General features: G+C 69.4%; 73 protein-coding genes. 35 read left to right on the top strand and 38 right to left on the bottom strand.

Annotated elements, in window-relative coordinates:
• Positions 1-330 precede the first annotated feature (330 nt).
• Together EV139_RS13345 and glf are read right to left on the bottom strand one after the other, a co-directional pair.
• Positions 331-2,847 (bottom strand): S-layer homology domain-containing protein, encoded by a 2,517-nt coding sequence (locus EV139_RS13345; protein WP_130454823.1) that lies wholly within the window; start codon positions 2,845-2,847, stop codon positions 331-333.
• Positions 2,848-3,031: 184 nt separating this feature from the next.
• Complete coding sequence (gene glf / locus EV139_RS13340; protein WP_198677575.1) at positions 3,032-4,171, bottom strand: UDP-galactopyranose mutase; 1,140 nt, start codon at positions 4,169-4,171, stop codon at positions 3,032-3,034.
• Positions 4,172-4,226: 55 nt separating this feature from the next.
• On the opposite strand from glf, the gene EV139_RS16005 reads away from it, so the two are divergent.
• The 3 genes from EV139_RS16005 to EV139_RS13325 are packed head-to-tail and all read left to right on the top strand — an operon-like array spanning position 4,227 to position 6,598.
• Positions 4,227-5,843 (top strand): methyltransferase domain-containing protein, encoded by a 1,617-nt coding sequence (locus EV139_RS16005; RefSeq protein WP_198677574.1) that lies wholly within the window; start codon positions 4,227-4,229, stop codon positions 5,841-5,843.
• Positions 5,840-6,046, top strand: coding sequence for a DUF6752 domain-containing protein (locus EV139_RS13330; RefSeq protein ID WP_130454822.1), 207 nt, complete (start codon positions 5,840-5,842; stop codon positions 6,044-6,046). The genes EV139_RS16005 and EV139_RS13330 overlap by 4 nt, the downstream gene beginning before the upstream one ends.
• A gap of 51 nt (positions 6,047-6,097) precedes the next feature.
• A complete protein-coding gene (locus EV139_RS13325) occupies positions 6,098-6,598 on the top strand; it encodes an META domain-containing protein (RefSeq protein WP_130454821.1) in 501 nt (166 codons plus the stop codon).
• 22 nt (positions 6,599-6,620) lie between these two features.
• On the opposite strand, the gene EV139_RS13320 is transcribed toward EV139_RS13325, so the two are convergent.
• Positions 6,621-7,574, bottom strand: a complete 954-nt coding sequence (locus EV139_RS13320) for a Gfo/Idh/MocA family protein (protein WP_130454820.1) — start codon at positions 7,572-7,574, stop codon at positions 6,621-6,623.
• 109 nt (positions 7,575-7,683) lie between these two features.
• On the opposite strand from EV139_RS13320, the gene EV139_RS13315 reads away from it, so the two are divergent.
• Entirely contained in the window at positions 7,684-8,586 is a 903-nt protein-coding gene (locus EV139_RS13315; RefSeq protein WP_130454819.1) for an LbetaH domain-containing protein, read from the top strand.
• Positions 8,587-8,692: 106 nt separating this feature from the next.
• On the opposite strand, the gene EV139_RS13310 is transcribed toward EV139_RS13315, so the two are convergent.
• A complete protein-coding gene (locus EV139_RS13310) occupies positions 8,693-9,367 on the bottom strand; it encodes a GCN5 family acetyltransferase (protein WP_130454818.1) in 675 nt (224 codons plus the stop codon).
• A 157-nt stretch (positions 9,368-9,524) separates the two neighbouring features.
• Between EV139_RS13310 and EV139_RS13305 the strand changes: the two genes are divergently transcribed.
• Genes EV139_RS13305 through EV139_RS13290 form a run of 4 tightly spaced genes read left to right on the top strand, consistent with a single transcriptional unit; the run spans position 9,525 to position 14,350 of the window.
• The gene (locus EV139_RS13305) at positions 9,525-10,772 is read left to right on the top strand and encodes a glycosyltransferase (protein ID WP_130454817.1); all 1,248 of its coding nucleotides are present in this window, start codon (positions 9,525-9,527) and stop codon (positions 10,770-10,772) included.
• The gene (locus EV139_RS13300; RefSeq protein ID WP_130454816.1) at positions 10,756-11,928 is read left to right on the top strand and encodes a glycosyltransferase; all 1,173 of its coding nucleotides are present in this window, start codon (positions 10,756-10,758) and stop codon (positions 11,926-11,928) included. Before EV139_RS13305 ends, EV139_RS13300 begins: the two co-directional genes overlap by 17 nt.
• Positions 11,929-11,930: 2 nt before the next feature.
• Complete coding sequence (locus tag EV139_RS13295) at positions 11,931-13,124, top strand: glycosyltransferase (protein ID WP_130454815.1); 1,194 nt, start codon at positions 11,931-11,933, stop codon at positions 13,122-13,124.
• A 32-nt stretch (positions 13,125-13,156) separates the two neighbouring features.
• On the top strand, positions 13,157-14,350 hold the full coding sequence (locus EV139_RS13290; protein ID WP_130454814.1) for a glycosyltransferase family protein: 1,194 nt from the start codon (positions 13,157-13,159) through the stop codon (positions 14,348-14,350).
• Positions 14,351-14,366: 16 nt separating this feature from the next.
• On the opposite strand, the gene EV139_RS13285 is transcribed toward EV139_RS13290, so the two are convergent.
• Complete coding sequence (locus EV139_RS13285) at positions 14,367-15,506, bottom strand: acyltransferase family protein (RefSeq protein WP_241989061.1); 1,140 nt, start codon at positions 15,504-15,506, stop codon at positions 14,367-14,369.
• 102 nt (positions 15,507-15,608) lie between these two features.
• On the opposite strand from EV139_RS13285, the gene EV139_RS13280 reads away from it, so the two are divergent.
• Both EV139_RS13280 and EV139_RS13275 read left to right on the top strand, forming a co-directional pair.
• Positions 15,609-16,685: a glycosyltransferase family 2 protein gene (locus EV139_RS13280; protein ID WP_130454813.1), complete on the top strand. Its 1,077-nt coding sequence runs from the start codon at positions 15,609-15,611 to the stop codon at positions 16,683-16,685.
• Positions 16,686-16,706: 21 nt separating this feature from the next.
• A complete protein-coding gene (locus EV139_RS13275; RefSeq protein WP_130454812.1) occupies positions 16,707-17,792 on the top strand; it encodes a glycosyltransferase in 1,086 nt (361 codons plus the stop codon).
• Between the two features lie 12 nt (positions 17,793-17,804).
• Here the strand turns inward: EV139_RS13275 and EV139_RS13270 are convergent, their stop codons facing one another.
• Complete coding sequence (locus EV139_RS13270) at positions 17,805-19,631, bottom strand: ABC transporter ATP-binding protein (RefSeq protein WP_130454811.1); 1,827 nt, start codon at positions 19,629-19,631, stop codon at positions 17,805-17,807.
• A 38-nt stretch (positions 19,632-19,669) separates the two neighbouring features.
• Complete coding sequence (locus EV139_RS13265; RefSeq protein WP_130454810.1) at positions 19,670-20,782, bottom strand: DegT/DnrJ/EryC1/StrS family aminotransferase; 1,113 nt, start codon at positions 20,780-20,782, stop codon at positions 19,670-19,672.
• A 59-nt stretch (positions 20,783-20,841) separates the two neighbouring features.
• Between EV139_RS13265 and EV139_RS13260 the strand changes: the two genes are divergently transcribed.
• The 9 genes from EV139_RS13260 (at position 20,842) to EV139_RS13220 (ending at position 36,368) form a co-directional block, all read left to right on the top strand.
• Positions 20,842-21,537: a glycosyltransferase family 2 protein gene (locus EV139_RS13260; protein WP_130454809.1), complete on the top strand. Its 696-nt coding sequence runs from the start codon at positions 20,842-20,844 to the stop codon at positions 21,535-21,537.
• A gap of 10 nt (positions 21,538-21,547) precedes the next feature.
• Positions 21,548-21,931 (top strand): DUF2304 domain-containing protein, encoded by a 384-nt coding sequence (locus EV139_RS13255; protein WP_130454808.1) that lies wholly within the window; start codon positions 21,548-21,550, stop codon positions 21,929-21,931.
• Positions 21,928-23,913: a DUF6541 family protein gene (locus EV139_RS13250; protein ID WP_130454807.1), complete on the top strand. Its 1,986-nt coding sequence runs from the start codon at positions 21,928-21,930 to the stop codon at positions 23,911-23,913. Before EV139_RS13255 ends, EV139_RS13250 begins: the two co-directional genes overlap by 4 nt.
• A gap of 8 nt (positions 23,914-23,921) precedes the next feature.
• Positions 23,922-24,674, top strand: a complete 753-nt coding sequence (locus tag EV139_RS13245; RefSeq protein ID WP_130454806.1) for a DapH/DapD/GlmU-related protein — start codon at positions 23,922-23,924, stop codon at positions 24,672-24,674.
• 11 nt (positions 24,675-24,685) lie between these two features.
• On the top strand, positions 24,686-25,552 hold the full coding sequence (locus tag EV139_RS13240) for an ABC transporter permease (protein ID WP_130454805.1): 867 nt from the start codon (positions 24,686-24,688) through the stop codon (positions 25,550-25,552).
• Positions 25,536-26,729: an ABC transporter ATP-binding protein gene (locus EV139_RS16265; protein WP_337248792.1), complete on the top strand. Its 1,194-nt coding sequence runs from the start codon at positions 25,536-25,538 to the stop codon at positions 26,727-26,729. Before EV139_RS13240 ends, EV139_RS16265 begins: the two co-directional genes overlap by 17 nt.
• 52 nt (positions 26,730-26,781) lie before the next feature.
• Positions 26,782-28,821 carry an LGFP repeat-containing protein gene (locus EV139_RS13230; RefSeq protein ID WP_130454804.1) on the top strand — a complete coding sequence of 680 codons (2,040 nt, stop codon included), beginning with the start codon at positions 26,782-26,784 and terminating at the stop codon, positions 28,819-28,821.
• A gap of 161 nt (positions 28,822-28,982) precedes the next feature.
• Entirely contained in the window at positions 28,983-32,624 is a 3,642-nt protein-coding gene (locus EV139_RS13225; protein WP_198677573.1) for a glycosyltransferase, read from the top strand.
• A 141-nt stretch (positions 32,625-32,765) separates the two neighbouring features.
• The gene (locus tag EV139_RS13220; protein ID WP_198677572.1) at positions 32,766-36,368 is read left to right on the top strand and encodes a CDP-glycerol glycerophosphotransferase family protein; all 3,603 of its coding nucleotides are present in this window, start codon (positions 32,766-32,768) and stop codon (positions 36,366-36,368) included.
• Here the strand turns inward: EV139_RS13220 and EV139_RS13215 are convergent.
• Positions 36,337-38,352 (bottom strand): glycosyltransferase family 2 protein, encoded by a 2,016-nt coding sequence (locus EV139_RS13215; RefSeq protein WP_130454801.1) that lies wholly within the window; start codon positions 38,350-38,352, stop codon positions 36,337-36,339. The two genes, EV139_RS13220 and EV139_RS13215, sit on opposite strands and share 32 nt — an antisense overlap.
• A gap of 111 nt (positions 38,353-38,463) precedes the next feature.
• Here EV139_RS13215 and EV139_RS13210 point away from each other — a divergent pair, with 111 nt between their 5' ends.
• Genes EV139_RS13210 through EV139_RS13190 form a run of 5 tightly spaced genes read left to right on the top strand, consistent with a single transcriptional unit; the run spans position 38,464 to position 49,776 of the window.
• A complete protein-coding gene (locus EV139_RS13210; protein ID WP_130454800.1) occupies positions 38,464-39,735 on the top strand; it encodes a nucleotide sugar dehydrogenase in 1,272 nt (423 codons plus the stop codon).
• 51 nt (positions 39,736-39,786) lie between these two features.
• Entirely contained in the window at positions 39,787-40,179 is a 393-nt protein-coding gene (locus EV139_RS13205; RefSeq protein ID WP_130454799.1) for a hypothetical protein, read from the top strand.
• Positions 40,180-40,188: 9 nt separating this feature from the next.
• On the top strand, positions 40,189-45,261 hold the full coding sequence (locus EV139_RS13200) for a bifunctional glycosyltransferase/CDP-glycerol:glycerophosphate glycerophosphotransferase (protein ID WP_130454798.1): 5,073 nt from the start codon (positions 40,189-40,191) through the stop codon (positions 45,259-45,261).
• Entirely contained in the window at positions 45,254-47,791 is a 2,538-nt protein-coding gene (locus EV139_RS13195; RefSeq protein ID WP_198677571.1) for a bifunctional glycosyltransferase/CDP-glycerol:glycerophosphate glycerophosphotransferase, read from the top strand. Before EV139_RS13200 ends, EV139_RS13195 begins: the two co-directional genes overlap by 8 nt.
• Complete coding sequence (locus EV139_RS13190) at positions 47,791-49,776, top strand: acyltransferase family protein (RefSeq protein ID WP_157993050.1); 1,986 nt, start codon at positions 47,791-47,793, stop codon at positions 49,774-49,776. Before EV139_RS13195 ends, EV139_RS13190 begins: the two co-directional genes overlap by 1 nt.
• Positions 49,777-49,798: 22 nt before the next feature.
• Here EV139_RS13190 and EV139_RS13185 read toward each other — a convergent pair whose 3' ends face one another.
• Both EV139_RS13185 and EV139_RS13180 read right to left on the bottom strand, forming a co-directional pair.
• Positions 49,799-50,839 (bottom strand): N-acetylneuraminate synthase family protein, encoded by a 1,041-nt coding sequence (locus tag EV139_RS13185; protein ID WP_130454795.1) that lies wholly within the window; start codon positions 50,837-50,839, stop codon positions 49,799-49,801.
• A 39-nt stretch (positions 50,840-50,878) separates the two neighbouring features.
• Positions 50,879-52,570: a cytidylyltransferase domain-containing protein gene (locus tag EV139_RS13180; RefSeq protein ID WP_157993049.1), complete on the bottom strand. Its 1,692-nt coding sequence runs from the start codon at positions 52,568-52,570 to the stop codon at positions 50,879-50,881.
• A gap of 130 nt (positions 52,571-52,700) precedes the next feature.
• Here EV139_RS13180 and EV139_RS13175 point away from each other — a divergent pair, with 130 nt between their 5' ends.
• Entirely contained in the window at positions 52,701-53,987 is a 1,287-nt protein-coding gene (locus EV139_RS13175; protein ID WP_157993048.1) for a hypothetical protein, read from the top strand.
• 14 nt (positions 53,988-54,001) lie between these two features.
• Here EV139_RS13175 and EV139_RS13170 read toward each other — a convergent pair whose 3' ends face one another.
• Complete coding sequence (locus EV139_RS13170; RefSeq protein WP_130454792.1) at positions 54,002-56,125, bottom strand: acyltransferase family protein; 2,124 nt, start codon at positions 56,123-56,125, stop codon at positions 54,002-54,004.
• Positions 56,126-56,495: 370 nt separating this feature from the next.
• Between EV139_RS13170 and EV139_RS13165 the strand changes: the two genes are divergently transcribed.
• The 5 genes from EV139_RS13165 to EV139_RS13145 all read left to right on the top strand — a co-directional run bounded on the left by EV139_RS13165 (position 56,496) and on the right by EV139_RS13145 (position 62,060).
• The gene (locus EV139_RS13165; protein ID WP_130454791.1) at positions 56,496-57,272 is read left to right on the top strand and encodes a hypothetical protein; all 777 of its coding nucleotides are present in this window, start codon (positions 56,496-56,498) and stop codon (positions 57,270-57,272) included.
• Between the two features lie 106 nt (positions 57,273-57,378).
• The gene (locus EV139_RS13160; protein ID WP_130454790.1) at positions 57,379-58,461 is read left to right on the top strand and encodes a hypothetical protein; all 1,083 of its coding nucleotides are present in this window, start codon (positions 57,379-57,381) and stop codon (positions 58,459-58,461) included.
• A gap of 4 nt (positions 58,462-58,465) precedes the next feature.
• Entirely contained in the window at positions 58,466-60,100 is a 1,635-nt protein-coding gene (locus tag EV139_RS13155; RefSeq protein ID WP_130454789.1) for a hypothetical protein, read from the top strand.
• Entirely contained in the window at positions 60,097-60,792 is a 696-nt protein-coding gene (locus EV139_RS13150) for an ABC transporter ATP-binding protein (RefSeq protein ID WP_130454788.1), read from the top strand. The genes EV139_RS13155 and EV139_RS13150 overlap by 4 nt, the downstream gene beginning before the upstream one ends.
• Positions 60,789-62,060 (top strand): ABC transporter permease, encoded by a 1,272-nt coding sequence (locus EV139_RS13145; protein ID WP_130454787.1) that lies wholly within the window; start codon positions 60,789-60,791, stop codon positions 62,058-62,060. The genes EV139_RS13150 and EV139_RS13145 overlap by 4 nt, the downstream gene beginning before the upstream one ends.
• 44 nt (positions 62,061-62,104) lie before the next feature.
• Here the strand turns inward: EV139_RS13145 and EV139_RS13140 are convergent, their stop codons facing one another.
• Genes EV139_RS13140 through galE form a run of 6 tightly spaced genes read right to left on the bottom strand, consistent with a single transcriptional unit; the run spans position 62,105 to position 71,006 of the window.
• Positions 62,105-64,957, bottom strand: coding sequence for an FG-GAP-like repeat-containing protein (locus EV139_RS13140; RefSeq protein WP_157993047.1), 2,853 nt, complete (start codon positions 64,955-64,957; stop codon positions 62,105-62,107).
• Positions 64,958-65,005: 48 nt separating this feature from the next.
• Positions 65,006-65,872 carry a glycosyltransferase gene (locus tag EV139_RS13130; protein ID WP_130454784.1) on the bottom strand — a complete coding sequence of 289 codons (867 nt, stop codon included), beginning with the start codon at positions 65,870-65,872 and terminating at the stop codon, positions 65,006-65,008.
• Between the two features lie 19 nt (positions 65,873-65,891).
• Positions 65,892-66,869 (bottom strand): glycosyltransferase, encoded by a 978-nt coding sequence (locus EV139_RS13125; RefSeq protein WP_130454783.1) that lies wholly within the window; start codon positions 66,867-66,869, stop codon positions 65,892-65,894.
• Positions 66,870-66,911: 42 nt separating this feature from the next.
• Positions 66,912-68,597, bottom strand: coding sequence for a sulfatase-like hydrolase/transferase (locus EV139_RS13120; protein WP_130454782.1), 1,686 nt, complete (start codon positions 68,595-68,597; stop codon positions 66,912-66,914).
• Positions 68,598-68,604: 7 nt separating this feature from the next.
• Positions 68,605-69,996 (bottom strand): LCP family protein, encoded by a 1,392-nt coding sequence (locus EV139_RS13115; RefSeq protein WP_130454781.1) that lies wholly within the window; start codon positions 69,994-69,996, stop codon positions 68,605-68,607.
• Positions 69,993-71,006 carry a UDP-glucose 4-epimerase GalE gene (gene galE / locus EV139_RS13110; RefSeq protein WP_130454780.1) on the bottom strand — a complete coding sequence of 338 codons (1,014 nt, stop codon included), beginning with the start codon at positions 71,004-71,006 and terminating at the stop codon, positions 69,993-69,995. Before galE ends, EV139_RS13115 begins: the two co-directional genes overlap by 4 nt.
• Before the next feature lie 237 nt (positions 71,007-71,243).
• Between galE and EV139_RS13105 the strand changes: the two genes are divergently transcribed.
• Entirely contained in the window at positions 71,244-72,362 is a 1,119-nt protein-coding gene (locus tag EV139_RS13105) for a glycosyltransferase family protein (protein ID WP_130454779.1), read from the top strand.
• 60 nt (positions 72,363-72,422) lie between these two features.
• On the opposite strand, the gene purE is transcribed toward EV139_RS13105, so the two are convergent.
• Positions 72,423-72,944, bottom strand: a complete 522-nt coding sequence (purE, locus tag EV139_RS13100; protein WP_130454778.1) for a 5-(carboxyamino)imidazole ribonucleotide mutase — start codon at positions 72,942-72,944, stop codon at positions 72,423-72,425.
• Between the two features lie 41 nt (positions 72,945-72,985).
• Positions 72,986-74,134: a 5-(carboxyamino)imidazole ribonucleotide synthase gene (locus tag EV139_RS13095; protein ID WP_130454777.1), complete on the bottom strand. Its 1,149-nt coding sequence runs from the start codon at positions 74,132-74,134 to the stop codon at positions 72,986-72,988.
• 168 nt (positions 74,135-74,302) lie between these two features.
• On the opposite strand from EV139_RS13095, the gene EV139_RS13090 reads away from it, so the two are divergent.
• The gene (locus EV139_RS13090) at positions 74,303-76,003 is read left to right on the top strand and encodes a DHA2 family efflux MFS transporter permease subunit (RefSeq protein ID WP_130454776.1); all 1,701 of its coding nucleotides are present in this window, start codon (positions 74,303-74,305) and stop codon (positions 76,001-76,003) included.
• On the top strand, positions 76,003-76,548 hold the full coding sequence (locus EV139_RS13085; protein WP_130454775.1) for a MarR family winged helix-turn-helix transcriptional regulator: 546 nt from the start codon (positions 76,003-76,005) through the stop codon (positions 76,546-76,548). The genes EV139_RS13090 and EV139_RS13085 overlap by 1 nt, the downstream gene beginning before the upstream one ends.
• A 123-nt stretch (positions 76,549-76,671) precedes the next feature.
• Here the strand turns inward: EV139_RS13085 and phnE are convergent, their stop codons facing one another.
• The 4 genes from phnE to EV139_RS13065 form a co-directional block, all read right to left on the bottom strand.
• Complete coding sequence (gene phnE / locus EV139_RS13080; RefSeq protein ID WP_130454774.1) at positions 76,672-77,523, bottom strand: phosphonate ABC transporter, permease protein PhnE; 852 nt, start codon at positions 77,521-77,523, stop codon at positions 76,672-76,674.
• A 90-nt stretch (positions 77,524-77,613) separates the two neighbouring features.
• Complete coding sequence (locus EV139_RS13075; protein ID WP_241989060.1) at positions 77,614-78,417, bottom strand: phosphonate ABC transporter ATP-binding protein; 804 nt, start codon at positions 78,415-78,417, stop codon at positions 77,614-77,616.
• Positions 78,417-79,331: a phosphate/phosphite/phosphonate ABC transporter substrate-binding protein gene (locus tag EV139_RS13070; RefSeq protein WP_130454773.1), complete on the bottom strand. Its 915-nt coding sequence runs from the start codon at positions 79,329-79,331 to the stop codon at positions 78,417-78,419. Before EV139_RS13070 ends, EV139_RS13075 begins: the two co-directional genes overlap by 1 nt.
• Before the next feature lie 67 nt (positions 79,332-79,398).
• Positions 79,399-80,532, bottom strand: coding sequence for a TIGR03364 family FAD-dependent oxidoreductase (locus EV139_RS13065; RefSeq protein ID WP_130454772.1), 1,134 nt, complete (start codon positions 80,530-80,532; stop codon positions 79,399-79,401).
• 165 nt (positions 80,533-80,697) lie between these two features.
• On the opposite strand from EV139_RS13065, the gene EV139_RS13060 reads away from it, so the two are divergent.
• Entirely contained in the window at positions 80,698-81,516 is an 819-nt protein-coding gene (locus EV139_RS13060; protein ID WP_130454771.1) for a GntR family transcriptional regulator, read from the top strand.
• Positions 81,513-82,226: a phosphonatase-like hydrolase gene (locus tag EV139_RS13055; RefSeq protein ID WP_130454770.1), complete on the top strand. Its 714-nt coding sequence runs from the start codon at positions 81,513-81,515 to the stop codon at positions 82,224-82,226. Before EV139_RS13060 ends, EV139_RS13055 begins: the two co-directional genes overlap by 4 nt.
• Here EV139_RS13055 and EV139_RS13050 read toward each other — a convergent pair.
• The 15 genes from EV139_RS13050 to EV139_RS12980 form a co-directional block, all read right to left on the bottom strand.
• Complete coding sequence (locus EV139_RS13050) at positions 82,223-82,915, bottom strand: endonuclease/exonuclease/phosphatase family protein (RefSeq protein WP_130454769.1); 693 nt, start codon at positions 82,913-82,915, stop codon at positions 82,223-82,225. The genes EV139_RS13055 and EV139_RS13050 overlap by 4 nt on opposite strands.
• A 279-nt stretch (positions 82,916-83,194) precedes the next feature.
• On the bottom strand, positions 83,195-84,796 hold the full coding sequence (locus EV139_RS13045) for a DUF5684 domain-containing protein (protein ID WP_130454768.1): 1,602 nt from the start codon (positions 84,794-84,796) through the stop codon (positions 83,195-83,197).
• Positions 84,797-84,915: 119 nt separating this feature from the next.
• Complete coding sequence (locus EV139_RS13040; protein ID WP_130454767.1) at positions 84,916-85,389, bottom strand: hypothetical protein; 474 nt, start codon at positions 85,387-85,389, stop codon at positions 84,916-84,918.
• Complete coding sequence (locus EV139_RS13035) at positions 85,379-87,802, bottom strand: transglutaminase domain-containing protein (protein WP_130454766.1); 2,424 nt, start codon at positions 87,800-87,802, stop codon at positions 85,379-85,381. The genes EV139_RS13040 and EV139_RS13035 overlap by 11 nt, the downstream gene beginning before the upstream one ends.
• Positions 87,799-89,124 carry a DUF58 domain-containing protein gene (locus tag EV139_RS13030; RefSeq protein WP_130454765.1) on the bottom strand — a complete coding sequence of 442 codons (1,326 nt, stop codon included), beginning with the start codon at positions 89,122-89,124 and terminating at the stop codon, positions 87,799-87,801. Before EV139_RS13030 ends, EV139_RS13035 begins: the two co-directional genes overlap by 4 nt.
• Positions 89,121-90,131, bottom strand: coding sequence for an AAA family ATPase (locus EV139_RS13025; RefSeq protein WP_420029122.1), 1,011 nt, complete (start codon positions 90,129-90,131; stop codon positions 89,121-89,123). The genes EV139_RS13030 and EV139_RS13025 overlap by 4 nt, the downstream gene beginning before the upstream one ends.
• 338 nt (positions 90,132-90,469) lie before the next feature.
• Entirely contained in the window at positions 90,470-96,508 is a 6,039-nt protein-coding gene (locus EV139_RS13020; protein WP_130454764.1) for an Ig-like domain-containing protein, read from the bottom strand.
• On the bottom strand, positions 96,505-97,623 hold the full coding sequence (locus EV139_RS13015) for a serine/threonine-protein kinase (protein WP_130454763.1): 1,119 nt from the start codon (positions 97,621-97,623) through the stop codon (positions 96,505-96,507). The genes EV139_RS13020 and EV139_RS13015 overlap by 4 nt, the downstream gene beginning before the upstream one ends.
• A 167-nt stretch (positions 97,624-97,790) precedes the next feature.
• On the bottom strand, positions 97,791-98,480 hold the full coding sequence (gene rplA / locus EV139_RS13010) for a 50S ribosomal protein L1 (RefSeq protein WP_130454762.1): 690 nt from the start codon (positions 98,478-98,480) through the stop codon (positions 97,791-97,793).
• Between the two features lie 13 nt (positions 98,481-98,493).
• On the bottom strand, positions 98,494-98,922 hold the full coding sequence (gene rplK, locus EV139_RS13005; protein WP_087012629.1) for a 50S ribosomal protein L11: 429 nt from the start codon (positions 98,920-98,922) through the stop codon (positions 98,494-98,496).
• 148 nt (positions 98,923-99,070) lie between these two features.
• Complete coding sequence (locus tag EV139_RS13000) at positions 99,071-100,780, bottom strand: sigma-70 family RNA polymerase sigma factor (RefSeq protein ID WP_130454761.1); 1,710 nt, start codon at positions 100,778-100,780, stop codon at positions 99,071-99,073.
• A 6-nt stretch (positions 100,781-100,786) separates the two neighbouring features.
• Positions 100,787-101,248, bottom strand: coding sequence for a signal peptidase I (locus EV139_RS12995; RefSeq protein WP_130454760.1), 462 nt, complete (start codon positions 101,246-101,248; stop codon positions 100,787-100,789).
• A gap of 32 nt (positions 101,249-101,280) precedes the next feature.
• Positions 101,281-103,290 carry a DUF7927 domain-containing protein gene (locus EV139_RS12990; protein ID WP_130454759.1) on the bottom strand — a complete coding sequence of 670 codons (2,010 nt, stop codon included), beginning with the start codon at positions 103,288-103,290 and terminating at the stop codon, positions 101,281-101,283.
• Positions 103,290-103,991, bottom strand: coding sequence for a hypothetical protein (locus tag EV139_RS12985; protein ID WP_157993046.1), 702 nt, complete (start codon positions 103,989-103,991; stop codon positions 103,290-103,292). Before EV139_RS12985 ends, EV139_RS12990 begins: the two co-directional genes overlap by 1 nt.
• Before the next feature lie 22 nt (positions 103,992-104,013).
• Positions 104,014-109,797 carry a DUF7927 domain-containing protein gene (locus EV139_RS12980; protein WP_130454757.1) on the bottom strand — a complete coding sequence of 1,928 codons (5,784 nt, stop codon included), beginning with the start codon at positions 109,795-109,797 and terminating at the stop codon, positions 104,014-104,016.
• Positions 109,798-109,821: the final 24 nt, after the last annotated feature.

The raw sequence follows: 109,821 nt of genomic DNA, 5'->3' as shown, positions 1-109,821 counted from the left end.
GGTGGCTCAGGTCCGACCCGGTCGGCCGGGTCCGGCCCGGTGGCGCGGATCCGACCCTGTGGCGCGGATCCGACCCGGTGGGCCCGGTCCGACCCCCCCCCCCACAAACCCCCCCCCCCCCCCCCCCCCCCCCCGCGGGGGCCCGCCCCCCCCCCCCCCCCCCCCCCACGCTCGTGACGAAGCCGCACACTCGTCGGGGAGGGAGACGAGGTCGCGGGCAGGGGCACGGGCACGGCGGGCACGGGCACGGGCACGGCGGGCACGGGCACGGCGGGCACGGGCACGAGAGGGCACGGGGCGGGCGCGGGCGGGCTCCGCACCCCCCGACGTCTAGCGCGTGGCCCGGTAGAGCGCAATCGCGAGCTGCTCCCGGGTGAGGTGGGCAGTGGGGGCAAACTTTGGGAGCCCACGCGGCTGCTTCGTCGCCGAGAGGTACCGTTTTCCGTGCACCCATGAGATCGCCCGATAGCTGCCGCGTTTCGTGGCCACGTCGGCGAACGGCGTCTTCTTCGGCGGCGTGTACTTCGGCTTGGTGAAGCGGGTGAGGTACACCGCGAACGCCTCGCGCGTGAGCGGGTCACTCGGGCGAAAAGCAGGCTTCTTGCCCGAGCCCGTGACGCCCTTCTGAATGCCGCTCGCGTGCATCCAGCTGATTTCGCGGAAGTGCTTCGACCCGGGTTTCACGTCCGAGTACGGCGATGTCTTCGGCGCGGTGTAGTTCTTCGGCGCGCGCAGTTTGAACAGCGCGACCGCGAGCTCCGCCCGCGTCAGCGTGCGCGTTGGCCGGTACTCGGCGACCCCGTTCCCGGACGCAACCCCCGCGACCAGCGCGCGGGACTTCACCCAGTTGATTTCTGTGAGCGAACGATGCTGGTACGAAACGTCGCCAAAGGCGGTGAAGTCGACTCGCACCCGCGCACTCCCGGAGCTCGTGGAGAGCACGGTGATCCGGGCGGTGCTGTTCCACGGCGTCACGCTCTTTCCGGCTCGCACGTTTTGGAAGAGCCCGGCTTTTCCCCGCTGCGTGTCCCGCGCTGAAATCACGGTGCTCTCGAAGCGATTGGTGCCGTTTGTGTTGCGGGCCGACGCCCCGCGGAGCACGCGCACGCCGCCGGCAGTGAAGAACTCTTTCGCGCCCCCGGCGCTGGTGTCGTAGACCTGGCCCGTCTGTAGCGCGAGGCCCGTGTCTTGCCCGGACATGCTGCGGTACTCGACGTGAAACGTGCCGCCGGCCCCGCCGTCAACCTTTAGCCCGCGCACCCCGCTGGTGGCGCCGCCGGCGGCGAGAGTGAACGTCTGCGAGCGACCTCCCGCGGCGGTCACGGTGCGCACCGCCGCCTTCGGGAGCACCCCGAGCGCCTCCTTCTGCGCCACAGGCAGGGCGGGCGGACGCCGCCCTCCCAGCCAGGACCCGATGCCCATCACGTTGTACGGATCGCCGTACACGATGTCCCGACACGGCGCTGCGGGCTTACCACCGCTCACGCGCGAGTCGGTTGCGGTGCCCGTGCACACGCGTGAGCCTCCGTGACCGATCCCGAGGTTGTGTCCGATCTCGTGGGCCACCACCCCGGTCGCCGCGGAGAGCGGGAGTCCGGCGTCGTGACGGCTCCCCAGGTCGACCCAGACCAGGCCCCCGCTGTGCAGCGAGCCGTAGCTCGCCACCCCTGAGACGTTGTTGGCAAGCGCGCCGCAGTTGTCGTCGACGAGCACGATGAGGTGCCGACCCGAGCCGATGTAGCTCGCGGCGGTGCGGCCAAACTGGCTTGCAGCGTCGCTCCAGAGCGCGTCGCGCGATCCCGAGCTGCAGCGCATGCTCCGGTCTCCCGCGAACTTGCTGCTCCGCGCTTTGAGCGCCACCGTGAAGCCGCTCACCTTCCCCTCGGTCTGTGACCGCCAGTAGCTCCCGGCATCGGTGACGAGCTGGGTGAGCTGCGCATCCGACGGGCTCCCCCCGCCCGAATAAAACACAACGTCCGCGGCGTGTGACTTCGCCGCGGACGTTCCGCTCGGGGGGATGCCCGGAATGATGAGACCGGTGATCGGCAGTCCCCCGGTGGCCTCGGAGGCCCCCGCAACCGCGGCTGCGAGGGCCTCCGCATCGCTCAGCGGCGCGCCCTCCGCTTCGACGACTGCCTCGGCAACGGCGGCCCGCGCGTCAGCGCCCAGTTCGGCCTCGCCCTCGAACCGCTGCCCGGTCTCGGCGTCGGGCCCCACGAGTGCTGGATCAATTGCCACCACGGGCCCGTCGTCGGTCGCGACCATGGTCACCCCGGGCACCGTCTGTAGAGCAGTCGTGTCCGAGACGGGATCGCCGGTTTCGGCGATGCTGGCGGCCGCGGCAGCGGTGTGCGAGACTTCGTCGGCAAGCACGATCAGGGTGCCCGCCACGGGAAGCTCGGCGGGGATCTCCGCTTCGTCTGCCGTGCCGGTGGCCCGGGCGGGCTGATCAGACGCGTGCTCGTGTGCGCCAGCCGCGGTGTCGCCCTCACCGTCGACCTCGGCGGTGCCTCCCGGGCCCGGCGCGCCAGGAACGGCGCTCTCGGGCGCCCCGGAGTCGGCATCCCCCGCGGGGTCCGGGGTCGTGTCCGAGCCCGATCCGGTGTCCGAGCCCGATCCGGTGTCCGGGTCGATCCAGGTGTCGGGCTCGGCGCCGGTGTCGGGCTCGGCGCCGGGATCTTCCGCAACGCCCCGGCCCGGATCCAGCCCCTCGCCACCGACGAGCTCGTCGGACACCGCGGCCCTCGCACGGTCGGGGGCCATGCCCAGGGCCAGCGCGCTGTCCGGGCTCAGCAACAGCGCAACCGCCAGCGCGGCGCACACCGTGGACCTTGGGAACGATCGCATCGAGACACCTCCGGGCAGCAGCGCGGGAATTGTGGCTCAGCATATTGAGATTCGGGCCCAAACTATAGCCTCGATTTTGATTTCCAATGAGACTACAATGCATCAAAGAAAAACCGGCGACCCCGCAGTGCGGGATCGCCGGTTCGCTACGCGCTCGCCCCACGCGGGGCCGCACGGTTGGAGGCTAGAGCAGCTCCTCCAGCTTGTTCGAGTACATCGACAGCGCCGAGCCGATCGCCATGTGCATGTCGAGGTACTGGTAGGTGCCCAGGCGGCCGCCGAAGAGCACCCGGTCCTCGCCGCCCGTGAGCTCGCGGTACTTCAGTAGCCGCTCGCGATCCTCGGGGGTGTTCACCGGGTAGTAGGGCTCGTCGTCGCGGGTCGCGAAGCGCGAGAACTCGCGCATGATGACCGTCTTGTCCGTCGGGTACTCCCGCTCGGGGTGGAAGTGGCGGAACTCGTGGATGCGGGTGTACGGCACATCTGGCCCCGCGTAGTTCATCACGCTCGTGCCCTGGAAATCCCCCGTGGGGAGCACCTCCTGCTCGAAATCGAGCGTGCGCCAGCTCAGCTCGCCCTCGGCGTAGTCGAAGTAGCGGTCGACCGGGCCCGTGTAGACCACGGGGACGGTGCCCACGATCGCGCGCTTGTTCAGCGGCTGCGACTCGTCGAAGAAGTCGGTGTTGAGCCGCACCTCAATATTCGGGTGGTCCGCCATCTTCTCCAGCCACGCGGTGTACCCCTCGGTGGGCAGGCCCTCGTGCGTATCGTTGAAGTAGCGATTGTCGTACGTGTACCGCACGGGGAGGCGGCTGATGATCTCGGCGGGCAGTTCCGTGGTGGGGGTCTGCCACTGCTTCGACGTGTAGTCACGGATGAACGCCTCGTAGAGCGGCCGCCCGATGAGCGAGATCCCCTTCTCCTCGAGGTTCTGCGCCGACTTGGTGTCGAACTCGCCCGCCTGCTCAGCGATCAGGGCGCGCGCCGCGTCCGGCCCGTACGCCGAGCGGAAGAACTGGTTGATCGTGCCGAGGTTGATGGGGAGCGGGTAGACCTCGCCCTTGAAGTTCGAGTACACCTTGTGCACGTAGCTCGTGAAGCTCGTGAAACGGTTCACGTACTCCCACACGGTCTCATTCGAGGTGTGGAACAGGTGCGCGCCGTAGCGGTGCACCTCGATCCCGGTCTCCGGCTCCGCCTCCGAGTAGGCGTTACCGCCAATGTGCGAGCGGCGGTCGATCACGACCACCCGCTTGCCAGCGCTCGCGGCGCGCTCGGCAATCGTGAGCCCGAAGAAACCTGATCCAACGACGAGAAGATCCATGGGCTCAATCATACGAGGCTAGACTGGCCTGATTCGCCGAACGGCACTTCTTCTTATGAATCTAGACGCATCCACGCAGCTCCTCACCGTAGCCGAGATCTCCCCGAGCACCGCATCGATCGACGTCTGTTTCGACGGCGCACGCGTGTGGTCGATCGACGTCCGCGACGAGGATCCGAGCACCGCCCCGCACGCGTTCGCCTGGCCCGACGCGCTGCGGCCGCACCTCACCGGGCGCACCCGGGTGAGCGTGCACGACTCTGCCACGGGTGCGGAGCTCGGCGCGGTGGCCGTGGCCTTCGACGCGGCGCCGGTGCGCACCAGCGTGGTCGACGCGTCCGGATCGCCGCTCGTGATCAACAAGTGGGGCCGGCTCGGCGTCGCGCTCGAGGCGATGGGCGCTGCAACACAGCGGCTGATCCTCGACCGCACCTACGAGCTCATCGCGCTCCTCGACCGGATCGGGCTCCCCGGGTTCATCGTGGGCGGCACACTGCTCGGCGGGGTTCGCACGGGGAAGCTGCTCCCGCACGACGACGACGCCGACATCGCCTACCTCTCAGCGCACAGCTCTCCAGTCGACGTGGCGGTCGAGGCGTTCGCCGTCGGAGCGCAGCTCGCCGAGGCCGGCTACGAAATCCGGCGACACAGCGCCACGCACATGCAGCTCCTGTTCCGCGACGACGCCGGGGCGATCCTGCACTACATCGACGTCTTCGCCGCGTTCTTTTCGGCAGACGGGCTCATCAACCAGCCGTTCCACGTGCGCGGCGAGCTGCGCCGCGACGAGCTCCTGCCGTTCAGCACGGTCGAGATCGACGGCACCGGCTTGCCCGCACCCGCGGATCCCGCGGCCTGGCTCACCATCAACTACGATGCGAACTGGCGCACTCCCATCCCCGGCTACGTGCTTGACACCCCGGAGGAGACGCGGCGGCGCTTCGAGAACTGGTTCGGCGCGTTCAACCTGCACCGCGAGTTCTGGGACGAGCGCTTCGCCGGGGAGGCGAACGGCGGCGGGCGCGCGGCGGGCGCGTGGGAGTCGGGCGCCGCGTGGCTTGTCGAGGAGGCCACCGCATTCACCGCGCCGACCCTCGTCGACCTGGGCAGCGGTGACGGCGCCGTGACCCGGCGCCTCGCCGCCGCCGGAGCCGGCCGACGCGCGCTCGGGCTCGATTTCTCTGAGATGGCGCTCGCGCGCGCACGCGCCGCGAGCGACGACGACGACGACGCAGCGAACCCGGTGTCATTCGCACACGCGAACCTCTACCGCCTCACCGCGCTCGCCGCACCGACCGCGAACGGCGTTGCTGGAGCGTTTGACGCCGTGGCAAACCACCTCTTCGAGCAGCTGGGACACCGCGGGCGCGAGCAGGGCTGGCGGCTGCTGCGCATGGCGCTGCGCAGCGGAGGCAGCGCGCGCTTCACGTTCAACGCGCACCACGCCCCGGACGTGACGTTCGAGGACCCGACCGGCTGGCACTTAGCTGAGCGCGAGCTTGCCGCGGAGGCGGCGCACTACGGGCTCCGCGCCGAGTTCGTCCCGCTCGAGCCCGCAGCGGGGAGCGATCCGACGCGGTCGCCCGTCGGCGTGCGCGTCCACCTCGCCGGGGACCCGGCTCCGTCCACACCCCGCCAGAGCACCACCCCAGAGACTCGGAGGCACGTATGACCGAATCGCAGAACCCAGCCCGGCGCGCCCTGTCCCGGCTGCGCGGTCGACTCGGGGGCACACGCTCCCGCGGCATCCGCGCCGAGCTTGAGGCCGAGCGCGAGCGGATCACCCGGCTCGAGGCCGAACTCGACGAGCTGCGACGCGACAGTCTCCGCGTGGCAGAGCTTGTAGACCTCGTGGAGCGGCGCCTCACCCCGTAAGCTATTCCCACACGCCGGCGAGCTGGTCGCCCGGACCAACGGAGGTCGCAGATGTCGAACGCTCGCCACACCATCGGTATTCTCTGCGCCGGCATCCTCGCCTTCGGCGGGGTCTTCGCCGGCTACGGGCTCACCTCGTCCGTCTGGGACAGCACGGCCGTTGAGCAGCGCACCGAGGCCGACACTCCCGACGCCTCTGAGGAGCCGGGCGGATCGGTCGATTCCGGCTCCGCCACGAATTCTGCAGCCGAGCCGGCCGCCGCGCTCACGGGCCGCTGGGTTTCAGAGCGCCCCACAAATGACGAGGCGTACGTGGAGATCGAGCCCTCGGGCACCTGGACCTCGTCGGACGGCTGCAACCGCGTTGCGGGCACCGTCGAGGTGGACGAGGCGGGCAAGCTCGTGGTGACCAGCGGGCCGATGACGCTGATCGGCTGCGACAACGACCCCGCCCCGCTGGCGCTCGCCACGGCAGTCACCGCCGAGATCGACGGAGACACGCTCACCCTCACCGACGCCGAGGCCGGTGTCACCACGCTCGTGCGCGAGTAGCCGCGCGCTTCGCGCCCGCGCGCTAGCTCGACGCGAGCGCTGCGGCGATAATGCGGTGCGCGGGAAGGATGCTGCGGCGCTCCTCATCGGCGTCGACGGTGCCCTGCACCAGATCGACGAAGTGCTCGAACTGGGCGGCGAGCGGCTCGAGCCCGGAGACCTCGGGGACCTCCATCTCGGTCATCTGCTTGAAGCCGGCACGACCGTCGGTGCTCTCGATGTTTGCGTGGCGGTACTTCGTGACGCTGCGCAGCAGGAGATCGACCTCGACCATCGAGCCAAGCGACTGGATGGTGAGCTTGCGCACCTTGCGCTGCCCGATCCGGCTGGCGGACGCGGACGCGATCCCGCTCCCGGGGAACCGCAGCGTCATGTCGATGACGTCCTCGGCGCCGGCGACCGACTCCGGGTGGAAGTAGCCGAGCTCGGCGCTCACCGACTCGGGCGAGGCGGAGCCGAAGAGGCGTGAGACCAGGTCGGCATCGTGAACGAGCATGTCCCAGGCGACCCCGGTCTTGATGCGCGCCCAGTACGGCGAGTGCCGCTCGGCGCGCACGTAGACGGGCTCCTCGATGAGTGACTGCGCGGCGATCACGCCGGCGTTGTAGCGCTCAAGGAAACCGCACTGCACGGGGACCCCGCGCTGCTCGGCGGTCGCGAGGATCTCCTCGGTCTGCTCAAGCGAGGGGCAGATCGGCTTCTCAATGAGCACTGGGAGGCCGGCGTCGAGGATCTCGCGCGCAATGTCGTAGTGGTACTCGGTCGACGCGGCAACCACCACGGCGTCTGCGTGCTTCAGCGCGTCCTCCGCGGCGGGGAACCAGTCGCCGCCGTAGAGGTCGGTGGCCGCGCGCCCGTTCTGCTCGAACGGGTCGACGATCCCCACGAGGTTGGCGCGCCCGGACGCGGAGATGATGCGCGCGTGGTTGCGGCCCATCGTTCCGGCCCCGAAGAGCACGATGTTTGGGTTTGCCATGAATATCCTCCAGCGCGTCCAGCGATCCGCTCCCGAGGCATCGAGACGGACTCACCAAGTCTACGGGGTCGCCCGCCCGGGCAGCGTCGGGCGGGGCTACAGTGGGGACATGATCGAACTCACCGCACGTGCCCTCGCCGACGAGTTCTCCGCGGAGCTGCTCGGCGCCGACCTTCGAATCTCGGTGCCCGCACCGCTCGTCGACGCGAACGCCGACACGCTCACGTTCGTGGGCGATGTCGAGAAGTACGCGGCCGCCCTGGCGGCGGCGCTCGCGGTGGGAGCGGTGGTGCTCGCCCCAGAGGGCGTCGAGCTGCCGGATCCCGGCCGCGGCGCGCTCGTCCCGGTCGCCAACCCGCGCGCCGCGTTTGGACAGACCGTGGCGCGGCACTTCGCGCCGCAGGTCGAGCCCGGCATTGCCGCCACCGCCAGGGTCCACGAAACCGCGAGCGTGCACGAAACGGCTCACGTCGGCGAGTTCACGGTGGTGCGCGCCGGCGCGATCATCGAGGCGCACGCGGAGATCCGCGACCACGTGGTGGTCGGCCGCAACGTGGTGATCGGCGCCCACGCCCTCGTCAAGAGCCAGGCCGTGGTGGGCGAGGAGGGCTTCGGCATCGAGAAGGACGCGAACGGCAACAACTTCCACGTGCCGCACATCGGCTCGGTGCGGCTCGGCGCGCACAGCGAGGTGGGAAACTTCACGACCGTGTGCTCGGGCACCATCGCCCCCACCGTGGTGGGCGACTACACGAAGATCGACGACCACGTGCACATCGCGCACAACTGCCGGATCGGCCGCAACGTGATCATCACCGCCTGCGCGGAGATCTCCGGCAGCGTGGTCATCGAAGACGACGTGTGGATCGGGCCGAACGCGTCAGTGATCCAGGGCCTCACGCTCGGCAAGGACTCGCTGCTCGGGATCGGCGCCGTCGCGCTGAAGTCGATCCCGGAGAACGAGGTGCGCGTCGGCAACCCGGCGAAGCGGCTCGGCGACAACAAGAAGTAGCGCGGCCGTCCGGGCCGCGGGCGGGGCAACCCGGCGCGGCCCGGGCAGGCCCGCGGGACGCTCCGCAGACGCGCTGCGCTGCGCTGCCCGGCGGCGAGCGCGCGGCCTAGTAGTTTTCGGCCGGGACCTTTTCGAACCACCAGAACGGGTGGGTCAGCACCTGCATGAGCGGCTCCTTGCCCACCCACATGCCGAAGTGCCCCTCGCGCCAGCGACCGCTCGAGTCGCTCAGGTACTTCATGTGGGGCATCATGAACCGCTCCTCGTAGGCGTGGTAGGCAACCGTGTCGCTCCACCGCTCGCGCAGCGCGTTCGCGAACTCCATCCCGCCCATGCGCGCGGGCTCGTGCGAACTGAAGCCGCCGAGCGGGCGCCCCACGGCCGCCTCGAACACGGCGCGCTGCCGCTCCGCCCACTCCCAGTTGTCGCCGCCGAGCCAGTCGCTCAGCCCGCCCTCCAGGTGCAGCTGCACCTCGTGCCCGAGCGCCTCCATCTCCTGGACGAACTGCAGCGACTGCAGGCTGAGCAGGTTGTAGCCGCGCGCGTGCACGCGCAGGAAGAACGTCGAGGTGCAGCCCGCCTCCGCGTCAACGCGGGCCACGCGCATTGCCTGCTCGATCGTGTTGTCGATGTCGTGCCGCAGCACGAGGTGCTTCTCCTGCGGCGCCGCCAGGTAGCGCTCGAATCCGGTCACCGCGTAGCCCGCGTCGCGGTACGCACGCAGGGTGTCAGCGTATGACTTCAGCGAGTAGTCGTAGGTCTCAGTGGGCGTGGAAGCCATGCGGGTCTGCCGTTCAGGTCGCTGCCGGAGTGCTCCGGCACAGGGTCTGACAAGAAAACACAATCCTTCCCATGCTACGGGGCGCCCGGGGGATCCAGTGACCCCGCGCTAGGATTGCACGCATGGCAGCATCGAACCCGGCGAGTCTTCTCGCACCGTGAATCGCAACAGCCTGCCCGCGTGGGTGAACCGCGGCATCGATCGCCTCGCCGACGCCCCCATGAGCCCGCTGGGGCGTCTCGCCGCGCGCCGGCTCGGTCGGCCGGCGCCGCGCGGCTCGGTCGCGGCCACCGAGTTCGCAGATGCCCCCACTCGCGTGCTCATCGCGCCCGTCAACTACTCCGGGCAGGGCACCGCCTGGGCGCGGGCGCTTGAGCGCGCGGACCCCACGATCTCTGCGCGCAACATGGCGATCGAGGTGCCGGGTGGCTTCTCGTTCGACGCCGATCTGCTCGTGCCCGTGGGCACGTACCACAACGACGCCGACTGGCAGCGGCGCCAGTTCGAGGCCGCGGCGAGCGCCACGCACGTGCTGATCGAGGCGGAGGAGCCGCCGTTCGGGCGTCTCCTGGGCCGCTCGGTGGCGGCGCAGGCGGCGGCGCTGACCGCGCGCGGCGTGAACGTCGCCTACCTGGCGCACGGCACCGATGCCCGCCTGCCGTCGCGGCACATCGCTGGCAATCCCCTCTCGTACTACGCCGACGATGCGGTCTACCTGCCCCGCGCCGAGGCGCTCGCCGCGCGCAACATTGAGCTCGTCACGGCGAGCGGCCGGCCGGCGTTCGTGTCGACCCCCGACCTGCTGCTCGATCTGCCGCACGCCGCGTGGTGTCCGGTGGTGGTGGATCTCGACCGCTGGGCGGCGCCCGGGCGAGCGCCCCGGCAGGCCGGCGCTCCCCTGCGGGTGGTGCACGCGCCGTCGGTGGCGGCGTACAAGGGAACGGACCTGGTGCTGCCGGTGCTCGAGCGTCTGCAGGCGGAGGGCCTGATCGAGTTCAGGCTGATCCAGGGCGTACCGTCGGCGGAGATGCCCGCGGTGTTCGCCGGGGCCGACGTGATGCTGGATCAGTTCCGCGCCGGATCCTACGGGGTGGCTGCCTGCGAAGCGATGGCCGCGGGGTGCCTGGCCGTGGGCCAGGTGTCCGAGCAGGTGCGCGCCGCGGTGCGCGCCGCGAGCGGCCTGGAGCTGCCGCTCGTGGAGGCGGACCCGGAGACGCTCGAGCGCGTGCTCCGCGGCCTCGCCGCCCTCACAGATTTGGCCCCGCACGCCGCACGCGGTGTTGACTTCGTGCGCGAGGTCCACGACGGCCGCATGGCCGCGCGGGCCCTGCGCGCCCACTGGCTCGATGCCCCCGAGGGGCGCCCCGCTGATCGAAAGGACCCCGTCGGTGCACCCAGCAGCTGAACGACTCTGGAACCTGGCCCCGAAGCCGGCGCAAGACGCGATCGCTGCGGGCATCGACCGGCTGCGTGGCGTGCGGGTCCCGCCGCCGCCGCTTCCGGATCCGGAGAAGCCGATCCGGCTGCTCGTGGGCCCCGTCAACTACGCGGGGCAGGGCTTCCGCTGGTCGCGCGCGGTCGAGGAGACCGGTCGGGTCTCGGCCCGCAACTACGTGCACGAGGCGAACAACCCGCTGGGGTACGACGCCGACTACACCGTGAGCTGGCGCACCGCTGAGCATTCCCGGGCCTGGCAGCGGGCGATGTTCGAGACGCTGGCGACGCGGTATACGCACGTGCTCATTGAGGCGTGCTTCCCGATCCTCGGCGGCCGCTTCTCCGGCGACATGTACCGCCAGGTCGCGCAGCTGCAGGCGGCCGGCCTCAAGATCGCAATCGTGGGGCACGGGACCGACGTTCGGTTGCCGTCCCGCCACGCGGAGCTGCACAAGTGGTCGTACTTCCACACCGACGAGTGGGTGGATCCGGCACTCGTCGAGACCGTCGTGGCGAAGAACCTGAAGCTGATCGCCGACCTCAACGTCCCCACTTTCGTGTCGACGGCGGGACTGCTGCTCGATCTGCCAGACGCGCACTTCCTCGGCGTGATTATCGACCCGGAGAAGTGGGCGAACTCCGAGCCGCTGCTCGCGCGCGACCGGCTCAAGGTGGTGCACGCGCCGACGAACCCGATCGCGAAGGGCACCACGCTCATCGCCCCGATCGCGCAGCGGCTGCACGACGAGGGGCTCATCGAGTACGTCGAGCTGCGCGGGATCCCCAACGACCAGATGCCGGCAGTGTTTGCCGACGCCGATGTGGTGCTCGACCAGTTCCGCGCCGCCGACTACGGCGTGGCCGCCTGCGAGACCATGGCGTCCGGACGGATCGTGCTCGCGCACGTGAGCGACCAGGTGCGCGCCGAGGTGGAGCAGCGCGCGGGCATGCCGCTGCCGATCCCCGAAACCACGCCTGACACCGTCGAGGCGACGCTCCGCGACATCGCCGCGCGCCGCGACCACTACCGCGCGATCGCCGCGCAGGGCCCGGAGTTCGTGCGGCGGCTGCACAGCGGCGACTACTCGCGCGACACCCTCATGCGCTACTTCCTGGACGCGTAGCCGTGCGGGTTGTCATCGCGAGCCGCATCTACCGACCCGAGCCGTCGTCGGCATCGTTCTATCTCGGCTCGGTCGCCGACGCCCTCACCGCTGCCGGGCACGAGGTCGAGGTGCTCACCGCGAAGCCGCTGCCGGGCCAGGGCGAGGCCTCGCGCGGGGAGACCGTGAAGACGTTCCCGGTGCTCCGAGACGCACAGGGCTACGTGCGCGGCTACGTCCAGTACATGAGTTTTGACATTCCGTTGGCGTTTCGGCTGCTGTTCTCACGCCGCCCGCGCGTCGTGTTCGTGGAGCCGCCGCCCACGACAGGCGTGGTGGTCCGAGCGGTGTGCGGGCTGCGGGGGATCCCGTACGTGTACGACGCCGCGGATATCTGGTCGGATGCCGCGGGCCAGGCGACCAGCTCCGGGCTGGTGGTGCGCGTGCTGCGCGGCATGGAACGCTTTGCGATGCGAGGTGCCGCCGAACTGGTGACGATCTCGCAGGGCGTCGTGGAGCGGGTGCGGCAGCTCGGGGTGGCCACCCCGATCGATGTCACCGGGTTTGGAGCCGACACGTCGGTGTTCGGGTACCGCGACGTGGCCCGGGAGAAGCTGTTCATCTACGCGGGCACCTACACCGGTCTGCACGGCGCCGAGATCCTCATCGATGCGTTCGCGAGCTTCGCTGAGACCCACCCCGGCTATCGGCTTCGCTTCATCGGCAACGGCACCGGGCAGGAGGAGATGCGGGCGCGGGCGGCGGCTCTCGGGATCGCCGACGCGGTCGAGTTCGCGGAGCCGGTGCCGGCTGCCGAGCTCAGCCCACAACTCTCGCGCGCGGTCGCGAGCCTGGCGACTCTGAAGCCGGGCGGCGGCTACGAGTACGCGTTCACATCAAAGGCGTATTCGTCGCTCGCTGCCGGGTGCCCGGTCATCTTTGCGGGACCGGGCCCCACCGGGCCGTTCATGGCCGAGGCCGCCACGCACGTGCCGGTCGGCACCGCCGTTGACTACGACGTCGCCGCAATCGCGGCGGCGCTGCGCGACGCGGCGGATGCGCCCCTGAGCGCGGGCGACCGGCAGCGCGTGGCCGAGTGGACGGCCGCGCACCACTCGATGCGCGCGGTCGCCGAGCGTGTGGCGGCGCGCATCCTCGCCGTGGGGACGGCCGGGAAGCGCCGGCGGGCGCGCGATGCGGGGGCGGGGGCCGCGTGAGCAACGTGTTCTCTCGCCTGGCCGGATGGGCCATGGCCCACCGCTCTCGGATGCCGCAGTGGGCGCAGCGCCTCATGGAGTCGGCCGCCCGCAACCCGGACGGGCTCGTTGGACGGCTCAGCGCCCGGCTCATGGGCTCGGGCGGCGACGCCCCGGTCACGAGTGTGCCCGACGCCGAACTCCGCGTCTACGTCGCCCCCACGAACTACGCGGGTCAGGGGTTTCTCTGGGCGCGGGCGCTCGAAGCGGCCGACCCTCGGATCGGCGCGCGCAACACCGCGATCGATCTCCCCGGCGGTTACGCGTTCCCGGCTGATACCCTCGTCCCGATCGCGGCGGTCAACGCCTCAGATGCGTGGGCGGCCGGCGAGTGGGCGGCCGTGAGCCAGTTCACGCACGTGCTCGTGGAAGCCGAGCGCCCGCTGTTCGGCAAGCGCTTCGGCCGCGACCTCGAGGCGGAGGTCGCGGCGCTCGAGGCCGCGGGCGTCTCCGTCGCGTTTATCGGGCACGGCACCGACGTGCGCGACCCCGATCGACACCGGGGCCTCACCCAGTGGTCACCGTACGATGAAGACCCGCGCACCCCGGTGCTGCGCGAGGACGCCCGAGTGAACCTGGCGCTCCTTGAGCGGCTGCGCCGCCCCACTTTCATCTCGACCCCGGACCTGGCGGCGGACCTGCCCTGGGCCACCTGGTGCCCCGTGGTGGTCGACACGGGCCGCTTCGCCACCGCCGCCCCCGTGCTCGCTGGCCGCCGCGCGCGCGTGATCCACGCGTCGAGCAACCCCCTGCAGAAGGGCAGCGACCGGATCGAACCGGCCCTCGCGCCGCTCATCGAGTCTGGCGCGATCGAGTACGAGCTCATCACCGCGACCCCAGCAGCCGAGATGCCCGGCGTCTTCGCCGCGGCCGATATCGTGCTCGACCAGTTCCGGATCGGCTCCTACGGGGTCGCGGCGTCCGAGGCGATGGCGGCCGGCCGCGTCGTGGTGGGGCACGTGCTGCCATCGGTGCGCGAACGGATCCTGCGCGACACCGGTTTGCACCTCCCCATTGTCGAGGCGACGCCGGACACCCTGCGGGAGGTCGTCGCGGGCCTCGTGGCCGACCCCGCGGCCGCGCGCGCCGCCGCTGCGGCCGGGCCGGCGTACGTGGCAGCCGTGCACTCCGGCGCGATGAGCGCGGCCGCGCTGATCGCCGCGTGGATCGAGCCGCGCCCGGCGTAGCGGCGCGGCGCCGGGGTCACGCTGGGCGCGGGGCGGCCTCGGCCGCGCGCCGGTCGCGCGCGTCCTTCCACTTGCGCATGCGCCGCTCGACCGGGCGCTCGATCCCGGCGTGCAGCGCCCAGGCAAGCACCAGGTCGATCGCCAGGATGAGCCCGAACCAGAGCAGGTTGCGCCAGCTGGCGTCCTGAAACCCGAAGATGCGCAGCGCGAGGTAGATCACGGTGGCGTGCACCAGGTAGAACGCGAACGACCACTCGCCGAGTTTCACCTGCCACCTCGCTTCGAACAGCGAGCGCCGCCCGCGCAGCGCGTGCGACGCGAGCGCGACGATCGCGAGCCCCACCGCGACGGTGAAGACCTCGTTGCCGAACGCGCCGAACGTAGTGAGCCCGGGCAAGACCGGGGAGAGGACGATTGCGCCCACCACGAGTCCGAGCGCGACGATCCCGACGAGCGGGTGCACGGACGGCCGCCAGCCCGATCGCATGGCCCAGGCGAGCGCCATGCCGAGCAGGAACTCCGGCACGCGCGTGATCGGCATGGGCACGTGGGCGAGCCAGGACTCCGGCCAGAACACCACGCCCGCGCGGTATGCGAATGCCCACGCGATCGCGGCGAGCGCGACGATCAGCGCCCCCCGCTTCGCGAGCGGCACCAGCAGCCGCGAGAGCCACGGGTGCAGCGCGTAGAAGAGCGCCTCGACGGTGAGGGTCCACGCGGCCGGGTTGCCGGAGAACAGGATCGCGGGGTTGGCCCACCAGCCCTGCAGCAGCACGACTGAGAGCAGCAGGATGCCCAGGTCGAACGGTTTCAGGAAGCTGCCCTCCTGAACCGCCCCCAGCGTGTAGAACACTGGGATCGCGAACAACAGGGCGACGATGTGCGCGGGCCAGATCCTGGCGAACCGGCGCCAGTAGAACGTGGAGGTCGAGACCCCGGGCCGCATCGACCAGGTCAGCACGAAGCCGGAGAGCACGAAGAAGAACGTCACACCCAGGTACCCCTGCTCGAAGAGCCGTGAGACGGGGCCTGGCAGGGGTGCGAACACGAGCATGTGGTACAGAAAGACCAGGAACGCGGCCCACCAGCGCAGCCCGGTCAGCGAGTTCAGTCGGATCGTCGGTTCGTCGAGCGTCGCTGACGTTACAGGGTGCACGTGGGTCCAATCAGGGATTTTGGCGTTGTTCAGATTACCCGAGTCTGCGGCGCCCGCGGCATCGTCGCGGGCGAGTCGCCCCGCCCCGCTACGATCAGAGCCATGCAGTCTCCTCCCCGCGTCGACGTCATCGTCCCCGTGCACACGGCCGCCCGGCCGATCGAGCGGGCGGTCGCATCCGTGGTCGACGGGACCGTCGCGCCGGTGCGCGTGCTCGTCGTCGCCCACAACGTCGTCCCCGAATCGATCCGCGCCTCGCTCGGCCGGCTCGCGGGCCACCCGGCCGTGGAGCTCCTGGAACTCGCCGACGGGATCCCATCGCCGGCCGGGCCGCGCAACCACGGCCTCGACCACGCGACGGCGCAGTTCTTCGCGTTTCTCGACTCCGACGACACGCTCGCCCCGGGCGCGCTCGACTCGTGGCTGGCGCTCGCGGACGACGCAGCCGCCGACGCGGTGCTCGCGCGCATCGAGCGGGGCACCGGCGGCGCGGCCGATCCGCTCCCGCCCACGCGCCCCGGCCGCGAGCGGGCGCTGCACGCGGTGAAGGACCGCCTCGCGTATCGCAGCGAGCCGGTCGGGCTGATCTCGCGGGCGCGCTTCCCCCGCCTGCGGTTCACGCCCGAGCTCCTGTCGGGCGAGGACCTTGCCGTGTCCGCCGAGCTCTGGTTCAGCGGCGCGGCCATCGCCTACGACCGTTCCGGGCCCGCGTACCGCTTCGGCGACGACGCGGTCGACCGCGTCACGGCGAACCCGCGGTCGCTCGCGGCGGACTTCGCCTTTCTCGACGCAGTTTCCGGGTCGGCCTGGTTCCGCGGACTGCGCCGCTCCGAGCGCCGCGTGTTCGGCGTCAAGGTGTTTCGACTCCACTTCTTCGACGCCGTGCTCGCGCGGCTGCACGATCGCGACGGCTCCGGGGGGCTCGCCGCGCACCGCGCGGAGCTCGCCGAGCTCGTCACACGGATCGAGCGCATCGCCCCCGGCTCGCTCGCCCTGCTGTCCCGGCGCGACCGGGCCGCAATCGCTGAGGTCAGCTCTCCCGCCGGCACCCCCGACTCGGTGCTCACGCTCCTCGAAGCGCGCTGGCTGGGCGGCGTCGACGCGATGCTCACCCGCAACCCGTTCCTGTCGCTGCACCGACAGGGGCCGCGCCGCACGCTCCGAGACATGGTGGCGTAACCGCGCGGTAGCATCGACACCATGCTCGAACCCCGCGTTGACGTCACTATCGCCGTGCACTCCGCCGCGCGCCCCATCGCGCGGGCGGCCGCTTCGGTGCTCGATCACACCGTCGCCCCGGTGCGTGTCAACGTGGTGGCGCACAACATTGATCCCGAGATCATCCGAGCAAACCTCGGCGAGCTCGCGGCAGACCCGCGAGTGCGCCTGCTCCAGCTGCGCGACGGCATCCCGTCGCCCGCGGGGCCCATGAACCACGGCTTCGCGGTCTCCACCGCACCGTTCATCTCGGTGATGGGTTCCGACGACGAGCTCGCCCCGGGGGCGATCGACTCGTGGCTCGCGCTGCAGGAGGCCACTGGCGCCGAGGCCGTGCTCGCTCGGATCCAGCTCGCGGACGGCCGCACCGACCCCTACCCGCCCGTGCGCGGGGGGCGCCGCACCCGGGCTCTCGACGGGCGGCGGGACCGCCTCGCGTACCGCAGCGCCCCGCTCGGACTCATCGACCGCGGCCGCTTCGGCGAGCTGCGGCTCACCGAGGGCCTCCCCTCCGGTGAGGACCTCGCGTACTCGCTCACGGTGTGGTTCACGGGGAAGCGACTCGCGTACGATCTCGCCGGGCCGGCCTACGTGATCAACGACGACGCGGGCGATCGGGTCACCGCCGCGCCGCGGCCGCTCGCACAGGACTTCGCGTTCATCGACGAGATCGAGTCGTTCCCGTGGTTCACGGCCGCGTCGGCCGCAGACCGCACCGCGATCGTGGTCAAGCTGATCCGCATCCACGTCTTCGACGCGATCCTCGCCCGCTGCGGCACCGCCGCAGACCTCGCGGCGAACCGCGCCGCGCTGCTCGCGCTGCTCGACCGGTTCGAACAGCTGGCCCCCGGCTCGCGCGAACTGCTCTCGCGCGCCGATCGGGCCGTGTTCGACGCGCTGCGCGACCCGGCAGCAACCCCGGAGGCTCTGCACGAGCGGGTGGCCGCGCGGCACGCGTACCTCTCGGTGCCGACGCTGCTCCCCCGCAACCCGCTGCGGACCCTGCACGCGCAGGCGCCGTTCCGCACCCTGTTCGCCGGCTACCGCATTATGCGGCGCGCGCGGTAGCCGGCGCGCGCGTCACTCTGTCGGGGCGGCTCCGTCGGACGCTGCCCGGCGCACCTCTGCCCCCAGCCCGGCGAGCGCAACCTGCTCGCCGAACGCGGGGTGGGAGCGAGCCACCTCAGCGAACGTGCCCTGAGCCGCGATGAGGCCCCCGTCGAGATAGCAGATTCGGTCGTAGTCCTTGATCGTTGAGAGGCGGTGCGCCACCGAGATGAGCGTCACCTCACCCTGCAGGCTCCGAATCGCCTTGGTCACCTCGTCCTCGGTCTTCGTGTCGAGCGAGCTCGTCGACTCGTCGAGCACCAGCACCAGCGGGTCGGTGTAGAGCGCCCGGGCGATGCCGAGCCGCTGCTGCTGGCCGCCCGAGAGTGACACGCCGCGCTCGCCGATCCGCTCGTCGATCCCGCCGGCGCGCGAGTCGATGAGGCTCCCCAGCTGCGCGCGCCGCAGCGCGTGGTCCACGCGCTCGCGGTCGAGGTCGTCGCCCCAGGTGAGCGCCACGTTCTGCGCGATCGTGCCGTCGAAGAGGGCCACGCGCTGCGGCACGTAGCCCACGCGCCCCCGCCACTGCGCGAGCACGGAGCGCAGCGACTCGCCGTCGATCTCGATCTCGCCGCTCGACGGCTGGCTCAGCCCGAGCAGCAGGTCAATGAGCGTCGACTTGCCGGCGCCGGACGGGCCGACGATACCCACCGAGCTCCCGAAGGGGATCGCGAGCGACATGCCCCGGATCACGTCCTCGTCGGCGCCGGGGTACCGGAAGTGCACGTCGGCGAGCTCAAGCTGCCCGGGGCGCTCGGCGAGCGTGGCGGTGTCCGCCGGGGCCTGCGAGGTCTTCATGTCGCGCTCGGCGGCGATCATGTCGCCGATCACGTCCTTCGCGCCCGGGGTGCTCGCGGTCGCCTGCACGATCCCGCCCTGCAGCGCCGTGAGCGCCGGGATCAGGCGGAAGCCCGTGGTCGCGAACAGTGCGACCGAGCTGAGCGCGCCCGCCATGCCGCCCTGCAGGAACGCGGCCCCGCCGATCAGCAGAATGCCGCCGATGAGCGCCGCCTCGAACGCGAAGCCGGGCAGGATCCCAAGGAACGAACCGTTGGCCCGGGCGCGCACGCTGTGGCGCCGATTCGACGTCACCAGGTCCGCGACCTCGCCGAGGCGGTTGCGCAGGCTGAGCTCCTTGAGCGCATCGATCATCTCGGTCATGAGGTTGGCGACCCGGTAGCCGTAGTACAGGTTGACCTGGCCAGCCTCGAGCGCGCGCTTCGTCACGACGAAGTGCACGAGCAGCATCACGAGCGACAGGTACACGAACGCGATCGCGGACGTCATCGGGTCGGCGACCACGAGCACACCGAGCACCAGCACAAAGGTGAAGAAGGCGCTGGGGATGCGCATGATCGGCAACACGAAGCCGGCCATGGTGTTCGCGATCCCCGCGTCGGCGATACGCGTGATCTCGGCGACCGAGCGCTTTGCCCGCTCCTCCCAGCTGGAGTTGATGTAGGCCCGGAACAGGCGGTCGCCGATCTCGAGCTCGTACTTCGCGAAGCGCCGCGTGGCGAACCACTGCAGCACCACATTGAGCACCGACTTCAGGATCATCAGACTCAGCGCGATCAGCACGAACAGCGGCGCGGACTCCGGGGAGACCACGCCGATCACGGGGAGCGTGATCGACGATCCGCTGATCGCGGGACCGATCACGATTGCGAGCAGCGCCATGCCGATCGCGTCGAGCGCGGTGATGAGGCTCGACGCCACCATGTAGCCGACGAAGTAGCGCTGTGCGCCCTGCGGCAGCAGGGGAAGCAGCTGCCGCAGGACTGTCCAGATTTCTTTCATAATGACGTCAGGGTTCGCGAAGCGCGAAGGAGCCCGAGCTACGCCCCCGCCTGCAGTACCGCGGTGACGCCCGCGACGATGCGGTCGAGGTCGCCCGCGGCCAGCGACGGATGCACTGGCAGCGACAGCACCTCCGACGCGGCGCGCTCGGTCTCCGGCAGCTCGAGGCCCGGCGCGAACGGCGCGAGCGAGGGCAGCCGGTGGTTCGGAATCGGGTAGTAGACGCCGGATCCGACGTTGTGCTCGGCCTTCAGCGCGTCGCGCAGCCGGTCGCGCTCCGCCGCGTCGACGCGAATCGTGTACTGGTGGTAGACGTGCACCGCCTGGGGTGCGACGTACGGCAGCGTCACCCCGGCGACTCCCGCGAGCCCGGCGTTCAGCGTCGCCGCGTTCGCCTGGCGCTGCGCGGTCCAGGCGTCCACCTTCGTGAGCTGCACGCGGCCGATTGCCGCGTGGATGTCGGTCATGCGCGCGTTGAAACCAATGACCTCGTTCGCGTACTGAGTCTCCATACCCTGGTTGCGCAGCAGCCGGACGCCGCGCGCGAGCTCCTCGGTGGCGCAGGTCACCATGCCGCCCTCACCCGAGGTCATGTTCTTCGTGGGGTACAGGCTGAACATCGCGAAGTCGCCCAGGGTACCCACCGGGCGGCCGTCCCACGACGCGCCGTGCGCCTGCGCCGCGTCCTCGTAGATGGCCAGCCCGTGCTCGGCGGCGATCGCCGAGATCTGATCCGCGAGGAACGGGTGGCCGTACAGGTGCACGGGCATGATGCCCTTCGTGCGGGGCGTGATCGCCGCGCGCACCGAGGCCGGGTCGAGCGTGAAGGTCTGCGGGTCGATGTCCGCGAACACCGGGGTGGCGCCAGTGAGGGCCACCGAGTTGCCCGTCGCCGCGAACGTGAAGGAGGGGACGATCACTTCGTCGCCCGCGCCGACGCCCGCCGCGAGCAGGCCGAGGTGCTGTCCGCTCGTGCCGGAGTTCACCGCAACCGTGGCTCGCCCGTTCACAAAGTGTTCAGCGAACTCCGCCTCAAACGCTGCTACCTCCGGCCCCTGCGCGATCATGCCGGAGCGCATCACGCGGTCAACCGCGGCGCGCTCCTCATCGCCAATGATCGGCTTTGCCGCGGGGATGAACTCTGCTGACATCTATTCACACCTTTCGCGGGCACGGGAATGCCCATCGTTTCATCTGTCAGAATACCCGTATGACCTTTGAATCAGCGGCAGCGCCCGCTACTGCTGTCGACACCTGGGTCGTGATCCCCCTCTACAACGAGGCGACCGTGATCGGCGACGTGGTGCGCGGACTGCTGCCCGAGTTCGCGCAGGTCGTGTGCATCGACGACGGATCGCGCGACGGCTCCGGCGAGATCGCGCGCCGCGCCGGCGCCCATCTCGTGACGCACCCCATCAACCTGGGGCAGGGCGCCGCGCTGCAGACCGGCTTCGAGTACGCGCTCGAGCGCGGGGCACGCTACGTCGTCACATTCGACGCCGACGGGCAGCACCGCGTCGAGGACGCGGTGGCAATGCTGCGGCGCGCGCGCGACGAGGATCTCGCGATCGTCTTCGGTTCCCGCTTCCTCGACGACCGCACCAATCCCGGCATTCTGAAGAAGATCGTGCTGAAGACCGCCGTCGCGGTCACCAACCTCACCACGCGCACTCGCCTCACCGACGCCCACAACGGTCTCCGCGTGATCCGCGGCGACGCGCTGCGGCGCATCAAGCTCCGGCAGGATCGGATGGCGCACGGCACGGAGATCGTGGTGCAGCTCGGCCGCACCGGGCTGCCCTACGCCGAGCACCCCGTCGAGGTTATCTACTCCGACTACTCGAAGGCGAAGGGGCAGTCGCTCCTCAATTCTGTGAACATCCTCGTCGATCTGATCATTCGGTAGTGAGCCAATCATGACCCTCTTCCAGTTCCTGCTCATCGCGGCGGTTATCGTCGCCGCGACCCTCGCCGTCAAGTTCTTGCCCGGCGAGCGCTCGCTCGCGCTCAAGCGGATCTTCGCGATCGTGTTCGTGGCCGCCGCGGTGTTCGCCATCGTGTTCCCCGGCGTGCTCACCGCCGTCGCAAACTTCTTCGGGATCGGGCGCGGCACCGACCTGCTGCTCTACCTCTTCATCGTTGCAATGCTGGTGTTCGCCACCGCGACCGTGCGGGCGAAGGCACGCAGCGACGCCCGGGTCACCGAGCTCGCGCGCGCCGTCGCGCTCATGGAGGCCCGAATCTCCGAGCAGCGTCACGGCACGCCCCCGGCCGATGCCGAGGGGACGAGCGCCCAGTGATCGCCTGGATCGCGTTCGTCGCGCCCGCAGCCGCCGCGCTGCTCGTGATCGCGCTGCTCGGCCTCCCGGCCGCGTTGGCCCTGCGCCTGCGCGGCTTCGCGATCCCGCTCGTCGCGGTCCCCGCCGCGTTCGCCGTGCTCGCGCTCAGCTCGATCGCGGCCCCCATCGCAGGCGTCCCGTGGTCTCTCGTGCCGGCACTCGCCCTTGCCCTCGTGCTCGCCGGGGCGCTGTTCCTGCTGCGGCGCTGGCTCGGCGCTCCCGCCGCCCCGCGCGCGGGGCGCACGCAGCGCGGCGAGCTCTGGCTCGGGCTCGGCGCGGCAGCGATCGGCGGCGCCGTCATTGCGGTTTCGCTCGCCGCCGGTCTGCGCTCACCCGACGCGGTCTCGCAGACCTTCGACGCGAACTTCCACCTCAACACGGTGCGCTACCTCCTCGACTCGGGGTCAGCCTCCCCATTCACCATGGAGCTCACCACCCCGGGTGCGCCGGTGTTCTACCCGACGCTCTGGCACAGTTTCGTGGCCCTGGTCGTGCAGCTCACCGGGGCGTCGATCCCGGCCGCGACCAACGCGGTGCTCCTCGCGGTCTCCGCGGTGATCTGGCCAATCGGCGCTGTGGCCCTCGGCCGCGCGGTCGCGGGGCCGAGCACTCGCGTCACCGTAATCGCTGGCGTGCTGAGCGCCGCGTTCCCAAACTTCCCGCTGTTCCTCGCTGGCTACGGTGTGATCTACCCGAACATCCTCTCCCTCGCGCTGCTGCCGTACCTGCTCGTGGGGCTGCTGCAGCTCCTCAATCTGGGACCGGCGCGGCGTGCGCTTGCCCTCGCTCCGGGAACGCGCTGGCTCCTCACTCTCGGCGCGCTGGGCGCGGCGGTGCTCGCCCACCCGAACGCGATCCACACGGCGCTCGCCTGGGCCGCTGTTCCGGTGCTGTGGGCTGCCGCGCGCGCGCTCCTGGCCCGCCCGGTCCCCAACGCCGCCGGCCTCCTCGCCGCCTCCCCGCTCCCGCTCTGGTGGCGCCGTTTCGGCGCGGTCCTCGGCGCGCTGGCGTTCGTCGGCGCGGTGGGCGCAGCCTGGGTGCTCGGGCGCAGCACCGATAACGCCTGGCAGGGCTTCTACGGCCCGCGCAGCGCGGCGCTCCAGCTCATCGGCGGCACCCCCCACCTTGAGGGGCACGCGTGGGCGGTCGCGCTCATCGTGCTCATCGGCGCGATCCTCGCGTGGCGGCACCGGAGCCTCCGCTGGGTGCTCGGCAGCGCGGCCGTGCTCGCGGTGCTCTACCTGGTCGCCGACGGCTTTCACACCAGCGACTGGCGCACCGCCATCGTGGGTCCCTGGTACAACGACCCGCGCCGCCTCGCGTCGCTCGTGCCGTTCGGCGCGCTCCCGCTCGCAGTGCTCGGGGCATCTGCCCTCTGGGTCGCGCTGCGCCCCGGCCTGCGCCGCCTCGCGCGCATCAGCTCAGCGCGGCCACTGATCGCCTCGCGCGTGTTCGCAGTCGTTGCCGTGCTCCTGCTGCTGGCTGCGGGCCAGGCGGGCTCGCTCTCAGCGATGCAGGCGGTCAAGGCCAGCTACAACACGAAGCTCGGTATGCTCCTCGACGACGACGAGCGTGCGCTGCTCGACCGAATTGACGAAGAGGTGCCCGCCGGCGACGTCATCGCGAACAACCCGCTCAACGGCAGCTCGCTCAGCTACGCGATCTCGGACCGCGCGGTCCTCTTCCCGCACGGCAGCGGAGCGTACGACCCGCGGGCGTACGCGCTCGTCGATTCCCTGGTCGCCGCTCCCGGCGACGCATGCGTGTCCGCCGCCGAGCTCAACGTGCACTTCGTGCTCGATTTCGGGACCGACTACATCTTCGAGGACGCCGCGCAGCGCGGGGTTCCATTCAAGCGGATGAAGCACCTCGATCGCTCCCCCATTCTCACCGAGATCGACCGCGAGGGCGACGCGGTGCTCTACCAGATCACCGGGTGCTAAGGAGCTCCATGTCTGACCAGATCAGTCCGCAGGCGTTCATCGGCGACGGCGTGTCCCTCGGCGCAAACGTGTCCGTTGGCCCAGGTGCCGTGATCCTCGGCCCCTGCGTGATCGAGGACGACGCCTGGATCGGGCCGGGGGCCCAGATCGGCGCACCCCCGGAGATGTCGAGCCTGCGCCAGAACACTGCATGGACGGGCGACCTCGACCACGCGGGTGTGCGGATTGGCGCGGGCGCTGTGATCCGCGAGAGCGCCGTGATCCATCAGGGCACCTACCGCGAGACCACGGTGGGGCCACGCAGCTGGGTACTCACCCGAGCGTACCTCGCGCACGACGTGCTGCTGGGCGCCGATGCGACCGTCTCAGCAGGAGTATCTGTCGGCGGGCACTGCGTGATCGGCGACCGCGTGAACATCGGCATGAACGCGGTGGTCCACCAGCGCAGGATCGTCGGCGCCGGGGCGATGGTCGGCATGGGAACGCCAGTCACCCGCGATGTGCCCCCGTTCGCGAAGGTGTACGGCACACCGCCCCGGCTCACGGGAGTCAACGCGGTGGGACTCGAGCGGGCGGGGTTCAGCCCCACGGTCGCGCTCGCGCTGCTTGAGCACTATGCCGCGGGTGAGATGTTCGTTGAAGACACCGAGATCCCCTCGGAGCTGCGCCCGCTCGGGGACATCATCTCCGAGTGGCGTGCACACGAGGGGGTCCGAGCGGTGGCTCCCAGCGTTCCTCTCTCCCACAGCAAAGAGAAGTAGACTGTCCCGTCGTGGTATATCAAGCAGCACTGACTGACCCCGAGTTTGAGACTCCGGGCAAGAGCCGCGGTCTCTTTGACGTGTTCCGTCACCGGTACCTGTTGTCGCTCCTTCTCAAGAAGGGCGTTGCAACGCGGTACTACGGATCGGTACTTGGATGGGCCTGGTCCTACGTTCGTCCCGCGGCTCAGTTCCTGATGTACTACCTGGTGATCGGCGTGCTCCTGGGAGCCGACCGGGGCATGGAGTACTTCCCCATCTACCTGTTCGCCGGCATCATCACAGTGAACCTCTTCAGCGAAGCGCTCAGAAACACCACGAACGCGATCGTCGACAACTCCGCGCTCGTCAAGAAGATCTACCTCCCGAGAGAGCTCTTCCCCGTCGCTGCGCTGAGCTCCGCATTCGTGCACTTCTTGCCGCAGGTGGGGGTGCTCCTGGTCGTTGCGCTGTTCCTCGGGTGGACCGTGAGCTGGATGTCGCTGCTCTCGTTCGTGTTCGCGCTGGCTCTCGTGCTGATCTTCTCGCTCGGGCTTGGCCTGTTCTTCGGCGCGATCAACGTCGCGTATCGCGACGCGCGAAACGTCGTTGATCTCATCCTCATGTTCGCCACCTGGGCCTCGCCCGTGCTGTACGCATCGCACCTGATCCTTGAGCGCGCCCCGGCCTGGGTCTACCACGTCTACATGGTGAACCCTGTCACCGCGGCGGTCGAGCTGTTCCACAACGTATTCTGGCTCCCGCTCGCCCCAGACAGCCCACGGCCAGAGCACCTCATGCTCAACGCGGCTATCGGGCTCGCAATCGCACTCGGCACGCTCCTCGTTGGGCAGCTGACGTTCCGAAAGATGGAGGGGACTTTTGCCCAGCACCTCTGACCCCACCAGTCACGACACCGCGGACACCAAGCCCGCGATCGTCATCAGTGATGTCCGTAAAACATTCACTCTCAAGCACGCAAACTCCTTCAAGGAGACGATCGTGGCGGCGATGCAGCGCAAGCAGCTTTCGTCGCAGTTCAACGCGATCGACGGCCTGTCGCTCGAGGTGCCCGAGGGACAGTCGATCGCGCTGCTCGGACGCAACGGTTCAGGGAAGTCAACGACGCTGAAGCTGCTCTCGGGCGTGATGCGCCCCGATGCGGGCTGGATCCGAACGCGGGGCCGCGTTGCGGGACTCCTCGAGGTGGGCGCGGGCTTCAACCCGAACCTCACGGGCCGCGACAACGTCTACCTCAATGCAGCGATCCTCGGCATGTCGAAGGCTGAGACCGATGCGCGCTTCGACGACATCTTAGAGTTTTCCGAGATCGGCGACTTCATCGACACCGAGGTGAAGCATTACTCGTCCGGCATGTACTCGCGCCTGGGGTTCTCGGTGGCCGTGCACACCGAACTCGACGTGCTCCTCGTCGATGAGATTCTGTCGGTGGGCGACGCCGCGTTCCGCGCGAAGTGCGCTGAACGCATGCAGCTCATGCGCAAAGAGGGAAAGACCATGTTTGTGGTCAGCCACTCCGCGAGCCAGGTCAAGCAGCTGTGCGAACGCGGCGTGGTGCTTGAGCACGGCAAGATCGTCTTTGACGGACCGATTCACGAGGCAGTCGCTGCGATGTCCGCCAATCCCAAGCCGGCGACGAAACAGAAGGCACGCAGCAAGAGCGCAAAGCCCGAGTTCTCCCCACACGCCTCGTTTGGCGCGTTCGTTGCGGAGCACCCGGGAAAGTACGGCACTCCACTGAGCGACCCCACGCCGGTCGAAGAGAACGGCGGCGGCCTGGTGCAAATGCGCAGCAAGGGCATCATTACGACGTCGTTCGCGCTCAAGCACACGTACGGTCTCCGCAGCGGGGCGTTCCTGCGCGCCTACGAGGCAGCGGGCGGACCGAGCGGCCCCTGGGGGTTCCTCGCGGGTCACAGCACAGTCCCCGCTGACGGCGGGCCGCGCACGCTGCGGTTCCAGCACGGAGTCGCCAGTTTCCACGGGGACGAAGAGGTAGCGTTCGCGCCAACTGACGACACTGAGGACACCGCGGGACCGCTCCCGGCTGCATGACCGGGTAGTGTTCCAGGAGAAGACGCCGCGTTTTCAGTGAAGGGACCCACGAGTGAACTCCGTACGCACGGGCCGCCGTACCCGCAAGTTACTCGCGATTGCGCTCTGCGTTGGCGTGGCGTTCGGAATCGGCGGGGAAGCACTCGGCGCGGTTCCCGCCGAGGCTGCGGTGTCAAGCGATTTCAATCCGAGCCAGATCATTTCGGATACGCAGTTCTATGACGGAAACGCGATGTCGAGCGGGCAGGTGCAGACCTTCCTGAACCAGCGATTGGCCGCAACTGCCGACGGAAAGTGCACGATCGGGGCAACCGGGCGGAAGGCGGGGACGGCCTGGGGTTCCACGAAGGTCGCGAGCAAGTGCCTCACCACCGCGACGTTCCGCTCGCAGTCCCGCACGGCGAACGCATTCTGCAAGGCATACGCTGGATCAGCGAGCGAGTCGGCCGCGAGCATCATCGCAAAGGTCGGCCGTGCCTGCGGCATCAGCCAGAAGACACTGCTCGTGATGCTTGAGAAGGAGCAGAGTCTCGTCACAGATACCTGGCCGACGGTCCGGCAGTTTGACCGGGCGATGGGCTACGCCTGCCCGGACTCCGGACCGAACAACTCGGCGCAGTGCGACCCCAGCCAGACCGGCTTCGCGCAGCAGGTCTACCGGGCAGCGTGGCAGCTCAAGGTGTACCGGGCCTACCCCGAGCGCTACAACTACCTCCCGTTTACCACGAACACCATACTGTGGCACCCCAGCGCTTCGTGCGGCACCTCGCAGGTGTACATCTCGAACTACGCTACGGCGGCGCTCTACATCTATACCCCCTACCGCCCGAACCAGGCGGCCCTGAACGCAGGCTGGGGCACCGGCAACTCCTGCTCGAGCTACGGCAATCGAAACTTCCACAATTTCTGGAAGACGTGGTTCGGCACCACGCAGGGTGAGTCGGTCGCGTTCACAAAGGTGCGGGACCTCTACCGCAGCCGCCCGGGGTACGGCGCCCCACTCACCACGGCCCCTGAGAAGGTCACGCAGAACGGCGGCGGGGCGCAGTGGCGCTTCGAGCGCGGCATCATCACCTACTCGAACGCCAGCAAGCAGGTGTACGGCGTCTCAACCGCGAGCTCCTTCACCACCGCGTACCTCGAAGCCAACGGCGCGAAGGGGCGGTGGGGCTTCCTCACGACCGCGGGTCCGACCGGTACGGTCCAGGCAGGGAACCGAATTCAGAAGTTCCAGAACGGAACAGTAGTCTTCCCCAACTCCACGATCGGCATGCAGTTCGTCCCGACTCGGATGCACACGTCCTGGAACACGCTCCAGCGGCAGAATGGCAAGCTCGGTTTCCCCATCGCCGCCGCGGCGATGCAAAAGGACGGCTCGGGCGTGCAGCGGTTCCAACGCGCGTGGCTCATGGTCTCGGGCAAGCGCAGCGCGATCGTCACCCAGCCGCAGCTTTCGCGCTGGCGGGCGTTGGGCGGGCACCCACGACTCGGCTACTTCCTGGGCTCTGAGGTCTCCGTCGGCAAGCAGAGCTACCGGTACACGGAGAAGGGCCTGCTTTTCTTCACAAGCGCGACCTCGCAGATCTTCATGGGGAACGGTACGTTCCTGACCGCGTACGACAAGGCCGGTGGGCCGAAGGGCAGCTGGGGTGTCCCCGTGTCGAAGCGGACCACGCACTCGGACGGCTCGGTGCGCATGACGTTCTCGAAGGGCGTGGCGAAACAGGCGCGGGGCTCGGGCGTCGTTTTCATCCCGAACACGAAGGCGCGTGCGGAGACCAACTCGGTGCGGCCGCCGACTCCCACCACTGAGCCGACCGAGGCTCCGGAGCCGACGACGGTACCGCCAACCGAGCCAGCGCTGCCCGAGACACCCACCGACCCCGCCCCCGAGGAGCCCACGCCCACACCGGAGGAGCCCACCCCCGGCACTGACGAGCCCGAACCCGGGACGGACGACCCCACCGAGCCCCTGCCCGAGCCGTCGAGCCCCGCACCCGCGGCAGAGTCGAGCGCCGCACCGGCAGTGTTTGCACCGCGGACCGGGAGTTCCTTTACCGTCGTTACGCTGACACTGCGTGGCGTGCGCTGAGCCCCGCAGCTCCGTCTAAACTTGGTTTGATGGTGACGATTCGGCGCCGGGGCGCGCAGCTTCGAAGGATGATCTCAATTCTCGGCCGGGGCGACCAGTCTTGGCGGATATGGTTCTTTCTGCTCCGCTCGTCGCAGAAACGGTCAGCGCCTCGCGCCGTCGTGGCGAGCCTCGAGCAACGCGTCCGAGCGGCGGCGTTCACACAGCCGCAAGCGATCCCCGCATACCTGAACTACGTCACCCGGCAATCCGGCTACGAGCAGGCAGTCTCGCTCGCACGCGAACTGGAGCTGCGCGCCGATGCCTCGGCGGCCGAGCTCGTTGAACTCGCAAAGTTTCACTTCGAACACAATCGCCTCGCGCTCGGCGATGCTCTGATCGAGCGTGCCAAGGACCTCAGCCCGGATTTACCACGTATTTACGACGAGGAAGCCTGGAACCAGCGGGCCCGCGGAAACGTGCACCGTGAGATTGCCGCGCTACGTCGGTGCATCGACCTCGCGGCCACAGCACAGGCTCGGCTCGAGTGGGAAATGTGGCTCGGTGAGGCATACCTGCGGCTTCGCGACCCGCACTCGGCGTGGCCGCACCTGGCGAATTTTGACACGTTGCCGCAGGGCACGCCGAGCCTGCTCTCCGCCGGGTACTGCGCCACGCTTCTCGGCAAGCCTGAGGCGGCCGTGCGCGCCTACCGCCAGTTCGCACCGAAGGGCGACGACTACGACGCGCTCACGTGCGCCACGCAGCAGCTGACAGGGTTTTCACGAGCCAGAGAGACCCTGCGCATTATCACTGAGCGCGGGCTCGCGGACACCACACCGGGACTCGAGCTCACCGCCCGAGCGGCCCTCGCGGTCGGGGACGCAGATTCGGCGGCCACCGCGCTCGCCGCGGCAGTGGTGCGTGACGATCGGTCTGCCTGGACCCGCGGTGTCCACGCGCAACTGCTCCACGCGCGGGGGGACGAGCGCTCCGCGCTCGCCGCGTACGAGCTACTCGAAGAGGAAGACGGCACGCCACTCCTGGGCGCACTGCGCTCGTCGCTGTATGCTGCGCAAGGCTCACCCCAGCTCGCGGTGCAGTCGTTCATCACCCAGTATCGGCTCGGGGCATCCTGGGCTGACGCGGTAGACGAGCTGTCCGTCGACCCGCGGGCCAGGAGTGTGTTCGCACGCGCGCGACGCGAGCGCGACTCGGCCCGCCGCGCAACACTACTCTCGGATCTTCTGGGCCGCCTCAGCAGCGAGCGCTCGATCACCACCGTCGCCCGGCTGCTTGCTCAGGACCTTGCCGAGCTCGGCAACTGGGAGGCGGCGTGGGACGCGCTTCGATTCTCCTTTGCCCAGCGCCTCCCCGCGGTGCCGCTCACCCCTGAGGTTTCGAGCCCGATCAGGCTCACCTCTCACATGACCTACGCGGAATGGACCGAGACCGAGCCGATCGCCCGCGGCGTCGTGCTCTACGAGTCGTCGCTCGGCGACGCCGTATCCTGCAACCCGCTCGCGATGTGCCTTGAGCTTCTGCGCGACCCGAACCGCACGGGCTTCTCTCACGTGTGGAGTATCACTGAGAACGCCAGGATTCCCGCGGAGCTCGCGGATCGCCCAGACGTGCGCTTTGTGCGCAAGGGGTCCCCCGGCCACCTGCGCGCGCTCGCGACATCTGAGTACCTGATCAATAACTCGACATGGGACTACGTGTTCACGAAGCGGCCCGGCCAGCGCGCGCTGAACACCTGGCACGGCGTCCCGTGGAAGAAGCTCGGTCGCAACCAGCGAAACGAGCCGTTCTCGTACGGCAATGTCGCGCGCAGCCTGCTGCAGGCTGATCTGGTGATCGCGCCGGATCACCACACGCTCGATGTGCTCTCCGAGGGGATGGACATCGGACAGCTCAGCGATCCAGAGCGTTTCGTTAGGACCGGGCACCCGCGCAACGATCTCGCGGTGAACCTGGCTCCCGCAACGAGACACGCCATTCGTGAGTCGCTCGGGGTCACCGGTGACACCAAGCTGGTGCTCTTCATGCCGACCTGGCGTGGCCTGATGGGAAAGCGCGACGCGGAGGTCGAAGAGACGAGACGCGTCGCCCAGGGCCTCGTCTCCGAAGGGGTGGTCGTGGCCCTCCGGGCGCACCACTACGTTCGACAGGCGTTCGTGGCGGTTCCCCCGCAGGCCGGGGTACGGCTCGTCTCCGAGGAGTTCGACACGAATCAGCTTCTCGGTGCGGCTGACGCACTCGTCACTGATTTCTCGAGCGTGCTGTTCGACGCTGCGGCCGTTGGGGTCCCGGTGGTTACGCTCGTCACTGATATCGCGAGCTACGAGGACGAGCGCGGACTCTACTTCACTCCGGAGGAGGTCCCCGGGTGTCCGGCCGACACTCTGGAAGAGGCGCGTGCGCTCCTGTCCGATGCTCTGCGTGAGCCGGAATCCTATCGAGCTCGGTACGCACCGGCGACCGAACGCTTCTCCTGGCCCGAATCTGGGGATTCGGCTGCGCGGGCGCTCTCGCTCTTGCTCGACCCGCCGGCACCGGGCGTCGGGGGCGGCACAGCCCCGGCTGCGCACCCCCGGGCGCACCGCCTGTACCTCGGCGCCTCCGGTCTCCCGACCAACGGCATCACCCGTGCGCTCCGCAGCCTCGTCACCGCGCTCGCAGACACCGATGTGACGCCCTATCTCTCGGTGACGGTCAACAGTCTCGAGACCGCGGCCGATGAGACCATCGCCGACATTCGCGAGTTCGCCAAGATCCTGCCGCACGTGGGGGCACAGCCCGGCACGCGCATGGAGCAGGAGACGGCCCAGTACTTCAAGACGCTCGACTACGAACGCACCGAGTTCACCGACCGGTTCCTCGCGAGCGGCCGTCGTCGCGAGTCGCGTCGTGTGTTCGCAGATCGAGAGTTCGACTCGGCCCTTGAGTTCAGCGCCTACGACCCGATGAGCGTCGCGTTCACGGCCGCGGGTATCGAGGTGCGGCCCGGAGGCCAGCGCGGGGTGATGCTTCACAACGAAATGATGCAGGAGGTCGAGACGCGGTACCCGCGGCTGCGATCGTCGCTGGCCCAGCTCGCCAAGTTCGACTTCATTGCGTCGGTGAGCGAGAGCGTCAGAGAAGCCAACGCCGCGGCGCTGGCACGTGAGCTCGCCGTTCCTGAGGCGCTGCACATCACGCTCGAGAACATTATTTTGCCGGACACGATCCGCACGCTCGGCGCCGCACCGCTCGGCTCGGAGGACCGGTCCTGGTATGGCCGGCCGGGCGTGCACTTCTGTGTTGCGAGCAGGCTCTCACCCGAGAAGAACCACTTCGAGCTGCTCGATGCGCTGGCGCGATCGGAGTCAAAAGACCAGCTCTTCCTCACGCTCCTCGGCGACGGCCCGCTCGCTCACGAGCTGCGCGTGCGTATCGGCGAACTGGGTCTGCAAGACCGGGTGCGCATGCGCGGCCTGGTTGAAAACCCATACCCGCACATCCGCGCCTGTGACGCGATGATGCTTCCGTCGCGCTACGAGGGTCAGGGGCTGGTGCTCCTCGAGGCGCTTACGCTTGGCGTTCCGGTCGTAGCGACGGACATCCCGGGACCGCGTTCGGTGCTCAACGACGGGCAGTTTGGCCTGCTTGTGCCCTGCACACAGCGGGGCATCATGACCGGGCTCGACGCGATCGCTGCCGGCGACCTCGTGACCGCATCGGATTTCTCAGCTGAGGAGTACGCTGCCGACGCGCTGCGTGCGTTCCTCCGGGCGATCGGCGCCGGATCTGCGACACCGACCCCGACCGAAGCGGGGCAGTAGGTGGCCCGGGAAGGGCAGCGGGCCACTGCGCTGCTGCGCGTCCGCACGATGCTCCGTCGTGCAGAGTTCGCGGCATACCGCGCGAGCCAGTCGGCCCGCGTTCTGCGTGTCGCGCCAGGGCTCTCGCGGGGCGCGCGCCGCGTGTACGAGTCTCACCTCGGGCGGCGGCACCACGCCGCGGTGTTCCCGTACCTTGACTGGCTGCGACGCGACGGCGGCGGACCAGCCGCTGCCGCGGCAGCGGACAGGTTGAGCGGGCCGGACGCGGCAGCCGCCACGCTCGTTGAGATCGCAAAGTTTCACTACTCCACGGGCGCTGTCACCCTTGGGGATCCCCTCATTGCGCGCGCAAAACGGCTCGAGCCCGAGCTGCCGCGGATCTCCGAGGAAGAGGCGTGGAACCATCGCCACCGCGGAAACGTACACCGGGAGATTGCCGCGGTCGAGAGGCTCCTCAGCTACCCCCTCTCACCCACAGAGCGGCTCGACTGGGAGATCTGGCTCGGGCAGGCGCTGCTGCGACGCGGCGATGCGCGCGCGGCGCAGCCCTATCTATCCAGGTTCGTCGAGCTGCCCGAACGAGACCACCGAATCCTCGCCGCCGTGTCGTGCGCCCGCCAACTCGGCAACGATGAGGACGCGCTCAGCGCGCTCCGGCGCGCTGCTCCCGGTATTCCCGGCGCTGCGGACGGGATCGACCGCGGCGTCGCGGCGAGAGCGTTTCTCGACGAGTTGTCGAGCGCAGACGACGCGCACTGGGTGCTCCGGGGCCTCGCGCAGAACGACCCAGCGCCGCTGCAGGAGCTCGGCGCCCGCGCCTCTCTCCGGTTGGGCCGGCTCGACGAAGCGGCAACGCGTCTTCAGACCGCCTCCAGGTCAGAGCACCGCGCCGGCTGGGTCGCGCGTACGCTCGGCTCGCTGCTCGAGCTCCTGGGTCGGCCGGACGAAGCACTCACGGCGTATCGGGCAGACCCTCGCGCCGGGGGCTTCGAGCGGTTCAGGGCGGGCACGATTCTTGCTCAGCTGGGCGAACCGCAAGCCGCGGTCGAGTGGGTACTCGCCGGGCTCCCAGACGCGGAGGAACTCCCCGAGCTCAATCAGAGTGTGGACCCCGATCCAGCACTCCCCCGAGTCTTCGCCGAGCTCGCGGGCCAGACCGATCCTGAACAGCGCACTGCGGCCCTGCGCCAGGCAATGCAGCGCGCGAGCAGCACGAGGCTTCGGGCCGCGGCAGCGGAGCAGCTCGCGCGCGGGCTCGCTCGCGCCGGAGAATGGGATGCAGCGTGGCGACTCATCGTCGCAATGCAGGATCGGCGGGAGCCGTTCGTGCCGGTACTGAGCCGCCCGGAGGAGCCACCGGCGTTCACCCGCGAGATGCGGTACGCCGAGATCTGCGCGTCCGAGCCAGTTGACCGCGGCATCGTGCTCTACGAGGCGTCTCTCGGCGCGACCGTCTCATGCAACCCGCTCGCAATGTGCGTGGAGATGCTGAACGATCCGGACCGCGCGGGCCTGCTCCACGTCTGGAGCATCGCCGGGGACGCAACGCCTCACCCGCAGCTGTTGCAGCGCGACGATGTGGTGTTCGTTCGCAAGGGATCTCCCGCATTCTCGAGGTATCTCGCGATCGCGGGGTACATCGTCAGTAACTCAACGCTTCCCACCGAGTTCTCGAAGCGCGACGGGCAGCGGTACCTCAATACCTGGCACGGTGTGCCCTGGAAAACACTCGGACGCGACAACCTGGGTGAGCCCGCCAGCCACGGAAACATCTCTCGCAACTTTCTGCACGCTGACGTCGTGCTGACGTCCGACCCACACACACGCGACGTGCTCTCGCGCGCGATGGATGTCGACGAGCTCGTCCCCGAAGTCTTTGTGGACGCAGCCGCGCCGCGGCTCGATCTCACACGTGGCCTCAGCGCTGCTCGGCGCGCCGAGGTTCGCGCGCTGCTGGGGGGCGACGCAGAGACACCGCTCATCGCCTACCTCCCGACCTGGCAAGGCACGTTCGCTGCGCGCGACGCTGCCGTGGCGCAGACGCTCAGCACTGCCGCCGAACTCGCAGTGCCACACGCACGCGTCGCACTGCGCGCACACCACTACGTTCGCGGCGCGTTCAGCCCCGCTGGCGCCGCTTCGCAAGTGTCTCCGGTTCCCGCGGAGATCGATACGAATGAGCTTCTCGGCGCCGTCGACGCGCTCGTCACGGATTTTTCGAGCGTGCTCTTCGACGCGGCGGCGGTCGGGGTTCCCGTCGTCAAGCTCACCTCGACGATCGATGCGTACCGCGCGGACCGCGGGCTCTATTTCGACGCTTCAGAGGTGCCTGGGCAGAGCGCCGCGACGATCGCCGAGGCGCGTGAGCTGCTCACCCGCGCACTCGCCGCCCCTGCTGCATACGTCGCTGAATACGCCACGGTCACGGCACGATTCAGCGGGGCGGCACACGAACCTGCCGCGCCCAGAGCCGTGCGACTGCTCTTCGGAGATGAGCCGGCCCTCAGCCTCCCGGGCACATCGATCTCCCGCAAGCCACTCCTGATCTCGACCGACGGTTTCCCCGCGGAGATCGGCATCACGCGTGCGCTGCGGAGCCTCCTGTCGCACCTCGCCGCGTCTGAGTACTCGCCGTACTTGCGCCCCTGGCCCACAAGCGTCACGGGCGCCGAGGCCACGCTCCGCAGCGAGTTGTTCGAGCGATCACGGCTACTCTTCGGCGTGGGTGAGCCGGCCGGGACGCGCTTTGAACGTGAAGTCCTGAGCCTGTACTCGTCGCGGCACTACGAACCGGTCGACCTCTTCGCGCGCACGATCGCGGACGAGCGCCGCGCCGAGGGGTACCGCCGCTTCGGGCGCGTGCAGTTCGACTCAGCACTCGACTTCAGCGGCTACCTCTCGAGCAGCATCGCGCTCGTCGCCCACGGCGTACGCACGCGCAACGCACGCGGAATAGTGTTCCACAACGAAATGTGGCCGGAGATCCAGGCGAAGTATCCGCAGCTGGCGAGCGGGATGACGGTTCTGAACGATCTGGATTTCATCGCTTCGGTCAGCGACGGCGTTCGCGATACCAACGCGGCGACGCTCGCGGCGCACTTCGGGGTGCGCGCGGAGAAACACTGCACCATCGAGAACACCCTCGATATTGCGTCGATCACGGAGCTGAGCGAGCGGCCACTCACCCCGGCCGACGAGCGCTGGTACGCACGGCCGGGGAAACACGCCTGCGTGGTCGCTCGAATGTCAGCCGAGAAAAACCACGCCGGCCTCCTCGCGGCGCTCGCGGCATGCCGTTCCGAGCTGCACCCTCCGGTGTCGCTGACGTTCCTCGGTGACGGGCCCCTGCGCACCGAACTCGAGTCGCTCACGGCCGAACTGGGGCTGTCAGACATCGTGCGCTTCGCCGGCCAGGTTGCCGCCCCGCAGGCGCACCTGCGTGCCGTGGACGCACTCATCCTTCCGTCGGCCAGGGAGGGGCTGCCGCTCGTGATTCTCGAGGCGCTCGCGGTGGGCACTCCGGTCGTCGCAACTGATACGCCCGGATCGCGGTCAGCGCTGCGGGACGGGCGGCTCGGCAAGCTTGTCCCGCTGTCCGAGCGCGGGTTGCAGCAGGCGCTCGCGTACGTGTCAACCGCTGCGGCCGTCGTGCCTGCCGATTTCGATCCGAACGAGCTGAATCAGCGGTCACTGCGCCAGTTGTTTGCCGCGCTCAGCGGGGCGACGCCGAGTTCCCCTGAGTGAGCGCTGCGCGCAATCCGGCTCCCCACACCTGCGACGGCTGCTCGCGGTAGTCGGGACAGAGCACGACCTCGCTCCGCGTAAAACGGTAGTCGCCCCCGTCGCCGGCAAGCAGCTCCAGCTCTTCGACGCTTGCAGCGAGGACCAGGTCAATCGCGGCCGAGTTCAGCTTGCGGTATCCCCGGGGGACGGGGGGCGCAATTGGGACATGCACGAGACGCCAGGTCTTCGCCAGGATGCGCCCGGGAAACGGTGCGACCGCTGCGGCGGTGAGGTGAGGGGTCAGGACGGCGTCGGCCTGTTTGAGCAGGAGGAAGTGCGCAATGCTCCCGCTGCGCACCACGGACTTCCGCGGCGTGCGTGCTCCGCGGTGCTCCCCCGGTCTAAGCACCCGCCAGGCGTTCACTCCGGAAGCGGACGAGTGAACCGCATCGCGCATGGCCCGCCAGGCGTCACTCGCTCCATCCTCGCTGTCGCCGGCGGCGAGGACCACGGCACCAGCGTAGCGTCGCGCATACCCGGTGATTCCGGCCAGTCGCAGGGGCAGTGAAAAACGGAGTCGCTGCGCCCGCCGGCGCACTCGAGCCGCAAACTCCCGCGCAGGCCCGCGGCGCGGCGCGGCAGTGGGCTGCGGAAAACTCGGACGCGCCTGCCCAAGCTTCTGCCGAATCGTCGCCGCACGGTACGCGACCCCGCCGAGCTCGAGGTAGTCCGGGCCCGGTGAGGCGAGGCGCAGTGCCTCTTCAGCCCCGCCGCTGACGCGGAAGATCCGCTGCTCCACCCAGTGCCAGCCCAAGAACTCAACCCCACGGGTCTTGATCTCGACGATTCCGGGAAGCTGCCCCGGGTCGACCGCCGGCGCCGGGTGGTCCACATCGACGTAGTAGCAGACGCGCTGGATCGCCCCGTTCGGCTCAGCACCGAGCCACTCGACGGGCGAGCTCGACAGGCCGCCCGTCTGTGCCAGCCACGCCATGCGCATCTCGATTGGCACGTCGAACACGCGAAACGATCGAATTCGATCCTGTCCGATGAGGCGAAGATTGAAGATCAGCTCGGCGCGTATCTCGCTCAGGACAGCCGGATCGGTGCGGTACACCGGTGAGTCAAGCTGCAGGTTGCGTCGGAACAGATACGTGACGAAGTACAGCAGAGTGTTGGCGAGCCACTGCGGGCACTCCGGCCCCGCGGCGACCAACAGATCTCGGTGGGTGACCCCGAACACCACTCGGAATCGTTCGATGTTCGACTCGTTCGTCTTGACGATTGAGGAGGCGTCGACCCGACGCTGGTAGAAATACTCTGCGGTGGGCACGAGCACGTATCTCGGGGCGGTAGCGATCAAGAACTGCATGATGAAGTCCGCGTCGGACTCAGTCACGAGTTCTGGTCGCATGCGCAGTGCGTTCGCCCGAATGTGCTCGGTAGCGAAGAAGACGGTCCCGCCCAGCGTCTGGATGTCGTCGGGCGACTCGGTCAGGTCGACGAGTCGCACGCTCCCGTCTCCGTACTTGTACGACAGCGGGTGCCTGGTTTCGTCTCCCGCCGGGCTGAAGAGTCGAATTCTGCCCACGAACATCGTCTCGCCCGCGAACCGGGCGCGGGCCCGCTCGATCTCGCGAAGGTACCCCGGGTCGAGCCGATCGTCCGGGTCTGGCGACGAGACCCAGGCGCCGCGTGCCAGCTCGAGGCCCGCGTTTCTGGCGGCAGCAACCCCCTGGTTCTCCTGGGTCACCACGCACACCGGGAAGTCGGTCCGCGCCGCCCACTCCCTCACCACGCGCTCTGAGTCCTCTGGGCAGCCATCAATGACGAAGATCAGCTCGTAGCCGTCGTGGTCCGCGGTTTGTGCGTCGAGCGACGCCAGGAACACGGGGAGGTAGCGCTCGACGCGGTAGCACGCAAGCACCAGGGTCGTGTGCGGAGCCGTCGCCCCCCACTGCTCGGCGTCGCGATTTCGGTACACCCTGGTGCCGGTGCGTGTCATCGTGGTTACTCCGGTCGTCTACGGGCGCATGCGCTCATAATCTATCAAGCCTTCTTCGGCGGCCCGGGCAACCGAGGAGTTTCCACACCAGGATGCGAGTACACTGTCTGGGTGACTACTTCCAACACGCGAAAACTCATCGTCATCGGACAGGGCTACGTAGGTCTCCCACTCGCCGTTCGCGCGGTTGAGGCGGGTTACGACGTTGTTGGGATTGACTTCGATCGGCGCCGCATCGACGCGCTGAATCAGGGCGAGTCCTACGTCGAAGACATCGGTAACGATCAGCTCGCGGCTGCTCTGGCTACCGGCCGCTACCGGGCAACCGACGACTACGCGACGGCGGCGGGCTTTGACTACGCGGTCATCACGGTTCCGACACCACTGAAGGATGCGCTCCCGGACCTCTCGTTCATTGAGAGCTCCGGCGCGTCAATCGCGGTGCACATCACTCCGGGCGCAACCGTCGTCCTCGAGTCGACCACCTACCCGGGCACGACGCAGGAACTCCTGCTGCCGATTCTTGAGAGCGGTTCCGGCCTCACCGCAGGAACCGACTTCCACGTGGGATACAGCCCCGAGCGCATTGACCCGGGCAACCCGAAGTTCAGCTTCAAGACGACCCCGAAGATTGTCTCGGGCATTGACGAGGCATCGCTCGAGCGCGTCAACGAGCTGTTCTCGGATCTGGTTGATCGCACGGTCCCCGTGAGCACTCCGCGCGAGGCCGAGATGGCGAAGCTGCTTGAGAACACGTTCAGGCACGTGAACATCGCGCTGGTAAACGAGCTCGCGGTGTTTGCGCACGAGCTCGGCGTGAACGTCTGGGAATCGATCGACGCCGCGGCGACGAAGCCGTTCGGGTTCATGAAGTTCACGCCAGGACCCGGGGTCGGCGGGCACTGCCTTCCGATCGACCCGAGCTACCTCTCTTGGAAGGTGAAGACCGAGCTCGGACGCAGCTTCCGGTTCGTCGAGCTCGCGAACGATGTGAACGAGCACATGCCGGATCACGTGGTGCAGCGCGCGATGCACCTCCTCAACGACGCAAGCAAGTCGCTCCGCGGGTCGACCGTGGTACTCGTCGGCATTGCCTATAAGAAGGACTCGGGCGACTCCCGCGAGTCACCCGCCCTTCGCATCATTGAGCTGCTCAACAGCTACGGCGCTCGGGTGCTCGGAGTCGACAGCCACGTCGAGGATCACCGCTGGCCCGAACAGATCGAGCGCGTTGAACTCACGCCCGAGGTCGTTGATGCGGCGGACATTGCGATTGTCGTCACCGATCACTCAGATATCGATCTCGACGTTCTGGTGGGCTCGACGCTTCCGGTCTTTGACACGCGCAACAGCCTGCAGGGACCGAACGTTCATCGCCTGTAGCCGGGAGTGACCTTCGTCACACCGCACCCGCCGCATTATTAGGAAGGCAACATGTCGTTCTCGCTCCGCCAGATTGCCGCACTCGGCTTCGTCGTTCTGTGCCTTCTCGTTGTGGCGCTGATCTGTATCTTCGCACCGGTGCAGGTCGCACTGGTTGCGCTCGCCGGGCTCCTCGTCGTGTGCGTTGCGGTGGTGCTGGTGTTCCTGCGAAAAGTGCTTTCAGCGGTGTACCAGATTCGTGACACGCAGGGGAACGCGAGCCCGGCCGCGCCGCTGAGCGGCGAGGCGCAGGACCTGATCACGGACATGTCCGTGCGCCTTGAGCGTCTTGAGCGGAGCTTGCCCGACCGCCTCGCCGCGCGCGTTGCGTTCGAGCTTTCACGTGAAACGTCTGCCCAGCGCAGTGCTTCGGACGCGCCCGCTGCGACCACCCTCGAAGACTAGGCCGTCGCCGTGCAGCACCCCCCCGCTCGGGAGCGGCAAGCCGAGACGGTTCCCGCCGAGTTGCCGCCGGAACTCACCCCGAGCGACTTCGTGGCGCTCAATCGTCAGGCCCCCTGGCGCATGCTCGAGATCGGCAGCCGAGTTCGGTCCCTCGACGTGCTCGACGATCTCGCCGCCGCAGCCACGGCGGCCGCAAGCACCGGGCCCCTGACCTGGAACGAGCTTCGCGCCCGGATCGACGCGGATGGCTCACGCGCCCAACTGCTGCACATGCGCATCCAGCCGCTCATCGCCGGGTCCCTCCTCGCGTGCGTCATCGACCAGAGCTCGGAGAATCTTCAGCGCGCTGAGAAGATCGCACGCACGGTGCTCGATCAGTCTGGGCTGTGGTTCGATGCGGCCGAGCTGGCACTCAGATTCGCCGCCCAGGTCGCGGCGATGACTCGTTCGCACGAGCTCTTCGCGGAGCTCGAGCGGCTCCCGAAAATGCACCCCGGTGTGGCCCACGCGATTCGCACCGATTTTTTGCGCCCACGAGTGCTCGAGGAGGCGCGCGAGGCTGGGGCGGAGTTCACGAGCGACGACGCGCTCAGCTTCACACGCTGGTGGGATTCGTTCAACCTGCCGTTCGTCAAGGACGGGCTCATCCCGTTCGCGCTCGACCTGACCACGGTTGAGTCCGCGCAGTCAGTATTCGCCCACATTACGGTGCCTGCTGGCACCACGGCCGAGCTTCCCGTCGCTGACCAGCCGCTCGTGTCGATCGTGGTGCCGACCTACAACCCCGAGGAAAGCTTCCTCAACACCGTGTCATCACTCATCAACCAGTCGTGGTCCCGGATTGAGATCCTGGTGGTCGATGATTGCTCTACGGCTGGGCGCGAATACCTCGATGCCGCCGCTGCACTTGACCCCCGGGTGCGAATCATCGAGCAAAAGCACAATGGCGGGGCCTACGCCGCTCGGAACCGGGGGCTCGCAGCTGCCCGGGGAGACTTTGTGGGGTTCCAGGACGCCGACGATCTGTCGCACCCAAAGCGGATTGAGTTGCAGGTCACGCCGCTGCTGCAGGCTGACACTCACATCGCCTCGATGTCGCGGGCGTTGCGCACGCTTTCAAGCGGCGAGTTGACCTATCTCGGGTACCTCCCCGATCGTATCAACGCCTCATCGCTGATCTTCCGGCGCGAGCCCGTGCTCGAGCGACTTGGGCAGTTTGATGCCGTGCGCAAGGGCGCCGACTCAGAGTTCACGGAGCGCCTCGAGAATGCGTTCGGCCGCGGCTCGGTGCTCAGGCTCTCCACGAAGCTCGGGCTCGTTCAGCTCACGTCCGGCTCACTGTCGCGCGCGGATTTCCGCCCTGAGTGGATGGCGGCGCACCGTTACGGCTACATCGCCCAGTATCGCGCCGCCCACCGCGCGATCGCCGCGAGTCCACAGGCTGATTGGAAACTCACGGCGGACCGCGACAGCATCTCGTGGTCGACCCCGCGGATGCGCGGTGCGGCGCCCCGCGCCCACCTCTCCCACGCGGTACTCGCCGATTGGAACACGAATCTGGCCACTCCGCGGGCGAGCGTTGAGCAGGCGCTGCAGATCCAGGCAGCGGAGGCCACCACACCCGTGGGACTCCTGAGCGGGTTCAACCCACGATTGAGTCAGCACCACCGCGAGTATCCGAGCGACCGCGCGGCAGCCGGCGTCGAGGCAGGCAAGCTCGTGTGGGCCGCGTGGGGTGACGCCACGCACATCGACGCACTGGTCGTTCCAGATCCGGAGTACCTCGCGTTCCTCCCCGATCCAGGGGAAACAGAGCTCACGTTCGGCGCCGTCATCATCGTGCTCGACGAGACGATTCGTGCGCGCACGACTGATCAGTTGCCACCGGTCGAGTGGTGCGAAGAACGGGTGCGATCCAGATTCGGTGTCGATCCGCAGTGGCGGGTCTCCTCGCCACTTGTGCACGCGGCACTCAAGCGCCGGGGCGTGCGCGCTGAACTCGCGCCACCCGCCCACGCGGGCGCCAGCGTCGCTGGCATCCCCCCGCGCCCGCGCCTCGGCATCCCGCTCCCGTTCTCCCACGGCGCGGGGAACTGGGACATGACCCGCGTTACGGCGCTACTCCCCGACCCGGCGGCGGCAGCAGTGCTCTTCTACGACGAAGCCGGGCGCTGGGCAAAACTGCAGCTCCCACCGGGCGCACGACTCGTGAGTGGCGCTACACACGATCGACAGGCATTCATCAGCGAGGTCGATGTGCTCGCGCCCGATCCGGCGGGTCAGCGGAGTATTGCGGCAACCTCATGGCTGCGCTTGAGCCTCGAGCGGGGGGTGCCCGCGACGCTCCCCACGGGTGTCTTCTCGGGCGTGCCCGATACTCCGGCGCTTCGGTACGATCCGAACCTCGGGGAAAGCCTGATCGGCGAGGGACTCAACGGTTTCGACTACGTGCCCCCGCTCGCTAGCGACCTGCAGCGGATCGAAACCGCGAACCAGGCAGCTCTTGCGTCGCCCCCCACGGTCCGATTCGTGGTCATCGGCGCGGGGGACGAACAGCTCGCGGTGCGCACCCGCCTCTCAATCGAGCGACTGCCCTCATCGCACGTTGCCGCCACGGTGGTCTCGATCGCGCACCCGAATCACGCCGCACTGCGCGCGCTACTCGCCGCCGCACCCACTGGGACGCGCGTGTGCCTGGTCACTGCCGGGTTCGAGTTCGAGGAGGACGCCTTCGAGCGACTCGCTGACAGCTCGACTGAGGACGTGCACGTGTTCACTGAGTCCGGATACGACTACCGGCTCAATGCGCAGCTTGCGGGTGTGGACCGGGTCGTGGCAGCCGCGAGTGCACCGCTCTGGGCAGGCAGCACCCCCCTGCTGATTCGCGCGGAGACGCTCGATCATCTGCTTCGCGAGCGCGCCGCCCCGCCCGCAGCAGACTCGCTCACGTTCGCGGAAGCCGTGCTGCTCTGCGGCGGGTTCGGCGTGCTCGGCGGCGCACGTGCGCCGTACGCGCTTGAGGACCGGGCCGGGACCTGGGCGGAGCCGCTCTCGCTCAATTGGTATCGAGGCTTCCTTCGAGCGTGGACGGCACTCCTCTCGCGCGTGCACGACGCGGGCGCCGCCGGAGACTATCTCCAGCGGGTGTTCGTCTACCTCCTCGCTACCCGCCTGGTGCTCAACACCGGGCACAGCCCCAAGCTCTGGCTCTCACTCGCAGATCGCTCCGAGCTTGAGCTTGAGATCGTCAGCGCGCTTCAGTGCGTTGACCCCTCCTACGTGCTCGAACCCGGGTACACCGCGCAGGGGTTCTCGCGCGAGCTCCGCATGCACCTCCTCCAGCTCACACACGAGCTCACCGCCGAATCAGAACTCCGCGTGGGCGAACGGGGCCCGAGCGCGGTCTGGCACGATCTCGTGCTCGAACAGCCGGCGGAGGTGCCCGTCAGAATCGACAGCATGCGCGTCGAGGCCGACGAGCTCCTGATCTTCGGTCGCTACCCGCTCTCGTTCGACTACCCCGACTATGAACTCACACTCACGGTCGGCTCACGCACCACGGTGCTCCCGGATCAGCAGCGATTTGCCGACTCACGACTGTTTGGCGCGAGCTATCTGAAGGCTCGCACCTTCTCCGCTCGGATCCCGTTCTCTGAGCTCACCGATCGCATCGAGTTTCGGTTCAAGAACACTGAGGTCGCCACGCCGCCACTCCGACCCCACTTCGTGCGCTCTACCTCGAGGCTGAGCGGGCACCGCGGCGCCTACTGGGCGGCGGCCGCACACAGCCTCCTCTCGGTCGACGGGTCCGCCATCAAGGTGGAGCCGTATTCGAGAGCGCGGCACCTGATGCACGAGGTACGCAAGCAGTACGCGCTCTTGAGCGACGGTGACCCGGTCAAGCGAGCGGCAGCACGGTTGCGCCGCAAGTACTTCTTGACCCGGCGCCGGCACCGCAATCGCCAGATCTGGATGTACGCCGACAGGATCATCAAGGGCGGCGACAACGGCGAATACGCCTATCGGTATGCGGCGGCCCAAGACGACGGCATTGAGAAGCACTACGTGCTCCGCTCGGGCACCCCCACCGCAGCACGCTTCACCAGCAGCGGCCTGCAGTACCTTGAGTTTGGAAACGACGCTCAGCGGCTCGCGTATTTGAACGCCGCGGTGGTGTTTGCGACGCGCGTCGCGCCGGCGAACACGTTTGGGTTCGACAGAGACGCCGTGCACTTCAGAGACCTATTTCACGCGGACATCGTGTACATCAACCACGGCCTCGTCGTCGACAGTCTCGAACACGTCCTCAACGCGGGGTACTCCGGGTTCAGCAAGATCTGCGTGGTCTCCGAAGTTGAGCGTCGCGTCCTGCAGCAGCCCCGCTACGGTTACGACGCCGAGCAGGTCGCCGTCACGGGGTTTGCCCGCTACGACGGTCTCGAATCCACACCCGGCCGCACTATTCTTCTCGCGCCCACCTGGCGCAGTTACCTGCACACTCCGCAGAAGGGCGACAGCCAGTCGCAGTTGCACGAGACCTTCAAGCAGACTGCCTATTTCAAGGAGTTCCAGGCGCTACTCGATAACCCCGAGCTCGCGCGCCTGCTGCAGGAGACCGACTATCGCCTCACATTCCTGCTGCACCCAAACACGAGCGTCCAGCGCGGCGACTTCGTTTCTCCCGATCCACGGATCGAGGTAATGGCAGCAACAGACGACGTAAGCTACGAGACGCTCATGTCAGAGGCAGCGATCATGGTGACCGATTACTCCGGCGTTCAGTTCGATTTCGCCACTATGTCCAAGCCAATCGTGTATTTCCAGCCGCGTTCGATCCCCGCGCACTACGAGGGCGGCGTATTCAGCTACGAGCACGACGGGTTTGGTCCGATCGCTGCAACCCCGGACGATCTCGTGGGGCTGCTGCGCGCCACGATTGCCCAGGACGGCGCGCTCGCGCCGGAGTACCGCGAGCGGATCGAGCGCTTCTTCGCTCACCTCGACCGGGGCAACGCTCGTCGCACGTACGAGGTTGGACGGCAGATTATGAGCACAAGATCCGGGGGTGACCTGCGTGGGTGAGTTCACCGCGACCAATCGTTCCGAGGAGGCGTGGGCGGGCACCGTCCCCCACACGAGCCTCATCATCGCGTGCTACAGGGTCGGCCCATACCTGCCGGGTTTCTTCGCCTCGCTTGACGCGCAGCGCGGCGACCACAGCGGCGTGGAGCTTATCTTTGTTATCGATGGGTGCCCCGAAGACTCCGAGGAGGTCGTGCGCGCCTGGATGCCGACCACCGACTACGCCGTGCGAATCCTCGTGAAGCCGAACGGCGGTGTCGCGTCTGCGCGCAACCTCGGCCTCGAGTGGGCGCGCGGTACCTGGGTGTCGCACCCCGACCCCGACGACCAGCTCGATCCCGAGTACCTCGCAGAGGTCGAGGCTGCGAAGACGCGCTACCCCGCTGCCACGATGTTTGCGGCGCGGGCGGTCTTGACCGATCCTGACGGCTCAGAGATCGGGCACACACTCGACGCGCGCTATGTCGGCTCCGACACCCGGCTGATCGATCTCGCCGTCGCGCCCCGCCTCATCCACACGCTCGGTGGCGTTGCGTTTTTCAGACGCGACATCATCACGGCGCACGGCCTCCGTTTCAACGAGGAGATTCTCCAGTCGTCTGACACCGACTTCATCGGGCATTTCCTGCTCTGCAACGGCGCGCAGTACGTGCTTGTCCCGGGCGCACGATACCAATACATGCGGCGCTCAGACGGGTCATCGATCGTGTCCACCCACAGCGGCAATATGTCCCGCTACGCGTCACTGTTCGGGATCTCGCACCGCGGGCTCCTCGACCGCGCCGGTGACGAGTGTCCCCCGTGGCTCGCAAACCTCCTGCTCTACTTCGTGTTTATGCTGTTCCGGAGGAACCGCAATCAGCACACTCCGGTCGACCTCGAGGGCGCTGCCGAGCTCGCGCGGATTCGCAAGCGGCTCCGCGAGAACCTGCGCAGCATCGGCGCGCGCAACATCACCCAGTTTGACCTGTTCGACACCCCCTCCGAGTTTCGCGCAGCCTGGCTCTCCGCGCTCGATCACGTCGAATCATCGGCGGTGGAGCACCTGTCGTGGAGCCCGGCGGACGGAACGCGTCGCGTCGGTATTCTGACCACGCGGCGGTCGCTCCGCGCTCCTGTGTACGGTGTTGCCCGATCCACTCGGGTGCTCGGTTCAAAACGCCGGGCCGTCGAGTTTCTCGGCGCGACCTGGCTGTACCAGCACGTGTTCAAGATCACTGTCCAGGACGGTCGGCTACCGCGCCTTGCGATGAACGATCCAAAGTTCACCCTCCGCTTCGATGGCGCCGTTCTGGGCGGGGGCGAGATCAGGAAGCGGTCGGGGCTCCTCCCCCCGATCGTGGTGCAGCCCCGCTCTGCACCGACGCCCGCGCCGACGCCAGCGCCGGCTCCAGTCGCCGTCCCCGAAGAACGCACCGGCCTCATCGCCAAGCTCCGGCGGCGTCGGTCTCAGCCGACGCCAGAAGTAGTGCCAGCCTGGGTATTCATTGCCACGGAGACGGATCGCACGTTCTCCGGCGAAGTGCTCGCTCGGTTTGTCGCGCAGCATCGACCGGAAATTCAGACCTACTTCGTGACGACTCCCGGGTCTGCGACCGAGCTCCGCCTCACGGAGGCCGGGTTCAGCATCGTGGCCGAGCGTTCCCCGGCGCATCTCGCTGTGATGCACCGCGCGAAGTTTGTGTTCGTACCGAGCGTGACGCGCGCCGCGCGGGTCCCGTTCCCCGGCAGCGACCTGCAGCGCCGCTGGCACATCGTGCTTTTGCCCGACGCGCCAGTGGGCCGACTGGGATACCGGGACCGGGGTTTTGCCCAGGCCGAGCTGGTTCCCGTAGCTTCCACGGTTGAGGTCGCACGCCTCGGCGGCCAGTACTCGCACTTCCCGTACCTCCCGGAGGACGTGCTTCTCACCGGGCTGCCGCATCACGATGCGCTCGAGGCCGCACGCGCGCACCCCGCGGGCATCACCGTTGCACCGCACTGGCGAGCGAAACTTCCGACACAGCTCACGGCTGACCAGCTCGACTCGCTCGACTTCGTCACCGCCTGGCGGGAGTTCCTGGCGTCTCCGCGGCTCCGCGAGCTCGCGGACCACAGTGGCGGGCCAGTTCGCCTCGCACTCCCGGCTGGCGTGCCGGCTGGCTACTTCACCCCGCCAGAGTGGGTAGTCCCGGTCGCCGCCGGCGCCGACACAGTTCGGGCGCTGGGGAGTTCGGCCGTGCTGGTCACCGATTACTCGCCGCGGTCGCGCGACATGGCGTACCTCGAACGGCCCACCGTGTACCTCCAGCCGGATCGGACGGAGGTGTTCGGGAAGCCCGACAGCGCAAAGTCGCGGGACTCCGACGACTTCGCCGAGGGCTTTGGGCCGGTGACGGCGAGTCCGGATGCCGCGCTCTCGCACGTATCCGAGCTGCTCGCCGACATCCCGAGCCAGTATCAGGAGCGCATGACGCGAGCATTCATGTACCGCGACGGCGACGCCTGCGCCAGACTCGTCGCGGCTCTACTCAAGAGCGACACCGCCTAGTGGGGCAACGTACCGTTCGGGAGTTTCGCCCCGATATTCAGGGGCTTCGAGCGATTGCGGTGCTGCTCGTGGTGCTGTACCACGCGCATCTCCCGTTCCTCGACGGCGGGTTCGTCGGCGTTGACGTCTTCTTTGTCATTTCCGGCTATCTGATCACCAAGCACATTCTGCAGGGGCTCACGAGCTCGAAATTCAGATTCGCCGAGTTTTACTCGCGCCGCGTCAGGCGCATCCTGCCGGCCTCGCTCGCGGTGCTCTGTCTGAGCCTCGCTGCCGCTTGGCTTGTCGCCCCGCCACTCGAATTTGCCCGTATCGCGCGCGACGCGGCCTGGACCGCCCTCTACATTCCGAACATGCTCTTCGCGCGCGAGGGGACAAACTATCTCTCGGCTTCCGAACCGAGCCTGTTCCAGCACTACTGGTCGCTCGGGATCGAGGAGCAGTTCTACCTCCTGTGGCCACTCCTCATCTGGGGTATTTTCCTCGTCGCGCGCCGCAACGTCAGAGTCCTCACTTGGTCGCTCGCGATCGTCGCCGCGGCCTCATTTATAGGCTCAGTCCTGCTCACCCCGGTCAACCAGCCGTGGGCGTTCTTCCTGCTTCCGACCCGCGCCTGGGAGCTCGCCGTCGGCGGACTCGTCGCGCTACTCCCCGCCATGTCGCATCGCAGTTTCACACCCGGCCGCCGCAACGCATTCGGCGCCCTCGGGCTCGCCGTGCTGTTCGGCAGCGCGTTCGCGTTTGACGGGTCGCTTCCCTACCCGTCATTCTGGGCGGCGGTTCCCGTGCTCGCCACGGCGGTCGTGATCGCGCTGGGCCCCTACGACGGAGTTCTCGCGCGCCTGCTCGGAAACCGCTACGCCGCATGGGTCGGCAAGATCTCATACTCCGTGTATCTCGTGCACTGGCCGCTGCTCGTGCTGCCGCAGATCGCGCTGTCGTGGATGGTCCCGCTGCCGCTCTGGCTCTCTCTCCTGCTGGGCGCGCTCTCGCTGCCCCTCGGCTGGCTGAGCTACCGCTTCATCGAGATGCCCTTCCGCTTCCCTCGTTCACAGCGCCGCCGCGCGGTCTGGGGACCACTCGCCACCGCGGCACTCGTCGCCGTGCTCGTCGCTGGAGTATCGGTGATGGGCATGCGGTCGGTCGCCAGCGCTGAGCTCAACGCTGGCGAGCCCGCGCCGGCGTTTACGCTGTCGACCGACCCGGTGGCGCCCGCGCTTATCGGCAGCAATCTGAGCGTTCGACTACAGGATCACCAAACACAGGCGGCGATCCCGAGCGGATCTGGCTGCAATCTGCCGGTCCTCAGCAGCCCGATCCCGCCGGCCTGCACTTACGGGAGCTCCGACGGCGCTCCGACGGTGGCGCTGGTGGGAGACTCACACGCGGCGCAGTGGGCCCCGGCGTTCGAGGCGATCGCGGCTACGGGCCAGATCACGCTCACCGCTCACACTAAGAGCGGTTGCCCGCTCCACGTGCGCGGTGGCGGATCGGCCGAGTCCGTCGACTGCGCGGAGTGGAAAGAAAACGTGCTCGACGTACTCGCCGCGGACCCGCCCGACTTCGTGGTGATCGGCAGCTCGCTCACGAGCTGGGACCAGTCGCCCGAGGAGTACGAGCTCGCAATGCGCAAGCTCCTCACGGCGCTTCCGCAGTCGAGCACTCCGGTGCTCATTCAGGACACGCCCCGCTTTCCCGGGGCGCCGATGTCGTGCCTGTCGCAGCACCTCACTTCCCCGGCCGCCTGCTCACTCCCCGAAGGGGACGCCTTCGACTCCGCGTTCATTCGCGTCGAAGACCGGCTCTCGGAGCAGTTCGGCGCGTACCAGCTCGACCTCACCAGCTACATCTGCGCGGACACGTGCCCGGTGGTGCAGGGAAACGTCCTGGTGTTCAAGGACGCACATCATCTCTCAAAGACCTTTACCAGCGCGCTGGCGCCAGCGATCGCCACCGAAGTGGCCGGGTGGACGCCCCGCGCCTAGTCAGACACGAGGCGCCCGCGGGCTACCGCAGATCGTCCCACTCGATCGGGTCGCCAGCCCGCTTGTCTGCGCGCAGGCTGCGCCCCACGACGTCGTCCCAGGAAGCGATCTCGACCCCCACGTTTGCGCGGAGCGCGCGCAGGTGCGCCTCGGTGAGCTCGGTATCAGCGCTGAGGTCCTCGCTCACGAAGACCCGCCGTCGCGCGTTCTCGATTGCCGAGCTCTGGGCCGAGACATCTGGTTTGCCGTCTCCGGCGAGCTCGCGATACTCCGCGAGCGTCCGCACAAAGCTCGCCAGCTGGGCCTCGTCAAACGCGTGGTAGTGATCGTTACCGCGTGCCGTGCGGTCGTCGGTGAAGTGCTTTTCGATGACGCGCGCGCCCAGCGTTGCGGCCATGTCCAGCGCCGGGGTCGTCCCACGCTCCGTCGGTGCCACGTGGTCCGAGTAGCCGATCACCGCACGATCGCCAAAGCGCTCGCGCAGTTCTGTGATCCCGAGCAGGTTCGCCTGCGCCGGGGGCGTCGGGTATCGCAGCACGCAGTGCAGCAGTGCGATCTCGCCGGCGCCCGCGCGTTCGAGCAGGTCGAGCGCCCAGCGAATCTCGTCGTGGGTTGATGCGCCCACCGACATGAGGATCGGCTTGCCCACGGCCGCAACCGCGCGCAGCAGCGGCACATTCGTCAGATCCGCCGATGCAATCTTCATCGCGGGCATCAGCGGTGCGAGCGTAGTCACCGCCGCGAGATCGAACGGTGTCGAGAGGAAATCGATCCCTTCCTCCCGGCAGTGCGCAGCGAGCGCAGCGTAATCGTCCGCGCCGAAACCGTCGAAGCGCTGGAAGAGCTCGTACTGCGAGGTCGTCGGCTCCTGCGACGTGTCCCAGTACGACGGGCTGTGCGCTTCACTCGCGAGGAGTCCCGCCGTGTACGTCTGGAACTTCGCCGCGTGGCCACCGGCGCGCGCCACCGCGCTAATCATGTCCTTCGCGCGGGCGAGCGATCCTTCGTGATTCACTCCGATCTCGGCGATGATGTACGGGTCGGCGTATGAGCGATCGAACATTCGGGGGTCCTTCACGGGTAGTGGCTGGCTTCGGGTGCGTTAGGGGATGCTGAGTTCAGCGAATCCAAGGCGGGTGAAGATCTCGGAGATCGTGCGTCGGTTGCTCCGCAGCGCGCCAGCGCGCGCTGCGCGCTCCGCGTAGTCGTGGCGCAGCTCGTGGTCGTCGAGCAGCGTGCGGACCGCTCCGTCGAGCTCGGCGTCGGACACTGCGTCTCCGAGCCCGAGCGCGAGCACGCCGTGGGCAGCCGTCGCGTGCGTGTGCGTGAGCTCCTTCTCGTTCTGCGCCAGGCACAGCGACGGCGTCCCCTGACTCAGCAGCTCAACGATCGTGCGGCCCGCGGAGGTGAACGCGAAGTCAGCGCGGCGCATCAGTCCGGGCATGTCTTGGACATCGCTGAGCACCTCGAGCGTGAACGGGGCCTGCGCCGCCTCAAAGTGGATTGCCGGCGCGCCAAGTCCCCGGGCAACCGTCACGTTTCCGCGGTACCCGACGCGCGCGAGGGACGCGAGCGCGCGCGCAGAGAGCCCTGCCGGATCGGTGCCCCCAAACAGCACAAGCACCTCCTGCACTTCGGGCTTCTCCGGCAGTGCCGCGCCATCGGCCGCAGCTCCGAGCCGCGAGCGCTCAAACCCCGGCCCAAGGAGCGCGAAGTCGATGCCGCTGAGCACCCGCTCGCCTGGCACGTCACCCACGTCGACGAACTCCGCGATGAGCAGGTCTACCAAGCCCGCACCGGGTCCGTTGTCCTCGAATGAGATCACCCGACAGCCGGGCACCGCCGCACGGATTCGTGAGATCGTCGCGGCGTCGGTGTCGAGTACATCGAGCACCACGAGATCTGGCTGGGTGCGCTCGAGGTGCCCAATGAACTCGTCCTCGTCCGACACGGTTGCGGTGGGGTACGGGCGCGACGCGAAAAATTTCGCGCCGAGCGGTGCTTCTTCGCCCAAGTAGATGGTGATGCTGTGCCGCGCGAGCTCGGATGCGAGGGCGAGCATCCGATAGACGTGCCCCATCCCACGCGTCCGAGACGCGTCGACTCGGATAGCAATTCGGAGTCGGGTGAGAATGTGGGCAGCAGCGAGCACATCGGCGAAGTTATCAATGTCGATCGCCTCGTCCTGGTCAACCACGACCACCTCGACGGGCTCCGCAATGCGGGTTCCTGACTCGGCGATGGTCCGCAGGCGCGCCGCGATCGCTCCGCCGGTCTCGCGGTACTCACGCGGCAGCTGCTGTCGGTTCACCCGAGCCGCATACAGCGGGACGACACCGCCGTCGGCGTCGTGTCCCCACCGCAGGTGCTGGTCAAGAGCGACGGTCAGTGCCGAGGCCGTATTCTCGTCATCGAACGCTCGGATCACGCGCTCGAGTGATTCGGGGCGGAGGAGCGGTGAGGTCGGCTGTACCGTGACCACCACGTCCGACTCGCGCGCCCCCGCCTCACGCAGCCGCGGCAGTGTGCGCAGGATCTTCGTGTCGAGGGTTTCCTCGGGGGGAGTCGGCATCGTTTCACGCACGGTTCTCGCGCCACCGGCGCGCGCGACCGCAGCAATCTCGTCGTCATCGGTCACCACCCACACGCGATCCGCCGGGACTACCGTGAGTGCTGTCTCGATGGCGTAGTGGATCAGCGGCTTACCGGCGAGCTCACGAACGTTCTTCCGCGGCACCCCAACGGATCCGCCCCGCGCTGGGATCACGACCCAGGCGTTCGAGTTGGAACTCACGGTTCTGTCTCCCACTGTTTCCTCACGTGCGCTGCGAGGCCGCGATTCACGCCCCACTCGTACTCTCAGCCTACCGGGAGCAGGACAAACTCTAGGATGAAAGCCTGTGCACAAGGAGGGGTTGGCCGGCATGAACATCACCGACGAAACCGAGACGCTGCTGTGGGCGATGCGCCCGGCGATTGATCTGTCCCACTTGCGGGGCCCGCTCCCCTCGAGCATCAGCGATCTCGCCCCGGAGAAGCGTCCGTTTCGGCCCGCGACCCATCTGATCCTTGACTCGTTTTTTGTCGCCACCGAAACGGTCAACCAGGCCCGCGCACTTGAGCGCGTGGCGCACCGCGGGGTCCCCATCGAACTTGACCTGCCGGGTGAGGACGACCGTGCAAGGCTGTTCGGTTCCCCGGCCCTCGCGCTCGCGCAGCGCCGCATTGCCGAGACCCTCAACGGCCGGGTCCCGGCCGCGGTAATCGATTCATTCGAGAACCAGCTGTACAAGGTGGTGGTGGCGCTCTCGATCTATCGCGGGTTCGATCTCTCGCGGTTCTCGGGCGTGCTCGTATCCACGCAACACTCCCCGATCATGCGCGCGCTGTTCATCGCCGCAGAAGAGCAGGGCGTGCCGGTGATCTACGTGCCGCACGCGCCCGTGGCGGTGAACTCCGCGTATCGAGACCTCCCGGTCGCGTATGCCGGGCTTCGCGGGCCGGGCGAGGTGGAGTTCTATGCGCGCGAACTGGCAGTGCCGCGCACGCAGCTTGATATCGTCGGCAACCTCGGGAGCGACGTCCTCTCCGCCCCGATGCCGAGCATCGACCCGGCCAGTCCGGGAGTCGTGGCGCTCTCACCACATCCCGCCGAAACGATCCGGCGCGTGTTCGCAGCGGTGTCCAGCCCGCAGCTCGGCGCTACCACCGTGGCACCGCATCCGCGCTCAGACCTGCCCGAGGTGCAGGCACTCATGCCGAGCGGCTGGCGGATCGACACGGAGCACCGCACGCTCGACCTGCTCCACACCGGGGTCCCGTTCATGTTCCAGCTCTCGAGCGGGGTGGCGTGGGAGAGTGCAGCGCTCGGCATTCCAACCGCGACCATCCGACTCGATGAGTCGCCTGTCAACTACCCATTCCTTGACGACGAGGCGGTCTTCCCGTCGGTGTTCACCCCGGCGGACGCCGCCGCGTTTGTCGCCGATGCGCGCGCCGGACGCATCGACCGTGCCGCTCTGCGCAAGCACGCGGTGCACTGGTGCGCACTCGACGGCGCTTCCGCCGCCGCCGAGCTTGAGCGCGTCTTGGCGCACGTCGCGACCGGGGGCGCCCAGGCTCACGCGCGCCGGCTCCACGATGGCTGGGCAGCGGGCGGCGCCGCCCTTGCGTACTCGTCGATCGCACACACGCCCGTTGCTCCGAGCTAGCTCGAAAGCGCGAGCTAGCGTTCGGTGAACAGCTCGCGCGAGACCGTGTTCTCTCGCAGCGCGTCCTCAAGCGGCGTAGCGAGCGTCGCTGAGTAGGTCGCGGTGAGGTGGTGTCCGTCCCGCCACACAAGAACGTTTCCGATCACCGGCGCGCACGCCTCAGCGGGGCATATCCAGTTCGTGAGGTCAACGAGCCCGGTCTCGGAAAGGCCGCGTTGGGCATTGATCTCCGGCGTCGCCTGCGCGTCGACCGCCGTCGCACGCGCGACGGCGCACTCAGCAAGGTTGCCCGGGTTGGCAGAGACGCACTCCGGCACGTCGATATCCATGCGCGGCACGTCTCTGATCACTGTGACAGGAATACCCGCGGCGTTGAGTGATTCCCAGCTTCGCCGCAGCCCATCCGAAAATGGCTGCACGCTTTCCGACATGGTCAGGGGTCCGTCATCCCACACCTTGCGCTCAACAGAGTTCGTGGTGAGCACGAGGTCAGGCTGTTCAGCGATGAGCTGCTCCATCACGCGCTCGTTCCAATCGCTGCAGGCGTCGTAGCGCGCGTCGCCGCCCGCGACCGTGGCCACGTCCGCAAACCCACACGCTGACTTGGTATAGACACGCAGCCGCAGGTCGTTCTTCGCCGCGATCTCCTGCAGCGCGGGCACCCAACTGGCCGCGTGCGAGTCGCCGACCAGCGCGAGCGTGGTCTCCGCATCTGCATTTCCGAGGGTGCACCCGGGGTGCTCGGTGAAGCCCTGGTCAGCGTGGCAGCCACTCGCGTACACGACCGGGTTGTCGTTGCGCGCGTCCACCGCGGTGGGGGTGAATCCGCCGACCACAGGAGCGGCTGGATCCCCCGCCGCGGGGTCAGACACCAGCGCCATCGCACCGAGCGCCCCGCCCGGCGGGAGCTGGTTCCCCTGCGTCACCGTCGGTGCCAGCATCAGGGCGGCCCCGATCAGCGCAGAAACCCCTACCAGCGCCGCACCGGCGCGCAGTGCACTCCCGGCGCTCTCCTGCAGTCGCTTCCAGTCCCGGAACGGATTCTCCACGAAACGGTAGCTCAGCCACGCTGGCAAGAACGAGAGTGCAATCACCAGGAGCCCCTCGCGGAACCGCAGGCTTCCTCCGAGCAGATACGTTGCCACGACCACGAGCGGCCAGTGCCACAGATACAGGGAGTACGAGATGTCGCCGACCCACCGCACTGGCCGCAGCGAGAGGAGTGCCCCCGCGCCACGTTCGCCACGGCCCGCCATGCCGCCAACGATGATCGCGGCGGCAGAGAGCGTGGGGAGCAGGGCCGCGACTCCGGGGAAGGGCGTCGCTGCGGTGTACACCACACTCCCGACCACAATACCGAGCAGCCCAGCCCAGCCCAGGCAGAACCCCACCCGGTCAGGGATCCGGGCGAGCTGAGTCGCGAACACCGCGACCATTGCCCCAACCGCAAGCTCCCACAGCCTGGTTGTCGTTGCAAAGTATGCCGGCGCAGGGTCAGTCGCCGTGTACACCGCCGACCACGCGAGAGAGGGAACGAAGAGGAGCAGCACTCCCGCGGGGAGCAGGATCTGGAGCTGACGGGCGCGGCCCAGACGCGCAAGGAAACGTCTCCCCAGGTACAGCATCACAATAATCAGCAGTGGCCAGACGATGTAGAACTGTTCCTCGACGGCGAGCGTCCAGAAGTGCTGGATGGGACTCGCGGCCACCTCGGCGTTGAGATAGTTCGTGTTCGCGGCGAACACGAGATTTACGAGGTATACCGCGGCAGCGATGATCTCGCCCCCGATGCTCTGCCACCTAATCGCTGGAAGAAAGAGGACTGAAAGCACCGCGGTCGCCAAGAGCACCAGCGTGGCAGCCGGCAGAATTCTCCGGACCCGCTTCGCGTAGAACCCCGCCAGATTCACACGTCCCGTGGCGGAGGCCTCACGGATCAGAATGCCGGTGATGAGGAATCCGGAGATCACAAAAAACACGTCGACGCCGATAAAGCCGCCCGGGAGGAACGGTGCGTTCGCGTGGAAGAGCAGGACGACGCCGACCGCGACCGCCCGCAACCCCTGGATATCCAAGCGAATCCGGCTGTGCGGGGTCGGTGCAGCACGCGGGACATCCAGTTTTACGGTCTCGCTCATCGTGCCTTCCCACCCACCAATACAACCTGGGTAGTTTACGGCACCTCACCCGAGCCAATCGGCGAGATTCAACGGTGCGGCTACTTGTCATACTCAGGGGCGCTGCTCAGCACTCATTCGCGAGGATACGGACCGCTCGCGCCCGCGCTCGCGCGCAAGTTCCACCAACATGACGCGTGTATTTCACGCAAATATCTCCTGACGGCAAATTCACAGTTAAGCTCGTCCAGGGTTCACCGCAATTTCAGAGGGTGTTCTCCGTGCACCGTTCGAGCGGTGACGCTATCGAGATCATTCGTCGAGTGTCACGTCGGGGCGCTCTGAACCGCATGTCCCACCCACACGAATACTCAGGTCAAGGAGATCACACGTGCTCACGAAGAAACTAGGACGAGGCGGGCTTGCCCTTGCCGCAGCCGTTGTACTGAGCCTCGGCGCAGCGGTTCCCGCGCAGGCGGCGGCGTTCGGAACCCCTGAGGTGAAGTACCCGAGCAAGGCCGCGCAGCCCTCCTCGGGGTGGCGCGACGTCGCGGGGACGCTCAAGTTCTCGGGAGACGCAAACGCCTCGTACCAGACCACGAAGGCAGACTTCAGCTCGGCGAAGGTGTCAAGCGATAAGCGCAACAAGGGAATCAAGAGCGCGAACGTGAATCGGCTCCGCGTGTACGGGGAGAAGGTGTACCCGAACAAGACGAGCAAGGTCACCTACACCGTGTTCTCTTCAACCAGCCCCGGCCGCTATAAGTTCACCCTCCCGGTGACCGAGCGCAAGTACTCGCCCAACAAGGTGACCACCCGCTACAGCGCGCTGAAATACGTCACGGTTACCGCGAACACCAAGAACTCGAAGCGGAACACCTCGTACAGCGGGTACTCACGCCCCAACGGCGGGTTCAAGATGTCCGTGACCGCCCCGGACTACCAGTCCGGTGCGCAGGTGTCGGTCTACTACAAGGCACAGGGGAAGTCGAGCTTCAAGAAGGTCGCGACGAACCGCCTGGCGGCTTCGGGCTACTACGCGCGCAAGACGTTCAACGTGAGCTACAAGCACAAGCTCCGCCCCGGCGGCCAGGTCAAGGTGAAGGTCGGCAGCGTGACGTACGCACCGGGCTACACCACTGGCGCGTCAAAGATTGTGAAGCGCTAGCTTCCAGTCCTGATGTGCGCTTCCCCTCATCTGCGGGGAAGCGCACATCGCTGTTATTCTGCCTCGCGCACAGCGCGTCACCAACCCGCAAGGAAACCTCAGCCGCATGAATCGTTCCGTCACCGTGACCGCGCTGGGTGTCGTCGCCTCGGCCGCACTCATCTTCACCACCGCATGCAGCAGCGACAGCGGCGCGTCCAAGATCCAGGAGGGTCCGCTCTCCGCGTACTTTACGCAGATCGATGAGGCGCTTTCGCAGTCGGCAAACTATGGCGCGGCCGAGAACGACGCGGTGGAAAACGCGGTGGCCGAGTGCATGACCGCGGAGGGCTTCGAGTACACCCCCGAGAAGTGGGTCGACGGGGAGCCAAGCGACGAAGATGAAGACGGTGACTCTGCGGGGCAGGAGTGGGGGTCGCTCGAGTTCGCGAAGACCTACGGCTTCGGCATTGCAGACTGGCCTGGCCGCGACGAGGCTCTCGACGACACCACGATTGAGCTCGACGACGAGCCCACCGCGGAGAGCCCCAACATCGCGTACGTCGAGCAGCTGTCAGAATCCGAGCAGGAGGCATACGCCGACGCGCTGTACGGTACCGACACGGGCGCAGAGCTCCCCGGCGGCGATCTCGAGGTACTGGCTCCGACGGTCGAGGAGGAAGAAGAAGAAGACTTCGAACCGGGCGCGAATCCCCCCGCAGCGCACGTCGGCTGCTACCAGCAGGCGCAAGCCGCGCTCGATCTCGACGCCGATCCGTACGCCGAGATCTACGAGGATCCCGCGTTCCAGGATCTCTGGGACGCGCTCGATGAGTACTCCGAGAACGATATCGACCCGGAGGTCCAGGCTACGCTCGATGCTGAGTGGCAGGAGTGCATGGCGGGCAAGGGCCTCACCAGCGAAGCCGCCGGCGGCCGCGAGGAACTGGCGTCTCCGCTCTACGACGAGTACGATCAGCTCGCGCAGGGCGAGAACGAGGACGACTACATCGATCTGACGGGTGACGCTGCCGCCGAGTTCACTCAGCGCGAGATCGAGCTGGCAGTGCCCGACGCCGAGTGCGCGCAGAGCGTGAGGTACGACGAGCGGCTCGCGAACGCATACAACGAGCTCGAGCAGGCGTTCGTCGATCAGCACAAGGCACAGCTCGACGCGCTCGTTGCGGGTGTGCAGAAGTCCGCACAGTAGCGCGATGGGCAAGAAACTCCGAGACTCCGCAGCAGACACCGAGCCCGAAGGTCTGGAGCCCGAGGGCGACGCGGGCGGCGAAACCGCGTCAGCGCCCGGGGCAGAGCGGCTCCAGTGGCGAGACAAGCGTCTCGTTGTGCTCGTCGCCGCTGTCGCCGTGGTGTTCCTCCTGCTCGGCATTGGCGTCATGCAGTTCATCGTGTCTCCCGCCGAGCTCGCCGCACGCACCGCGCCGCCGGAGGCAGGAGTAGTGACAGCCAAGATCGAAGAGCGGGTGATCGAGAACACGGTCGTCACCCGCGCAGACGTCGGCTACGCGGGGGCGGTCAAGGTGAAGATCGAATCCGGTGCTGAGACGGCGATCGTCACCGGTCGTGTCCCAAAGGTAAGTTCGGTGCTCAACGCGCAGGATCTCGCGCTTGAGGTGTCCGGCCGCCCAGTGATTGTGCTCCCGGGCGATCTGCCGGCGTACCGCGACCTCGCCGTTGGGTCGATCGGCCCCGACGTGGTGCAGCTCCACACCGCCCTCGCCTCCCTCGGCTACGCAGTTGACAACACCGATACGTTCACGGCAACGACTGCTCAAGCACTGCAGGCGCTCTACACGAATCTTGGGTATCCGGCTCCCGGCAGCGACGCACCGGTGGGCGATCGGGACGAGGGAGGCGACGGGAGCGCGCGTGCCGCCGAGCGCGCGCTCCAGGAGGCAAACGACGCTCTCGCAGCGGCGCATGCCGCGTACGCGGCAGGCAGCCAGCCACGCTCGGGCTCCGCGGTCATTGAGGCGCAGAACGCGGTCGCTTCGGCGCAGCGCGCGCTCGACACTGCGGTCAAGGCGCAGGCCCCGGCAAACGAGATTGCAGATCTCGAGGGCGACGTCGCACTCGCCCAAGCAGTTCTCGCGGAGGCGCAGGCGCCCGAAGATCTGGGGACCCTGGCCGCGGAGGTCAGCTCCGCCGAGTCCGCGGTCGCCGCCGCGCAGGACGACCTCGCCGTCGCCAATGAGGCCGCGCTTCCGGGGCTGCCAGCCAGCGAGGCGATGTTCCTCCCCAACCTGCCCCGCCGCGTCGACGAGGTCAACGTCGAACGCGGAAAGTCGCTCTCAGACCCGGCAATGGTCGTCTCCGGCAATACGCTCACCCTGACCGGCTCGCTCACCAAGCAGGCCGCACCGATGATCGAGGAGGGGATGGAGGCGACTTTCTCCGTGACCGGCGGAGAAGAGCTCACCGCCACCGTGCGCAGCGTCAGCAAGGCGAAGACGCAGAAGTCGAGCGACGAGTCGGATGAGCGGGATGAGTCCGGGGAGAGCACGGACGCGCCGAGCGGCCCCTATCTCGTTCAGCTTCGACCAGAGAAACTCACCTCGGCACAGACGCAGGCGCTGCGAGATAGCAACGTGCGCGTCCGCTTCGAGATCGAATCGACGGGGGGCGAGGTGCTCGCGGTGCCGATCGCAGCAATCACCGCTGGCCCCGACGGCAGCAGCCGGATCGAGATCGCCCCCTCACAGAACGCCGACCCTGACTCCACGGAGATGATCGAGGTCGAGCTTGGCCTGTCAGCGCAGGGCTTCGTAGAGGTCATCTCCGACGACCCGCTGGTGGAGCCCGGGGCACACGTCGTGATCGGGAGATGATGACCCGGCTTGACCCGACAGTTCCGGTGGTCGACGCCGTCGATCTCACAAAGATTTTCCCCGGTCCCCCCGCCGTGAACGCGCTCCGGGGTGTCGACCTGCGCATCGCCCACAACGACTATCTGGCGATTGTGGGCCCCTCGGGGTCTGGGAAGTCAACGATCCTCAACATGCTGGGTCTACTCGACCGCCCGACGAGCGGGGCGTTGCGGTTCGGTGGGGTCGCAACCGAGACGATGAGCGAAGATGCGCGTGCCGCACTGCGCAGCGAGCACATCGGCTTCGTGTTCCAGGCCTTCCACCTCCTCTCGCGGCGCACGGTGCTCGAGAACGTCATGCTCGCCGCGATGTACGCCCCGGTCCCCCGCGCTGAACGAGAGGAACGGGCACGCGCCGCCCTCGACCGCGTGGGGCTCAGCCACCGGGTCTCGTTCACCCCCGCAACGCTCTCCGGCGGCGAACGCCAGCGCGTCGCCATCGCACGCGCCGTGTGTACGTCCCCGGGGCTCCTCCTCGCGGACGAGCCAACCGGCAACCTCGACCGAAACAGCTCGGACTCGGTCATGGAGCTGTTCGAGGAGCTCAACGCCGACGGCATCGCGATCGTGATCATCACGCACGACGACGATGTTGCGCAGCGGGCGGCGCGTCGGATCCGGATCTCCGACGGCACCCTCCAGGAGCTCACATGACCGACTCCGCGCACGAGGCGTCGCCACGGGTCGCGTCTCCCAGCACCGCCAGCGTCGGTTTCTCCCGCGCCGATCTCGTCAGCGAGGCGCTCACGAGTGTCGGCTCGCGCCCGTCCAGGCTCCTGATTACCCTCACCGGCATCGTCCTGGGGGTGGCCTCGCTCGTCACCACGATCGGCATGGCACAGACGACCGCTGGGCAAATTACGAAGCAGTTCGACCAGGTCGCTGCGACGCGAGTGACCGTCGAACCAGCGAGTTCCGCTTCCCAAGCGGAGGAACGGCAGCGCACCAAGGTGACGCTGCCGTGGGATGCGGTCACACGAGTCGAGGGACTCGCGGGGATTGAGGATGCCGCCCTCGTCGCCGAGATCGAGACACAGCCCGAAATCTCGATGGTCGAGCTCTACGATCCCACGAGCGCAAAGCGCATCGCCCCCGACGTGGTCGCCGCCTCTCCCGGTCTCCTCGACACGGTAGCCGGGCATATCCAGACCGGCCGCTTCTTTGACACTGGACACGACGAGCGCGCAGACCGCGTCGTGGTGCTCGGCGCAGAAGCCGCCAAGAGTCTTGGTATCAACCGAGTCAACCGACAACCATCGATCTTCATCGACGGGGTCCCCTACACCGTCATCGGAATCCTCGACGAGGTCGCAACGCGCAGCTCGCTCCTGCGCTCGGTGATCATGCCGCTCACCACCGCGCGGGAGCAACTCGACCTTGCACACCCCCAGACGCTCGACCTCCGGATTAAGATCGGGGCCGGTCCGGTAGTGAAGCAGCAGGCACCGATCGCGCTCTCTCCGAACTCCCCCGAGTCATACGCGGTGAAGGCCCCCTCGGGCCCGGGCGATCTACAGGAGGGAATCCAGGCAGATATCAACATTGTCTTCCTCGTACTCGGCATTATCGCCTTGCTGGCCGGCGGAATCGGGATCGCGAGCGTCACGCTCATGTCGGTGATGGAGCGGGTGGGGGAGATCGGCCTCCGGCGCGCGCTCGGGGCGCGCACGCGCGACATCTCAGCCCAATTCATGCTCGAATCCGCAACAACCGGGGTGCTCGGCGGTCTCATCGGCGCGGGCGCGGGCGTCTTTGCACTCGTGGGTATTTCGATCGTCCAGGGGTGGACTCCGGTGATCGCACTGTGGGTCCCGGCGCTCGGCATCGCAACGGGCGCCCTGGTGGGACTCGTCGCCGGCACGTACCCAGCGGTCAAGGCGTCCCGGATCGAACCGGTCACCGCCCTCCGCGACGGCAGCTAGCGAGCGGCTCGGCCCCGACTGCTCGCCCTAGAACGGCGGCGCCCCTACTTCGCGACCCGAATGTACTTCGACACGCGCGACTTCGTCGTATAGCCAGACTTCGCCCCGATCACGGTCACCCGGACATGCTGCCCGGCATCGGCGCGCGTGAGCTTGTAGGTCACCTGTGTCGCGCCGGGAATCTTTGACCCGTTCCGGTACCACTGGTACTTCAGCGTGACTGGCTGCGGCCGCCAGGTGCGCGGCAACGCGGTCAGCGTCCGCCCCACCTTCGCCGTCCCCGTCACTGTCGGTGCGGCCGAAACCGTGAGCTGTCCCGGCAGGACCGTGTACCCCGACGAGACCCGCGTGATCGGCATGTACCCGGTTTTGGTGCCCCTGACCCGGTAGGAGATCTTTGCGCCGAGATCAGCCCGGGTGAGCGTATAGCTGGTCCCCGTCTGCTGCGGAATCGGTTGGCCGTTGCGCAGCCACTGCGGAGTCAGTCGCACCGGCTTGGGATACCAGGTGCCCCGGTGGGCGGTGAGCCGCTGCCCCACCCGAACCTGTCCCGAAATTGTCGGAACGTGTTTTCCGCCGAGCGTGTAGATCCCCATCGCGCGGGGGTGCCCCGCGACTTTCCACCCGCCAGCGTCCAAGCCAAATCCGCGGTACTGCAGCTGCGACGCGCCGAATTCCTTGCCGGTGCTCGTCGCGATCTGAATGCCCTGGCTCGAGAAGCCCACGATGTCTGCCCGGCCGTCCCCGTTCGTGTCGGTCACGAACCTGGGCGATTGAGCCGTACTCCAGTCCTTTGCTCCGAACTCCGACGACCAGCGTTTCGGCGCGGTGAACCCGCTCCCGGTACTCAGCGCCACCACGACTCCGTTGTGGTCGAAACCGACAACGTCCGCGAGCCCGTCGCGGTTCACATCAGCGAGGATGCGGGGGTGTCTCTCGATCCGCCAGCCGTTCGCGTTTCCGAGGCCCGCACGCCAGAGTCTCATCGTCTGCAGGCTCGTGCCGCCGTTCAGCGCCACGTACACGCCGTTCGTGGCGAACCCGACGAGATCTGGGCGACCGTCGCCGTTGACATCGGCGAGCGTGCGCGGGTGCGCGGCGGTACTCCAGCCGCTGCCGCGCCCGAACCCCGAAGACCACTGCGTCATCGCGGCAAACCGCGTGCCGGTGTTGAGCGCCACGTACACGCCCGTCTTCGAAATGCCAACAATATCTGGCAGTCCGTCGCCGTTCATATCGGCGACCATTCGCGGGCTCGTGTCAACGGTCCAGCCCTTCGCGGTGCCGAAGCCGTCGTACCACTTGGTCATCCCCGCGAACGAGGAGCCAGTGTTGAGGGCCACGTGAACGCCATTCGAGGCGAAGCCGACGATGTCCGGTCGTCCATCACCGTTCACGTCGACGAGCGTGCGTGGATGGTGTTGCACCGACCACCCGCTCGCCGCACCGAACTGCGCCGACCAGCGTTTGGCCGCGCCGAAACCGCTGCCCGTGCTCAGCGCAACGTACACGCCATCCTCGGCGAACCCGACCACGTCCGATTTGCCATCGCCGTTGACGTCGATCAGCGCACGCGGGTGAGCCAGGGTGCTCCACCCGTTCCCGGTCCCGAACCCGGCAACCCAGGTACGAGCAGGACCGAAGCCTGTCTTTGTGCGGAGCGCAACGGAGACCCCTTTGCTCCCGAACCCGACTGCGTCCGGGAGCCCGTCCCCGTTCACATCGGAGTTCCAGGGCATCATCTCCTGGGTGTCATCGATGCCGTTTCCGTTGCTGTCGACCATCATAACGGCCGCGGTCGCCGTGGACGCGACGGTGGTCGGTCGGTACCGCGGTTTATCCCCGGTGACCTCAACCGTGATTCGTTTCCCGAGGTCCGCGAGGCGCGGCTGGAACGTCGTGCCCGTCGCACCGCTCACCGCGGTTCCACCGGCAAACCACTGGTAGCGGGTCGTGTCGGGCCGCGGAGACCAGCCGGAGGCGCTCACGGTCAGCGTGCCGCCCACCATTGGTACCCCGGAGATCGTCGGCTTCGGGGCCTGTGAGAATGCCTGAGTCAGGTCGGACACGTGGATGTATCCCTGGAAGTCATTCGCCTGAATGGTGCGCGTGTAATAGGCGCCCGCCCAGCCGTAGTTGTACTCCTCGATGACCACACGGCCGTCGCTGAGGACATCCGCGACCCAGGCCACGTGCCCGGCCCACGAAGCGCCCTTGTAGTAGGCACCGCTCCAGGCGACCGCGCCGATTTCCGGCGTGGTGTCCACGCGAATTCCCACGCTGCGCGCCGATGCCGCCCAGTCCGCCGCGTTGCCCCAGCGGTACAGCCCCTTGTACTGGTTGCTGAAGGGGACCTTGTTGACCTGGTTCAAGCGCCAGGAGACGAACGAGGTGCACTGCCGATGCGCAAAATTCCACTCGTCCCAGATCACCGGTTCCATTGGCAGCCGCTTGTATTTCTGGGGGTAGTCGTCGCCGATGAGCGCGCGCCGGCTCGCGTTGGGGACCGGGAGCGTCTGTGAGCCGTCCCACGGCCGTGCAGTCGCGGGTCCCGGGGAATCGGAGACGGCGCCGCCGTTCGCGCCGAGGATCTCCGCGGGCGGATCGGTCGGGGCTGGCTCGCTGACCTCCGGCTCGGGCGTCGGCGCCGGGGTCGGTTCGGGCGTCGGCTCAGGCGACGGCTCGGGCGTAGGTTCAGGCGTTGGCGTGGTGGGCGTCGGCTCCTCGGTCACCGGTTCGCCCGGCAGCTCCGGAGCGTCCAGGACGGCGTGAGTGGAGCCCCCGGCCACGGTTGCGGTGGCCATTGCCGCCGCAGGGGCACCGCCGAGTGTGGCGAGCCCGAGCGCGAGCGTCACGACGGCCGCAGAGATTCGGGTACCACTGCGCGCCAGTTTCATGTGTCCAAGCCTAACCGCGGAATCGTCGCAGCACAGTGATGCCGCTCGCTACGCGCGATCCCCCGGCAGCCCGCGGCCCACGAGCCCGCGGAAGAGCACTCGCTTCAGGCCCGCCGGCATGAGCCGGTAGGCGCCCTTCATCACCACGTTGCGAAGGTACTGCCCGCGGGTGATGAAGCCCATGCGGCGCAGCTCGCCCTGCAGCCGCCACTCGGTGCGGGCCTCGGCCCAGCCACCCCGGCGAGCGAAGGCGCCAGCCCCAACACGGTACTTGAGCAGCGGTTCGGGGATGTTCTCGACCCTCGCGCCGGCATCGATGAGCCGCACCCCGAGCCAGTAGTCCTCCATCTTGCCGAACGGCTGATAGCGGCCCACGCGAGTGAGCGCGTCGACGCGGTACATCATGGTGGGGTGGTTAAACGGGTTGTGGGTGCGCGCGTGGTCCCGGATCCGTGCGGCCCCCACCGGTGGGGTCCGCTGCGAGGCGACGACGTTCGGATCCGACTCGAACTCGGCCATGCCCGTGCCCACCAGGTCGTAACCCTGCGCCATGAGCTCCCACTGGCGCGCAAAGCGCTCGGGCACCGAGACGTCGTCGGCGTCCATCCGGGCCACGACCGCGTGAGTGCACGCGTCGAGGCCGCGATTCAACGCCTCCGTCAGCCCGCGGTTCTCGGGCAGCACCACGCGGGTGACGGGGATCGGGCTGGCGGCCTCGATGCGGTCGAGCTCGGCGCCAAGCGCGGGCGGCACTGGCCCGTCCTGCACGATCACGGCGGCGGCGGGCCGCAGGGTCTGCTCGTTTACTGAGCTCTCAAACGCGAGCCGCAGAAACTCCGGGGTGTCGCCCGCGTACACCGGGAGCAGCAGGGAGAAATCCCCGGAGGGCGCGGCGGGGCTGGGGGTGTGCGACATGGTGTCCCCAGCCTAGCCGCTACCGCTCTTCGAGCTTCGAGAGCCGCTCCACCGCGACCATCACGTCGACGGGCACTCCGGTGTCGCGCAGCACCTCCCGCGTCGAGCGCGGGCGCGTGCGCCAGCCGTCGCGCCAGCCGCGCTTCAGGCAGTCGCGCAGCTGCGCGCGATCGGAGGACGCGCGGAAGGTGCGGAACCAGCGGCGGGCGGTCGCTGCAGCGTAGAGCGCCTTTTCCCAGCCGTAGAGCGCGGGACTGGCCCGGAACACCCACAGCTTGTTGCGCACCTCGAAGAAGAACCGGGGGCCCGGGTCCTGATCACTTGAGCCGCGCTTAGCGGTCTTGTGGGTCACCACGGAGCCGGGCACGTAGAGGCCGCGCGCGCCGCGCAGCAGCCGGGCCGAGTACTCGAAGTCGTCGTTCCACAGGAAGTAGTCGGCGATCGGCAGGCCGAGGTCGCGCACGCGGTCGGCGCGCAGGAACGCTGAGACGAACGAGATCGAGCGGATCTCCATGCCGCCGGCGTCCGCGGCGCGCTCGCGCTCGGCCGCCCCCGCCCTGATCTTCGCCTTCGGCGTGTTCATTGGATGGTCTTCCCCGTCCGTCCACACCACGCGGGAGCCCATCACGGCCAGGTCGTCCTGGCCCGATGCGCGGTAGCGCGCGTGCGCGTCGAGGGCGCCGGCGAGGGCGTCGGGGCCTGGGACGGTGTCGTCGTCCATGACCCACACCCAGTCGATGCACTCCTCCGCGACGGCCGCCGCGATCCCGGTGGCGAAGCCGCCAGCGCCGCCGGTGTTCTCGGTGAGGCGGATCAGGCGGCCGCGCTCGCCCCAGTGCTCGAGCAGTTCGGCAGCGACGGCGGCCGAGTCGTCCTCTGAGGCGTTGTCCACCACGATCAGGCGGTCGACGGGTCGGCTCTGAGCGGCAAGCGCTTCAAGCGACTCCCGCAGCAGCTCCCGCCGGTTGTAGGCAACCAGTACGGCGGTCACGCGCATGCGTGCACACCCCTTTCACAAACCAAATGAACCTCGCCCAGTCTAGGGCGCGGTGGTGACATCGCCCTGCGCACCGGGAGTTCGCCAGAGCTCGTGGTAGAAATCGACGGACCGGGACCGCACGATGTCGCGGTACTCGTCCGCGTCGAGATCCCGAATCGACCCGGCAGGAACCTCGTCGTCGGCGGCGAGCGCCGACACCCCGATCCCGGCGCGGTGGTCGGGCAGCTCGATGTCCAGGAGCTCAAGCAGGGTGGGATAGACGCTGAACTGATCGATCCCGGGTGTGACGATCTCGATGTCGTCCGGGCTCCAGACCCGGTTAAAGATGGTGCGCCCCTCGCGGCCGTTGAGCTCGTTCCAGAAGCTCCCGCCCTCGGCGATCATTTTCTGGTGGTCGCCCATGAGCACCACCACGGTGTCCTCGAGGATTCCCTGCTCCCCCAGGAAGTCAACGAAGCCTGCGACCTGCTCCATTGAGCAAAACGTGATCGCGGTCATGGGGGCCTCGGCGTCGCTGTCCCAGTCGCAGTATCCGTAGACCCGCGGCCCCTCGTGGGTGTCGAGCGTCAGCATCGACAGCGCAAACGGCTCCTCGGCGTCGTGGAGCTGCACCACCTTGTCTTTCGCCCGTTCGAACAGGCGCCGGTCAGACAGGCCCCAGTCCTCACGGATCTCGGTCTCGTCCAGGTCCTGCCAGTACGGGAGGTCCTGCACTTCGTCGGTGCCGTGGCTCTCGAGGAACGCCCCCTTGCCGGCAAAGCTCGCGTCCGCGCCGCCGAGGAACACGTTGCGGTACCCGGCCCCCGCGAGCACGTCGCCGAGGCAGGTGGCTCCCGCGAGGTAGCTCGCGACCGGGGCGTCTGAGCCGAGCTCGTTGAGCTCGGTGTTGTCCCCGACCGCGTTCGCCGTGCGCAGCGGGATCCCGCACTGCGTGCTGACGATGCCCGACATGGTCCAGCCGCCGCCGTCGTACTGCTGCAACTGCGGGATGGTGTCCCACCCGGCGGTCGCTTCCTGCACGGGCGCGAGCATGTTTCGCTCAAACACCTCGTCGTCGGCGAACGTGTTCTCGATCGATTCAAGGTAAATAAGGATCAGGTTCTTCGGCTGCGCGCCCGTGGCGGCTGTCGTACCCGCGGCAGCCGCGTCAGTGTTCAGCGTCGGCGGCACCTCCGGCGCCACGTAGTAGTCGCCGAGGCTGGTTCCAGTTGTCGACTCGTGGATCAGTGCCGCGACGTAGTCGCGCACCCCGATCGTCGCGCCGAGGAACCCGCCGCCCACGATTGGCACGATGAGCGCGAGCGCGGCCGCCAGGATCCGCACCGCCAGCAGGCGCCCCCCGCGCAGGATCCCGTGCTCGCGCAGGGCGCGCAGCGACTTCGTCACCAGGAACGCGAACAGGCCAACGACGGCGAGGGGCACCACGATCCCGGTCACCACGGCGTTCACCACGATGCCGGATCCGCCTGCCCCCTCACCGCCACCGCCGGGCAGGTTCGAGATGAGCTGATCGATCGAGATCTCACCGAACGTGCGGCGCACCCACAGGGCGATACCCGCACACACGGCACCGAACCCGATCAGGAGCCAGCTCGCGATCGCGCCCACGCGCCACCGCAGGGCGGGCCGGGCTCGCGGGGGTGGCGGTGGCCCCCCCGCGGCGGCCGCGGCATCGGGGGCCGCGGGCGTCGCGGGGATGGCCGTGAGGCTGCCGGTTACTGCCATGACGCGACTACTCCGCGGGCGCGTCCGCGGACGCCGCGGCGACCCCGTCGGCAACGAGCTGCCTGATCACGCTGAAGTCTGGGTACTCCGGGTCCACCGCCGGCGGCACGAGCTCCACATTGAGCGGCGAGTGCGCCCGCGCCTTCGCCGCGAGGTCAACGAAGCGGCCCAGCATCGACTCGGGGATGTCGGTCTCAACGAGCTGGGTGCCCGCGGCCGCGACGTCCTGGAAGCGCAGCAGCACGTTGCTCGGGTTCATCTGCGCGAGGATCGCGGCCTGCAGCTCGCGCTGGCGCTCCATCCGCGCGTAGTCGCCCGTTGCCGAGCCGTAGCGAGAGCGCGCGTACCACTGCGCCGTGTAGCCGTCCATGCCCTGCAGACCCGGCTCGATCCAGCCCTCGACGTTGTTGCCGTACTGGTCGCCGCCGATCGGCAGCCGCTCCTTCACGTCGATCGTGATGCCACCGAGCGCGTTGATGATGCTCTCGAACGCGTCCATGTTGATGAGCACGTAGAACTGCACCTCGAGCCCGGTGGCGCCGGTGACGGCGTCCTTGGTCGCCTCGATGCCCGGCGACGAGCCGTTCGCCTTCGCGTCCGGATAGAGCTCAGGGTAGAAGTACTCGGTCTCCGCGTACAGGCCGTTGAGGATACAGCGGCCCACCTCGCAGCCGCCCCAGTCCCCGTAGGTGTTCGGCGCCACGCCGAAGCCATTGGGGTGCAGCTCGTACATGGGCGAGTCCTCGGGGAACGGCACGTTGGCGAGCTCGCGCGGAATGCCGATGATGACCGACTCGCCCGTCTTCGCGTCAACGCTCACGAGAGAGATGCTGTCGGGGCGCATCCCCTCGCGGTCGGCCCCGGCGTCGGTGCCGAGCAGCAGGATGTTGTAGCGGCCGTCGATCGGTTCGACCGAGGGCGCGCCGCTGAACAGCCCGCTCAAGACTGTCCGACCAATGCTGATCGTGCTCGCGGCCCAGGCGGCGCCGGACGCGGGGAGCACGGTGAGCAGGATCGCGAGCATGGCAATGGGAACCCGCCAGCCGCGGTGCGCCCGCTTGAGTCGGGTCAGCCGCAGGGTGTCGAAGCCGAGCACCAGCCACAGCACCGCGTACGCGATCAGCAGGATCTGGAGCACGAGCAGCACGATGCTGTTGGTGAAGAACGAGAGCGTCGCGACGCGGGCGAACAGGATCCCGGCGAGCGTCGCGAGGAGCCCGACGATCAGGATCACCGTCGCCGTCAGACCGAAGCGCCCGAGCTTCCGGTTTCCGGCGAGCAGCTGCGCGCTCCCCGGCAGCAGGAAGCCGAGCACCACGAGCCAGCGAGCGCGCTTGGTCATCAGCTGCGGCGATTCGACGTCCGGGTTGCGCAGCGGCCGCTCGAGGTCGAGGCTCATTTGCTGTACCCGCCCGGGTTCGCCGACTGCCAGGCCCAGGAGTCTCGGCACGCGTCAGCGAGCGTGCGGGTGGTGCGCCAGTTGAGCTCGTCGTTCGCGAGCTTCGGATCGGCGACCACCTCGGCGACGTCGCCCAGCCGCGGTGCAACCACCGTGTACGGCACCGGCCGCCCGGAGGCTGCCTCGAACGCGCGCACCACGTCGAGCACGCTCGATCCGGTGCCCGAGCCGAGATTGTAGGTGCGGACGCCGCTGGAGCCGCGCTCAAGCGCGGCGACGTGGCCCTCCGCGAGGTCCATGACGTGGATGTAATCGCGCACGCCGGTCCCGTCGGGGGTGTCGTAGCTCTCGCCGAACACGCTCAGCCGCTCGCGCGTCCCCACCGCGACCTGCGCGATGAACGGCATCAGGTTGTTTGGAATACCGTTCGGGTCCTCGCCGATCCTGCCCGACGGGTGCGCGCCCACCGGATTGAAGTAGCGCAGCAGCACGGCGCTGAGCTCGGGCCACGCCCGCTGGGCGTCGCGGATGATTTGCTCGTTCATAGACTTCGACCACCCATAGGGGTTGGTCAGTCCCACACCGGCCGGCTGCAGCTCGTCGATCGGTGAGGTCTCCGGATCCCCGTACACGGTTGCGGAAGAGCTGAACACGAGGTTCGACACCCCGCGCTCGCGCATGAGGTCGAGCAGCACAAGCGTCGAATCGAGGTTGACGCGGTAGTACCGCACGGGCTCCGCCACCGATTCGCCCACGGCCTTGAGTCCGGCGAAGTGGATCACCGCGTCGAACTCGACTCCCGCGAGCGCCGCGGTCGCGGCACGCCGATCGGCGAGATCTGCCTCGATCACTTGAATCGACGCCCCGCTGAGTTCTTCCACCCGCCGCACCGCTTCGACGCTGCTGTTCGAGAAGTCGTCGAGCACGATGACTTCGTGCCCGCGCTCGAGAAGGACGAGGGCGGTGTGCGAGCCGATGTACCCGGCGCCACCTGTGAGCAAAACACGCATGGTGACTAGGGTACTTCGCTCACCCCGGTGGTTCCCGACACCACCCGCAGAAAAGGCGAAAGTCCAGCCGATCGGGCCCGCGCAGACTTTTTTGTGGACACCCAGACGCCCAAACATTACGATTCACTCTCACTCCGACACGGCGCTCCGCAATGTGTGCCAGTTCCCACCCACGCACTCCATAGAATGAGGGAATCACGAACTGACATCAGCACATCGGCAGGAAGGGGGCGGGACGTGGCAATACTCACGCTCATCGCCGATCCGTTCCCCGATTGGGAGGCTGAGACCCAGGCCGCTGCCGCGCGCGATCTCGCGATCGCGGTCGCCGACACCGCGCCCCGCAGCTGCAGCGCCCGGTACCTGGTCTCTCGCGGTGCGGCAAACCCCCAGTTCACGTCCCCGCTGATCCGCACCGAGCACCTGCCGATGCGGGCAAGCATGCTTCCCTTCGCCTGGCAGACCGGGGCGACCGCCCGCCCGCTCGACGGCGAGTTCGTGCACGCGCTCACTCCGCTGGTGCCGCTCCGATCGCGCGGCGAAGACGACGGCTCGCAGACCTCCGTGACGGTGTCTCACAGCCTCGCCTGGGACGCCCCCGGGCTGCTGGGCGCCTCGCAGGCCCGCCTGTACCGCTCGTTCGCGCGCCGCGCCGTCAAGCTCGCGGATGTGGTGCTCACGCCCACGCACGCGACCGCGCGCGTGCTGCAGGAGCACTACGGCGATGATTTGCCCGTGCAGGTGCTGCAGCTTGCGCCGCCGGCCGAGTTCTTGGCGAACTCGGGCTCAGCCGATCGCCGCGCGGCGCTCGGCCTCCCGGCGGAGTACGCACTTACCACGGCGAGTCCGGGCGAGCACGGGCGGCTCGAGTGGGTGTACGACGCGCTCCGCGCTGACGGGCAGCTGCCGCCGCTCGTGGTGCTCGAGGGCATCGACCCGGCCCCCGCGGGCCGCGAGAAGAACGCCGCCGAGAGCCCGCAGCAGGCCGTACCCGAGGATCTGCAGCACCGCGTCTTCGTGATCCGCCCGGAGGAGCTCGCCGATATCGGCGCGATCGTGTCCGGTGCGTCGGTGTTGCTGTTGCCGCAGGCGTTCGCCGGGAGCGGCTACCTCACGCTCGCGGCCCTGCGCGCCGCGGTTCCCGTGCTGCACGCGGGCAACGCTGCCACGGAGGAACTGGTGCTCGACGCGGGAATCGCGGCGGACACGGCCGAGGAATTCGCCGACCGCTTCCGGGCGCTGTTCCGCGAGGCGAACTCGCTCACCACGCTCTCGGTGCTCGCTGGCGATCGCAGCCGCGGGTTCAGCTGGAACGGGGCCGCGTGGCAGCTGTGGGAGACCCACGCGAACCTGTAACGGCGCCGCGTCGCCCGGCGGCGAGGTGAGCCGCGGGGCCGCGAAGCCCCGACGGGCGAGCTACCTCGCCGCGTCGTCGTCGACCCGCGCCTGGAGCGCAGCGTTCTTCAGCTCGACCGCGTCGGTCAGCCCCTGCGCGTAGTCCGCAAGCTGCTCGGCCACATCCGAGTCCGCGGCGCCAAGAATTCGGGCCGCGAGCAGGCCGGCGTTCTTCGCCCCGCCGATCGACACGGTCGCGACCGGGATCCCACCAGGCATCTGCACGATCGACAGCAGCGAGTCGAGCCCGTCGAGCGTGGCGAGCGGGACCGGGACGCCGATCACCGGGAGCGTGGTCATCGACGCGACCATGCCGGGCAGGTGCGCTGCGCCGCCGGCGCCGGCGATGATCACGCGGATGCCCCGGCCGGCAGCCTCGCGCGCGTAGCTGACCATCTTGTCGGGCGTGCGGTGCGCACTGACGACCTCGACCTCGTGCGGGATCCCGAAGTCGCGCAGCACCTGGACGGCGTCGGCCATCACGGAGAAGTCTGAATCGGATCCCATAATGACGCCGACGATGGGCGCTGCGCTCTGTGCCATGCGTCAATCGTAGCCGGGACCGAGCGGGCGGGCGTCGCGGCTCAGTCGAACGCGGCGGCGGCCGCCTGCGCGGCCGCGCGCACCGCGGCGAGGTCGTCGCCGACGACCGTAACGTGCCCCACCTTGCGGCCGGGGCGCGGCTGCTTGTCGTAGCTGTGGATCTTCGCCTCTGGGTGGGCCGCGAGCGCCGCCGCGTACCGCACGGGCATGGGCCCCTCGGCCGGGCCGCCGAGCACGTTGACCATCACCGCGGCCGGTGCGGTCATCCGAGTGTCCCCGAGCGGGAGGTCGGCGACAGCACGCAGGTGCTGCTCGAACTGACTCGTCACGGAGCCCTCAATGGAGAAGTGGCCGGAGTTGTGCGGGCGCATCGCCAGCTCGTTGACGAGTACGCGACCGTCGCGGGTCTCGAACATCTCGACGGCGAGCACACCGGTGACCTCGACGCCCGCGGCGACGATCGCACCGATGCGGGCTGCCTCGTCGAGCGTCGCGGGGGTGGCAACGGGGGCGGGGGCGATCACCTCGGCGCAGACGCCATCGCGCTGGATCGTCTCGACGACGGGCCAGGTGCGGGTCTCACCGCTCGGACGCCGCGCGACCAGCTGGGACAGCTCGCGAGTGAAGTCGACGAGCTCCTCGACCAGCAGCTGCCCGCCGTGTCCGTCCTCCGCGAGTGCGGTAAACCAGTCGCGCACCTCGGCGGCATCGGACACGACACGCACGCCCTTGCCGTCGTAGCCGCCGCGGGCAGTCTTGACCACGGCGCGGCCGCCGTGCTCGGTGATGAACCGCTGCAGCTCCGCCGCGTCGGAGACGGCCGCCCACGCGGGGACGGGCACGCCGAGCTCGCCGAGCTTCTCGCGCATCAGGATCTTGTCTTGCGCGAACTGCAGCGCGCCCGGCCGCGGGTGCACGGCGACGCCGCGGCGCTCGAGTTCGTGCAGGATCTCCTGCGGCACGTGCTCGTGATCGAAGGTCACCACGTCGACGGTGTCGGCGAACGCGTACACGGTCTCCGGATCCCGGTAGTCCCCCACCACGTCGGCGGCGCGCTCGGCGCTCGAGCCCTCGGTTTCGGCAAGCACGCTGATGCGCAGGCCGAGGTGGATCGCGGGCGGCACCATCATGCGGGCGAGCTGCCCGCCGCCGATGACGCCGATGCGGATGCTGCCGGTCTCAAGTCCCATGCGTCCATTCTGCCGTACCCGACGGCACCGGCGCGCCCCGCCCACGGCGCGCGCACTCCCGGCATTAGTTGACTTCAATCAACTATCGGAATATAGTTGACCCTTGTCAACAAATCGTGCCCCGTCAGGCGACCCGGCACTTCTCGTCGCGAAGGATCCCACCCCCGAATGACCGCAGTTCACCCAGCCGCCCCCAGCGGGGCGCTCCTCACCGGCCGCGCAAAGCACCTCGCGCTTGCCGGCCTGTTCCTCAGCATGTTCGTCTCGATGCTCGCGATGAACGTGGTCGGCACCTCGATGCCGATCATCATCGCCGACATCGGCGGCACGCAGGCCGCGTTCACCTGGGTGGTCACCGCGACCATGCTCGCGAGCGCGATCTCCACCCCCATCTGGGGCAAGCTCGCCGACCTCACGAGCAAGAAGGCGCTCCTGCAGATCGCCCTCATCGTCTTCACCCTGGGCTCCGCCCTCGCCGGCACCGCGCAGGATCCGACCTGGCTCATCGTGTTCCGCGTGCTCCAGGGCCTCGGCGCCGGCGGCCTCGGCGTGCTCGGCCAGATCGTCCTCGCCGAAGTGGTCAGCCCGCTTGAGCGTGGCAAGTACATGGGCATCATGGGCGCCGTGATGGCTGTCGCCACCGTGGGCGGCCCGCTGCTCGGTGGCCTCATCACCGACACCATCGGCTGGCGCTGGAACTTCTACGTCGCGGCCCCGATCGCGATCGTGGCAATCATCATGCTGCAGCGCACGCTGCACCTGCAGACGTTCAAGCAGAAGATCAAGATCGACTACCTCGGTGCCGCGCTCATCTCCGCCGGCTTCACCAGTTTGCTTATCTGGGTCACCCTCGGTGGCTCCAACTTTGACTGGTGGTCGTGGCAGACGATCGCGATGGTCGGCGGCGGCCTCATCGTGCTCGCGCTCGCGGTGTTCGTTGAGACTCGCGCCGAGGAGCCGCTGATCCCGCTCACGCTGTTCAAGAACCGCACGTTCACCCTCGCCGTCGTCGCGAGCATCGCCGTGGGTCTCGCCATGTTCGGGACCGCGGTGTTCCTCGGCCAGTACATGCAGCTCGCCCGCGGCCGCACCGTCATCGAGGCGAGCCTGCTCACCCTCCCGATGATGGCCGGCGTACTGATCTCCTCGACCATCGTGGGACAGATCATCACGCGCACCGGCAAGTGGAAGCGCTACATGGTGATCGGCGCGGTCGCGCTGCTCGCCGGCCTGCTCCTCATGGGCCAGCTCCGCTACGACACCTCGTACTGGTACGTGGGCGTCTCGATGTTCATCATGGGTGCCGGCGTCGGCATGACGATGCAGAACCTCGTGCTCGTGGTGCAGAACACGGTGCCGCCAACGCAGATGGGCGTCGCGAGTTCCTCGGTCACCTTCTTCCGCACGATCGGCGGCACCGCCGGCATGTCGGCAATGGGGGCAATGCTCGCAGCCCAGGTGAGCAGCTACATCCAGGACGGCCTCGCCAAGCTCGCCCCGGAGCAGCTCGCCGGGGCCGAGTCGCTCGCGAGCGGCGTGCTCCCCAAGGTCGCCGAGCTGCCCGAGCCGATCCGGCTCGTGGTTGAGTCCGCCTACGGGCACAGCATCGGCAACATCTTCTTCGCGGCGTCCCCCATTGCGCTGCTCGCGCTGGTCGCGATCATCTTCCTGCCCAACGTGCCGCTCAGCACCAAGAGCAACGCGGAGAAGATCGCCGACCTGCGCGCGGCGGAGGAGGCCAACGCCGAGGGCGTCCTCACCGGCTCGGTCACAGTGCTCACGGACACGACCGGCCCGGTCGTGCTGCCGACGCGCCACAGCCAGGCGGCCCCCTCCACCACGATAAAGACCGACAGCTCGGAGCGCTGATGAGCGACAGCTCTGCTCGGCCCCGCGTCTCCCCGGAGGCGCGGGGCGAGGGTGACGACATCGTTGGCGACATCATCTCCGAGTTCTCAGAGGTGATCGCGTTCGCGCGCAGCCGCTGGGCGCGGTACGCCGAGGAGGTCCACGCGGACCTGCGCGGCGTCGGCCTCATCATGCTGCAGATGATCGTGCGGAAGGGCCCGCTCACGGCGACCGGGATCGCGCAGATGCTCGACATGGACAAGGCGGTGGTGAGCCGTCAGCTCGCGAAGCTGCGCGAGCTGGGCCTCGTGGAGACGGAGCCCGCCGCGGAGGACCGCCGCGTGGTGCTCCTCACCCCGAGCGCGCGGGCCCAAGAGCTGCTCGACGGGATCCGCGTCAAGTGGGCGGAGGCCTACCACGAGCGCTTCTCCGGGTGGAGCGACGCCGAGCTCGAGCAGCTCCGCGGCGGTCTGCACCGCTTCAACGCGACCGCCGAGCACGCCGCGCCGCCGGATCTCCCGTCGAGCCGCTGCACCCGCGAGGTGACCGAGGAGCCCGCCTCCTAGCGCACCACCCGCACGACCACCGAGCCGCGCTCCACCGCCCCGCGGCGGGGCGCGGCTCGGTGCGTTGCGGCCCGACGGGCGCGAACCCCGGCGGCCGGGTGCACCGTCCGCGCCGGGCGGCTCCTACAGGCGCTTCCGGATCCAGGACGACGCGAGATCGACCAGCACAATCACGATGAGGATGATGATGAGGTAGGTCAGCATCTCGTCGAACTGGAATGTCTTGATCGACTTGTTGATCAGCAGCCCGATGCCGCCGGCGCCCACCAGGCCGAGCACGAGCGACGACCGCACGTTCACGTCGAAGCGGTAGAGCAGCAGGCCCGTGAGCTGCGGGAGCACGCCCGGGATCGTGGCGTTCGCGACCACCTGCCAGCGGCTCGCACCCGTGGTGCGCAGCGCCTGCTCCGGCCCGGGATCGACGTCCTCCATTGCTTCCGCCCAGAGCTTCCCCATCACGCCGGTGTTGTGGCAGATCAGCGCGAGCACGCCGGCGAACGGGCCGAGACCCACGGCCGTCACGAAGATGAGCGCGAACACGATGTCGGGCACGGCGCGGAAGAACGAGAGGATCCCGCGGGCGGCCTGGTACACGAAGCGGTTTGGGGCGGTGGTGCGCGCCGCGAATACCGCCAGCAGCAGCGCGAACGGCACGGATATCGTGGTGCCGAGCAGGCCCACCCAGAGCGTGGTGAGCGCCCCGGTCAGTCCGGACCGCAACACCTCGGGGCTGAGGTCCGGCGGGATCGCCTCCGACAGGAAGTTCATCATGCCGGTCGCACCGGTCACGAGCTTTTCTGGCCTGAAGTCCGTGGCCTGGAACGCGAGCAGGTGAAGCACCACGAGGACGCCGATAATCGCAGCCCATGAGCCGGCGCGATACGGCGCCCGCGGGTCACGCGGCACCGGGAGCGTGCGCGGGGCGTCGGGTGGGCGCGGTGCGGCCGGCGGTGCGGCGGCGAGTGTGTCGGTCACGGGGGTCCTCACGGTGGGGTGCGGTCGGATGCGGTCGGTGGTATCGGTGTTGTCGGGGCGGTCGGTGCCCGCGGTGGCGCGGCGCCGGGCTCAGAGATACAGCGAGGCGAGGAGCGCGTCGTCGATCTCGGGAACAGCGGCGTCGAAGACGAGGCGTCCCCCGCGCAGCCCGATCACCCGGTCGGCGTAGCGCCGCGCGAGCTGCGGCTGGTGCAGCACGGCAGCCACCCCGAGCCCCTCGTGCGCCGCGAGGTCGTGGAGCAGTTGCATCACGTCGTCGGCGGCCTTCGGGTCGAGGGCCGACACCGGCTCGTCCGCGAGGATCATGCGCGGCCGCTGGCACAGGGCGCGGGCGATCGCGACGCGCTGCTGCTGGCCTCCGGAGAGGCTGCCCGCGCGGTCACGCGCCCGATCAGCGAGGCCCACCCGGTCGAGGCAGGCCATCGCCTCCGACTCGAGCTCGCGCCCGAACAGCGGCGGCAGCGAACGCCAGGCGGGGAGCCTCGCGAAGCCCCCGGCGCACACGTTCTGGAGCACCGTGCGGCGCGGCACGAGGTGAATCTTCTGAAACACCGTTGCGGCGGTGCGGCGGGCCTCGGCCCGCCGCACCGCGCTCGCCTCGGTGAGGCGCACCCCGGCGATCGTAATGTCGCCGGAGTCCGCCTCGATGAGCCCGTTCACCGCGCGCAGGGTGGTCGATTTTCCGGATCCGTTTGCCCCGAGGAACGCGACGACCTCCCCGGCGTGCACGCGCATGCTCATGTCCTGGAGCACGACGCGGTCGCCGAAGCTCTTTGAGATAGCGTGCACGTCGAGGAGCACCTCGCCGAGCGCGCTCGGTGCGGCCGAGGCGCCGCTCGGTCGGGGTGCGCTGAGCGCGGTGACGGGGCGCACTACACGTCTTTCTCGGTGAGGCCCATGGTCTCGGCCAGGTCGAACAGCGGCTGGTAGGTCTCCACGGTCACGGGAATGAGGGGCCCCGCCGGATCGACGCCGAGGAACGCGCTCACCTGCTCAACGTCCTCGGTCTTGAGCGTGAGCAGCGCGTCTGCGACCGCGTCCTTGAACTCCTGCGGCAGATTGCCGCGCACCGTGATCGGGTCGTTCGGGATCTCCTCCGACTCCCACACCTGGCGGAACTCGCTCGTGTCGATCGTCCCCTCGGCCTCTGCCGTGGCGAGCGTCTGCGAGTTGATCTGCGCGGCGTCGACCGTGCCGTTCACCAGGGCGAGCAGCGCCTCCGGGTGGCCGCCCGCGTAGTCGGCGGTCACCCGGTCCGCGATCCCGGCGTCGGTGAGCGCCGACATGGGAAGGGCATCGCCCGAGGTGGAACCGGGGCTGCCGAGCGCGAGGGTGTGCCCCACGAGGTCGTCGATCGACTGGATCTCGGAGTCCTTCGGCACCCAAATGCCGCCCGTGTACGTGGTCGGTTTGCCGTCCGCGTCGCCGAACGAGGCGAGCGGGGTGGCGTCGGCGCGCTGGTTCGCGAAGACGAAGCCGAGGGGGCCAAACTGCGCGATCTCAAGCGAGTCGTTCTCCATCGCGAGCACCTCGGCGGCGTAGTCCTCCGTGATGATCACCTCGACGGGGCAGTCGAGCTGCTCCGAGAGTGCGGCACCGAGCGCCTGGTACGCGGGCTCGAGGCGATCCGGATCCTCGTACGGGAGGATCCCGAACCGGGTGTTCCCGCCGGGGCAGGTCGCCGACTCGGCCACGGCCGAGTCCGCACCGGATCCGGTCGAGCAGGCGGCGAGGGTGAGGGTCAGCGCGGCCAGGGTGGTGGCGGCGAGGATAGCGGATTTCTTCACGATTCTCCTTGGTCGGTGTGGTGCGTGGGTGCTGCGGGTGATCTGGGTGGAAGGGGTGCCGGGCGGATCAGAGCGCCGCGATCGTGCGCGCGCCGAGGCCGAGGCCGACGGTCATGCCAACGCCGGTGGTCAGCGTGACCACGTGCACGCCGGGCGCCGGGCTCGCGCGCAGAATGTCGCCGGCGGTGCTCGTGGCGTAGAGGCCCTGCCAGCGCTCAAGCACGTCGAGGCGGGGAGCGCCGAGCAGGGTCGCAACCTCGTCGAGCAGGATCCGCGACCAGCGCTCGTCGAGGAACGGCGGGGCCGCGTCGTGTGCGGCGTGCGAGTCCCCGACGAGCAGCGTGCCGTCTGCCTGCTGCGTGAGCATCACGTTCGCCGAGATCTCGAACAGCTCGGGGCGCTGGGCCGTGAGCTCGTCCCGCAACGCGTCGGCGGCGGGCCCGTCGAAACGGCCGTAGCGGAGCATCGACGTGCCCGTGAGCACTGCGGGGCCCAGCCCCATCGCGTGCGGCGCGCGCACCCTGGCCATCTGCAGCGCGCACTCGCGCACCCCACCGGTGCTGGCGAGCTCCGGGAAGAGGCGCCCCAGCAGGTGGCCGGTCGCCACGATCACGGTGTCGGCCTCGATCCTGCCTCGACTCGTCTCCACGAGACCGGTATCGACAGCATGCACGGTCGTGCGAAAGCGCACCTCGCCCTGCTCGTGCCCGGCGATCCAGGCGGCGATGCGCGCCACGGCAGTGCGCGGGTTCGCCGTGATGTCGGCCGGGAGCATGAGCCCCGCCCGGATCGCCCCGGCAGCCTCGCCCCCGGGTGCGAGCCGCAGCTCGGCCGCCGCGGCAGCACCGCTCAGAAGGCGCGCCCCCTCGGGCGCGCGCTCGGCAAGGACCTCGTGTAGCACCGCGGCCTCGGCGTCGGAGCGCGCCACGGCAAGCGTTCCCGAGCGCCGCGCCTCGACCCCGGCGCGCTCAGCGAGGCCGAGCCAGAGCGGCAGGCTCTCGCGCGCAAGCTCGCCGAGCTCGCCGGCCTGCACCGACGCCCCCACGTGCCCGAAGTTGCGCACGCTCGATGTCACGGCCGCGGCGTCCTGCTCGATCACGGTGACGCGGTAGCCGGCGTCGAGCGCGGCCACGGCGTGCGCCAGGCCGACGATGCCGGCACCGACGATGGCGATGCTGGGTGCTGGGGTCTGCGAATTCATGGTTCGATCCTGCGGTGCCGAAAGTAGTCAACACAACTTGAGTCGCCGGAGTTCGCTGAGCGTTCATCGAGCCGGGCGTCGGGCACGCAAAACCGTCACCGGGCGTTCACGCGGCGGCCACCGGGGCACCGCGCGAGCAGTCAAGACAACTTGTAGTCTGTCCGCATGACCACCACCGCACCCCTCCACGTGCAGCTGTACGAGGAGATGATCCGCCGCATCCGCACCGGGACCTGGCAGCAGGGCGACAAGGTACCGAGCGAGAAATCGCTCATCGCCGAGTTCGGCACCTCGCGCGGCCCGGTGCGCCAGGCGCTCGCGGCACTCCGCGCCGAGGGCATGATCGTTGGCGGCCGCGGGACCCCGCCGCGCGTGCAGCGCACGGCGCCCGTGCAGTCGTTCGACACGTTCATGTCGTTCACCGAGTGGGCGCGCGAACTCGGCTTTACCCCGGGCCAGCGCGTGATCGAGGCGAGCCGCCGTCCCGCCACCGAGCGGATCGCCACCGAGCTGCGGATCCCGCCCGACTCCCCGATCGTCGAGATCATCCGCGTGCGCACCCTCGACGGCAAACCGGCGATGCTTGAGCGCTCGCTCTACCCGTACGAGATCGGCCGGCACCTCCTCTCCGCCGACCTCGACGGCGGCAGCATCTACCAGGCGCTCGCGGCCGCCGGGGTGGTGCCCGTGCGCGCCCGGCACGTGATCGACGCCATCGCCGCCCACCCGCTCGAGGTTGAGCAGCTCGGCATTGCCCCGGGCTCACCGCTGCTGCGCGTGCGCCGCCTCGCCACGAACGAGTTCGGCGCGGTCATCGAGACCGCGGACGACCGCTACCTGCCGTCGATGACCAACTTCGCGGTCGAAAACAGCGCCGAGCATCGAATCCCACTGACGCGGCAGGCCGTCGCCGGCCCGTTTCTCTCCCCCACCGATTCACCGGCGCAATCCGCGTCGGACCAGCAGCCCCAGGAGCACGCATGATCACCCTCGCCGTTTTCGACATGGCCGGCACCACGATTGACGACGGCGGCGCCGTGTACCGCGCGCTCGAAGACGCGGTCACCGAGACCGGGGTCGCCGTCGCCCCCGCCGATCTGCAGGAGTGGATGGGCACGGAGAAGCGCGCGGCGATCACCGCGCTCATCGGCCTGGGCGGCGGCGACGCCACCGTGCCAGGCCTCGTCGAGGCGACGTTCGATCGCTTCCGCGAGATCCTCGCCGAGCGCTACGCTGCGGCCCCGCCCACCCCGATCCCGGGGGTGACCGAGGCGATCACGGAGCTGCGCGCGAACGGGGTGCGCGTGGCGCTCACCACCGGGTTCTCGCGCGACGTGGCCTCGGGTATCCTCACCGAGCTCGGCTGGCACGTGGACGATTCCAGCGTGGCCGGTGCGGCACCGACGCTCGCCATTGACGCGCTGGTGTGCGGCGACGAGGTCGCGGCCGGCCGGCCGGCCCCGCACATGATCCACCGCGCTATGGAGCGCACCGGCACAATCGACGTCGCTGAGGTGCTCGTGGCCGGCGACACCGCCGTCGACGTGCTCGCCGGCGCCCACTCGGGCGCCGCGCACTCGATCGGCGTGCTCACGGGCAAGCTCGACCGCGCGGAGTTCCCCGCGGCGGCGACCGCCGTGCTCGCCTCGGTAGCGCAGGTGCCCGCGTACCTCGCAGCGGGCGAGCTCGCCTAGGCTGCGGCCGGAACCCGCTCGGCGGCCAGCCCCGCGGAAACCAGAATCGGGAGGTGGTCCGAGAGGCCGCGTCCGAGCGTGGACACACTCTCGATGTCGAGGCCCATTGACGTCGCGAAGTCGAAGTGGCCGCGGAACATCTTGTAGCGCGTATAGGTGCGCTTGTCGCTCAGGCTCAGCTCATAGCCTTGATCCCGCATCTCGGTGTCGAGCCGCCCCTTGAAAACTGGGTAGTTGTAGTCGCCCACCATCAGGGCGGGCAGGCCGGGGCCGAGGCCGCGCAGCTCGCCGAGCGCCGCGTGGATCTGGTGGCGGCGCAGCGAGTTGAGCGCGGTGAGCGGCGCAGCGTGGAACGAGGCGACCACCAGGTCACGGCTTGTCTCGCGATCGTGCAGGCGTGCGCCAAGCAGGCGCTCGTGCGCCGGGGCCAGCAGGCGATCGTGCAGCGACTTCTTCAGCTGAAACGTGTGCGCCGAGCGGGTCACGAAGCGGTCGGCCCGCACGTACATTGCGAGCCCGAGCCGGTTGCGCTCGGTGGCGTGCACGAGCTCGAGCGACCCGAGCCGCTGCGGCAGCGCGACGGACTCAGCCTCCTGCAGACACAGCACGTCAACTTCGTGATCCGCCGCGAGATCGGCGATCTCAATGACCGCACGATTCTTCCGCAGGTTGTAGCTGATGACCTTCATACCGCACCTTTCCCCGGGGCGCCCCCGAGTTACGCCGACAGGCCCCACCCTACGCGCGCCAAGCTGAGTGTCGGCAGCGCATTTGCAGAGTGTCTTCACAGCCGGGTGCGCAGTCCGGCGCACCGCGCGAATTCGCGCAGGAGGTCCGAACTCAGGCGGGGAGAATCTGACGATTCCGTCCGCCTGAGTTCGGATCTCCTGCGCGAGCTCGTGCGCGGGGCGCGCGAGGGCGGGTGGGGCGCGGGCGGGTGGGGCGCGGGCGGGTGGGGCGCGGGCGGGCTAGAGCCGGTAGAGCCGCACCTCGAGCGTGCCAAGCACCATCCGCTCGGCGGCGGGGAATGCCAGCCCGGCGGGGATCTGCGACAGGTTGCCGGCGCCGTCCACCAGGGAGAGGCCGTTCGTTGAGTGCAGGTCCTCGATGGTCCAGTCATCCCCGTCGCGGCGCAGCCGGGCGTGCGATTTCGACACGGTGCGGGTGGGGTCGGCGACGAGCAGCGTGCGGGCCTCGGCGATGGGCGCCGGCTTGCGCCCCACCACGATGTCGTCGCCGACGAGCTCGAGCGTCTCGCCATCGGGCAGTTCGAGCCCCCAGCGCGCACGGCGGGCAACGATGACCGTGTGGTCTGCCTCGTCCTCAGCATCGCCCGCATCGTGCAGGAAGATATCTGCGGGCTCCGGTGCGGGCTCGGATACAGCCGGCGCAGCTGTTGCCGGCACCGCCGCGGGCGCAGCCGGCATCGCGGCAGGAACCGCGGGCGCAGCGGGCGCTACCGCGGGCGCAGCGACGGGACCGGGCGCGGCCGGCTCCGCACCGGGAGCAGCGACCTCCGCAGCCGGCGCAGCAGCGACCTCTGCCGCAGGCGCAGCAGCAACCTCTGCCGCAGGGGCCGCGGATTCGCTGACGGGGCCGGGCAGCACCACCGGGGTACCCCCGGCCGCCGGCTCCTGCGTGTCCCCCGGCCAGGTGAACGGCTCCGGCGCCTGGCGCGCGCCGAGCGGGGGCGCCGGACGGGCCTCCAGGTGCTCCGCCGCGAGGCGCTCGTAGTTGCCCTCGGTGGTGTTACTGAAGCCCCAGTCGTTCATCGCGTGCGGATCGCGCTCGAGCTCGTGCGGCTGCGCCGAGCCCAGCGAGGCCACGGGCGCCTGCGGGGCTGGAGCCTGCGGAGCCACGGGGGCCTCCGGCGGGTGCTGTCGCATTGCGCCCGGGGGAACCGGCGGGAGCCCCTGGTGGGACACCGGGGCGCTCGGCGCGACGGGCGGCGGTGTGCCGAGGACCGCGCCCGCGGCGGCGCCAGCGGGGGCTTGCGGGGGCGCGGAGGCTTGCGCGGGCGCGGGCGGAGGCCACGTCGCAGCGGCGCCCGGCTCGGGCCAGGCCGCGGCCGCCCCCGGCGCGGGCCACGCGGCCTGCACGCCGGACCCCGTCCAGCCCTGGGCTGGCGGGGTGGGTGGCGCGGTGAGCGGCGGGAACGCCGCCCCGCCGGTGTACACGCTCGCCCCGGCATATGCCCCATCGGCGATGTGACTCGCGAGGAGCATCGCCCAGATCGGAGGCAAGAACGCACCGAGCACGGTGTAGGCCGCGTCCTTGCCGAACTCGCGGTTCAGGCGGTGGATCGCGATGACGCTGAACACGAAGGTGACGATGTTCAGGACGGGGACGATGCCGAGGACCGCGAGCCACCCCGGCAGCCCGGCCCGAGAGATGAGCCGCCACTGGTTCCAGATCGGGATCCAGCCGTGCGCGGCGGGGAGGCCCAGGTACGGGAAGAGCTTCGAGAGCGCCCAGAGGTACCAGACGTAGAGCACGAGGCCCACGAGCCCCCAAATACCCAGGACCGGCCCGAGCAGACTCACTGCTCCGAAGCTGAGATCGTTTCCCATCGCTACGTCACCATTTCCATTCGTTCATGTGAGGTCCTGCCGCACGGCGTGCGCCGCAGCGATTCGCGGCAGACCGCTCCTCTTCTGCATCCTACGTTGTGTGGCCGAGATCTCGAGAGTCACAGCCACGCAAGTCCCAGCTGCGCGAGGCCCCAGAGCCCCGCGCCGACGATGAGCACCATCCCGGTGCCGCCGAGCAGCGCGAGTCGCCGGAACCGCCGGTTCTGTGCCGTGACCGAGGGGAGAGCGCTGCGGTCCTGGCCTGCTTCCTGAGCCCCGGGCGTCGAACGCGGTGGCAGCCGATCCGGCGCTCGCCCGCCGAGGGGCGAGGGCGCGGGGCGGGCGCCGTACACCACTGGGAGCTCGGGCCGGGCACCCGCACGGGGCGGGGCGGTGCTCGGCTCCGGTGCCGCGGGAACGCGCCGCCCGGACCCGAGCGGGGGTTTGAACATCAGCGCCGCGAGCTCGCTCGCGCTGCGGGGGTCGGCGGGCTCTGGCAGTGGCGGTGCCGGTGTCGCGCTGTGTGCGGCGCCGCCGGTGTCGCCGGTGTCGCCCGCCTCACGGTGTCGCCGGGCCTCGTGCTCACTCGCCATGGTCGCTCCGTTCTCTGCCGAATCCGCGCACGCCGAACGATGCGAGCGAGAACCGCGCCCGGAGCCGAGCGAGCAACGACCGTCCGGCACGCAGCCCGGACAGCTCATCCGTCACGGCGGACCAGAGCCGGTCTGCCTCGGCCGCGTCGACGCTCTCCCCCGCGAACACGGCACGGTCGACGGCGGCGGCGATTGCGCTCCCGCCCGGGATCGCTGCGCCGAGATCGCGGCGGCTCAGCTGCGTCCGCCCGCCGGAAACCCGCGCCGCGCGCACCGCCGGAGTCCCCGCGTCGGCGTGGGCGTCGAGCAGCTCCTCCCAGGCCCCGAGCGCGCGCACCTCGGCGCTGTCGGCCCGGCGCCGGCGGCGGGTGCGCAGCGCCTTGACCGCGGGGATAAAGAGCGCCAGCGCGGCGAGCAGAAGCAGCGCGGCGGCCGCCAGGCCGATCCACCGCAGGGCTGGAAGCAGGCCCGCGGCGGTGTCCGCGGGAGTTGCCTGGGCCGGCGCGGTGTTCCCGGATCCGGATCCGAACTCGGGGTCGTTCTCTGGCGCATCGCGCTCCTCCGGCACCGTCGCGTGCTCCGGCAACCGCTCGCCTGACTCGAGGGCCGTGGGCGGGACCGCCACCTGGGGGGTCACGTCGAGCGGGGCCCACACCCCGTCGGCACCGCGTGCCTCGATCCACGCGGCCACGTTCGCGCCCGTGCAGCTCGACTCGCACGCGGGGACGCCGGGCACGCCATCTCCCCCGAGCCGCACGCCGAGCACGATCCGGGCGTCGAAGCCGAGGGCGCGGGCGAGCAGCACTGCCGCGGCGGCGAACTGCTCGTCGTCGCCGATCCCCGCGACGAGCGCCGCGTCGTCGCCCGCGGTGCCGGCGGCCTCCGCCTGGTCGTTGAGCTGCTCAAAGAGCTCCTCAATCCTGGCGAGCGAGTGCCCGCCGGGGCTCGCCACGAACCGCGTGCCGTACGCTGCGGCGAGCGCGTCGAGCCAGGCGCGGTCGCCCTGGTCGCTGAGCGCGTGGCTGAGGTAGCCGCGGGCGCGCAACCGATCGATCGCCTCGGCAAGGCCCTCGCCCGTGGCGGGGAGGCGCTGCGCGGCGAGCCAGCGCTCAAGCTGCGGGAGCTCGGCGAGGTCGAGGTCGGGGTGCGCGTGCGCGGGCGCCGCGTCGAGCCGCGCGTCGGGCGCTGCGCTCAGCTCGGCGCGGTAGGCGTCGCCGGCGCGCAGCCCTGCGGCGGTGGGCACGGCGATCCCGGCCCCGGTGTCTCGGTCGACGTAGAACCCGTCGGCCAGGTCGGCGGCCCGCGGCCCGGCGAACTCAGGTGGGGCGCCGAGCTCGGCGGTCAGCGGTACCCAGATCCCTGAGTAACCGGACTCGATGGCGACGCGCACGAGCGCCGGGTCGGTCACTGGGTCGCCGCTCGGGAAGCGCGTGAAGGTGCCGTTCCCGGCCGCGACGGTGAAGTCGACGCCGCTTGTCTGGTCCATCACGGCGAGGCGCATCCGGCCGGGCAGCGGACCGTCTCCCGTCACGGTGAAGAGCGGGGCGTCGTAGGCGGCGTCGCGCTTGAGCACGCGGTACCCGGCGAGCGGGCTGGTCTGTTCCCGAACCACGACCACGGGGTCGATCCGGTCGCGCGGCACCGTGCGCGGCGTCGAGGTCGCGGCGGGGGCGAGGATGGCCCCGGCGGCGAGCGCGGCGACGACGATCGCCGCGCCGGTGGCGCCGCGCGTGATCCCGCGCAGACGCGCGCCTGGCCCGCGGCCGAGGCGCAGGGCAGCGCGGCGTGCGGCGCCCGAGGTCCAGGCGATCCAGCCGGTGATCAGGATTGCCGCGGCGGCCCAGATCGCGAGCTCGCGCGGGGCGGCGACAGTGAGGGGTCCCAGCGCGAGCGGGTCGCTCAGTTCGACCGGACCGAAGACGGTGCCGAACGCCACGACCGCGGCGGCCGGGAGCGCCGCCCAGGGCGAGGCTGCGTCGCCCCGCACGGCCAGCCAGGTCGCGGCCGCTGCGGCGGCGTACACCGTGGTGAACAGCGGCACGAGCACGGCCTGGTAGCTGCCGAGCGGCAGGGTGAGCGTAAGGATCTGCTTCCACCCGAGGGCTACGGCCGCGAGCCCATCGCCGAGGCCCCGGAGGAGCCCGGCGGGTGCGCCGTCGAGCGCGCTCGGCACGGCGGCGGGGACGAGCAGCGCGACGAAGCCAAGGAGCAGCGCCACGGCGGTGAGTGCACCCCAGCGCCAGCGGCGCCCCGCCCAGGTGATCGCGAACGCCGCGGCGGCGGCCGCGCCGACCGCGAGCCAGGCCTCTGGCCCGCGGTACACGGGCCAGGCGGCGATCCCCGCGAGGAGCGCGATTGCGAGCACGAGCAGCGCCGCGGTGAGCGTGCGGCTCGGGGCGAGACGGCTCCTCACGCCGCCCCCTGTCGCAGCATGAGCTGGGGCAGGTCGGTCAGCGCGCCCACGGTGAGCACGGTGCTCGCGTCGCCGCGGTGCGCGCCCGGATCGGCGAGCGGTTCGCAGCGCACCGTGATCACGGTCACGTCTGCCGGGAACAGTACGGCGGCGCGGCGAAGGCGTGCTGCGTCCGGCACCGTGCCGGTGACGAGCGCCACGAGCGAGAGCGGGCGGCGCGACTGGGCAAGCCCCCGGGAGAGAACCTCGAGCGGCGCCGCCTCGGCGGTCGCGACCACGCGCGACCACGCGTCGAGCAGCTGGGTGGGGGTGCGCGCTGGAAGCTCTTCGAGCCCGTCGAGCGGTGAGCGCTCCCGCCCGGGCACCCACTGGGTCCCGACGAATCGCTCGCGCCCTTCTCGCACGGCCTGCAGCGCGAGCGAGGCGGCCACGCTGACCCCGAGCTCGAACGCTTCCTCGCTCACGTACTCGGCAAGGTTTGCGTCAAACAGGATCGCCGACCGCGCCGTCTGCGACTCCTCGTACTGCCGCACCATCGGCGTGCCCGTCTTCGCGGTTGAGCGCCAGTGGATGTGCCGGCGTGAGTCGCCGTGCGCGTAGTCTCTGACCGCGTGGAACGACAGGTCCGCGTCGGTGAGGCGGCGGCTCGCGTCGCCCTCCAGGTCGCGCACGAGCCCCGCGGCGCCCGGCGGCAGCGGGGTAGTGACGGGGTGCACGTGCACGAGGTGGCGGTCGGGCCAGGTGAGTTCGCGGCGCAGCAGGCCGACGGGGTCCCGCCGGGCCAGGGTGACGGGGCCGACGGGGATCACGCCCCGCTGCGGGGTGGGCACGTCCAGGGTCAGCGTCGTCTCTCCCCCCGCCGCGAGGAGGGGGATCGCGAGCTCGCGCAGCGCCGGCCCCACGGGGAGTTCCGCCGTTGCCGGCAGGGCGGGAGTGTGCCCCGGGTGTGCGACCGTCACGCGCAGGTGCACCTCGCCGCCCGCGACCACGCGGAGTCGATCGGCTCCGATGGTGATCTCGTAGGAGCGCCCGCCCGCGAGGAATGGCACCGCGACGAGCAGCAGCAGCGCGCCCGCGATCGCAATCCCCCACGCTTCAACCCAGCCGAGCGCGGCGCCCAGCACGCCGGCGGCGAGGGCGGCGATGAGCACGAACGCGCCGGCCGGGGTGATGACGCGCGTGAGCCGCCCCCACCAGGTGCGGACCGCACGCCGAGCGCGCGCGAGGGCGCGCCGAACGCCCGTCCCGCGCGTGGCTCCCGCGGTTCGGGCGGCCGTCCAGGTGGCCTCGCGTCCGCGGGTCTCGGTGTGCTGGGACGTCACGCGGCGCCGTTCTCCTGGGGCATCCGGACGTCGAGGAGCACCTGGCCAACGATCTGCACCGCGGTGACGCCGTCGAACTCTGCCTCGGGCTCGAGCACGATGCGGTGCGCGAGCACCGGGAGGGCGAGGTCGCGCACGTCGTCGGGGGTCACGAAGTGCCGGCCGTGGCCAGCCGCCCAGGCCGACGCGAGGCGCACGAGCGCGAGCGCGCCGCGCACACTCGCCCCGAGCCGCACCCCGCTGGCACGCCGGGTCGCTTCAACGATGCGCACGGCGTAGTCGGCCACGAGCGGGCTCACGTGCACGCGGTTCACGAAGTCCTGGGCCTGGGTCACCATCCCGGTCGAGACGACAGCGGCGAGCGGCGCCTGGCCGCCGCGGTGCTGCTGCAGGATGCGCAGCATCGCGCTCGCGTCCGGGTAGCCGATCGCGGTCTTGATCATGAAGCGATCAAGCTGGGCCTCGGGCAGGCGGTAGGTGCCGGCCTGCTCGACCGGGTTCTGCGTGGCGATCACCAGGAACGGGCTGCCCACCTCGTGGGATACGCCGTCGATGGTGACCCGGCCCTCCTCCATCACCTCAAGCAGCGCTGACTGCGTCTTGGGGCTGGCCCGGTTGATCTCGTCGGCGAGCACGACGTTCGCAAACACTGGCCCCGCGTGGAATTCGAACACGCCGGCGCGCTGATCGTAGACCGAGATGCCCGTGACGTCGCCGGGGAGGAGGTCGGGGGTGAACTGGATGCGCGAGGCAGTGCCCTGCACCACCTCGGCGAGTGAGCGCGCGAGCGCGGTTTTGCCGGTGCCCGGCACGTCCTCCAGGAGCACGTGCCCGCCGGCGAGGGCGCTCGCGAACACGAGATCGATGACGCGGCGCTTGCCCTGGATCACCTCCGCAATCGCGTCACCGCACGCCTGGAAGAGCTGCTGCACCCAGCGCGCCTGCTCCGGGGTGAGGGCGGCGCGGTCGTCCGCCCGGGCCGCGGCGGTCGCGGCCGGATCGCGGATCGGATCGGGCGCCAACGCCGGATCTGCCGCCGGGGCCGGATCGGACGTCGGGGCCGGATCTGGCGTCGGGGCCGGATCTGGCGTCGGGTCCGGATCTGACGTCGGGGCCGGATCTGGCGTCGGGGCCGGATGGGACGTCAACGCCGGATCTGCCGCCGGGGCCGGGGTCGGTGCCGCGGCGCGCCTGGCCACCCGCACCGTGTGATCGAGCTCCTCGCCGCGCTGCACGCGCACGGTGTGATCGGCGTCGGGGTGCTCGGCGCCGGGCAGGTCTTCTGGGTGGGGTGTCATTGGTTCCTCGGGTGCGTTCATCGCGGGGGTGTGGGCGGGCGGCAGCCCTAGGGATCTGGGGTCGGTTCCGGGGTCACGCAGACGGTGACCGCGGCGGGTGCGAGCGCGGCGAAGTCGCCGGCCCAGGTGATGGTCAGCTGCGCCGTGGTGCCGGTCACGGCCCCGAGCGCGAGCTGGGCTGAGCCCTGTGCTGCGGCGGAGATCGACACGGCGGCGGCGAGCGCCCCGGGGTCGGTCGCGCTGGCCGCGGGCACGCAGGTACCGGTCGGGTCCACCGTGACGGGGCGCGGGGCGCCGGCCCACGAGACGGTCGCTGCGTCTGAGCACTGGTCGTCAATGCACTGCTGCACCGTGATCGGGCCGGAGGCGTCGCCCGGATCGAGCACGAGTTCGGCCCCCGTGCTGTATCGCAGCCGCGCGCCGGGCAGCAGCGGGCCCACGCTCGCCTTCCCCGCCTGCGCGTATCGCACGCCGGCGCCGCTCGCCTTCGGGGCCGTGCTGATCTCGTAGCTCACGACGGGTGCGGGGATCGCCCCACCGATCCGCACGGGCTCGGTCCCGGCGCTGCTCACCCCGTAGCTGCTGCGCGCGCAGGCGGACGCCGCGTACAGGCTGCCCTGGGCGAGCTTCGTGAAGGTGGGCGAGGAGGATCCCCCGGCGAGGCAGTCGGGTGCCGCGGTGCCCGCCGCGATCGCGTACGCGTAGCTCACCTTCTCGCCGGCGTGCGCGCCGGCGCCGCTCGTTGTGACGGTCGCGCTCTGCGAGCCGGTCTCGCTCGAGAGCGTCGCCCCGGTGAGGATCGGTGCGCCGATCACGCGCCCCTCAGCCGAGGCGGCCGCGCCCGTCGCGGACCCGCCGCTGACGGGCGGCAGTTCGAGCGCGGTGACGGGCGTGACCACCACGGTCTGCGCGCCGACCGGCAGCTCCCCGAAGTCGCCGCTGCCGCTCGGCCCGGCGATCGTTCCCACGGCGTTCCCGCCGATGCTCACCTGGAACTCGCGGGTATCGCTGGAGCCGGCCGCCGTGACGCGCAGGCCGCCGCGCTGCTGGTCGGTGTTGCCCGCGTTCTCAAGGGCTGCGACCGTCAGCTTGGGCGTGGCCGGGGCCCGGTACGCCCACCCGCTCGTGGCGGGCGAGGGTGCCGACTCGCCCACCGCGTTCACCGCGCGGGCGGTCACGTCGTGGCGCTCGCCGCTGCGCAACCCCGAAGCCACGCAGGTGTAGCCGTCTGGGCCGGCCGGGACGCACGAGGCCGAACCCGCGCCGCTGAGCTGCACCCCGGTGACCGCCGGGGTGGCCGCGCGGCCGCCGAGCGCCACGGTGAACGTCGCGGTCGTGTCGGTGAACCCGGTCTGCGCGATGCTCGCGGGCGCTGGCGGCAGCCCCTGAGCGTCAAACTCGATCGTGCCGGTGCCCGTGCGGCCCTGTGCGTCGCGCACCGTAAACCCGACCGAGCACGCGCCGCCGGTCCCGCCGGCGTCGGGCCAGGAGACCGCGACGCGGCGCTCGCCCGAGGTGGCGAAACTCGCGACCGCGCAGCTGCCGCCGTCGACCGCGGCGAGCTTCAGACCGCCACCGCTCTTCCCGGCGAACGGGTCGTGCTCCCCGGCAACGCCAACGACGTCGGCCCCGCAGTCGGCGCCGACCGTGCAGCGGAGCGAGACGGTCCCGCCCCGCGGTAGATCCCGCGGGCTCTCGCCCACCCGGAGCGTGAGCGGCGCGCTCGACTCGCCCGCACCGGTCACGGAGATGGTCGCGACCTCCTGCGCACCGGTAGTCGCGTCGGCCCGGGCCGCGGCGCGCAGCGTGCTCCCGTCCGCGGTCACCGAGAATTGACCCCCGGCCCCGCTCGTGCTGAAGCGCAGCGTGCTCGGATCCCCGACTCGGCCGCCCTGCCACTCGATCATGTCCGCAAGCTGCACCGTCTCGGTCGCGCCCGGGGCAATCGTCCGGGTGAGGGGCCGCAGCTCGGCGGTGGGGGTGTCCGGAATGATCCGCACCGGCACGGGCAGCGTGGTCCAGCTGCGCTGCCCTTCCAAGCGCACGTCGATCCGGCAGACGTCGGCCCAGGGTCCGCCGCTCCCCGCGTCGTAGCGGACGGCGTCGCCGCCGCTCGCCTCACAGCGCGCCCCGGTTCGGCTGGTCGGGAACTCGCCGCTGCGCAGCTCCACCCGGTCGTCCGCGCCCACGTCGAGCAGGCCGGAGAGCGCGGTGGTCACCGAGCGGTTCTCGGGCACATCGATGGGGTCGAGCCCGGGCCGGAGCGTGAGCTGGAGGTCGGCGAGCGGGGGGACCGTCAGCAGACCGTAGCTCGTCACCTCGGTGCCGTTCGCATCGACACCGTCGACGCGAAACACCACGAGGTCGCCGGCCGGGTCGTAGCTGCCCGAAATCTTGTTCCCCGCGACGGTGTAGTCGCCGCCCTGCTCGTCCCAGAGCGAGAGGCGCAGCGTCGCCGGGTCGCCGGCAGGCCACCGCACCTTGCCCGCCAGCACGTCAATGCCGCGGCCCTCAAGGTCTGCGCGGTCCCGCACACTCATCACGGTGTCACTCACCGCTGGTGCCTGCGCGCCAACGCGCTCGGACGTCTGCACCACGATCAGCCCGCTCGCGGTGCTCGACGTGGCAGTCGATCGCACCGTGTAGCGGTAGGACACCGTGCCCAGATCCTCCCCCGCGGTGATCCGGATCCGCCCCTGCCGCAGCTCCTCGGTGTCGAGGCCAGCGGCGAGGCGGCGGTACTCCGCACTGTCGGCGTCCCCCGGCACATTTGGAACCACCTCGACGAGGCTGAGCTCACCACCGGCCGGGTCAATATCGTTGTCGAGCGGTAGCACCACGCTCTCGGAACCGGGGGTGAGGCGCACCTGATCCGTGCCGGTGACCGGCGGCGCCGAGCCGTCCCCCGTCACCATCACGTACAGCGTGCCCGTGCCGGTACCGCCGTGGTCGTCGGTCACGGTGTAGCGCAGCGTCGCCGTGCCGGGCTCGGCGCCGACGGCCGCTGAGACGTCGATCCCGGTTCCGGTCGGCGCGACGCTCGCGGAGATGAGCGCGTTCTCCGCAGCACCGACCCCGCGCACGCGCACGCGGTCCCCGTCCGGGTCGACGCCGGAGCGCGGCACGGGGACGGTGACGGAGCCCCCAGGCGTGACGCGCGCGGTGAGCGTGGCGGGCTGCGGCTCCCGGTTGTTGCCGCTCGGCACCACGGTCACAATGACCTCGCCGGTGTCACTGAGCTCGGGGGCGCTCGCCGCGTACGCCGTGTATCCGACGCGGTACGTGCCCGGCGTGGCCGGCGCCAGGTAGCGCAGGGTGCCACCCGCGGCGAACGCGAGCTCACCATCGGTGCCGGAGCCCGTGACCTCGGGGTGGAGCAGTAGGCGCTCGCCGGGCGCGGAGACGTCGTTGTCGAGCACCCGGATATCGACGGCGGAGCCGGCGCGCACCGTCGCCGTGTCGGCGACGGCGATCACGCCGGACCCGCTCGACTCGGGCGCTTGAAACACCGTGATCCTGCCGCGCGCGGTCGCCGTGCCCTCCGAGACCGTAATGTCGGCCGATCCGATCCTGCCGGGACCGCCGTCTGCGGTCGCACCCGCGACCCGCACGCGCGAGTGCTCCACAACGTCCGCGCGCAGGTCGCCGTCGGTCACGGTCGCCGCGGTCACCGCGAGCGCGCGCGAGGCAGCCCCCGGGATGGCGGCGAGCACCTCAACGGTGGTGTCGGCGAGCGGTCGCACGTAGGCGCGCAACGGCGGCAGCGCGAGCCCAGCACCGGCCGCGGTGGCGGTGACGCGGAGCGCCCCGGTCGACTCGGCCCCGGTGACCGCGTCGCGCACGGTCATCACGAACGTGGATACTCCGGCCTCGGGGGCGAGCACCTCGACGGCCCCCGAGATCGGGTGCGTCGTAGCGGTTGCAGCGCCCGTTTGCGGGGCGACATCCACGAGCACGAACGACCCGGAGCCGCCGGAGACCCGGTCGAGCGGTGTCAGGGTGGTGGGGGTGCCCACCGCTGCGGAGGCCGCCGTGCCGGTGACGATCGGGAGCGCGTCCGGTCGCACCGCGAGCGTGAGTTTCCGGTCTTGCTCCGCGCCCCGGCTGTCGCGCACGGTGACGCGGAGCGCGATGTCCGCGGGGCCGGCCGTGGGGTCCGTGTGGCGCACCGCCAGGTCGCCCTCCGCGGTCACGAGCGCGCGCACCGGGTCGGCGCCGCGCACGGGAACCACGCTGGCGAGCGTCATGACGTCACCCTCGGGGTCCACCCAGCCCTCGAGAAGCGGGGTCACGAGCGTCCCGCCGGGCACGATATCTGGAACGCCCCAGGCGCGCTGACACCCGGTCACGGGGCACCACTCCGGGGCGGAGTTCTCGTCGTCGGCGGCGATCCGCACGGTGACCGTGGCGGTCTCAGATTCGAGCGCGCCATCCGAGATGCGGTAGGTGAACGTGGCGCTCCCCTGCGCGCCGGATTCCGGCTGCACCACCAGAGTTTGCCGGTCAGGGAGCAGCTCAAGCGTGCCGAAGTCCCGGGGAAGCGGCGACTCACTGAGCGATTCAGGAACGATCGTGAGCACATCGCGGGAGTTTGCGTCGAAGTCATTGAGCAGCACCGGCAGGGCGGCCGGCTCCCCCGGGCGCGCGCCGAACGCGTCGTCGACCGCCGTCGGCGGCACCTGCTCAGGCACGTCCTCAACCACGACAGCGCCCCGCACCTCCTGCGGCGGATCCGCGAGATTCCACTGCGAGAGCGGGATCAGCGTACCGTCCGGAATCGTCCACAGCATGCCGGTCCGCTGCTCGCTGAGCACGGCGCGGTCGCCGTTCGTGCGGATCACGGGCGCCAGCTCCGAGGCGTCGCGCACGCTGTCGTCGAACTGGAGCGGGATCGGATCACCCGAGCCGCGCCACAGCGCACCGCCGTCGGAGCCGAGCCAGGCCGCCACCCGCGATCCCGCGACCTCCGTCGGCCGCGCCGGCGTCCCCTCGGCCGCAATCCGCACCGGGTCCCCCGCCGCGGACACCACCAGCAGGCCGTCCTGGTCGGCGATCAGCACGTCCGCGCCGCTCGCGTCGGTGCCGGCGCTCGCCGACTGCAGCAGCGCGCCCACGCCCAGCTCAAGCGTCACCGGCCCCGATCCTGCCCGGAACAGTCTTCCGTCTGCGGCGTCGAGCAGCGCCCACGCGGTCCCCACCAGGGTGAGCTGCGGCGACTCCGCGGCCCCACCCGCCAGCTCGTCGACCTCCCCGAGCGCGGCAGGCGCCCCCGGGCCGTCGAGGCCGCGCGCGAGATCGATCCGCGTCACGGTGTGTGTACCCGCGGCGTACACCGCCAGGAGGCCCCGCTCCGACAGTGTAATCGCCGAGGCGGGCACCGCGTCCGCCGGCGCGGGCTCGGTGTCCTCGGGTTCCCCGGCGTCGGCGTCACCCGCTGCCTCCGCCGCGGCCGGGCCGTACACCGGGCGCAACCCGGTGATCCGGTCGCCGAGCATCCCCGGGTCGCTGTCCGCGGCAGCGTCGTCGCGGAGCACGCCGACGTGCACGTCTCCGGCTTCCGTGCGCACGGCAACGTAGGAGCCCGAGACCACCACATCGCGCGTGCCCTCGGGCATCCCGACCCCTTGCTCGGGGGTGACCGCGTCCGCGGCGGCGGCGTCGGACTCGCCGGGGGCGACCGGCTGCTCGCCGGTGTCGGTGTCGGCCGCGGTCGCGACCGTCGTGGCCGAGGTGCCAAGATCGACCGGGCTCGCGGCGGCGACGGGCCACGCCCGGCCATTGCCGTTCGTGAGCAGCAGCGTCTGATCGCCCGATTGGATCACCCCGCTCGGGTCTGCCACCTTGCGCACCGTGTCGAGTTCACCGGTGTCGGTGTTGACGCGGCCGTACTGACCAGCGTCGCGCGCCACCCACACCCCGGGCTCGACGCGGGGCGTATCCCGCGCGTCGTAGCCACTCGCAACGACCGCGATGGTGGCGACAAGCGCCGCCGCGACACCCGCCGCAATCCACGCGCCAGCGCGCCGGCCACCGGCCGGCCCGACGCCCCCCGCGCCCGTCTGTTTCCCCCGCCGCGCGGCGGTCACCCACCACCGCCGATCAGTCCCCAGAGCAGCGCGCCGACGACCGCGACCGCCGCGAGCGCGACGCCCGCGCCGAGCAGGGCGGCGCGCGCCGGAGACGCTGGGCGATCGCGCAGCAGGCCGTCGCGGTCAGTCTCGGGGGGCTCCACGCCCCGCGCCGCGCGCGCCTCGGCGCGCGTCTGCCGGCCCGGCAGCGTTGACACCACGGGGCCGCGGACCCCGGGCGGTGGCTCGCTGCTGGGCTCCCACACCGGGGCGGCAACGTCGAGGGGTGTCACGTCGAACCCAAAGCCGCGCTGCACGTGCTGCAGTGCGGCCCCGAACTCGGCCATTGAGGCGTAGCGCTCGGCCGGGGACCGCCGCATCGCGCGCGCCAGCACGGCGTCGAACGGGCCGTAGCCCGCGGCGCCGGGAATCGGCCGGACGTCGGTGCGCACGATCCGCTCGATCAGTTTTGCGCGAGTGTTCCGCTCGCGAGCGCCGTCCTCGAACGGCGAGCGCCCCGCCGCGAATGTGTAGAGGGTCGCGGCGAGCGACCAGATCTCGCTCGCGACGCTTCCCGCGCTCTCGAGCCGCACCACCTCGGGTGCCGACCAGGGCACCGACATGGCCACTTCCTCGGCGGGGGCGCCGGCATCCGCGAGCGGGCGGGCGATCCCAAAGTCGGCGAGCGCCGGACGCCCCACCGTGGTGACCAGCACGTTTGACGGCTTAATGTCCCGGTGCAGCATGCCGGCCCGGTGCGCGGTCTCGAGCGCGCCGGCGAGCCGCACCCCGGCGTCGAGCACGTCCGCGAGCGGGGCGGGCTTCCCCTTCGTGAGCGCGCCCATCGAGGACGGGCAGTATTCCATCACCAGGTACGGGCGCCCTGAGAGGGAGATTCCCGCCTGGTAGATCGACACGATCGAGGGGTGGGCGCTGAGCCCCGCCATCGCGTCGGCCTCGCGCTCAAAGACGTCGCGCTGCTGCGGCGACGCGTCGAGCACCTTCACCGCGACCGCCCGGCGGGGCAGGTCCTGCTCGTACAGGTAGACCTGGGCGAAGCCGCCGGAACCGAGTGGCCGGACGTAGCTGAAGCCCGGAATACCCGGGTACTCAGCGACGCGCTGCTCAGCCACGGCTATGCTCCTCCGGCGGTCACGAGAGGGCGGACGGGGGTCAGCCTCATGGTCATTATGATACGAGATCACGGCGTGGCCGCCCAAACGCAGCGATCCCCTCTTCCATCAGAAAGAGGGGATCGCTGCTGGTCGCCGCTGAGCGGCGCACCTGGGGTGCCGGGTGGTTACAGACCCGAAACGTCGAGCGGGATGCCCGGGCCGAAGGTCGTCGAAACGGCGCCCTTCTGCACGTACTTGCCCTTCGAGGACGACGGCTTCAGACGCGAGATCTCGTCGAGCACCGACGTGATGTTGTCCGAGAGCTGCTCAGCCGTGAACGAGGCCTTGCCGACGATGAAGTGCACGTTTGCGTGCTTGTCGACGCGGAACTCGATCTTGCCGCCCTTGATGTCGGTCACGGCCTTCGCCGGGTCCGGGGTGACGGTGCCGGTCTTGGGGTTCGGCATCAGACCGCGGGGGCCCAGCACCTTACCGAGACGGCCAACCTTGCCCATGAGCTCGGGGGTCGAAACAGCCGAGTCGAAGTCGGTGTAGCCTGCGGCCACCTTCTCGATCAGCTCGTCGCCGCCGACCTCGTCGGCGCCAGCAGCGATCGCTGCCTCTGCCGCCGCGCCAACCGCGAACACGATGACGCGGGCGGTCTTGCCCGTGCCGTGGGGCAGGCTGACGGTGCCGCGCACCATCTGGTCTGCCTTGCGGGGATCCACACCGAGCTTGACGGCGACCTCAACGGTCGAGTCGGTCTTGGTGGAACCGGTCTCCTTGGCCAGGGCGACAGCCTCGGCGGGAGTGTAGAACTTGTCTGCCTGAATCTTCTCAGCAGCGGCGCGGTACGCCTTTGACTTCTGTGCCATGTTCGTGAGCCCCTTACTCGACCGTGATGCCCATGGAGCGAGCGGTGCCCGCGATGATCTTCGACGCAGCGTCGATGTCGTTCGCGTTCAGGTCGGCCTGCTTCTGCTCGGCGATCTGACGAACCTGCTCGGCCGTAACCTTCGCGACCTTCACGGTGTGCGGGGTGCCGGAGCCCTTCTGGACGCCTGCAGCCTTCTTGAGGAGCTCGGCGGCCGGCGGGGTCTTCAGCACGAACGTGAACGAGCGATCCTCGTACACGGTGATCTCAACCGGGACCACGTTGCCGCGCTGGGACTCCGTCGCGGCGTTGTACGCCTTGCAGAACTCCATGATGTTGACGCCGTGCTGACCCAGGGCGGGACCCACGGGGGGTGCCGGGTTGGCGGCGCCGGCAGCGATCTGAAGCTTGATCAGACCGGTAACCTTCTTGGCTTTTGCCATGATTGTTTCCTTTCCTTCGAGCGGGTGTCCCCGCTCTCCCGCAGTTCCGGCCGATCCGGACGCGGTCGTGTCGCGCGAACTCGCGCACGCGCAACCTCAACAGCTTATCTCAGTTGCGCGCGATCCGCATCCTCGCCGGGCGCTCTGGCTACGGCACCCGGACCGCGCCGACGGCACCGACACGCCCGTCACCGCAGTAGGCAAACTCGATCACTGCCCCCGCCCCGACGCCCGCGAGCCCGAGCGACGCGGCGCCGCCCTGGCCGAGGGTCACCGCCGGCGAACCGGTCGCACCGCTCAGCACGCAGACGGTGGCGCCCGGGATCCCGGTGAGATCGAGCTGGGTACTCGCGCCAGACGCCTCCGACTGCGCGGTCGCCGCCGGGAGCCGAAGGTCGAAGTTCACCGCGGTGGTGACCTGTTCACCGCCGGTGCCGGCCTGGCGAGCGCGAGCCGAGTGCATTCCGGCGTACAGGCTGAGCTGCGCCAGGTCGACCGACCACGCACCGGCGGCGTCCGGCACCGCCGTGAGGGTCGCACCCGACACCTCGACGGCGACGGGAACGCCCGGCGCCCCCTCGCCACCCACGACCGGCGCGAATACGCCGTCGGCGGCGGACCAGAGCTGCATCGAGAGCGCGGGGACCGTTGGCGCGGTCTCGGGGAGCGGCGTGGGTTCGGGCGTCTGCGGTGTCGGGGTCTCAGGCACGACAGGTGGGACCTCGGCGGCGGGATCTTCGGTGTCCCGGTCGGCCCGCTCCGCGTCATCCTCAGCGGCAGGTTTCACGGCCGTTGGGGAGGGCTTCGGTGCCGCCTCCGTGGCCGCCGGCTTCTCGGCCGCAGTGGTCGGCTCAGAGGCCGTGGTCACCCGCGGGCCGTCCTGGATGAGGTACGCGCCCGCGAGCACCGCGGCGATCACCAGCACGGCGAGCACGGGCTTGGCGGGCAGCGCGAGCAGCGCATCGGCAACGCGCTGCCGCAGAGCGGTGAACGCACCGCCCGCGAGCGCCGACGCACCGGTCGCACCGCCGGGCAACGCCACCACGGCCCCCACGAGCGGGATGAGCGCGAGCGCGCCAGCGAACATGAGGTTGTCTTGCTGCAGCTGCTTCGCGCGACCGCTGCACTCGGGGCAGGCGGCGAGGTGATCGCGGATCCGCTGCTTCTTTGTGCGCGGCAGCGTGCCGCGCACGTAGCGCGGCAGCCCCTCAATCACCCACGCGTGGGGGTGATCCGCGGCGTCGGCGGTGCGCTCGGTGAGCCACGCCACCCGCAGCCCCTCCTTCGCGCGGCGCAGCAGTTGCGTGGCGGTGTTGGGGGTGAGCTCCATCCGCTCCGCGATCTGCCCGCGATTGAGTTCTTCAACCTCTGCCAGCCAGAGCACCTGCTGGTACCGATCGGGAAGCTCTTTGAACGCCTGCGCCACGTGCCGTACGTCTTCCTCGTGCTCGATCGCACCGGTTTCGTCTTCGACCTCTTCCTCGTCCATCTCCACACCGGTGAGCACCCGGGTGGCGCGCTTGTGCGAACGCGCTGCGAGGTTCCGCACGGTCGCGAGGAGGTACGCCCGGAAGTGCTCCCGCGGCCCCCGGCCCGATTGCAGCTGGGTCCAGATCGCCGAGAACGAGTCAGACACAATGTCCTCGGTCTCCGAGTAGGCGAGCGGGCTCGCGACCGAGATCGCGAGGCGGTGGTAGCGGGTCCAGAGCTCGCCGAACGCGGTTCGGTCTCCGCCGCGCGCGCGTTCGAGCAGGACGTCGTCGCCGAGCCCCACCGGCCCGCGCACGCTCGCCCCCTCGTTCGCGCCAAGCTCGACGCGGTACGCCTGTTTCATGTTGCCCTCTCCCCCCAGTGACATCACAACTCAATTCCTCAGGTGCGGTGCGCTCGCCGAGTCGGTGGTCTCCGACTGACGCGCGCCCGCAAACACGGTGAACAAGTACCGCTGCGCCGAGTCGACGAGGTACGGGGCCGGATCCGGCGCGGGGTTTGCATCCCCCTGCAGCCTGAGTGCTGCGGCACCTCCGACCTCGCGCTCGCCGATCTCGACGATGCGGTGGGTAACAGTCCGGCTCTCGGGCGACCGCTGTGTCGTCACAACGTCGCCAATCGCCAGTTCAGAAACGTCCACCCGCTGTGTCAGGATGAGTGCCCCTTCTGACACGGTGGGGGACATCGACCCGCTCGTGATCACGTAGACCCGGAGTCCGAGCAGGTGGGCGAGCAGGAGCGCCCCCAGGACGACGCCCGCGCACAGGCAGGCGAGAGCCCACCCGACGGTTCCCCGCCGGGTGAGCTCTCGCGAGACGCTCGCTGTACCTACCACGCGCGCATGTTCCTGGGTCTCCAGCTCTCTACTTACGGTGCGCTGCAGGAATCGCAGTTCACCAGGTCGTCCGGGTTGGTGGTGGTGATGTGGGTCACCGCGTCGGAGTCACCGGTCCCGCCGCCAACCCCGAGTGTCACCTTCGCGTTGAGCTTCGCCCCGCCCGGGGTGCCGCTCTTCACGACCACGTCGAACGCGACCGTGACCTGGCTGCGTGCCGGCACCGTGCCAGACCAGCCGAGTTTCCCGTTGGTGAAGGTGCCGCGCACCGGGTCGGCGTCCCCGACGGTGACCCACACGCTGTCCGCCACGATGTCAACGTCGCCGATTGCGGCGCTGAGGTCAGCTTCAAGGGTGTAGTCCGCGGGATCCGAGAACGGGTTGCGGGCGATCGCCGAGTAGCTGATCGTCTGGCCCGACATGACCGCGCTGCCCGTGAACGGGTTCGAGTTCAGCGAGACGGTCTGGTACTGGCCCACGTTCTGGATCCCGGCGATCACGGCGGGCTGCCAGACGTAGAGACCGTTCGTGGTCCCCGTGGCCGTCACCGAAGCGGTGTTGCCGCTCTTGTCCTTGCACTGCGCGTAGGTGTAGCCACCGCACGCGGCGCCGCCGCCGTTTTCGCCCCAGGACAGGATCGTGCCGTCTTCGAGCACCAGGGAGGCGGAGTCCTTGTTGCCGCCGATGAACAGAGCCTTGAGGCCGGAAGACTCCTGCGCGGGATCCCAGACCTTGCCGGTTGCGTGCGCGTTGTTCGTGGGGGTGCGCTGCCCGTAGTTCAGGCTGAACACCCCGCCCCACAGACGGTTGCCGTACGCCCAGGCGGTGCCGTCCTCGGTGATGTACTGCGTCGACCCGAATCGAGCGGACGCCGAGGTGACGCCCGTGGCCTTCAGCGTCGGGAGCGTGCCGTTGAGGCTGGTGTCGCTGACCGCGTCGTTGCCGGAGTAGTTGTTCTCCTCGCTGCCCCACGAGTACAGGTTGCCCTCGGTGGTGAGCAGGTGGCCGTGGCTGTAGCCGCCGCCCAGCGATTTCACGCCGCCCTCGGCCTGCGCGAGCGCCGTGACCTCCTTGAGGAGCACCGGCGTCTCGCAGCGCATGTCGCGCGTGGGGGCACCGATCGTGCGGCAGCCGGCAGCCGTGAGGTTTGCCGACGAGGACCCTGCACCATCGCGGTACGAGCGGCCCCAGAAGAACACCTGGTTGTCGTCGTCAACCGCGTAGTAGCCCTCGTAGCCCGAGTACACCACCGAGATGTGCGGCTGCACGCCGCCCGGCCAGGTCTTCACCTGCGTGGCGACCCGCAGTGCCGCCGCACCGTTGCCGCCGGACGATCCCTGGCCGCGCTGGGCGAGGTTGTTGTCGCCGACGGTCCAGATCGTGCCGTCCTTCTTGGTGTACGCAGCGCCGTACTCGACCGATGCCACGCTGACCACGTCCGTGTCGATGATCGCCTCGGCCCAGTTGGTCGTGACGTTCTCCGGGGTGGTGCCGGCCGGGACCACTCGGCCGGTGCCGTTGAAGTTGTTGCCAAACATGTAGAGGCTGCCGTTGTTCTGGCCCCAGCCGAACAGGTTGCCGTTCTCGTCCACCGCGTAGTTGGCGTACGCGGAAGAGGCCATCGCGGTGATCCCGCTCATTGCCTTGAACTGGTTCGGCTTGTGCTCGTTGAACGCCACACCGGTGGAGTAGTCAATTCCCTCGCGTCCGCCGCCCTGCCCGGCCGAGGACGTGCCGGGGCCGGTGTTGCCGTAGTAGCCCCAGATCCACAGGTTGCCCGCGGCGTCGAGCACCTGCATCGTGTCGAGCGCCACCGACGGAACGACGGCCGCAAGCGCGTTCGTCGGCGGCACTGAGACCCCCTCGGCGAGGGTGTACACGGAATCCGAGTACCCCGCGGAGCTCTGCCCCACGAGGGGCGAGGCGGTCGCCGCAAGCAGAGCCGCGCCGGCCAGCGCCGTGCCCCCCAGGAGTGCGCGACGCAGCTTTCTGCTGCCCCGCTTCTGCGGGGACATGGATCCCCGCGGTGTTGACAGAGACATTAGAAGCTCTCCCCTTCAATCCGAATGCCGAAGTCGGTGGAAACACCGTTGTACGCGGCAAGCTTTGTGCGTGTCAGGTCATTTGCGTCGAAGTCGAACACCGCGGTCACGGTGAACTCGGCCTCGCCACCGCCGGCGGCGAGCACCCGGGGGATGCTGCCGCGCAGCGTTCCGTCCCCGTTCGGCTCGTTGTCGGCGTCGGCTCCCAGCACCTCGTTGTCAATGACGACGGTGCCCTCCTCGTCAACCACGGTGAACCGCAGCTGCGTGAAGAGGTCCGGGTACTCCTCGTCCTTCCCGGGCGCGACCCGGTACTTCACCTTCGCGGAGGAGGGATCGCAGATCACGAAGAACAGCTCACCGCTGTCCGTGCCATCGTTCCGCACGACCACGGTCCACTCCATGCCGCTGCGGATCAGGTCCTCGGCGGTGCTCGCCGAGGTGAGCACCAGCGGCTCCTCCCGCGTCGGGTTGACGAAGTCGGTGCCGCCCTCGGAGACCTGGATGTCGTACTTCATTGCCGGGGACGAGACGCCGGCGGCGCCGGCGGATCCGAAGATCCCGGTGGCCCACGCCGCGGCGAGCCCGCCCGCGGCGAGGGCGACGGCCGCAGCCGTCGCTCCCGCCACGAGCCGCTTCCGGCGCTTCGACCACCCCTGTGCTGCGGGGTTCACCGCCTCGGTCTCCACTGGTGTGTCCACCTGATTCTCGCTTTCTGAGTAATTACGCACGGTGTGCTCCTTCGACGCGCGCCCCGCGCTTCCGGGCGAGCAGCGCTCCGCCGCCCAGGAGAGCCAGCAGCGCGAGCCACAGCAGCGGTGCGAAGTCGCCGCCGGTGATCGGAAGCGTCTCGCCGGGGCTGAGCGGTGCGACCGGATTCTCCGTCTTGGGGACGTCCTGCGAGTGCGGGCTCACCACCACGTTCTGGAGGGTTGCCGGCGCTACGGCGGTGTCCTTCACCCGCACCGAGTAGCGGACCTCGACGCTGCTTTCGGCGGGGACGGTGCCCTGCCACTTCAGCGTCGTTCCGGCGACCGAGACCGTGCCGCGCTCTGCGACCGGGTCGCCGATCAGCTCCGCGTCGTCGAGCACGTCCGAGAGGTCGTCCTCGAAGACCACGTCACGGATTTCCGTGGCGGTGTCGTTCGTGACGGTGACCGTGTAGTTCACCGTGTCGCCACGGTTCACCTGGCTACCGCTTGCCGGATCGGACGTCTTCGCCAGCTTCACAGCGCCCACCGGGTTGGTGGTCTCCGGGATCTCCGGCGAGTGCGGGCTCGTCACCACGTTGCGGAGCTTCGCGGGCGGCACCGCGGTCTCCGAGACCAGCACGCTGTAGGTGATCGTGACGGTCTCACCGGCCGGGACCTTGCCGGTCCAGGTCAGCGACATCCCGTTGAGCGACACCTTGCTGCCGTCAGATACCTGCGGCCAGCCCACGAGCGATGCGTCGTCGAGGATGTCCGAGAGGTTGTCCTCAACCAGCACGCCGTCAAGGTCAACGGTGCCCGGGTTGGTGACGGTCACGGTGTAGTCGACGGTGTCGCCCGGCTTCACAGCGAGCCCCGAGGTGGGGTTGCTGCTCTTGCCCAGCACGACCGTGGCGACCGGGTTCTCGGTCTCGGGCTCGCTGGGCGAGTCCGGGCTCGAGACCACGTTGCGCAGGGTGGCGGGAGCCACCGCGTCATCGTTCACACGCACCGAGTAGGTGAGCGTGACCGTGCCGTTCGCGGGCACGTCGCCGACCCACGTCAGCTCCGTCCCGGTCAGCGTCGCCTCGCCAGCGCTCGCCTGCGGGGTTCCCCGCAGGGTCGCGTTGTCGAGCACGTCGCTGAGATCATCGACCACGCGCGACCCGAGCATCGGGGCGCTTGCGTCGTTCGCGATCGTAACGGTGTAGTCGACCACGTCGCCCGGCTTGACGGCGACCCCGGTTCCGGGGAACGACGTCTTCGAGAGGCGCAGTGTCCCCACGGGGTTCACCACCTCCGGCACATCCGGGGAGTCCGGGCTCATGACCACGTTGCGCAGCTGCTGCGGCGCAATCGCGTCAGCGTTCACGATCACGCTGTAGGTGAGCACGATGTCCGTGTTCGCGGGCACCGAACCGTTCCAGACCAGCTTGCCGTCCGTGACGGTCACGGCGGAGCCGTCGGAGGCCACCGCGCTGCCGTCAACGAGCTTCGCGTTGTCGAGCACGTCCGACAGGTCGTCGGTCACGCTGACACCGGAAATCTCAACCGCAGTGGAGTTGCGCACGGTCACGGTGTAGTCGACCGTGTCGCCGGGGCGGACTGAGGTGCCCGCCTCGGGGACGCTCGCCTTGAGCAGCGTCACGGTGCCAACCGGGTTCTCAGTCTCCGGCTCGTCGGGCGAGTTCGGGCTGGTTGCCAGGTTGCGCAGCACCGCGGGTGCGGCTGCATCCGCGTTGACCGTGACCGTGTACTGAATCGTCACGCTGCTCCGTGCCGGGACCGCTCCGGTCCAGCTGAGCTGGCCCGAGGCGTCGATGGCGGCGGCCGAGCCGTCCGACACCGAGATGTCGCCGGTGAGGGTCGCGTTGTCGAGCACATCCGACAGGTTGTCGGTGACGCTCGCCTCCGCGATATCGACGTCGCTCGTGTTGTCGGCGGTCACCGTGTAGGTCACCGTCTCGCCAGGCTTGACCGCGGTGCCCGATGCCGGGTCGGCGGTCTTGCGCAGCGTGAGCGTCCCAACCGGGTTCTCAGTTCCCGGTCCGGGGTTCCCGTTGACCTCGAGCGTGTTGCTCATCACACGGGTGCCGTCCGACTTCGGGTCGGTCTGCACCGTGTAGGTGATCGTCACCGTCGCGCCAGCCGGGATCTCGTGATCCCAGGTCAGCACCTGACCGTCGAAGCTGAGCGCCGGCACGGGGTCGCCGCTCGTCCACGTCACCGACGGGCCAGCGGTGAGCTGAGCATCGTCGAGCACGTCTGCGAGGTCGTCGCGCAGGTTGAAGCGCTCGGCCTCGGTGAGGCCGTTCGACGCGGTGATCTCGTAGGTGAGGGTCTGACCCGGCGCCACGACGGTGCCGGAGGGGATCGGATCCCCCGCGGCGTCGAGGATACGCTTCGCGGTCGTGAGCTCACCGACGGGGTTTTCCGTCTCGGGCACGGTCGGCGAGTCCGGGCTGATCACCCGGTTGCGCAGCACGTCACCCTGGCTTGCGGTGTCGTTGACACGCACCGAGTAGGTGATGTCAACCCGCTGCAGCGCGTCGAGGTCGCCCTCCCACACCAGCTCCTGAGTGCCGGCATCATAGGACGCGGAACCGCTCGTCGCGTCGGGACCCGAGGTCAGCTCAGCTGAGTCGAGCACGTCGGCGAGCTGGTCGGTCACCCGCACACCGGAGATCGGTGCGTCGACCGGGTTCGTCACGGTCACGGTGTAGCTGACCGTGTCGCCCGGCTTGACCGCCGTGCCGCTGGCGGGGTCCGCCAGCTTGGTGAGCACGACCGTGCCGACCGGGTGCTCGGTCTCGGGGGTGTCCTCGGAGTCCGGGCTCGTCACCAGGTTCCGCAGCACCGCCGGCGCGGTCGCGTCGTCGTTCACGCGCACCTCGTAGGTGATCGTGACCGTGTCGTTCGCGGGCACACTGCCGGTCCAGGACAGGGTGTTCCCCGTCACGGTGGCGGTGGACCCGTCGGAAACGACCGGCGCATCGACGAGCGTCGCGTGAGCGAGCACCTCGGAGAGGTTGTCGATGACCTCGACGCCATCCTGCGCGGCCTTGGCCGGGTTGGTCACCGTCACGGTGTACTGCACGGTCTCACCCGGCTTCACCGCGGTGCCAGCCTGCGGCACCGACGACTTGGCAAGGCCCACCGTGCCGACCGGGTTCTCGATCGACGGCGTGCTGGGCGAATCCGGGCTGGTCACCGCGTTGCGGATCGTCGCCGGCGCCTCAGCGGTGTCGCTCATCGTCACGGAGTACGTGACCGTGATGGCGTCGTGTGCCGGGACCGTGCCGGTCCAGCGCATGATCTGGCCGTCGAGCTCGACCGTGCCGCTGGAGGCGGCCGCGTCGTCGTTCCACGTCGCGTTTCCGAGGACATCGGACAGGTCGTCAGTCACCGTCACGTCCGCCAGATCTGCGGCACCGGGGTTGGTGATGGTGACCGAGTAGTCCACCCGCTCGCCGGGCTTCACCACGGCGCCGTCACCCTTGTCGTTGGTCTTCGTAAGCAGCAGCGAGCCGACCGGGTTCTCCGTGTCCGGGGTGTCCGGGGAGTGCGGGCTCGTCACCAGGTTCTTGAGCACGTCGGGCGCACTCGCGTCGTCGTTCACGGTCACCTTGTAGCCGATCGTGATCGAGCCATTCGCCGGCACGGTGCCGGTCCAGGCGAGCGTGCTCCCGGTCACCGAGGCGGTGGAGCCGTCGGAGACCGTGACGCTGCCGGCCACGAGGGTCGCGTTGTCGAGCACATCTGACAGGTCGTCGGACACGCTGACGCTGGTGGCGTCGACGTCCGTCGGGTTCGTCGCGATGATCTCGTAGGTCACCTCGTCGCCGGGGCGGACCGCTGAGCCGGAGGCCGGATCAACGTTCTTCTCGAGACCAACGGTCACCACGGGGTGCTCGGTCTCGGGCACCTCCGGGGAGTCCGGGCTCTGCACCAGGTTGCGCAGCACGTTGCCGCTCTCTGCGCTCGCGCTCACGCGCACCGAGTAACGGATGCTGGCCTCCTGGGCCGCGGCGAGGTCGCCGGTCCAGGTGAGGATCTGCGTGTCCGGGTCGATGACCGCGGTCCCGCCACCCGACACGACCTCGGGGTCTCCCAGGAGGTCCGCGTAGGGCAGCACTCCGGAGAGATCGTCGGTTGCGATGACGTCGGTCAGGTCGACGCCGGAGGTGTTGCGCACGGATACCGTGTAGCTCACCGTGTCGCCACGCTTCACACCGGAGCCGGCGGCCGGCTCCGAGGTCTTCGCGAGTTCGACCGATCCGACCGGGTTCTCCGTTTCGGGAACGCTCGGCGAGTCAGGGCTTGTCACGACGTTTCGCAGCGACTGCTCGCCGGTCACATCGTCGTTCACCCGCACCGTGTAGCGGAGCTCCACGGTGGTACCCGCCGCGACGTCACCCGTCCACGTGAGGGTGCTGCCGGTGAGCGTGAGCTCACCGCCGCCCGTCACGATCTCCGGGTCGCCAACGAACGTTGCGTTGTCGAGGACATCGCTCAGATCGTCACTGACAGACACATCGGTCATGTCGGTGGCACTGCCGTTCTCGATCCCGACGGTGTAGGTCACCGTGTCGCCGATCCGCACGGTCGCGCCGGCGGGAACGTCGGTGCTCTTCGTGAGGGTCAGCGTGCCAATCGGGTTCTCGGTGCTGGGCTCGTCGGGCGAGTCGGGGCTCACCACGAAGTTGCGCAGCGATGCCGGGGTGGTCACCGTGTCGTTGACCGTCACGGTGTAGGTGATGGTCGCCTCGCCGCCGGCCGGCACGTCGCCGGTCCAAGACAGCAGCCCGGCGTTTCGGGTCACCGTGCCAGAGCTTGCGGTCGGTTCAGTGGTGACGGTGGCGTTTGCGAGCACGTCGTTGAGGTTGTCGTTCACCTCGACGCCGTTGACGTCGGCCGCGCTCGAGTTCTTCACCGTGACCGTGTACGTCACCTCGCTGCCGGGCTTCACCGGGCCAGCGGGCTTCGCGACGGCGCTCTTCTCCAGCTGCACGACACCCACCGGGGTTTCGGTCTCTGGCTCGTCGGGCGAGAACGGGCTCACCACTGCGTTGCGCAGCGTCTCGCCCGCGGATACGTCCGCGTTCACCGTAACCGTGTAACTGATGGTCACCGTATCGCCGTCTGCGACGTCGCCGCTCCAGCTCAGGATCCCGTCAACGATCTCGGCGGTGCCGCCACCGGTGACGAGCAGCGAGCCGTCCACCAGCGTGGCGTTGTCGAGCACGTCCCCGAGGTCATCGACCACGGTCGCGCCGCTCACGTCGGCCCCCGAGGTGTTCTGCACGGTCACCGTGTAGGTGACGTCGCCGCCGCGGTTGACTGCGGTTCCCTCGGGAATGGAGGTGCTCTTCGAGAGCTCAAGCGACCCCAGGGGGTTCTCGGTCTCCGGAATGTTGGTCGAGTCGTCGCTCTTCACGACGTTGCGCAGCGTGCCGCTGAACTCACCCTCGTTCACCACGACCGTGTAGTCGATCGTCACAGTCTCGTTTGCCGCGAGGTCGCCAGACCACCGCAGGGTGGTTCCGTCGAGCTCGGCGCCGCTGCTCGGGCCGTCCACGAGCGTGGCGTTGTCGAGCACGTCCGACAGGTCGTCCTCCACCACCACTCCGGTGATCGGCGCATCGGCAGGGTTGGTGATCGTCACCGAGTAGGAGACCTGATCGCCAGCCTTGACCGCGGTGCCACTCGCGGGCACGCTCGTCTTTCCCAGCACGATCGTTCCGACGGGGTGCTCGGTTGTGGGCGGGTTCTCGGGCTCGTTCGTCATGTCGGTACTCGTCACGACGTTCTTCAGCACCGCGGGCGCCTCGGCGTCGGCATT

The sequence above is a fragment of the Leucobacter luti genome (assembly GCF_004217175.1).
Classification (GTDB): domain Bacteria; phylum Actinomycetota; class Actinomycetes; order Actinomycetales; family Microbacteriaceae; genus Leucobacter; species Leucobacter luti.
Note: the sequence above shows the minus strand (reverse complement) of the source record. Positions and strands in the feature narration are given on the sequence as shown.

Coding starts and splice junctions, on each gene's coding strand:
- EV139_RS13140 (WP_157993047.1), bottom strand. CDS start 64,957: ATGAAACTGGCGCGCAGTGGTACCCGAATCTCTGCGGCCGTCGTGACG.
- rplA (WP_130454762.1), bottom strand. CDS start 98,480: ATGGCACAGAAGTCAAAGGCGTACCGCGCCGCTGCTGAGAAGATTCAG.
- EV139_RS13290 (WP_130454814.1), top strand. CDS start 13,157: ATGGCCCACCGCTCTCGGATGCCGCAGTGGGCGCAGCGCCTCATGGAG.
- EV139_RS13065 (WP_130454772.1), bottom strand. CDS start 80,532: ATGAATTCGCAGACCCCAGCACCCAGCATCGCCATCGTCGGTGCCGGC.
- EV139_RS13320 (WP_130454820.1), bottom strand. CDS start 7,574: ATGGCAAACCCAAACATCGTGCTCTTCGGGGCCGGAACGATGGGCCGC.
- EV139_RS13085 (WP_130454775.1), top strand. CDS start 76,003: ATGAGCGACAGCTCTGCTCGGCCCCGCGTCTCCCCGGAGGCGCGGGGC.
- EV139_RS13315 (WP_130454819.1), top strand. CDS start 7,684: ATGATCGAACTCACCGCACGTGCCCTCGCCGACGAGTTCTCCGCGGAG.
- EV139_RS13345 (WP_130454823.1), bottom strand. CDS start 2,847: ATGCGATCGTTCCCAAGGTCCACGGTGTGCGCCGCGCTGGCGGTTGCG.
- EV139_RS13185 (WP_130454795.1), bottom strand. CDS start 50,839: ATGTTCGATCGCTCATACGCCGACCCGTACATCATCGCCGAGATCGGA.
- EV139_RS13310 (WP_130454818.1), bottom strand. CDS start 9,367: ATGGCTTCCACGCCCACTGAGACCTACGACTACTCGCTGAAGTCATAC.
- EV139_RS13160 (WP_130454790.1), top strand. CDS start 57,379: ATGAATCGTTCCGTCACCGTGACCGCGCTGGGTGTCGTCGCCTCGGCC.
- EV139_RS13215 (WP_130454801.1), bottom strand. CDS start 38,352: ATGACACGCACCGGCACCAGGGTGTACCGAAATCGCGACGCCGAGCAG.
- EV139_RS12990 (WP_130454759.1), bottom strand. CDS start 103,290: ATGTCTCTGTCAACACCGCGGGGATCCATGTCCCCGCAGAAGCGGGGC.
- EV139_RS13260 (WP_130454809.1), top strand. CDS start 20,842: ATGACCTTTGAATCAGCGGCAGCGCCCGCTACTGCTGTCGACACCTGG.
- EV139_RS13255 (WP_130454808.1), top strand. CDS start 21,548: ATGACCCTCTTCCAGTTCCTGCTCATCGCGGCGGTTATCGTCGCCGCG.
- EV139_RS13055 (WP_130454770.1), top strand. CDS start 81,513: ATGATCACCCTCGCCGTTTTCGACATGGCCGGCACCACGATTGACGAC.
- EV139_RS16005 (WP_198677574.1), top strand. CDS start 4,227: ATGAATCTAGACGCATCCACGCAGCTCCTCACCGTAGCCGAGATCTCC.
- EV139_RS13130 (WP_130454784.1), bottom strand. CDS start 65,872: ATGTCGCACACCCCCAGCCCCGCCGCGCCCTCCGGGGATTTCTCCCTG.
- EV139_RS13040 (WP_130454767.1), bottom strand. CDS start 85,389: ATGGCGAGTGAGCACGAGGCCCGGCGACACCGTGAGGCGGGCGACACC.
- EV139_RS13245 (WP_130454806.1), top strand. CDS start 23,922: ATGTCTGACCAGATCAGTCCGCAGGCGTTCATCGGCGACGGCGTGTCC.
- galE (WP_130454780.1), bottom strand. CDS start 71,006: ATGCGTGTTTTGCTCACAGGTGGCGCCGGGTACATCGGCTCGCACACC.
- EV139_RS13330 (WP_130454822.1), top strand. CDS start 5,840: ATGACCGAATCGCAGAACCCAGCCCGGCGCGCCCTGTCCCGGCTGCGC.
- EV139_RS13205 (WP_130454799.1), top strand. CDS start 39,787: ATGTCGTTCTCGCTCCGCCAGATTGCCGCACTCGGCTTCGTCGTTCTG.
- EV139_RS13280 (WP_130454813.1), top strand. CDS start 15,609: ATGCAGTCTCCTCCCCGCGTCGACGTCATCGTCCCCGTGCACACGGCC.
- EV139_RS13095 (WP_130454777.1), bottom strand. CDS start 74,134: ATGGGACTTGAGACCGGCAGCATCCGCATCGGCGTCATCGGCGGCGGG.
- EV139_RS13325 (WP_130454821.1), top strand. CDS start 6,098: ATGTCGAACGCTCGCCACACCATCGGTATTCTCTGCGCCGGCATCCTC.
- EV139_RS13120 (WP_130454782.1), bottom strand. CDS start 68,597: ATGGCAGTAACCGGCAGCCTCACGGCCATCCCCGCGACGCCCGCGGCC.
- EV139_RS13170 (WP_130454792.1), bottom strand. CDS start 56,125: ATGAGCGAGACCGTAAAACTGGATGTCCCGCGTGCTGCACCGACCCCG.
- EV139_RS13060 (WP_130454771.1), top strand. CDS start 80,698: ATGACCACCACCGCACCCCTCCACGTGCAGCTGTACGAGGAGATGATC.
- EV139_RS13090 (WP_130454776.1), top strand. CDS start 74,303: ATGACCGCAGTTCACCCAGCCGCCCCCAGCGGGGCGCTCCTCACCGGC.
- EV139_RS13050 (WP_130454769.1), bottom strand. CDS start 82,915: ATGAAGGTCATCAGCTACAACCTGCGGAAGAATCGTGCGGTCATTGAG.
- EV139_RS13275 (WP_130454812.1), top strand. CDS start 16,707: ATGCTCGAACCCCGCGTTGACGTCACTATCGCCGTGCACTCCGCCGCG.
- EV139_RS13155 (WP_130454789.1), top strand. CDS start 58,466: ATGGGCAAGAAACTCCGAGACTCCGCAGCAGACACCGAGCCCGAAGGT.
- EV139_RS13045 (WP_130454768.1), bottom strand. CDS start 84,796: ATGGGAAACGATCTCAGCTTCGGAGCAGTGAGTCTGCTCGGGCCGGTC.
- EV139_RS13175 (WP_157993048.1), top strand. CDS start 52,701: ATGAACATCACCGACGAAACCGAGACGCTGCTGTGGGCGATGCGCCCG.
- EV139_RS13150 (WP_130454788.1), top strand. CDS start 60,097: ATGATGACCCGGCTTGACCCGACAGTTCCGGTGGTCGACGCCGTCGAT.
- EV139_RS13125 (WP_130454783.1), bottom strand. CDS start 66,869: ATGCGCGTGACCGCCGTACTGGTTGCCTACAACCGGCGGGAGCTGCTG.
- EV139_RS13000 (WP_130454761.1), bottom strand. CDS start 100,780: ATGTCACTGGGGGGAGAGGGCAACATGAAACAGGCGTACCGCGTCGAG.
- rplK (WP_087012629.1), bottom strand. CDS start 98,922: ATGGCAAAAGCCAAGAAGGTTACCGGTCTGATCAAGCTTCAGATCGCT.
- EV139_RS13145 (WP_130454787.1), top strand. CDS start 60,789: ATGACCGACTCCGCGCACGAGGCGTCGCCACGGGTCGCGTCTCCCAGC.
- EV139_RS13270 (WP_130454811.1), bottom strand. CDS start 19,631: ATGAAAGAAATCTGGACAGTCCTGCGGCAGCTGCTTCCCCTGCTGCCG.
- EV139_RS13265 (WP_130454810.1), bottom strand. CDS start 20,782: ATGTCAGCAGAGTTCATCCCCGCGGCAAAGCCGATCATTGGCGATGAG.
- purE (WP_130454778.1), bottom strand. CDS start 72,944: ATGGCACAGAGCGCAGCGCCCATCGTCGGCGTCATTATGGGATCCGAT.
- EV139_RS13115 (WP_130454781.1), bottom strand. CDS start 69,996: ATGAGCCTCGACCTCGAGCGGCCGCTGCGCAACCCGGACGTCGAATCG.
- glf (WP_198677575.1), bottom strand. CDS start 4,171: ATGGATCTTCTCGTCGTTGGATCAGGTTTCTTCGGGCTCACGATTGCC.